The sequence below is a fragment of the Cedecea neteri genome, assembly GCF_000758325.1.
GTDB lineage: Bacteria > Pseudomonadota > Gammaproteobacteria > Enterobacterales > Enterobacteriaceae > Cedecea > Cedecea neteri_B.
In genome coordinates this window covers 2,179,829-2,293,901 of sequence record NZ_CP009459.1, presented here as the reverse complement: position 1 = coordinate 2,293,901, position 114,073 = coordinate 2,179,829, and the positions used below count along the sequence as shown (strand labels likewise).

The 114,073-nt window shown below is 54.2% G+C and carries 111 protein-coding genes, 8 tRNA genes, 1 other RNA gene and 3 pseudogenes (2 of these 123 cut by a window edge); 76 read left to right on the top strand and 47 right to left on the bottom strand.

Features of this window, described 5'->3' with window-relative positions:
• From LH86_RS10835 to LH86_RS10795, 9 genes are all read left to right on the top strand, one after another.
• Window positions 1-476, top strand: partial view of an HAD-IIA family hydrolase gene (locus LH86_RS10835; protein ID WP_008456091.1) — the 3' portion only. It extends 280 nt beyond the left edge of the window; the window shows 476 of its 756 coding nt (coding positions 281-756); its start codon lies beyond the left edge, outside the window; the stop codon is at window positions 474-476.
• A gap of 307 nt (window positions 477-783) precedes the next feature.
• The gene (gene asnB, locus LH86_RS10830) at window positions 784-2,445 is read left to right on the top strand and encodes an asparagine synthase B (RefSeq protein WP_039291180.1); all 1,662 of its coding nucleotides are present in this window, start codon (window positions 784-786) and stop codon (window positions 2,443-2,445) included.
• A 252-nt stretch (window positions 2,446-2,697) separates the two neighbouring features.
• Window positions 2,698-2,774, top strand: a tRNA-Met gene (locus LH86_RS10825).
• Window positions 2,775-2,784: 10 nt separating this feature from the next.
• Window positions 2,785-2,869: transfer RNA gene (locus LH86_RS10820), tRNA-Leu, on the top strand.
• A 22-nt stretch (window positions 2,870-2,891) separates the two neighbouring features.
• A tRNA-Gln gene (locus LH86_RS10815) sits at window positions 2,892-2,966 on the top strand.
• Window positions 2,967-3,003: 37 nt separating this feature from the next.
• Window positions 3,004-3,078, top strand: a tRNA-Gln gene (locus LH86_RS10810).
• A 21-nt stretch (window positions 3,079-3,099) separates the two neighbouring features.
• Window positions 3,100-3,176 (top strand) — tRNA-Met (locus LH86_RS10805).
• A 45-nt stretch (window positions 3,177-3,221) separates the two neighbouring features.
• Window positions 3,222-3,296: transfer RNA gene (locus tag LH86_RS10800), tRNA-Gln, on the top strand.
• 35 nt (window positions 3,297-3,331) lie between these two features.
• Window positions 3,332-3,406, top strand: a tRNA-Gln gene (locus tag LH86_RS10795).
• 88 nt (window positions 3,407-3,494) lie between these two features.
• Here LH86_RS10795 and ubiF read toward each other — a convergent pair.
• Window positions 3,495-4,670: a 3-demethoxyubiquinol 3-hydroxylase gene (gene ubiF, locus LH86_RS10790; protein ID WP_039301117.1), complete on the bottom strand. Its 1,176-nt coding sequence runs from the start codon at window positions 4,668-4,670 to the stop codon at window positions 3,495-3,497.
• A gap of 123 nt (window positions 4,671-4,793) precedes the next feature.
• On the opposite strand from ubiF, the gene miaB reads away from it, so the two are divergent.
• The 9 genes from miaB (at window position 4,794) to LH86_RS10745 (ending at window position 14,110) form a co-directional block, all read left to right on the top strand.
• Window positions 4,794-6,218, top strand: a complete 1,425-nt coding sequence (gene miaB, locus LH86_RS10785; protein WP_039301114.1) for a tRNA (N6-isopentenyl adenosine(37)-C2)-methylthiotransferase MiaB — start codon at window positions 4,794-4,796, stop codon at window positions 6,216-6,218.
• Between the two features lie 210 nt (window positions 6,219-6,428).
• Window positions 6,429-7,490 carry a PhoH family protein gene (locus LH86_RS10780; protein WP_039301111.1) on the top strand — a complete coding sequence of 354 codons (1,062 nt, stop codon included), beginning with the start codon at window positions 6,429-6,431 and terminating at the stop codon, window positions 7,488-7,490.
• On the top strand, window positions 7,487-7,954 hold the full coding sequence (gene ybeY, locus LH86_RS10775; protein ID WP_039301108.1) for an rRNA maturation RNase YbeY: 468 nt from the start codon (window positions 7,487-7,489) through the stop codon (window positions 7,952-7,954). The genes LH86_RS10780 and ybeY overlap by 4 nt, the downstream gene beginning before the upstream one ends.
• 99 nt (window positions 7,955-8,053) lie before the next feature.
• Window positions 8,054-8,932 carry a CNNM family magnesium/cobalt transport protein CorC gene (corC, locus tag LH86_RS10770; protein ID WP_008456079.1) on the top strand — a complete coding sequence of 293 codons (879 nt, stop codon included), beginning with the start codon at window positions 8,054-8,056 and terminating at the stop codon, window positions 8,930-8,932.
• A gap of 7 nt (window positions 8,933-8,939) precedes the next feature.
• On the top strand, window positions 8,940-10,481 hold the full coding sequence (gene lnt / locus LH86_RS10765; protein WP_039301105.1) for an apolipoprotein N-acyltransferase: 1,542 nt from the start codon (window positions 8,940-8,942) through the stop codon (window positions 10,479-10,481).
• Between the two features lie 383 nt (window positions 10,482-10,864).
• A complete protein-coding gene (locus LH86_RS10760) occupies window positions 10,865-11,770 on the top strand; it encodes an amino acid ABC transporter substrate-binding protein (protein ID WP_039301102.1) in 906 nt (301 codons plus the stop codon).
• 200 nt (window positions 11,771-11,970) lie between these two features.
• Window positions 11,971-12,711: an amino acid ABC transporter permease gene (locus tag LH86_RS10755; RefSeq protein ID WP_008456073.1), complete on the top strand. Its 741-nt coding sequence runs from the start codon at window positions 11,971-11,973 to the stop codon at window positions 12,709-12,711.
• On the top strand, window positions 12,711-13,385 hold the full coding sequence (gltK, locus tag LH86_RS10750; protein ID WP_039301099.1) for a glutamate/aspartate ABC transporter permease GltK: 675 nt from the start codon (window positions 12,711-12,713) through the stop codon (window positions 13,383-13,385). The genes LH86_RS10755 and gltK overlap by 1 nt, the downstream gene beginning before the upstream one ends.
• Window positions 13,385-14,110 (top strand): amino acid ABC transporter ATP-binding protein, encoded by a 726-nt coding sequence (locus LH86_RS10745; protein ID WP_008456069.1) that lies wholly within the window; start codon window positions 13,385-13,387, stop codon window positions 14,108-14,110. Before gltK ends, LH86_RS10745 begins: the two co-directional genes overlap by 1 nt.
• A gap of 46 nt (window positions 14,111-14,156) precedes the next feature.
• On the opposite strand, the gene LH86_RS10740 is transcribed toward LH86_RS10745, so the two are convergent.
• Window positions 14,157-14,639: a zinc ribbon-containing protein gene (locus LH86_RS10740; RefSeq protein ID WP_008456066.1), complete on the bottom strand. Its 483-nt coding sequence runs from the start codon at window positions 14,637-14,639 to the stop codon at window positions 14,157-14,159.
• A gap of 264 nt (window positions 14,640-14,903) precedes the next feature.
• Between LH86_RS10740 and leuS the strand changes: the two genes are divergently transcribed.
• The 14 genes from leuS to lipA all read left to right on the top strand — a co-directional run bounded on the left by leuS (window position 14,904) and on the right by lipA (window position 30,029).
• Window positions 14,904-17,486 (top strand): leucine--tRNA ligase, encoded by a 2,583-nt coding sequence (leuS, locus tag LH86_RS10735; protein ID WP_039301097.1) that lies wholly within the window; start codon window positions 14,904-14,906, stop codon window positions 17,484-17,486.
• A 14-nt stretch (window positions 17,487-17,500) separates the two neighbouring features.
• Window positions 17,501-18,112 carry an LPS assembly lipoprotein LptE gene (lptE, locus tag LH86_RS10730; RefSeq protein ID WP_039301095.1) on the top strand — a complete coding sequence of 204 codons (612 nt, stop codon included), beginning with the start codon at window positions 17,501-17,503 and terminating at the stop codon, window positions 18,110-18,112.
• Window positions 18,109-19,140 (top strand): DNA polymerase III subunit delta, encoded by a 1,032-nt coding sequence (gene holA / locus LH86_RS10725; RefSeq protein WP_039301093.1) that lies wholly within the window; start codon window positions 18,109-18,111, stop codon window positions 19,138-19,140. Before lptE ends, holA begins: the two co-directional genes overlap by 4 nt.
• Window positions 19,133-19,780 (top strand): nicotinate-nucleotide adenylyltransferase, encoded by a 648-nt coding sequence (gene nadD / locus LH86_RS10720; RefSeq protein WP_039301091.1) that lies wholly within the window; start codon window positions 19,133-19,135, stop codon window positions 19,778-19,780. Before holA ends, nadD begins: the two co-directional genes overlap by 8 nt.
• A 312-nt stretch (window positions 19,781-20,092) precedes the next feature.
• Window positions 20,093-20,410 (top strand): ribosome silencing factor, encoded by a 318-nt coding sequence (gene rsfS / locus LH86_RS10715; protein ID WP_008456058.1) that lies wholly within the window; start codon window positions 20,093-20,095, stop codon window positions 20,408-20,410.
• Between the two features lie 3 nt (window positions 20,411-20,413).
• Window positions 20,414-20,884, top strand: coding sequence for a 23S rRNA (pseudouridine(1915)-N(3))-methyltransferase RlmH (rlmH, locus tag LH86_RS10710; RefSeq protein WP_008456055.1), 471 nt, complete (start codon window positions 20,414-20,416; stop codon window positions 20,882-20,884).
• 27 nt (window positions 20,885-20,911) lie between these two features.
• Entirely contained in the window at window positions 20,912-22,813 is a 1,902-nt protein-coding gene (mrdA, locus tag LH86_RS10705) for a peptidoglycan DD-transpeptidase MrdA (protein WP_039301088.1), read from the top strand.
• Window positions 22,814-22,815: 2 nt separating this feature from the next.
• On the top strand, window positions 22,816-23,928 hold the full coding sequence (gene mrdB, locus LH86_RS10700) for a peptidoglycan glycosyltransferase MrdB (RefSeq protein WP_039301085.1): 1,113 nt from the start codon (window positions 22,816-22,818) through the stop codon (window positions 23,926-23,928).
• A gap of 16 nt (window positions 23,929-23,944) precedes the next feature.
• Window positions 23,945-25,174 carry an endolytic peptidoglycan transglycosylase RlpA gene (gene rlpA, locus LH86_RS10695; protein WP_039301082.1) on the top strand — a complete coding sequence of 410 codons (1,230 nt, stop codon included), beginning with the start codon at window positions 23,945-23,947 and terminating at the stop codon, window positions 25,172-25,174.
• Window positions 25,175-25,317: 143 nt separating this feature from the next.
• Entirely contained in the window at window positions 25,318-26,529 is a 1,212-nt protein-coding gene (gene dacA, locus LH86_RS10690; RefSeq protein WP_039301078.1) for a D-alanyl-D-alanine carboxypeptidase DacA, read from the top strand.
• Window positions 26,530-26,638: 109 nt separating this feature from the next.
• A complete protein-coding gene (ybeD, locus tag LH86_RS10685) occupies window positions 26,639-26,902 on the top strand; it encodes a DUF493 family protein YbeD (protein WP_008456041.1) in 264 nt (87 codons plus the stop codon).
• Between the two features lie 74 nt (window positions 26,903-26,976).
• Window positions 26,977-27,621 carry a lipoyl(octanoyl) transferase LipB gene (gene lipB / locus LH86_RS10680; RefSeq protein ID WP_039301075.1) on the top strand — a complete coding sequence of 215 codons (645 nt, stop codon included), beginning with the start codon at window positions 26,977-26,979 and terminating at the stop codon, window positions 27,619-27,621.
• A 246-nt stretch (window positions 27,622-27,867) separates the two neighbouring features.
• Window positions 27,868-28,824 carry a YbeF family transcriptional regulator gene (locus tag LH86_RS10675; protein ID WP_039301072.1) on the top strand — a complete coding sequence of 319 codons (957 nt, stop codon included), beginning with the start codon at window positions 27,868-27,870 and terminating at the stop codon, window positions 28,822-28,824.
• A 239-nt stretch (window positions 28,825-29,063) separates the two neighbouring features.
• Entirely contained in the window at window positions 29,064-30,029 is a 966-nt protein-coding gene (lipA, locus tag LH86_RS10670) for a lipoyl synthase (protein WP_039301069.1), read from the top strand.
• Between the two features lie 85 nt (window positions 30,030-30,114).
• Here the strand turns inward: lipA and tatE are convergent, their stop codons facing one another.
• On the bottom strand, window positions 30,115-30,321 hold the full coding sequence (gene tatE / locus LH86_RS10665; protein ID WP_039301066.1) for a twin-arginine translocase subunit TatE: 207 nt from the start codon (window positions 30,319-30,321) through the stop codon (window positions 30,115-30,117).
• Window positions 30,322-30,450: 129 nt separating this feature from the next.
• Window positions 30,451-31,239 carry a deaminated glutathione amidase gene (locus tag LH86_RS10660; protein WP_039301063.1) on the bottom strand — a complete coding sequence of 263 codons (789 nt, stop codon included), beginning with the start codon at window positions 31,237-31,239 and terminating at the stop codon, window positions 30,451-30,453.
• A 103-nt stretch (window positions 31,240-31,342) separates the two neighbouring features.
• Here LH86_RS10660 and crcB point away from each other — a divergent pair, with 103 nt between their 5' ends.
• Entirely contained in the window at window positions 31,343-31,726 is a 384-nt protein-coding gene (crcB, locus tag LH86_RS10655) for a fluoride efflux transporter CrcB (protein WP_039301060.1), read from the top strand.
• Window positions 31,727-31,943: 217 nt separating this feature from the next.
• On the opposite strand, the gene cspE is transcribed toward crcB, so the two are convergent.
• The 7 genes from cspE to LH86_RS10620 all read right to left on the bottom strand — a co-directional run bounded on the left by cspE (window position 31,944) and on the right by LH86_RS10620 (window position 39,820).
• Window positions 31,944-32,153 (bottom strand): transcription antiterminator/RNA stability regulator CspE, encoded by a 210-nt coding sequence (gene cspE / locus LH86_RS10650; RefSeq protein WP_004100146.1) that lies wholly within the window; start codon window positions 32,151-32,153, stop codon window positions 31,944-31,946.
• A 195-nt stretch (window positions 32,154-32,348) separates the two neighbouring features.
• Window positions 32,349-32,918: a lipid IV(A) palmitoyltransferase PagP gene (gene pagP / locus LH86_RS10645; protein WP_039301057.1), complete on the bottom strand. Its 570-nt coding sequence runs from the start codon at window positions 32,916-32,918 to the stop codon at window positions 32,349-32,351.
• 197 nt (window positions 32,919-33,115) lie between these two features.
• Entirely contained in the window at window positions 33,116-36,235 is a 3,120-nt protein-coding gene (locus tag LH86_RS10640) for an efflux RND transporter permease subunit (protein ID WP_039301054.1), read from the bottom strand.
• Complete coding sequence (locus LH86_RS10635) at window positions 36,232-37,698, bottom strand: efflux RND transporter periplasmic adaptor subunit (RefSeq protein WP_039301052.1); 1,467 nt, start codon at window positions 37,696-37,698, stop codon at window positions 36,232-36,234. The genes LH86_RS10640 and LH86_RS10635 overlap by 4 nt, the downstream gene beginning before the upstream one ends.
• Window positions 37,698-38,951, bottom strand: coding sequence for a TolC family protein (locus LH86_RS10630; protein WP_039301049.1), 1,254 nt, complete (start codon window positions 38,949-38,951; stop codon window positions 37,698-37,700). The genes LH86_RS10635 and LH86_RS10630 overlap by 1 nt, the downstream gene beginning before the upstream one ends.
• Window positions 38,952-38,962: 11 nt before the next feature.
• On the bottom strand, window positions 38,963-39,340 hold the full coding sequence (locus LH86_RS10625; RefSeq protein WP_052045571.1) for a copper-binding protein: 378 nt from the start codon (window positions 39,338-39,340) through the stop codon (window positions 38,963-38,965).
• Window positions 39,341-39,406: 66 nt separating this feature from the next.
• Window positions 39,407-39,820, bottom strand: coding sequence for a DUF2946 domain-containing protein (locus tag LH86_RS10620; protein ID WP_331280746.1), 414 nt, complete (start codon window positions 39,818-39,820; stop codon window positions 39,407-39,409).
• 409 nt (window positions 39,821-40,229) lie between these two features.
• Here LH86_RS10620 and dcuC point away from each other — a divergent pair, with 409 nt between their 5' ends.
• The 5 genes from dcuC to rnk all read left to right on the top strand — a co-directional run bounded on the left by dcuC (window position 40,230) and on the right by rnk (window position 44,978).
• A complete protein-coding gene (dcuC, locus tag LH86_RS10615; RefSeq protein ID WP_039301046.1) occupies window positions 40,230-41,606 on the top strand; it encodes an anaerobic C4-dicarboxylate transporter DcuC in 1,377 nt (458 codons plus the stop codon).
• An 87-nt stretch (window positions 41,607-41,693) separates the two neighbouring features.
• Window positions 41,694-42,500: a ribonuclease I gene (gene rna, locus LH86_RS10610; RefSeq protein WP_156107023.1), complete on the top strand. Its 807-nt coding sequence runs from the start codon at window positions 41,694-41,696 to the stop codon at window positions 42,498-42,500.
• Window positions 42,501-42,591: 91 nt separating this feature from the next.
• Window positions 42,592-42,750, top strand: coding sequence for a hypothetical protein (locus LH86_RS22575; protein WP_156107022.1), 159 nt, complete (start codon window positions 42,592-42,594; stop codon window positions 42,748-42,750).
• A gap of 279 nt (window positions 42,751-43,029) precedes the next feature.
• Complete coding sequence (locus LH86_RS10605; protein WP_039301043.1) at window positions 43,030-44,406, top strand: GntP family permease; 1,377 nt, start codon at window positions 43,030-43,032, stop codon at window positions 44,404-44,406.
• A gap of 161 nt (window positions 44,407-44,567) precedes the next feature.
• A complete protein-coding gene (gene rnk / locus LH86_RS10600; protein ID WP_039301040.1) occupies window positions 44,568-44,978 on the top strand; it encodes a nucleoside diphosphate kinase regulator in 411 nt (136 codons plus the stop codon).
• Between the two features lie 142 nt (window positions 44,979-45,120).
• Here rnk and LH86_RS23025 read toward each other — a convergent pair whose 3' ends face one another.
• The 3 genes and pseudogenes from LH86_RS23025 to LH86_RS10590 form a co-directional block, all read right to left on the bottom strand.
• The gene (locus tag LH86_RS23025) at window positions 45,121-45,471 is read right to left on the bottom strand and encodes a C40 family peptidase (protein WP_419657119.1); all 351 of its coding nucleotides are present in this window, start codon (window positions 45,469-45,471) and stop codon (window positions 45,121-45,123) included.
• Complete coding sequence (locus LH86_RS23020; protein WP_419657117.1) at window positions 45,428-45,808, bottom strand: hypothetical protein; 381 nt, start codon at window positions 45,806-45,808, stop codon at window positions 45,428-45,430. The genes LH86_RS23025 and LH86_RS23020 overlap by 44 nt, the downstream gene beginning before the upstream one ends.
• Before the next feature lie 167 nt (window positions 45,809-45,975).
• Window positions 45,976-46,560, bottom strand: a pseudogene (locus LH86_RS10590) (OmpA family protein); the annotation flags it as partial.
• A 112-nt stretch (window positions 46,561-46,672) separates the two neighbouring features.
• On the opposite strand from LH86_RS10590, the pseudogene LH86_RS22030 reads away from it, so the two are divergent.
• A pseudogene (locus tag LH86_RS22030) lies at window positions 46,673-46,933 on the top strand (FHIPEP family type III secretion protein); the annotation flags it as partial.
• A 230-nt stretch (window positions 46,934-47,163) separates the two neighbouring features.
• Here LH86_RS22030 and malI read toward each other — a convergent pair.
• The 4 genes from malI to folD form a co-directional block, all read right to left on the bottom strand.
• A complete protein-coding gene (gene malI / locus LH86_RS10580) occupies window positions 47,164-48,180 on the bottom strand; it encodes a Mal regulon transcriptional regulator MalI (RefSeq protein WP_008455994.1) in 1,017 nt (338 codons plus the stop codon).
• Between the two features lie 70 nt (window positions 48,181-48,250).
• The gene (locus LH86_RS10575; RefSeq protein ID WP_008455993.1) at window positions 48,251-49,750 is read right to left on the bottom strand and encodes a PTS transporter subunit EIIC; all 1,500 of its coding nucleotides are present in this window, start codon (window positions 49,748-49,750) and stop codon (window positions 48,251-48,253) included.
• A 296-nt stretch (window positions 49,751-50,046) separates the two neighbouring features.
• Window positions 50,047-50,259 carry a ribosome-associated protein YbcJ gene (ybcJ, locus tag LH86_RS10570; RefSeq protein WP_008455991.1) on the bottom strand — a complete coding sequence of 71 codons (213 nt, stop codon included), beginning with the start codon at window positions 50,257-50,259 and terminating at the stop codon, window positions 50,047-50,049.
• A gap of 2 nt (window positions 50,260-50,261) precedes the next feature.
• The gene (gene folD, locus LH86_RS10565) at window positions 50,262-51,128 is read right to left on the bottom strand and encodes a bifunctional methylenetetrahydrofolate dehydrogenase/methenyltetrahydrofolate cyclohydrolase FolD (protein WP_039301034.1); all 867 of its coding nucleotides are present in this window, start codon (window positions 51,126-51,128) and stop codon (window positions 50,262-50,264) included.
• Window positions 51,129-51,324: 196 nt separating this feature from the next.
• On the opposite strand from folD, the gene LH86_RS10560 reads away from it, so the two are divergent.
• The 4 genes and pseudogenes from LH86_RS10560 (at window position 51,325) to LH86_RS10550 (ending at window position 56,286) form a co-directional block, all read left to right on the top strand.
• A tRNA-Arg gene (locus LH86_RS10560) sits at window positions 51,325-51,401 on the top strand.
• Window positions 51,402-51,603: 202 nt separating this feature from the next.
• Window positions 51,604-51,794: pseudogene (locus LH86_RS22800) on the top strand (IS3 family transposase); the annotation flags it as partial.
• Between the two features lie 429 nt (window positions 51,795-52,223).
• Window positions 52,224-52,832 carry a response regulator transcription factor gene (locus tag LH86_RS10555; RefSeq protein ID WP_039301029.1) on the top strand — a complete coding sequence of 203 codons (609 nt, stop codon included), beginning with the start codon at window positions 52,224-52,226 and terminating at the stop codon, window positions 52,830-52,832.
• The gene (locus LH86_RS10550; RefSeq protein ID WP_039301026.1) at window positions 52,816-56,286 is read left to right on the top strand and encodes an ATP-binding protein; all 3,471 of its coding nucleotides are present in this window, start codon (window positions 52,816-52,818) and stop codon (window positions 56,284-56,286) included. Before LH86_RS10555 ends, LH86_RS10550 begins: the two co-directional genes overlap by 17 nt.
• 96 nt (window positions 56,287-56,382) lie before the next feature.
• Here LH86_RS10550 and LH86_RS10545 read toward each other — a convergent pair whose 3' ends face one another.
• Window positions 56,383-56,724 carry a DUF1294 domain-containing protein gene (locus LH86_RS10545; protein ID WP_039301024.1) on the bottom strand — a complete coding sequence of 114 codons (342 nt, stop codon included), beginning with the start codon at window positions 56,722-56,724 and terminating at the stop codon, window positions 56,383-56,385.
• Window positions 56,725-57,044: 320 nt separating this feature from the next.
• On the opposite strand from LH86_RS10545, the gene LH86_RS10540 reads away from it, so the two are divergent.
• Window positions 57,045-57,329: a hypothetical protein gene (locus LH86_RS10540; protein WP_052045570.1), complete on the top strand. Its 285-nt coding sequence runs from the start codon at window positions 57,045-57,047 to the stop codon at window positions 57,327-57,329.
• Window positions 57,330-57,360: 31 nt separating this feature from the next.
• On the opposite strand, the gene LH86_RS10535 is transcribed toward LH86_RS10540, so the two are convergent.
• Together LH86_RS10535 and LH86_RS10530 are read right to left on the bottom strand one after the other, a co-directional pair.
• A complete protein-coding gene (locus tag LH86_RS10535; RefSeq protein WP_039301021.1) occupies window positions 57,361-58,647 on the bottom strand; it encodes a DUF445 domain-containing protein in 1,287 nt (428 codons plus the stop codon).
• Window positions 58,647-59,555: a LysR substrate-binding domain-containing protein gene (locus tag LH86_RS10530; protein ID WP_039301018.1), complete on the bottom strand. Its 909-nt coding sequence runs from the start codon at window positions 59,553-59,555 to the stop codon at window positions 58,647-58,649. The genes LH86_RS10535 and LH86_RS10530 overlap by 1 nt, the downstream gene beginning before the upstream one ends.
• A 164-nt stretch (window positions 59,556-59,719) precedes the next feature.
• Between LH86_RS10530 and LH86_RS10525 the strand changes: the two genes are divergently transcribed.
• Window positions 59,720-60,493 carry an SDR family NAD(P)-dependent oxidoreductase gene (locus LH86_RS10525; protein WP_039301014.1) on the top strand — a complete coding sequence of 258 codons (774 nt, stop codon included), beginning with the start codon at window positions 59,720-59,722 and terminating at the stop codon, window positions 60,491-60,493.
• A 193-nt stretch (window positions 60,494-60,686) separates the two neighbouring features.
• Entirely contained in the window at window positions 60,687-61,118 is a 432-nt protein-coding gene (uspG, locus tag LH86_RS10520) for a universal stress protein UspG (RefSeq protein WP_008455928.1), read from the top strand.
• Window positions 61,119-61,162: 44 nt separating this feature from the next.
• Here uspG and LH86_RS10515 read toward each other — a convergent pair whose 3' ends face one another.
• Both LH86_RS10515 and LH86_RS10510 read right to left on the bottom strand, forming a co-directional pair.
• Window positions 61,163-62,548 (bottom strand): amidohydrolase family protein, encoded by a 1,386-nt coding sequence (locus LH86_RS10515; protein ID WP_039301012.1) that lies wholly within the window; start codon window positions 62,546-62,548, stop codon window positions 61,163-61,165.
• Between the two features lie 49 nt (window positions 62,549-62,597).
• Window positions 62,598-63,203: an ankyrin repeat domain-containing protein gene (locus LH86_RS10510; RefSeq protein WP_039301009.1), complete on the bottom strand. Its 606-nt coding sequence runs from the start codon at window positions 63,201-63,203 to the stop codon at window positions 62,598-62,600.
• 178 nt (window positions 63,204-63,381) lie between these two features.
• Here LH86_RS10510 and LH86_RS10505 point away from each other — a divergent pair, with 178 nt between their 5' ends.
• The 16 genes from LH86_RS10505 to LH86_RS10425 all read left to right on the top strand — a co-directional run bounded on the left by LH86_RS10505 (window position 63,382) and on the right by LH86_RS10425 (window position 76,481).
• Window positions 63,382-64,311 (top strand): LysR substrate-binding domain-containing protein, encoded by a 930-nt coding sequence (locus tag LH86_RS10505; RefSeq protein ID WP_039301006.1) that lies wholly within the window; start codon window positions 63,382-63,384, stop codon window positions 64,309-64,311.
• An 89-nt stretch (window positions 64,312-64,400) separates the two neighbouring features.
• A complete protein-coding gene (locus LH86_RS10500; protein ID WP_039301003.1) occupies window positions 64,401-64,985 on the top strand; it encodes a DUF2239 family protein in 585 nt (194 codons plus the stop codon).
• On the top strand, window positions 64,978-65,319 hold the full coding sequence (locus tag LH86_RS10495; RefSeq protein WP_052045569.1) for a GIY-YIG nuclease family protein: 342 nt from the start codon (window positions 64,978-64,980) through the stop codon (window positions 65,317-65,319). The genes LH86_RS10500 and LH86_RS10495 overlap by 8 nt, the downstream gene beginning before the upstream one ends.
• Window positions 65,303-66,184 (top strand): alpha/beta fold hydrolase, encoded by an 882-nt coding sequence (locus LH86_RS10490; protein WP_039301001.1) that lies wholly within the window; start codon window positions 65,303-65,305, stop codon window positions 66,182-66,184. The genes LH86_RS10495 and LH86_RS10490 overlap by 17 nt, the downstream gene beginning before the upstream one ends.
• Window positions 66,185-66,192: 8 nt before the next feature.
• Window positions 66,193-66,639, top strand: coding sequence for a DUF1330 domain-containing protein (locus tag LH86_RS10485; protein ID WP_231562722.1), 447 nt, complete (start codon window positions 66,193-66,195; stop codon window positions 66,637-66,639).
• Window positions 66,640-66,857: 218 nt separating this feature from the next.
• Window positions 66,858-67,580, top strand: coding sequence for a dienelactone hydrolase family protein (locus tag LH86_RS10480; protein ID WP_039300995.1), 723 nt, complete (start codon window positions 66,858-66,860; stop codon window positions 67,578-67,580).
• A gap of 110 nt (window positions 67,581-67,690) precedes the next feature.
• Window positions 67,691-67,942, top strand: a complete 252-nt coding sequence (locus LH86_RS10475; RefSeq protein WP_039300992.1) for a DUF1158 family protein — start codon at window positions 67,691-67,693, stop codon at window positions 67,940-67,942.
• Between the two features lie 233 nt (window positions 67,943-68,175).
• Window positions 68,176-71,223 (top strand): formate dehydrogenase-N subunit alpha, encoded by a 3,048-nt coding sequence (gene fdnG, locus LH86_RS10465; RefSeq protein WP_156107021.1) that lies wholly within the window; start codon window positions 68,176-68,178, stop codon window positions 71,221-71,223.
• An 11-nt stretch (window positions 71,224-71,234) separates the two neighbouring features.
• A complete protein-coding gene (gene fdxH / locus LH86_RS10460) occupies window positions 71,235-72,119 on the top strand; it encodes a formate dehydrogenase subunit beta (protein ID WP_039300982.1) in 885 nt (294 codons plus the stop codon).
• Window positions 72,097-72,762, top strand: coding sequence for a formate dehydrogenase-N subunit gamma (fdnI, locus tag LH86_RS10455; protein WP_039300979.1), 666 nt, complete (start codon window positions 72,097-72,099; stop codon window positions 72,760-72,762). Before fdxH ends, fdnI begins: the two co-directional genes overlap by 23 nt.
• A gap of 208 nt (window positions 72,763-72,970) precedes the next feature.
• On the top strand, window positions 72,971-73,234 hold the full coding sequence (locus tag LH86_RS10450; RefSeq protein WP_331280745.1) for a DUF1471 domain-containing protein: 264 nt from the start codon (window positions 72,971-72,973) through the stop codon (window positions 73,232-73,234).
• Window positions 73,235-73,268: 34 nt separating this feature from the next.
• A complete protein-coding gene (locus tag LH86_RS10445; protein WP_039300974.1) occupies window positions 73,269-74,036 on the top strand; it encodes an alpha/beta fold hydrolase in 768 nt (255 codons plus the stop codon).
• 92 nt (window positions 74,037-74,128) lie between these two features.
• Window positions 74,129-74,395 (top strand): DUF2282 domain-containing protein, encoded by a 267-nt coding sequence (locus tag LH86_RS10440; RefSeq protein WP_039300972.1) that lies wholly within the window; start codon window positions 74,129-74,131, stop codon window positions 74,393-74,395.
• Between the two features lie 16 nt (window positions 74,396-74,411).
• Window positions 74,412-75,248 (top strand): DUF692 domain-containing protein, encoded by an 837-nt coding sequence (locus LH86_RS10435; protein WP_197061704.1) that lies wholly within the window; start codon window positions 74,412-74,414, stop codon window positions 75,246-75,248.
• Window positions 75,245-75,991, top strand: coding sequence for a DNA-binding domain-containing protein (locus tag LH86_RS10430; RefSeq protein WP_039300970.1), 747 nt, complete (start codon window positions 75,245-75,247; stop codon window positions 75,989-75,991). The genes LH86_RS10435 and LH86_RS10430 overlap by 4 nt, the downstream gene beginning before the upstream one ends.
• A 19-nt stretch (window positions 75,992-76,010) precedes the next feature.
• The gene (locus LH86_RS10425) at window positions 76,011-76,481 is read left to right on the top strand and encodes a DoxX family protein (protein ID WP_052045568.1); all 471 of its coding nucleotides are present in this window, start codon (window positions 76,011-76,013) and stop codon (window positions 76,479-76,481) included.
• Window positions 76,482-76,571: 90 nt separating this feature from the next.
• Here LH86_RS10425 and LH86_RS10420 read toward each other — a convergent pair whose 3' ends face one another.
• Entirely contained in the window at window positions 76,572-77,465 is an 894-nt protein-coding gene (locus tag LH86_RS10420; RefSeq protein ID WP_039300967.1) for a LysR family transcriptional regulator, read from the bottom strand.
• A gap of 157 nt (window positions 77,466-77,622) precedes the next feature.
• On the opposite strand from LH86_RS10420, the gene LH86_RS10415 reads away from it, so the two are divergent.
• The 5 genes from LH86_RS10415 (at window position 77,623) to lldD (ending at window position 82,569) form a co-directional block, all read left to right on the top strand.
• The gene (locus tag LH86_RS10415) at window positions 77,623-78,018 is read left to right on the top strand and encodes a cupin domain-containing protein (RefSeq protein ID WP_039300963.1); all 396 of its coding nucleotides are present in this window, start codon (window positions 77,623-77,625) and stop codon (window positions 78,016-78,018) included.
• A gap of 13 nt (window positions 78,019-78,031) precedes the next feature.
• A complete protein-coding gene (locus LH86_RS10410) occupies window positions 78,032-78,772 on the top strand; it encodes an SDR family oxidoreductase (protein ID WP_039300960.1) in 741 nt (246 codons plus the stop codon).
• Window positions 78,773-78,989: 217 nt separating this feature from the next.
• Window positions 78,990-80,645, top strand: coding sequence for an L-lactate permease (lldP, locus tag LH86_RS10405; protein ID WP_039300957.1), 1,656 nt, complete (start codon window positions 78,990-78,992; stop codon window positions 80,643-80,645).
• Window positions 80,642-81,430 (top strand): transcriptional regulator LldR, encoded by a 789-nt coding sequence (lldR, locus tag LH86_RS10400; protein WP_039300955.1) that lies wholly within the window; start codon window positions 80,642-80,644, stop codon window positions 81,428-81,430. Before lldP ends, lldR begins: the two co-directional genes overlap by 4 nt.
• Window positions 81,427-82,569 (top strand): FMN-dependent L-lactate dehydrogenase LldD, encoded by a 1,143-nt coding sequence (gene lldD / locus LH86_RS10395; RefSeq protein ID WP_039300951.1) that lies wholly within the window; start codon window positions 81,427-81,429, stop codon window positions 82,567-82,569. Before lldR ends, lldD begins: the two co-directional genes overlap by 4 nt.
• Window positions 82,570-82,691: 122 nt before the next feature.
• Here the strand turns inward: lldD and ilvN are convergent, their stop codons facing one another.
• From ilvN to cstA, 5 genes are all read right to left on the bottom strand, one after another.
• On the bottom strand, window positions 82,692-82,988 hold the full coding sequence (gene ilvN, locus LH86_RS10390; protein WP_008454697.1) for an acetolactate synthase small subunit: 297 nt from the start codon (window positions 82,986-82,988) through the stop codon (window positions 82,692-82,694).
• A gap of 3 nt (window positions 82,989-82,991) precedes the next feature.
• Complete coding sequence (ilvB, locus tag LH86_RS10385; protein ID WP_039300950.1) at window positions 82,992-84,680, bottom strand: acetolactate synthase large subunit; 1,689 nt, start codon at window positions 84,678-84,680, stop codon at window positions 82,992-82,994.
• 108 nt (window positions 84,681-84,788) lie between these two features.
• Entirely contained in the window at window positions 84,789-84,887 is a 99-nt protein-coding gene (gene ivbL / locus LH86_RS22570) for an ilvB operon leader peptide IvbL (protein WP_071842708.1), read from the bottom strand.
• A gap of 125 nt (window positions 84,888-85,012) precedes the next feature.
• On the bottom strand, window positions 85,013-85,210 hold the full coding sequence (locus LH86_RS10380; protein ID WP_039300949.1) for a YbdD/YjiX family protein: 198 nt from the start codon (window positions 85,208-85,210) through the stop codon (window positions 85,013-85,015).
• 186 nt (window positions 85,211-85,396) lie between these two features.
• Window positions 85,397-87,502, bottom strand: a complete 2,106-nt coding sequence (gene cstA / locus LH86_RS10375) for a pyruvate/proton symporter CstA (protein ID WP_039300947.1) — start codon at window positions 87,500-87,502, stop codon at window positions 85,397-85,399.
• 390 nt (window positions 87,503-87,892) lie between these two features.
• Between cstA and LH86_RS10370 the strand changes: the two genes are divergently transcribed.
• Both LH86_RS10370 and gdhA read left to right on the top strand, forming a co-directional pair.
• Entirely contained in the window at window positions 87,893-90,121 is a 2,229-nt protein-coding gene (locus LH86_RS10370) for a TonB-dependent siderophore receptor (RefSeq protein WP_039300944.1), read from the top strand.
• A 252-nt stretch (window positions 90,122-90,373) separates the two neighbouring features.
• On the top strand, window positions 90,374-91,717 hold the full coding sequence (gdhA, locus tag LH86_RS10365) for an NADP-specific glutamate dehydrogenase (protein ID WP_039300941.1): 1,344 nt from the start codon (window positions 90,374-90,376) through the stop codon (window positions 91,715-91,717).
• A 38-nt stretch (window positions 91,718-91,755) separates the two neighbouring features.
• Here gdhA and LH86_RS10360 read toward each other — a convergent pair whose 3' ends face one another.
• Together LH86_RS10360 and LH86_RS10355 are read right to left on the bottom strand one after the other, a co-directional pair.
• A complete protein-coding gene (locus LH86_RS10360; protein ID WP_039300938.1) occupies window positions 91,756-92,574 on the bottom strand; it encodes a GNAT family N-acetyltransferase in 819 nt (272 codons plus the stop codon).
• A gap of 60 nt (window positions 92,575-92,634) precedes the next feature.
• Complete coding sequence (locus LH86_RS10355) at window positions 92,635-93,249, bottom strand: YczE/YyaS/YitT family protein (RefSeq protein WP_039296519.1); 615 nt, start codon at window positions 93,247-93,249, stop codon at window positions 92,635-92,637.
• 91 nt (window positions 93,250-93,340) lie between these two features.
• Here LH86_RS10355 and LH86_RS10350 point away from each other — a divergent pair, with 91 nt between their 5' ends.
• Window positions 93,341-94,768 carry a PLP-dependent aminotransferase family protein gene (locus LH86_RS10350; protein WP_039300935.1) on the top strand — a complete coding sequence of 476 codons (1,428 nt, stop codon included), beginning with the start codon at window positions 93,341-93,343 and terminating at the stop codon, window positions 94,766-94,768.
• A gap of 76 nt (window positions 94,769-94,844) precedes the next feature.
• Here the strand turns inward: LH86_RS10350 and LH86_RS10345 are convergent, their stop codons facing one another.
• From LH86_RS10345 to LH86_RS10335, 3 genes are all read right to left on the bottom strand, one after another.
• Window positions 94,845-95,069, bottom strand: coding sequence for a hypothetical protein (locus LH86_RS10345; RefSeq protein ID WP_008454666.1), 225 nt, complete (start codon window positions 95,067-95,069; stop codon window positions 94,845-94,847).
• Complete coding sequence (locus LH86_RS10340) at window positions 95,066-95,320, bottom strand: hypothetical protein (RefSeq protein ID WP_039300932.1); 255 nt, start codon at window positions 95,318-95,320, stop codon at window positions 95,066-95,068. Before LH86_RS10340 ends, LH86_RS10345 begins: the two co-directional genes overlap by 4 nt.
• A gap of 131 nt (window positions 95,321-95,451) precedes the next feature.
• Window positions 95,452-95,898 carry an Lrp/AsnC family transcriptional regulator gene (locus tag LH86_RS10335; RefSeq protein WP_039300928.1) on the bottom strand — a complete coding sequence of 149 codons (447 nt, stop codon included), beginning with the start codon at window positions 95,896-95,898 and terminating at the stop codon, window positions 95,452-95,454.
• A gap of 105 nt (window positions 95,899-96,003) precedes the next feature.
• Here LH86_RS10335 and LH86_RS10330 point away from each other — a divergent pair, with 105 nt between their 5' ends.
• Complete coding sequence (locus tag LH86_RS10330) at window positions 96,004-96,897, top strand: DMT family transporter (RefSeq protein WP_039300925.1); 894 nt, start codon at window positions 96,004-96,006, stop codon at window positions 96,895-96,897.
• 17 nt (window positions 96,898-96,914) lie between these two features.
• On the opposite strand, the gene ffs is transcribed toward LH86_RS10330, so the two are convergent.
• An RNA gene (ffs, locus tag LH86_RS22020) (signal recognition particle sRNA small type) lies at window positions 96,915-97,011 on the bottom strand.
• Window positions 97,012-97,182: 171 nt separating this feature from the next.
• On the opposite strand from ffs, the gene LH86_RS10325 reads away from it, so the two are divergent.
• Window positions 97,183-97,494 carry an MGMT family protein gene (locus LH86_RS10325; protein WP_039290812.1) on the top strand — a complete coding sequence of 104 codons (312 nt, stop codon included), beginning with the start codon at window positions 97,183-97,185 and terminating at the stop codon, window positions 97,492-97,494.
• A gap of 27 nt (window positions 97,495-97,521) precedes the next feature.
• Here LH86_RS10325 and LH86_RS10320 read toward each other — a convergent pair whose 3' ends face one another.
• Window positions 97,522-98,094, bottom strand: a complete 573-nt coding sequence (locus tag LH86_RS10320; RefSeq protein WP_039300922.1) for a YbaY family lipoprotein — start codon at window positions 98,092-98,094, stop codon at window positions 97,522-97,524.
• A 200-nt stretch (window positions 98,095-98,294) separates the two neighbouring features.
• Between LH86_RS10320 and tesB the strand changes: the two genes are divergently transcribed.
• Window positions 98,295-99,155 carry an acyl-CoA thioesterase II gene (tesB, locus tag LH86_RS10315; RefSeq protein WP_039300919.1) on the top strand — a complete coding sequence of 287 codons (861 nt, stop codon included), beginning with the start codon at window positions 98,295-98,297 and terminating at the stop codon, window positions 99,153-99,155.
• Window positions 99,156-99,246: 91 nt separating this feature from the next.
• On the opposite strand, the gene amtB is transcribed toward tesB, so the two are convergent.
• The 5 genes from amtB to LH86_RS10290 form a co-directional block, all read right to left on the bottom strand.
• Window positions 99,247-100,539, bottom strand: coding sequence for an ammonium transporter AmtB (gene amtB / locus LH86_RS10310; RefSeq protein ID WP_008454653.1), 1,293 nt, complete (start codon window positions 100,537-100,539; stop codon window positions 99,247-99,249).
• Window positions 100,540-100,570: 31 nt separating this feature from the next.
• Complete coding sequence (gene glnK / locus LH86_RS10305; protein WP_002891893.1) at window positions 100,571-100,909, bottom strand: P-II family nitrogen regulator; 339 nt, start codon at window positions 100,907-100,909, stop codon at window positions 100,571-100,573.
• A 260-nt stretch (window positions 100,910-101,169) separates the two neighbouring features.
• Window positions 101,170-102,945, bottom strand: coding sequence for a SmdB family multidrug efflux ABC transporter permease/ATP-binding protein (locus tag LH86_RS10300; protein WP_039300916.1), 1,776 nt, complete (start codon window positions 102,943-102,945; stop codon window positions 101,170-101,172).
• Complete coding sequence (locus LH86_RS10295) at window positions 102,935-104,716, bottom strand: SmdA family multidrug ABC transporter permease/ATP-binding protein (RefSeq protein ID WP_039300913.1); 1,782 nt, start codon at window positions 104,714-104,716, stop codon at window positions 102,935-102,937. Before LH86_RS10295 ends, LH86_RS10300 begins: the two co-directional genes overlap by 11 nt.
• Window positions 104,717-104,789: 73 nt before the next feature.
• Window positions 104,790-105,251, bottom strand: a complete 462-nt coding sequence (locus LH86_RS10290; RefSeq protein WP_039300910.1) for an Lrp/AsnC family transcriptional regulator — start codon at window positions 105,249-105,251, stop codon at window positions 104,790-104,792.
• A 115-nt stretch (window positions 105,252-105,366) separates the two neighbouring features.
• Here LH86_RS10290 and LH86_RS10285 point away from each other — a divergent pair, with 115 nt between their 5' ends.
• On the top strand, window positions 105,367-106,431 hold the full coding sequence (locus LH86_RS10285) for a PLP-dependent cysteine synthase family protein (RefSeq protein ID WP_039300907.1): 1,065 nt from the start codon (window positions 105,367-105,369) through the stop codon (window positions 106,429-106,431).
• A gap of 299 nt (window positions 106,432-106,730) precedes the next feature.
• On the opposite strand, the gene cof is transcribed toward LH86_RS10285, so the two are convergent.
• Complete coding sequence (cof, locus tag LH86_RS10280; RefSeq protein ID WP_039300905.1) at window positions 106,731-107,555, bottom strand: HMP-PP phosphatase; 825 nt, start codon at window positions 107,553-107,555, stop codon at window positions 106,731-106,733.
• A gap of 94 nt (window positions 107,556-107,649) precedes the next feature.
• On the opposite strand from cof, the gene LH86_RS10275 reads away from it, so the two are divergent.
• On the top strand, window positions 107,650-109,353 hold the full coding sequence (locus LH86_RS10275) for an SgrR family transcriptional regulator (RefSeq protein ID WP_039300902.1): 1,704 nt from the start codon (window positions 107,650-107,652) through the stop codon (window positions 109,351-109,353).
• Window positions 109,354-109,428: 75 nt separating this feature from the next.
• Window positions 109,429-110,124: a 7-cyano-7-deazaguanine synthase QueC gene (gene queC, locus LH86_RS10270; RefSeq protein ID WP_039300900.1), complete on the top strand. Its 696-nt coding sequence runs from the start codon at window positions 109,429-109,431 to the stop codon at window positions 110,122-110,124.
• 144 nt (window positions 110,125-110,268) lie between these two features.
• Here queC and LH86_RS10265 read toward each other — a convergent pair whose 3' ends face one another.
• From LH86_RS10265 to lon, 5 genes are all read right to left on the bottom strand, one after another.
• Window positions 110,269-110,670 carry a YbgC/FadM family acyl-CoA thioesterase gene (locus LH86_RS10265; RefSeq protein WP_039300897.1) on the bottom strand — a complete coding sequence of 134 codons (402 nt, stop codon included), beginning with the start codon at window positions 110,668-110,670 and terminating at the stop codon, window positions 110,269-110,271.
• 131 nt (window positions 110,671-110,801) lie between these two features.
• Window positions 110,802-111,158 (bottom strand): ComEA family DNA-binding protein, encoded by a 357-nt coding sequence (locus LH86_RS10260; protein WP_039300894.1) that lies wholly within the window; start codon window positions 111,156-111,158, stop codon window positions 110,802-110,804.
• A 139-nt stretch (window positions 111,159-111,297) separates the two neighbouring features.
• A complete protein-coding gene (gene ppiD, locus LH86_RS10255) occupies window positions 111,298-113,172 on the bottom strand; it encodes a peptidylprolyl isomerase (RefSeq protein ID WP_039300891.1) in 1,875 nt (624 codons plus the stop codon).
• A 236-nt stretch (window positions 113,173-113,408) separates the two neighbouring features.
• Complete coding sequence (gene hupB / locus LH86_RS10250; protein ID WP_008454620.1) at window positions 113,409-113,681, bottom strand: nucleoid-associated protein HU-beta; 273 nt, start codon at window positions 113,679-113,681, stop codon at window positions 113,409-113,411.
• 209 nt (window positions 113,682-113,890) lie between these two features.
• Window positions 113,891-114,073 carry the end of an endopeptidase La gene (gene lon / locus LH86_RS10245; protein WP_008454618.1) on the bottom strand. 2,172 nt of this gene lie beyond the right edge of the window, so the window shows 183 of its 2,355 coding nt (coding positions 2,173-2,355); its start codon lies beyond the right edge, outside the window; the stop codon is at window positions 113,891-113,893.

Genomic DNA, 114,073 nt, shown 5'->3' with positions numbered 1-114,073 from the left:
GGGCGCTGATTCACGAGCTCTACAAAGCTGGATTTACCATTACCGACATCAATCCTGACTTTGTCATCGTCGGTGAAACCCGCTCCTTTAACTGGGAGATGATGCATAAAGCCGCTTACTTCGTGGCGAACGGGGCGCGTTTTATTGCCACCAACCCTGACAGCCACGGCCACGGCTTTAGCCCGGCCTGCGGCGCGCTTTGCGCTGGCATCGAGAAAATCTCCGGGCGTGAGCCGTTCTATGTCGGCAAACCAAGCCCGTGGATTATCCGCGCGGCGCTTAATAAAATGCAGGCGCATTCAGAGCAAACCGTTATCGTCGGCGATAACCTGCGGACGGATATTCTCGCGGGCTTCCAGGCCGGCCTTGAAACCATCCTTGTGCTGTCCGGCGTCTCCAGCCTGAACAACGTTGACGATATGCCATTCCGGCCAAGCTGGATTTATCCTTCTGTGGCTGAAATCGATATCTTCTGATTCAGAATGCCGGCATCCAGCCGGCATTTTTATATCGATAAAAAATCGCCGACCAGGCGAGTCAAACTTCAGTGCAAATTGTTAAAAATTGACGATCCGTTAATTTTAACGCCCCAAACATCAGCATTTTTCATAAATCAGCAATCCTCACTGCACTATTTATTAGCTGAAAGCTAAAAGCCTTGCATTCCCTTCAGCGATTGAGCATTTTCATTACTAAGCAACGCAGCAAAGCCGCAGTAAAAGCAAAAATCGGCACCGCAGCACCACAACTCAAATCGCTCAGGCAAGTGTACGGAGAAGTTATATGTGTTCTATCTTTGGCGTTCTGGATATCAAAACTGATGCAGTTGAATTGCGCAAAAAAGCGCTGGAATTATCGCGCCTGATGCGCCACCGTGGCCCGGACTGGTCAGGTGTTTACGCCAGCGATAAAGCCATTCTTGTGCACGAACGTCTGTCCATCGTTGACGTCAACGCGGGTGCTCAGCCGCTGTACAACACCGAAAAAACTCACGCCCTGGCGGTTAACGGCGAAATCTACAACCACCAGGCTCTGCGCGCCGAATACGGCGACCGCTATACCTTCCAGACCGGTTCAGACTGTGAAGTTATCCTGGCGCTCTATCAGGAAAAAGGCCCTGACTTCCTTGATGACCTGCAGGGAATGTTTGCCTTCGCACTTTACGATAGCGAGAAAGACGCTTACCTGATTGGCCGCGATCACATCGGTATTATCCCTCTGTATATGGGCCACGATGAACACGGCAACCTGTATGTCGCTTCAGAAATGAAAGCTCTTGTACCGGTTTGCCGCACCATCAAAGAGTTCCCGGCGGGCAGCTACCTGTGGAGTAAAGACGGCGAAATCCGCAGCTACTATCAGCGCGACTGGTTCAGCTACGAAGAAGTAAAAGACAACGTCACGGACAAAAATGCGCTGCGTCAGGCGCTGGAAGATTCCGTGAAGAGCCACCTGATGTCCGACGTGCCTTATGGCGTTCTGCTGTCGGGCGGGCTGGACTCTTCCGTGATTTCAGCGATCACCAAGAAATTTGCCGCGCGTCGTGTAGAAGATGAAGAACGCAGCGAAGCGTGGTGGCCACAGCTGCACTCCTTCGCTGTCGGTCTGGAAGGTTCTCCTGACCTGAAAGCTGCGCAGGAAGTTGCTAACCACCTGGGCACGGTTCACCACGAGATCCACTTCACCGTGCAGGAAGGCCTCGATGCGATCCGCGATGTTATCTATCACATCGAAACTTACGATGTGACAACGATCCGCGCTTCAACACCTATGTACCTGATGTCGCGTAAAATCAAAGCGATGGGCATCAAAATGGTGTTGTCCGGGGAAGGCTCTGATGAGGTATTCGGCGGTTATCTATACTTCCACAAAGCGCCAAATGCCAAAGAACTGCACGAAGAAACCGTGCGTAAACTGCAGGCCCTGCACATGTTTGACTGCGCCCGCGCCAACAAGGCGATGTCCGCGTGGGGAGTTGAAGCTCGCGTCCCGTTCCTGGATAAAAAATTCCTCGACGTGGCAATGCGCATCAACCCGCAGGATAAAATGTGCGGCAACGGTAAAATGGAGAAGCATGTCCTGCGTGAGTGCTTCGAATCCTACCTGCCGGCAAGCGTGGCGTGGCGCCAGAAAGAGCAGTTCTCTGACGGCGTAGGCTACAGCTGGATTGATACGCTGAAAGAAGTGGCCGCTGAACAGATTAGCGACCAGCAGTTGGCTACCGCTGCCTACCGCTTCCCGTATAACACACCGGGCTCGAAAGAAGCCTATTTGTACCGCGAAATCTTCGAAGAGCTGTTCCCGCTGCAAAGCGCGGCGGAATGCGTACCCGGCGGCCCGTCAGTGGCCTGTTCTTCCGCAAAAGCGATCGAATGGGATGAGTCGTTCAAAACCATGAACGATCCATCAGGACGCGCGGTGGGAGTGCACCAGGCCGCCTATTAATCGCTGATTTAGCTTAAAACAACGGGCCTTATGGCCCGTTGTCGTTTCTGTATTCTCGCCGCGGCTTTATCCCTGTTTTTAAGCGGAATTAAAAACAAAAACGTGCGTTATTGTCGATATTTCAAGCAAGCTGTTCGCAAGTCATTCAAACGAGCATTCCGAGCGGGTTTTCGGGAAAAAACTAGTTGACGCTGTAGAGTCAACTCAGCATAATGCGCCCCGCAACGCCGATAAGGTAGCGCGTAAAAAGATGGCTACGTAGCTCAGCTGGTTAGAGCACATCACTCATAATGATGGGGTCACAGGTTCGAATCCCGTCGTAGCCACCATCTTTTTTATGCGGGAGTGGCGAAATTGGTAGACGCACCAGATTTAGGTTCTGGCGCCGTAAGGTGTGCGAGTTCAAGTCTCGCCTCCCGCACCATTTATCTTTCGCGTTGCGCGGATGGGGTATCGCCAAGCGGTAAGGCACCGGTTTTTGATACCGGCATTCCCTGGTTCGAATCCAGGTACCCCAGCCATTATTTTTCGATACTTGCGGTTCACCGCGACGGTTATTGGGGTATCGCCAAGCGGTAAGGCACCGGTTTTTGATACCGGCATTCCCTGGTTCGAATCCAGGTACCCCAGCCATCGAAAAATATGATAGAGTTTGGCTACGTAGCTCAGCTGGTTAGAGCACATCACTCATAATGATGGGGTCACAGGTTCGAATCCCGTCGTAGCCACCATACAAAGGAATTATTGATTAACGTCGGTAAATCCAAAAAAATTGTTGGGGTATCGCCAAGCGGTAAGGCTCTGGTTTCTGATACCAGCATTCCGAGGTTCGAATCCTCGTACCCCAGCCAATTTTAAAGTCGTTAAGCAGTTCGTTTAACGCAATTGGGGTGTCGCCAAGCGGTAAGGCTCTGGTTTCTGATACCAGCATTCCGGGGTTCGAATCCCTGCACCCCAGCCACATAATGAAAAGCCCGCGCAAGCGGGCTTTTTGCTATCTGGCATTTAGTCAGCCTGAGCAGAGCGGGAAACCGCCCTGCATGTCTTCATTATAATCCCAGGGCGTATTTCAGCGCTTTACGCTTCAGGCCACCGGCTCTTTCCGCCGCTATCAGCCCAAGATTTCGCACCACACGCAGCGGCCCCAGGTTATTGCTGAATCCCGCATAGAACAGATCCATTCCGCTCTGCATCAGGAAATTATCCGCCTGACGGCGCCTCTGATAACGTTTCAGGATAGCCTCACTTGCCCAGGCTTCCGCGTGGCTACGGGCACCGATCAGGACATCAAGCAAAGCATCCACGTCGCGATACCCCAGGTTAACGCCCTGCCCCGCCAAAGGATGAATCGTATGCGCCGCATCCCCTATCAGCGCCAGCCCCGGCTGGACATACTGCAAAGCGTGTCGGCGAGTCAGCGGAAATGCCCCGCTGGCGACCGGCGTAACCGCTCCGAGCCGCTGAGGAAAAGCAGCCGTAATCGCTTTTTGCAGCTGGGGCATGTTCATTCCCTGCAGTTGCCGAATTCGTGCCGGCGTGTCATACCAAACCAAAGAGGCCCAGTTATCGAACAGCGGCAGGAAAGCGTGCGGCCCTGTCGGCGTGAAATGCTGCCAGGTGCTGTCCCCCGGCTCAAACTCGCATTTAACGGTAATCAGCATACAGGCCTGACGATACTGCCAGGCATGCACACCAATCCCCGCCCATTTTCTGATCTGAGAATTCGCGCCATCCGCGCCAATCACCATTTCAGCATTGAGTGAAGCGCCGTCATCAAACTCGAGCGTCCAACCTGCTGTCTGGCGATGGATTTGCCTCAACCTGGCCGGGCAACGTAAAGAGATATTCGGATGTGCCTCAAGCGCTTGCCAAAGTACGCGCTGCAGTACGTTATTTTCAACCATGAAACCCAATTCGGGTAAGCCCAGTTCTTCGGCATCAAAGCCAACGTGCGCGCTTTCCCATTCCCAGGTTTCCAGACGGCGATAAGGATGTGCCCGCATCGCTAAAACGTTATCCCAGACGCCAAGAGACTTGAGCAGGCCAACCGATGCGCTACTGATGGCAGAAATGCGGACATCAGGCTGGCTACCTGGAACAAAAGCCTCAGGAGCATGATGTTCAATCACCGCCACACGGAAACCGTGCTGTGCCAGCCCCAGCGCAGCCGCCGCGCCGACCATACCGCCGCCGACAACGGCTACTTCAATTGGTTGATTTACCATAAGTCTCTTTCCTTCATTCATCTTTGCTGATTCTACTGGCTTTTCCCAGGCTGGTCACATCCATAGCAAAGCATTACACTATCCGGCTTAATTCCTGACTTCACCTTGAGCAATGGCAAGTCGATGACAAAAAAACTCCATATAAAAACCTGGGGCTGCCAGATGAACGAATACGATTCATCGAAGATGGCCGACCTGCTGGACAGCACCCACGGCTTTACGCTGACCGATAACGCGAATGAAGCGGACGTTCTGCTGCTGAACACTTGTTCTATTCGCGAAAAAGCACAGGAAAAGGTGTTTCACCTGCTGGGGCGCTGGAAGCATATTAAAGCCAAACGCCCGGACGTGATCATTGGCGTCGGCGGCTGCGTTGCCTCTCAGGAAGGGAAAAAAATTCGCCAGCGGGCACACTATGTAGATATCGTCTTTGGGCCACAAACCCTGCACCGCCTGCCGGAAATGATCAACCAGGTTCGCGGCACCCGCAGCCCGGTGGTGGACGTCAGCTTCCCGGAAATCGAAAAATTTGACCGCCTGCCAGAACCGAAAGCGGAAGGCCCGACCGCCTACGTCTCCATCATGGAAGGCTGCAACAAATATTGCACCTATTGCGTGGTGCCTTATACCCGTGGCGAAGAAGTGAGCCGCCCTTGCGACGATATTCTGTTTGAAATCGCTCAACTGGCGGAACAGGGCGTGCGTGAAGTTAACCTGCTGGGTCAAAACGTTAACGCATACCGCGGCGCGGCTTACGACGGCGGTATTTGCTCGTTTGCCGAACTTCTGCGTCTGGTTGCAGCGATTGACGGTATCGACCGCATTCGCTTCACCACCAGCCACCCGATTGAATTTACAGATGACATTATCGAAGTGTATCGCGACACGCCGGAGCTGGTCAGCTTCCTGCACCTGCCTATTCAAAGCGGCGCTGATCGCGTGCTGAATATGATGGGCCGCACGCATACCGCACTGGAGTATAAATCGACGATTCGCAAGCTGCGCGCTGCGCGCCCGGACATCCAGATCAGCTCAGACTTTATCGTCGGCTTCCCGGGCGAAACCAGCCAGGACTTCGAGCAAACCATGAAGCTGATTGCTGACGTCAACTTTGACACCAGCTTTAGTTTTATCTTCTCTGCTCGTCCGGGCACCCCGGCGGCCGATATGGTTGATGACGTACCGGAAGAAGAGAAAAAACAGCGCCTCTATATCCTGCAGGATCGTATTAACCAGCAGGTAATGGAATGGAGTCGTAAAATGCTGGGCACGGTGCAGCGTATTCTGGTGGAAGGGACTTCGCGTAAAAGCATTATGCAGCTGTCCGGCCGTACCGAAAATAACCGTGTGGTGAACTTCGAAGGGACGCCGGATATGGTAGGGAAATTCGTGGATGTTGAAATCACCGAAGTCCTGACTAACTCCCTGCGCGCGAAGCTGGTACGCACCGAAAGCGAAATGGGCCTGCGTATTGCTGAAACCCCGGCTTCCGTTATTGCCCGTACCCGCAAAGAGAATGACATTGGCGTTGGGACTTACCAGCCTTAATTCTCTCCATAGCCTGCCGGAACGCTAATTCCACGTCCCGGCAGGCAGTCTCATTGTTTGCACTTGCATTCTGAAGGCATCACCCAAATATCAATTGTGACGCTTGCGCCATCACGCTGCGGGATAAATAATTTCCCTGTAGCCGAACCATATTTTCGGCTACGCGAGACCGTTTACTCTAACTGGCCCCGAGTGACCCAGAGGATAAGTTTGAATATCGAAACACGTGAATTAACGCTGGAACCGGCGGATAACGCCCGTCTGCTTAGTCTGTGCGGCCCTTTTGATGACAACATCAAACAGCTGGAACGCCGACTGGGGATTGAAATCAACCGTCGTGACAATCACTTCAGGCTCACCGGTCGTGAGCTTTCCGTTAACGCCGCTGCGGATATTCTGCGCCATCTGTACGTAGACACCGCGCCAATGCGCGGTCAGAGCCAGGATATCGACCCGGAACAAATTCATCTGGCTATTAAAGAAAGCCGGGTGCTGGAGCAAACGGCCGACAGCGTGCCGGATTACGGTAAAGCTATCCATATAAAAACGAAGCGTGGCGTCATTAAGCCGCGTACGCCTAATCAGGCGCAGTACATCGCCAATATTCTCGACCACGATATCACTTTCGGCATTGGGCCAGCAGGGACAGGGAAAACCTATCTTGCAGTTGCCGCTGCGGTTGATGCATTAGAACGCCAGGAGATTCGCCGCATTCTGCTGACCCGCCCGGCGGTTGAAGCGGGTGAAAAGCTGGGCTTCCTGCCCGGAGATTTGAGCCAGAAGGTTGACCCGTACTTGCGTCCTCTGTACGACGCGCTGTTTGAAATGCTGGGCTTCGAGAAAGTCGAAAAGCTTATTGAACGTAACGTCATCGAAGTGGCACCGCTCGCCTACATGCGTGGCCGAACCCTGAACGATGCCTTTGTCATTCTCGATGAAAGCCAGAACACCACCACAGAGCAGATGAAAATGTTCCTGACCCGCATTGGCTTCAACTCCAAAGCGGTGATTACCGGTGATGTGACGCAAATTGACCTGCCACGTAACCTGAAATCAGGCTTACGTCATGCTATCGACGTCCTGTCCGAGGTGGATGAAATCAGCTTCAACTTCCTTAACAGCGAAGACGTAGTACGTCACCCGGTTGTGGCCCGCATTGTTAACGCCTATGAGGCCTGGGAAACCGCCGATCAAAAACGCAAAGACGAGCTTGCCGCCGAGCGTAAACGTGAAGCCCTTGCCCTGCAGGCTACCGCTCAGGAGAGCAAATGAGTCAGGTTATTTTAGATTTACAGGTGGCATGCGAAACCGAAAGCGGCCTGCCGGATGAAGCACAAATTCAGCGCTGGCTGGATGCGGTGATTCCTCAGTTTCAGCCAGAGTCAGAGGTCACCGTGCGTCTGGTAGACGAAGCCGAAAGCCACGACCTGAACCTGACCTATCGCGGGAAAGATAAGCCCACCAACGTGCTTTCTTTTCCGTTTGAAGCCCCGCCAGGGATCGAGCTTCCTCTGCTGGGCGATCTGATCATCTGCCGTCAGGTGGTTGAGCAGGAAGCCAAAGAACAAGAGAAGCCGCTGGAAGCCCACTGGGCACATATGGTTGTACACGGCAGCCTGCATCTCCTCGGTTACGACCATATCGAAGACGATGAAGCCGAAGAGATGGAAGCGCTGGAAACAGAGATAATGCTTGCTCTTGGGTATGCCGATCCGTACATTGCCGAGAAAGAGTAGTCGGCTCAGGGCTTTCCCTTTGCCGCCGTCACGCGCAGGCAGTGCACCATCAGGCTGCCTGTTAGTATTTGATTTATATGAGGCCTAAAACCTAACGCCATGAGCGACGACAATTCACAGAATAGTGACACGCCGGAAGCCAAAAAGGGATTCTTCTCCCTCATTCTCAACCAGCTGTTTCACGGTGAACCTAAAAACCGTGACGATCTGCTGACGCTTATTCGTGATTCTGAGCAAAACTCTCTGATAGACCAGGACACCCGCGACATGCTCGAAGGGGTGATGGATATCGCCGACCAGCGCGTCCGCGACATCATGATCCCGCGCTCGCAGATGGTGACGCTCAAACACAACCAGACGCTGGACGAGTGCCTCGATGTCATTATCGATTCCGCTCACTCCCGTTTCCCGGTGATAAGCGAAGACAAAGATCACATCGAAGGGATTCTGATGGCGAAAGATCTGCTGCCATTTATGCGTAGCGACTCTGAGCCTTTCAGCATGGAAAAAGTGTTACGTCAGGTGGTTGTCGTGCCTGAAAGCAAGCGGGTTGACCGCATGCTGAAAGAGTTTCGTCAGCAGCGCTATCATATGGCGATTGTCATTGATGAATTTGGCGGCGTTTCAGGTCTCGTGACTATCGAAGATATTCTCGAACTGATTGTCGGGGAAATCGAAGATGAGTACGACGACGAGGAAGACGGCGATTTCCGTCAGCTGAGCCGCCATACGTGGACGGTGCGAGCCCTCGCCTCTATTGAGGACTTCAACGAAACCTTCGACACGCACTTTAGCGATGAAGAAGTCGACACCATCGGTGGTCTGGTGATGCAAGCCTTTGGGCACCTGCCAGCCCGTGGCGAAACCATTGAAATAGATGGTTACCAGTTCAAAGTCGCCATGGCCGATAGCCGTCGTATTATTCAGGTTCATGTCAGAATTCCGGACGACTCGCCGCAACCTAAACTGGACGAATAACTCAGCTATGGCTATAGCTCAACTTCTTCAACGCCAGCGCATTCGCCTGCTGCTGGCGCTTTTCTTTGGGGCCTGCGGAACGCTGGCCTTTTCCCCTTATGATTTCTGGCCTGCAGCCATTGTTTCTCTTGCCGGCTTGCAGGGCCTGACGCTAAACCGTCGCCCGGTACAAAGCGCCGCGATTGGCTTCTTCTGGGGGCTTGGGCTGTTCGGCAGCGGGGTCAACTGGGTCTATGTGAGCATCGCACAGTTCGGCGGTATGCCGGGCCCGGTGAACGTGTTCCTGGTGGTTCTGCTGGCAGCTTATTTGTCGCTCTACACCGGTTTGTTCGCCGGTATTCTCAGCAAGCTGTGGCCAAAAACAACGTGGTGGCGCGTAGCTATTGCCGCCCCGGTCGTCTGGCAGATTACCGAATTCCTGCGCGGCTGGGTGCTGACCGGCTTCCCGTGGCTGCAGTTTGGCTATAGCCAGATCGATGGCCCGCTAAAAGGCATCGCGCCGATTTTTGGCGTCGACACGATTACCTTCCTGCTGATGATTATCAGCGGCCTTCTGGTGTTCGCCCTGCAGGCACGGAAATGGGTTCCTGCCGTGGTATCTGCGGCTTTACTGTTATTACCCTGGCCGCTGCGCAGCATTCAATGGTTCCAGCCTCTGCCAGAGCGTTCCGTTGACGTAGCGATGGTACAAGGCAACATTCCTCAGTCCCTGAAGTGGAATGAAAGTCAGCTGCTGGACACGCTGAAAATTTATCTGGATAAAACAGAGCCGGAGATGGGCAAAGCCAAGCTTATCATCTGGCCGGAATCGGCTATCTCCGATCTGGAAATTAATCAGCAGCAGTTCCTCGCCATGATGGATGACCTGCTGCGGGCAAAACACAGCTCGTTAATTACCGGTATCGTTGATGCACGTCTGAATAAGCAAAACCGGTATGACACCTACAACACCATTATCACGCTTGGTGAAGGTAGCCCTTACAGCTACACCAGCAGTAATCGCTACAACAAAAACCACCTTGTGCCATTCGGTGAGTTTGTGCCGCTTGAATCGATTCTGCGTCCACTGGCCCCGTTCTTCGATCTGCCTATGTCATCATTCAGCCGTGGGCCCTATGTTCAGCCGCAGTTGCTCTCTAACGGCGTTAAGCTGACGGCGGCAATCTGCTACGAAATCATCCTGGGTGAACAAGTCCGGGACAATTTCCGGCCAGATACTGACTTCCTGCTGACTATCTCCAACGATGCCTGGTTCGGTAAATCTATCGGCCCGAGGCAGCACCTGCAGATGGCGCGTATGCGTTCGCTGGAGCTGGGGCGGCCTCTGCTGCGCAGCACTAACAACGGCGTCACTGCGGTGGTCAACGCCGAAGGTGATATCACTAATATTATCCCGCAGTTCACTCGCGAAGTGCTGGAGGCGAAAGTCACACCTACCACAGGCTTAACGCCTTATGCCCGCTTCGGCTTCTGGCCGCTTTGGGTGATTACCGCTTTATTCGGTTTCAGCGCACTGGTGATAAGCCTGCGTAACCGCAGCAAAAAGTAATCTCCCTTTCTCGTTCCTAAGGCCGGCAAATTTGCTGGCCTTTTTCATTTCTGGCACAAGCTTTGCTAGATATTAACAGTTGAAATCAAATAGCTGGCGCAAAGACGCCCTGTGGCCTGGCTGTATCGGGCAGTGAAAAATGCATGCACCAAAAAGCGACATCGCAAGCACCGTTATAGTGCATCGGCATATCTTTGCCTTTAAACGGTGCGGCGCGCCTCGCAAAAATAAACATCTTATTAGCATTTTCTTTACATTCAGCTAGGTTAGATGCTAACAAAAGAGCATGACATGACGCTTTTAGCAGCATGAAAAAACAACAAAACACAACACTCACATCGGATACCGGTGCCTCCTCTGGCACTAAGATTAAGGAGTTGGATATGCAATTACGTAAACTGGCCACGGCAATGCTGGTGATGGGCATGAGCGCCACAATGGTTCATGCAGAAGACGCGACGCCTCAGCAGTCAACGCTGGATAAAATCAAAGCCAACGGCGTTATCGTGGTCGGCCACCGTGAATCATCTGTACCTTTCTCTTACTACGACAATCAGCAGAAAGTGGTTGGCTACTCTCAGGACTACTCTAACGCCATCGTAGAAGCGGTGAAAAAGCAGCTGAACAAGCCTGACCTGCAGGTAAAACTCATTCCAATCACCTCTCAGAACCGTATTCCGCTGCTGCAAAACGGCACTTTCGATTTTGAATGTGGTTCCACCACCAACAACGTAGAGCGTCAAAAACAAGCCGCCTTCTCCGACACCATCTTCGTTGTCGGCACCCGTTTGCTGGTGAAAAAAGGCGGCCCAATTAAAGACTTCCCTGACCTGAAAGGGAAAACTGTTGTTGTGACCTCCGGCACCACCTCCGAAATCCTGCTCAACAAGCTGAACGACGAGCAGAAAATGGGCATGCGTATTATCAGCGCCAAAGACCACGGTGACTCCTTCCGTACCCTGGAAAGCGGCCGTGCCGTTGCCTTTATGATGGATGATGCCCTGCTGGCCGGTGAACGTGCGAAAGCTAAACAGCCGGATAACTGGGAGATCGTCGGCAAGCCGCAGTCCCAGGAAGCCTACGGCTGTATGCTGCGTAAAGATGACCCAGAGTTTAAAAAGCTGATGGATACCACCATCGCGCAGGCGCAAACCTCCGGTGAAGCCGCGAAATGGTTTGATAAGTGGTTTAAACAGCCAATTCCACCGAAAAACCTCAACATGAACTTCGATCTTTCTGACGAAATGAAAGCGCTGTTCAAGGAACCAAACGACAAAGCTCTCAACTAATTAGAAACACAGGGGCCGGAAAAATCCGCCCTCCCGATTGACGAACTGAAGCCAGGACAGACTATGCGTTGGTGGGTCGTTCCCCCACCAGCGTGAAGGTGCCGAAAAACGCAGACAAAGATCTGCTTCAAGGCACCGGCTTCTCATCAATCTTCGAGGGTAGCCTGCGCTACCCTCTTTTTTTTATCTCGGAGTAAGTTATGTCTATAGACTGGAACTGGGGAATCTTTTTACAGCCCGCCCCGTTCGGCAACACAACCTATCTGGGCTGGATTTGGAATGGCTTCCAGGTCACCGTCGCCCTGTCAATAACCGCATGGATCATTGCTTTTCTGGTGGGGTCTCTGTTTGGTATTTTGCGTACGGTCCCTAACAAATTCCTGTCCGGGCTAGGTACGCTCTACGTTGAACTCTTTCGCAACGTTCCCCTGATCGTCCAATTCTTTACCTGGTATCTGGTGGTGCCTGAACTGCTGCCGGAAAACATTGGCATGTGGTTTAAGTCCGAGCTGGATCCCAATATTCAGTTCTTCCTCTCGTCAATGATTTGCCTCGGGCTGTTTACCGCCGCTCGCGTCTGCGAACAGGTACGTGCCGCAATTCAATCTCTGCCTCGCGGCCAGAAGAATGCGGCTCTGGCAATGGGGCTGACGCTGCCTCAGGCCTATCGCTACGTGCTGTTGCCTAATGCCTATCGCGTCATCGTGCCACCAATGACCTCCGAAATGATGAACCTGGTGAAGAACTCGGCCATCGCTTCAACTATTGGTCTGGTGGATATGGCGGCACAGGCTGGCAAGCTGCTGGATTACTCGGCACACGCCTATGAGTCCTTTACGGCGATTACCCTTGCCTATGTACTGATCAACGCCGTCATCATGGGCGTGATGTATGTGGTAGAACGTAAAATTCGCCTGCCTGGCAATATGGGGGGCAAATAATGCTCGATCTTGACTGGAGTTCTATTCTACCTGCCCTGCCTTACTTAATGCAGGGGCTGGTCATTACGCTCAAAATCACCGTTACCGCGGTGGTGATCGGTATTGTCTGGGGCACGCTGCTGGCCGTCATGCGCCTGTCGAGCTTCAAACCGATCGCGTGGTTTGCTACCGCTTACGTGAACGTTTTCCGCTCTGTGCCGCTGGTGATGGTACTGCTTTGGTTCTATCTGGTGGTGCCAGGCTTCCTGCAGTCGGTGCTTGGCCTGTCGCCAAAGACAGATATTCGCCTGATTTCCGCGATGGTCGCCTTCTCCATGTTTGAAGCCGCCTACTATTCAGAAATCATTCGCGCCGGTATTCAGAGTATTTCCAGAGGGCAGTCAAATGCCGCCCTGGCGCTGGGTATGACCCACTGGCAGTCGATGAAACTGATTATTCTGCCGCAGGCCTTCCGCGCAATGGTGCCGCTGCTGTTAACCCAGGGCATCGTTTTGTTCCAGGATACCTCGCTGGTGTACGTTTTAAGCCTGGCAGACTTCTTCCGCACCGCCTCCACCATCGGCGAGCGTGACGGTACGCAGGTCGAAATGATCCTGTTTGCCGGCCTGGTCTATTTTGTGATTAGCCTCAGTGCATCGCTGTTGGTCAGCTACTTGAAGAAAAGGACTGTGTAATGATTACCCTGAAAAATGTTTCTAAATGGTATGGTCACTTTCAGGTGCTGACCGAGTGCTCCACCGAAGTGAAGAAAGGCGAAGTTGTCGTCGTGTGCGGGCCTTCCGGCTCCGGCAAATCCACGCTGATTAAAACCGTCAATGGCCTTGAGCCCGTACAAAAAGGCGAAATCCTGGTGAACGGCACCCAGGTGAACGATAAGAAAACCAATCTGGCGCAGCTCCGCTCCCACGTTGGCATGGTGTTCCAGCACTTCGAGCTGTTCCCTCACCTGTCGATTATCGAAAACCTGACGCTTGCCCAGGTCAAAGTGCTGAAGCGTGACAAAGCGGCTTCCCGCGCCAAAGGGTTAAAATTACTCGAGCGCGTAGGGCTCGCCGCCCATGCCGATAAATATCCAGCGCAGCTTTCCGGCGGCCAGCAGCAGCGTGTGGCGATCGCCCGCGCCCTGTGTATGGATCCTATCGCAATGCTGTTTGACGAACCAACCTCAGCGCTCGACCCGGAAATGATCAACGAAGTACTGGACGTGATGGTTGAGCTGGCCAATGAAGGCATGACCATGATGGTGGTGACCCACGAAATGGGCTTTGCCCGCAAAGTGGCTAACCGCGTGATCTTTATGGATGAAGGGAAAATTGTCGAAGACTCAAACAAAGACGACTTCTTCAATAATCCTCAGTCTGAACGTGCCAAAGACTTCCTGGCAAAAATCCTGCACTAAGAAGGACGCGTCACAGTAAAAAGCCTTCCCTGCGGAAGGCTTTTTTTTAAGGCTCAAACGGCCGCCGATGAAACTGATTATGACCGCATTTTGGGCAAACCGGCAGCACATCAGGCGTGTAAATCGCAATATGGTGATGACAGTTTTCACACACCAAATTGCCTAACCCAACAACTTCCCCGCTGTGATACACCCCGTGATGGCTGAGATCTTTAAACACTTCCCGCCACTCAAGCTGCGTTTTGTCGGTAATGTCCGCCAGTTCCTGCCATAAACTCTCTTTAATCACCCGCATAAAAACGCTGTCGGTGAACTCTTCCTGACTTTCCCCGTAGCTACGAGCAAATTCTTCAAGGTCACGGCGCACCGCACGCGTTACCTCCTCTATCTCCGTTCGGGTCAGCTCGCCTGTATCATTCATCTGCTTACGGGCGCTGGCAACCAGCGCATCAATATCGCGCTCCCCCTTGCGTAGCCGTTCACTTAGCGATTCGACCAGTTCCCGATAAAATTGAGCAACCTTGTTCATCGTTAGCCTGCCTCCTTGAAGGATTCCCGCATTCGCGGCGTGGTAACTGATTCTAATAGTAGACGTTAATCCGCCCACGCTTTGTTAGATTAGCCACACCCTGGGTAAAAAACTGCAAGCGTTACAGAACGGTGAAATGGTCACTGAGGGCGTTGAAAGGCTGTTTTGCCGCTGTCGAATCGGCTATGCTATGACGATCTAAACTCGAATTCATTAAAGGCTACGTTTCGTAGCCGTCTTTCATAAACAGGACTACTGGCTGCCATGCAAGAGCAATACCGCCCGGAAGAGATAGAATCCAACGTCCAGCAACACTGGCAAGAGAACCGTACTTTTGAAGTGACCGAAGACGAAGGCAAAGAGAAATACTACTGCCTCTCCATGTTGCCCTATCCTTCCGGCCGACTACATATGGGCCACGTCCGTAACTACACCATCGGCGACGTTATCGCACGCTACCAGCGTATGCTGGGTAAAAACGTCCTGCAGCCGATCGGCTGGGATGCTTTCGGCCTACCGGCTGAAGGCGCCGCGGTAAAAAACAACACCGCGCCAGCCCCGTGGACCTACGACAACATCAATTACATGAAGAACCAGCTGAAAACGCTGGGCTTCGGCTACGACTGGAGCCGTGAACTGGCTACCTGTACGCCTGAATACTACCGCTGGGAACAGCAGTTCTTCACTCAGCTGTACAACAAAGGTCTGGTTTACAAAAAAACCTCCGCGGTGAACTGGTGCCCGAACGATCAGACCGTACTGGCAAACGAGCAGGTTATCGACGGCTGCTGCTGGCGCTGCGACACCAAAGTTGAGCGCAAAGAGATCCCACAGTGGTTCATCAAAATTACCGCCTACGCTGACGAACTGCTGAACGACCTGGATACGCTGGATCACTGGCCGGATCAGGTTAAAACCATGCAGCGCAACTGGATTGGCCGCTCTGAAGGCGTGGAAATCACCTTCGACGTGGAAAACAGCGCCGAGAAGCTGACCGTTTATACCACCCGCCCTGATACCTTCATGGGTGTGACTTATCTGGCCGTTGCCGCCGGTCATCCTCTGGCGCAGCAGGCTGCAGTCAATAATCCTACCCTTGCCGAATTCATTGAAGAATGCCGCAACACCAAAGTGGCCGAAGCCGACATGGCAACCATGGAGAAGAAAGGCGTCGCCACCGGCATTAACGCCATTCATCCACTGACCGGCGAAAGCGTTCCGGTTTGGGTGGCCAACTTCGTGCTGATGGAATACGGCACCGGTGCCGTGATGGCTGTTCCAGGTCACGATCAGCGTGACTGGGAATTCGCCACAAAATACAGCCTGCAGATTAAGCCAGTCATTCTGAATGCCGACGGCAGCGAGCCGGATCTTTCCGCCTCTGCAATGACCGAAAAAGGGGCGCTGTTCAACTCCGGTGAATTCGACGGTCTGGACTTCCAGCAGGCGTTCAACGCCATTGCCGATAAGCTGGCTGCTAAAGGCGTGGGCGAGCGTAAAGTGAACTTCCGTCTGCGCGACTGGGGCGTTTCCCGTCAGCGTTACTGGGGCGCACCAATCCCAATGGTCACCCTGGAAGACGGCACCGTGATGCCAACCCCGGAAGATCAACTGCCTGTTATCCTGCCGGAAGACGTGGTCATGGACGGCATCACCAGCCCAATTAAAGCCGATCCTGAGTGGGCGAAAACCACCGTTAACGGGATGCCTGCGCTGCGTGAAACCGACACCTTCGACACCTTTATGGAGTCTTCCTGGTACTACGCCCGCTACACCTGCCCGCAGTACGACAAAGGCATGCTGGATTCCAAAGCTGCCAACTACTGGCTGCCAGTGGATATTTACATCGGCGGGATTGAACACGCCATCATGCACCTGCTCTACTTCCGCTTCTTCCATAAGCTGATGCGCGATGCAGGCATGGTGACTTCCGACGAACCGGCCAAACAGCTACTTTGCCAGGGTATGGTGCTGGCGGACGCCTTCTATTACACCGGCGTTAACGGCGAGCGTAACTGGGTTTCTCCGGTCGACGCTATTGTTGAGCGCGATGATAAAGGCCGCATCGTCAAAGCCCGTGACGCAGAAGGTCGCGAACTGGTCTATGCTGGCATGAGCAAAATGTCGAAGTCGAAAAACAACGGCATCGACCCGCAGGTCATGGTTGAACGCTACGGCGCAGATACCGTTCGTCTATTTATGATGTTTGCTTCACCGGCAGACATGACGCTTGAGTGGCAGGAATCCGGCGTTGAAGGCGCCAACCGCTTCCTGAAACGCGTCTGGAAACTGGTCTACGAACACACCAACCGTGGTGCAGCGCCGGCGCTGGATATCGCTGCCCTGAGCGAAGATCAAAAAGCACTGCGTCGCGATGTGCATAAAACGATTGCTAAAGTAACCGACGATATCGGCCGCCGTCAGACCTTCAACACCGCTATCGCTGCCATTATGGAGCTGATGAACAAACTGGCAAAAGCACCGCAGGACGGCGAACAGGATCGTGCCCTGCTGAACGAAGCACTGCTGGCCGTTGTACGTATGCTGTATCCGTTCACCCCGCACGTTTGCTTCGATATGTGGCAGTCACTGGGCGGTGAAGGTGATGTGGATAACGCACCGTGGCCACAGGCTGATGAGCAGGCAATGGTCGAAGACTCTCGCCTGGTCGTGGTTCAAGTTAACGGTAAAGTACGCGGTAAAGTCACCGTGCCTGCCGATGCCACTGAAGAACAAGTGCGCGAGCGCGCCGGTCAGGAACATCTGGTCGCGAAATATCTTGAGGGTGTAACCGTACGTAAAGTGATTTACGTTCCGGGTAAACTGCTCAACCTGGTTGTGGGCTAAGCGCAGGAGGAAGCGTGCGACATCCCTTTATCACCCTGTTAGTAACCCTGGCGGTGCTGGTCACCGCCGGATGTGGTTTTCACCTGCGTGGCAACACGCAGGTTCCTTCAGAGATGAAGACGCTGATCCTCAACTCTGGCGATCCTAACGGCCCGCTAACGCGTGAAATTCGTAAACAATTGCGCTTAAACGGCGTCACGATTGTTGACGATACCGGCACTGGCGTACGTAAGGATATTCCTTCCCTGCGCGTAGGCGCTTTAGGCCTGGGTCAGGACACGGCTTCAGTGTTCCAGAACGGCCAGACGGCGGAATACCAGATGGTCATGACCGTCAATGCTCAGGTCCTGATCCCGGGTCACGATATTTACCCGATCAGTGCGAAGACATACCGTTCATTCTTTGATAACCCGCTGACTGCCCTGGCAAAAGACGCCGAGCAGGATCTGCTCATCAAAGAAATGTACACCAACATTGCCCAACAGCTGGTCCGCAAGCTGATGGCTGTACACGCGGCCGACCTTGCAGCAACAAAAGACGAGGAAAAGCCCGTTAGCCCAGTGAAACCGGCCGAACCGACAGGCCGTGTGTCCACCACTCTGCCGGCAACCTCTGTCAGCAAATGATCCGAGTGTATCCGGAACAACTCCACGCGCAGCTCAATGAAGGGCTGCGCGCGGCGTATCTGCTATTAGGTAACGATCCTCTCTTATTACAGGAAAGCCAGGATGCCGTTCGCAAACACGCCCAGCAAAATGGCTTTGAAGAACACCACACCGTACAGATAGAAGTCTCCACCGACTGGCAGGCCCTGTTTTCGATTTGCCAGGCTCTCAGTCTATTTGCCAGCCGCCAGACGCTGCTGTTACTGCTGCCGGAAAATGGCCCCAACGCCGCCATTAACGCTCAGCTAGAAACGCTGGTTAGCCTGCTTCACGACGATATTCTGTTACTGATTCGCGGCAACAAACTGACGAAAGCGCAGGAAAATGCCGCCTGGTTTACCCAACTGGCAAACCGCTCGGTGCTGGTGACCTGCCAGACACCAGAACAGGCCAATCTGCCCCGCTGGGTGTCTCAGCGTGCAAAACAGATGAATCTGACGCTGGACGATGCTGCCAATCAGCTGCTCTGCTACTGCTATGAGGGCAATTTGCTGGCGCTTTCGCAGGCACTGGAAAGACTCTCGCTAATCTGGACGGACGGTAAGCTAACGCTGCCTCGCGTTGAGCAAGCCGTAAACGATGCAGCCCATTTCACGCCTTTTCACTGGGTAGATGCTCTGCTCGCCGGAAAGAGCAAACGAGCGCTGCATATACTGCAGCAGCTTCGCCTGGAGGCCAGCGAGCCGGTCATTCTGCTGCGAACCCTGCAGCGGGAACTGCTGCAACTGGTCAATCTCAAACGTCAGTCGGCAACGACGCCCTTACGGACGCTGTTCGATCAGCAACGCGTGTGGCAAAACCGCCGCCAGCTGGTCACTGAAGCGCTCAATCGTGTTTCTTCGGAGCAGCTTTATCAGGCCGTTCGTTTACTGACACGTATCGAACTGACGCTGAAGCAGGACTACGGGCAGTCAGTCTGGGACGAACTCGAAGGCCTCTCTCTGCTTATCTGCCATAAAGCCTTACCGGAAATCTTTATTGATGCCTGATTCCTCTTTGTTAGCGCTGTACGGCGGCACCTTTGATCCTATCCATTATGGTCATTTGAAATCCGTTGAGGCGCTGGCCCGGCTGGTGAAACTCAAAAACGTCACCATCATGCCCAATAATGTGCCACCGCATCGCCCGCAGCCGGAAGCGAGCAGCGCACAGCGCAAAGAGATGATTAAGCTCGCAATAGCAGGTAACCCATTATTCACGTTGGATGACAGGGAACTGACCCGGTCGACACCGTCCTGGACCGTGGAAACGCTGGAGCAGCTTCGCGCCGAGTTGGGGCCCCAACAGCCGCTGGCCTTTATTATTGGTCAGGACTCATTGCTCAGCCTCCACCGCTGGCACCGCTGGGAAACGCTGCTCACGCTGTGCCATCTGCTGGTCACCCAGCGGCCTGGTTATCCACTAACCATGGAAACGCCCGAACAGCAAAGGTGGCTCGCTCAAAACGTCACGGATTCTGTCGCAACGCTACACCAGCTGCCAGCAGGGAAAGTCTTTCTAGCCCCAACGCCGCTCTACGATATCTCCGCAACCACCATTCGCCACCGGCTTGAGAGCAATCAGCCCTGCGACGATCTACTCCCGCCTGACGTACTGACTTTTATTCTCCAGCACGGGCTTTATCGCTAAGCGTTGGGGCTCGTCTGAATTATAGGGGGAGAACAGTGAAGCGCGCTGGATTACGCTATTATGATTTACCGGGAACGCCAGCCATTGACACCACTTCTCAGGCTGTTATGCTCCGCTGCCATAATTTCCTGCCCGTAATCCGGCTTTTCTGAAATAGTTTTACAAAAATGGCAATGCAAACTCCGGCGCGCAATGGGATGATAGCCCGCGATTCGCGCTGGTCGGCCAATTTTTCAGCCAAAGCCGCCTGCCCTGCTGGTCCAGGGTTATTACGGGCTAAACCAAACACTCTCATTCTCTCAGGGGGAACACTTGCAGGGTAAAGCACTTCAGGATTTCATTGTCGATAAAATCGACGACCTTAAAGCCCAGGACATCATCGCAATTGATGTTAAAGGCAAATCCAGCATCACCGATTGCATGGTTATCTGCACCGGGACATCTAACCGACACGTCATGTCAATTGCTGAACACGTTGTGCAGTCCTCTCGTGAAGTTGGCCTGTCGCCGATGGGCGTGAAAGGCATCAACGCTTCCGACTGGGTTGTTGTCGATCTGGGCGAAATTATCGTTCACGTCATGCAGGAAGAGAGCCGCCAGCTGTACGAACTGGAAAAACTCTGGAGCTAACGGGTGAAGCTGCAACTGGTGGCCGTTGGAACCAAAATGCCTGACTGGGTGCAGACCGGCTTTACCGAGTACCTGCGCCGCTTCCCGAAAGACATGCCTTTTGAGCTGGTAGAAATTCCGGCTGGAAAACGCGGCAAAAATGCCGATATCAAACGTATCCTCGAAAAAGAGGGCGAGATGATGCTGGCCGCCGCGGGCAAAGGTAACCGAATTGTGACGCTGGATATTCCCGGTCAACCGTGGGATACCCCGCAGCTTGCCACACAGCTTGAACGCTGGAAGCAGGATGGCCGCGATGTCAGCCTGTTAATCGGTGGCCCCGAAGGATTAGCACCAGCCTGCAAGGCCGCCGCCGAGCAAAGCTGGTCGCTCTCCACGCTAACCATGCCTCATCCGCTGGTCAGAGTGCTGGTGGCGGAAAGTCTCTATCGGGCGTGGAGCATTACCACCAACCACCCTTACCATCGTGAGTAAACCTGAGCGGGTAATACTAAGCAGCGAATGAAATTACAGAATTCTTTTCGCGACTATACGGCTGAGTCTGCGCTCTTTGTGCGCCGGGCGCTGGTCGCTTTTATCGGCATTTTGCTGCTTACCGGCATTCTGATCGCCAATCTTTATAATCTGCAAATCGTTCGCTTTAACGACTATCAGACACGGTCCAATGAAAACCGCATCAAGCTGGTGCCCATTCCGCCCAGCCGCGGCATTATTTACGATCGTAACGGTACCCCGCTGGCGCTGAACCGCACCATCTATCAAATCGAGATGATGCCGGAGAAAGTCGATAACGTTCAGGATACGCTGGAGGCGCTGCGCCCGGTGGTTGACCTGACCGATGACGATATCGCGAACTTCAAAAAAGAGCGTGCCCGCTCGCACCGCTTCACCTCTATTGCGGTCAAAACTAACCTGACGGAAGTTCAGGTTGCCCGCTTCGCCGTAAACCAATACCGCTTCCCAGGTGTGGAAGTGAAAGGCTACAAACGCCGCTTCTATCCTTATGGCTCCGCGCTAACCCACGTCATTGGCTACGTTTCTAAAATCAACGACAAAGACGTTGAGCGCCTGGATAAAGAAGGCAAGCTGGCTAACTACGCCTCGACCCACGACATCGGCAAGCTCGGTATAGAGCGCTATTACGAAGATGTGCTGCACGGGCAAACGGGCTACGAAGAGGTTGAGGTTAACAACCGTGGCCGCGTCATCCGCCAGCTTAAAGAAGTGCCGCCTCAGGCCGGGCATGATATTTATCTGACCCTCGATCTGAAGCTGCAAACCTACATCGAAACCCTGCTCGCTGGCAGCCGTGCTGCGGTGGTCGTTACCGATCCGCGTACCGGCGGCATTCTGGCGCTGGTTTCTATGCCAAGCTATAACCCGAACCTGTTCGTCGACGGTATCTCCAGCAAAGACTACTCGGGCCTGCTAAACGACCCGAACACGCCATTAATTAACCGCGCGACTCAGGGCGTGTATCCACCAGCCTCTACCGTGAAGCCTTATATGGCCGTCTCGGCCTTAAGCGCTGGAGTGATCACCCGTAATACCTCGCTGTTTGACCCAGGTTGGTGGCAATTGCCAGGTTCGGAAAAACGCTACCGCGACTGGAAAAAATGGGGCCACGGCCGCCTGAACGTCACAAAATCTCTGGAAGAATCGGCGGATACCTTCTTCTACCAGGTCGCCTATGACATGGGGATCGACCGCATTGGCGAATGGATGAGCAAGTTTGGCTACGGTCACCTGACGGGAATCGACCTTTCCGAAGAGCGCGCGGGCAACATGCCGACGCGCGAGTGGAAGCTGAAGCGCTTTAAAAAACCGTGGTATCAGGGTGACACTATCCCAGTCGGTATCGGCCAGGGTTACTGGACGGCCACGCCAATCCAGATGAGTAAGGCGATGATGATCCTCATAAACGACGGTATTGTTCGCGTTCCACATCTGCTGATGAGCACCACGGAAAATGGCAAGCAGGTTCCCTGGCAGCAGCCGACTGAAGCGCCGGTAGGTGACATCCACTCTGGCTATTGGGAAATTGCCAAAGACGGGATGTATGGCGTAGCCAACCGACCCAACGGAACCGCGCACAAATACTTCGCCAATGCGCCTTACAAAGTGGCGGCGAAATCCGGTACCGCACAGGTCTTTGGCCTGAAGGCCAACGAAACCTATAACGCGCATAAAATTGCCGAACGTCTGCGCGACCACAAGTTGATGACGGCTTTCGCACCTTACGACAACCCACAGTACGCCGTGACCATGATTCTGGAAAACGGCGGCGCAGGTCCGGCAGTTGGGACCATCATGCGTCAGATCCTCGACCACGTTATGTTAGGGGATAACAACACGGTACTGCCGTCGGAAGCACCGGCCGCCTCGGCCGCAGAGGATCAATAAGCATGACTGACAATCCTAATAAAAAAACGATTTGGGATAAGGTTCACCTCGACCCGACCTTCCTGGTGACTATCCTTGCGCTGCTGGTGTTCAGCGCCCTGGTGGTGTGGAGCGCCAGTGGCCAGGATATGGGTATGATGGAGCGTAAAATCGGCCAGATCCTGATGGGACTGGTAATCATGGTCGTCATGGCGCAAATTCCCCCTCGCGTCTACGAAGGCTGGGCGCCCTATCTCTATATTTTCTGTATTGTTCTGCTGGTGGCGGTTGATGCCTTCGGGGCAATTTCAAAAGGGGCGCAGCGCTGGCTGGACCTGGGTTTTGTACGTTTCCAGCCTTCGGAAATTGCCAAGATTGCCGTCCCGCTGATGGTCGCACGTTTTATTAACCGCGACGTTTGCCCTCCCTCGTTGAAAAATACCGGTATTGCGCTCGTGCTGATCTTCATGCCTACGCTGCTGGTTGCCGCCCAGCCAGACCTGGGAACATCTATTTTAGTCGCCGCATCGGGCCTGTTTGTGCTATTTCTTTCCGGCATGAGCTGGCGACTTATTCTGGTTGCCGTTCTGCTGGTAGCCGCCTTTGTGCCGATCCTGTGGTTCTTCCTGATGCATGACTATCAGCGCGCACGCGTGATGATGCTGTTAGATCCAGAAAGCGATCCGCTCGGCGCGGGCTATCATATCATTCAGTCCAAAATCGCCATCGGTTCCGGCGGGCTGCGTGGTAAAGGCTGGCTGCACGGCACACAGTCGCAGCTGGAGTTCTTGCCCGAGCGACATACGGACTTTATTTTCGCGGTACTTGCGGAAGAACTAGGCTTAGTCGGCATTCTGGTGCTACTGGCGCTCTATCTGCTGCTGATCATGCGTGGCCTGTTTATTGCCGCTCGTGCGCAGACCACCTTTGGCCGGGTAATGGCTGGTGGGCTGATGCTGATCCTGTTCGTCTATGTATTTGTAAATATTGGCATGGTTAGTGGTATCTTGCCGGTGGTCGGTGTACCGCTGCCGCTCGTCAGCTACGGGGGGTCGGCGCTAATTGTGCTGATGGCCGGGTTTGGTATCGTCATGTCGATACATACTCACAGAAAAATGTTATCAAAAAGCGTGTAACTGGATGAGGTGCGCAATGGGTAAGCAAAAACGGTGGGCTGGCGTCTGCATCGCAGCCGCATTACTGGCAGCATGTTCGTCAAATGATGAGAGTCAGCAGCCGGTGAATCAGGCGCCACAGCCGGCCGTGTGCAACGGTCCCGTAGTGGAAATCAGCGGCGCTGAGCCACGTTACGAGCCGCTGAATCCGTCAGTCAACCAGGATTATCAGAACAATGGCAAAAGCTACAAAATTGTTCAGAATCCGGCAAACTTCAGCCAGGCAGGCTTCGCGGCTATCTACGATGCCGAACCAGGCAGCAACCTGACCGCCTCTGGCGAAGCGTTTGATCCTAATGCGCTGACCGCAGCACACCCAACGCTGCCTATTCCAAGCTATGCGCGAATCACTAACCTCGCGAATGGCCGCATGATTGTGGTCCGCATCAACGATCGTGGCCCTTATGGCAACGATCGGGTGATCTCGCTGTCTCGCGCAGCAGCCGACAGGCTGAACACCTCAAACAATACTAAAGTCCGTATCGACCCTATTATCGTTGCACAGGATGGCACAATGTCCGGCCCGGGTACGGCCTGTACGACTATAGCCAAGCAGACCTATGCGCTGCCGTCCCGTCCGGACCTTAGCGGCGGCATGGGAAGCGCTTCCTCCCCAGCTCAGCCTGTAGCGCCGCAGGGTGATGTGCGCGCCATCAGCAACTCAACGCTGCAAAGTGCAGATACCACCGGCGCACCTGTTCAGAGCAGCGGTTTCCTCGGCGCTCCTACGCCACTTGCGGCAGGCGTGATAGAAACACCTGATACTCCGGCAACGGCGGCAGCAACATCTGCGACACAACAACCTGTTGCAGCAACAGCAGCACCTGCTGCAACGCCTACTCCGCCAGTAGCGCCACAGCCAGGGCCGATCGTTGAGCAGCCAGCGCCTGCTGTTTCTGCGCCGGTCACCGCGCCTGGTTCCACACAAGGCCACGTCCAACGTAGTGCAGCTGCTGCAAGCGCTCCAGCCTCCAGTGGCCGTTATGTTGTTCAGGTCGGTGCAGTGAGCGATGGCGCACGCGCCAGCCAGTGGCAGCAAAAGCTAAGCCAGCAGTTTGGCGTGCCGGGCGCAGTTTCTCATAACGGCTCTGTGTATCGCGTTCAGCTTGGCCCGTTCAGCAGCCGCACTGAGGCCACCGCCCTGCAGCAGCGCCTGATGTCGGAAGCGCAACAGCAGTCATTTGTGACTAACGCTCCCGCTATGTAAAGCGATGACTGGCCTGATCCTAGCCCGTAAATTTGTGTAAAGACCATTAACAAACTCACGCGCAAAGTCAGATGCCAGTCAAAAATGCTTTTGCTATAGTAAGGCACTTTTTTTAATTCCATCACGGACGTCGTAGTTCCATCATGAATACAGCTCCTTCTGCACGTTTTGTTAAGCGCCTGGCGCTCACCTCGGCTTTCGCTCTTGTGGCTATGGCCTCTGCTCAAGCTGACGACCTCAACATTAAAACTATGATCCCGGGCGTCCCGCAGATTGATGCAGAAGCGTATATCCTGATTGACTACAACTCAGGCAAAGTGCTGGCCGAATCAAATGCTGACGCTCGCCGCGACCCGGCCAGCCTCACCAAGATGATGACCAGCTACGTCATTGGCCAGGCGATGAAAGCCGGTAAATTCGACGACAATGCGATGGTCACCATCGGCAAAGATGCCTGGGCTACCGGTAACCCTGTGTTTAAAGGCTCCTCGCTGATGTTCCTGCAGCCAGGAATGCAGGTTCCGGTCAACAAGCTGGTTCGCGGTATTAATCTGCAGTCAGGTAATGACGCCTGTGTGGCGATGGCCGACTTCGTCGCCGGCAGCCAGGATGCTTTCGTCAGCCTGATGAACGGCTACGTTTCCGCCCTGGGCCTGAAAAACACCCACTTCCAGACCGTACACGGCCTGGACGCCGAAGGTCAGTACAGCTCTGCGCGTGATATGGCGCTGATCGGCCAGGCGCTGATCCGCGATGTGCCGAACGAATACGCTATCTACAAAGAAAAAGAGTTCACCTTCAACAACATTCGTCAGACCAACCGTAACGGTCTGCTGTGGGATACCAGCCTCAACGTGGACGGTATTAAAACCGGCCACACCGATGCCGCAGGCTATAACCTCGTGGCTTCCGCTACGGAAGGCCAGATGCGCCTGATCTCCGCGGTTCTTGGCGGACACACCTATAAAGGCCGTGAAACAGAAAGCAAAAAGCTGTTGACCTGGGGCTTCCGCTTCTTTGAAACCGTTTCTCCGCTGAAAGCCGGCAAAGAGTTTGCTTCTGAGCCAGCCTGGTTTGGCGATAACGACCGTGCTTCGCTCGGCGTGGATAAAGACGTTTACCTGACCATTCCTCGCGGTCGCATGAAAGACCTGAAAGCCAGCTACGTGCTGACCACGACTGAACTGCACGCCCCGCTGCAGAAAAACCAGGTTGTGGGCACCATCAACTTCCAGCTGGACGGTAAAACCATCGAGCAGCGTCCATTAGTTGTTCTGCAGGAGATGCCGGAAGGGAATTTCTTCAGCCGAATCATTGATTACATCAAGCTGATGTTCCACCACTGGTTCGGTTAATTATTGAACACTTGAAAGTGTCAAACCTGACCCCATATACTTAGCATCAAAGCAACTCCCGCCCGCCGGCGGGAGTTATTATTTTTATTGCCGTAACGCTGGAGCTACCATGAAAACCAAACTGAACGAACTGCTCGAATTCCCAACCTCTTTTACTTACAAAGTAATGGGCCTGGCGAAACCGGAGCTGGTTGATCTGGTCGTTGAGGTGGTGCAGCGCCACGCCCCTGGCGACTACACGCCGCAGGTTAAACCAAGCAGCAAAGGGAACTACCACTCGGTTTCTATTACCATCAATGCCACCCACATTGAGCAGGTTGAAACCCTGTATGAAGAATTAGGCAACATCGAAATCGTTCGTATGGTGCTGTAATCTGATAACCCGGCTCAGGCCGGGTTTTAGCTGTGATATACTTCCCGCCACCCTTTTATCCCGGAGACGCTGTTTTGTCTCAAGACACTATCCTGATCCGCACTCTTGGCCTGCAGCCTTATGAACCTGTCTCGCAGGCAATGCATGACTTTACCGACACCCGCGATGAGACGACGGCCGACGAGATCTGGCTGGTTGAGCATCCTCAGGTTTTCACCCAGGGTCAGGCCGGTAAAGCCGAGCACGTCCTGATGCCGGGCGATATTCCCGTTGTGCAAAGCGATCGCGGCGGCCAGGTGACCTTTCACGGCCCAGGCCAGCAGGTTATGTATTTCCTGCTGAACTTAAAACGACGCAAGCTGGGCGTGCGGGAACTGGTCACCATGCTGGAACAGACCGTGGTTAACACGCTGGCAGAATATGATATTGAGGCTTACCCCCGCGCCGACGCGCCGGGTGTGTATGTCGCCGGACGCAAAATTTGCTCTCTGGGGCTTCGCATTCGGAGAGGATGTTCCTTCCACGGTCTGGCGTTAAACATCAACATGGATTTATCCCCCTTCCTGCGGATTAACCCCTGCGGCTACGCCGGGCTGGAGATGACCCAGGTCAGTCATTTTGTCGAACGCATTACGGTGGCGGATATTCAGCCCCGCCTGGTAGAAAACTTTATCGCCCTGCTAAACCATCCGCCATACGAATACAGCGAAGTGGAGTAAACGTCAGGCCTGCCTTTCGCTGGCCTGATAGTGTCTTTTTATCACTTTTTCGCCCATCGGTTATAATCACTAATTGGATAATTCAGTAACGTCATTATTTAAATAATATGACAGCCTGGAATGGCTTCTGCGGCTTAATTTTTCTCATTCGTGCTTGGGTTGGCAAAATAACTATGCTAATTCCCCCAAACGGTCTATTTGTATCTATAAATATAATATTCTTTATTTTTTGAGCGGAGACCTGACATGGGGCAAAACCCACTGTCTGAGAAAAAAATCGTGGATCGCGATGGTGAAAACAACTATCCCGTATTCAAGACGTTACGCAACATAGATTTAAACTTGCTGACTATTTTTGAAGCCGTCTACATTCATAAAGGCATCGTCAATGCAGCCAGAGTGCTCAACCTGACGCCCTCGGCTATCAGCCAGTCGATCCAAAAGTTGCGCTATATTTTTCCCGATCCATTATTCATTCGCAAAGGCCAGGGCGTCACGCCAACGGCGTATGCGGCACACTTGCATGAATATATCAGCCAGGGACTGGAATCCATTCTCGGCGCGCTGGATTTCAACAACAGCAATGACCAGCAGCGTACCATCACCATTGCCACTCAGCCGTCTATTGGGGCTTTAGTTATTCCTAAAGTCTATTCGGCGATCCGCAAGGTCAATCCAAATCTGCTTATTCGCAATGTGCCCATTAACGACGGTGAGTCCCAGCTCAGCCAGTTTCAAACCGACTTGATTATTGACACCAGTCGCCACTACGCACGTACCATCACCAGCGTGCCGCTGTATCAGGAAAGTATCGCCGTGGTCTGCCGGGAAGGTCATCCCTGTCTTGAACAACGGCTGACTCGCGAAGATCTGCAAAACATGGAGCACACCTTCCTGATCATGCAGGATGACCTGCTGCGCGACTTGCGCCAGGAGATCAGCGAGCGACTACCCAACAGACAGATAGCGTTTAGCAGCTACAACTACGTCACGCTGTCCTCGCTGTTAGGCAGCAGCGATTTGCTGGGCTTCATGCCCTGGCGGCTGTACGAAATGTTTAAAGAGACGTGGAATCTGCGAGCCGTTGACTGCGATTTGTTTGCGGATAAAACGATGGAAACCAGCATGCATTTTAACAAGCTAAGCATTCGGGATACGGTTCTGCAGGAGATAATCAAAGCCATACGCACCGAGTTTGCCTGATTCACAGTGGTTTTCACCTCTTGCCGAACGTTTTAGAGGTGAACACCATGCCCGTTAACCTCGCATTTAGCACAAAACAACAACCCATTTACAATTCTTTCTCCATTTCATGTTGGGGTATACTGATTCTCCCTGGCCGTGATGATATACTTCCGGCCATTAATTCAAAAATAGTTGATAGATCCTAACTTAGCTTGAATTAGCCTGACTTCATTATCCGCAACTGGAACACGCACCCTATGAGCAAACCCATTGTGATGGAACGCGGCGTTAAATACCGCGACGCCGATAAAATGGCTCTGATCCCGGTTAAAAACGTGGCGACAGAGCGCCAGGAGCTGTTGAGAAAACCAGAATGGATGAAAATCAAACTTCCGTCTGACTCAACCCGTATCCAGGGCATTAAAGCGGCGATGCGCAAGAATGGTCTGCACTCCGTTTGCGAAGAAGCCTCCTGCCCTAACCTCGCTGAATGTTTTAACCACGGCACCGCGACCTTCATGATTCTGGGCGCCATTTGTACTCGCCGCTGCCCATTCTGCGACGTCGCACACGGTCGCCCTGTCGCACCAGATGCTAACGAGCCCGAAAAACTGGCACAGACCATCGCCGATATGGGTCTGCGTTACGTCGTAATTACTTCCGTTGACCGGGACGATCTTCGCGACGGCGGTGCCCAGCACTTTGCTGACTGCATCCGGGCTATTCGTGAAAAGAACCCAACTATCAAAATCGAGACGCTGGTGCCTGACTTCCGTGGACGTATGGACCGTGCGCTGGATATTCTGACCGCAACGCCGCCGGACGTCTTCAACCACAACCTGGAAAACGTACCGCGCGTCTACCGCAACGTCCGTCCAGGCGCAGACTACAACTGGTCTCTGAAGCTGCTTGAGCGCTTTAAAGAAGCCCATCCGGATATTCCAACCAAGTCCGGCCTGATGGTGGGCCTGGGTGAAACTAACGAAGAGATTATCGAAGTGATGCGCGACCTGCGTCGTCACGGCGTGACCATGCTGACGCTGGGCCAGTATCTCCAGCCAAGCCGTCACCACTTGCCGGTACAGCGTTACGTTAGCCCGGATGAGTTTGAAGAGATGAAAGCCGAAGCGCTGGCAATGGGCTTCACCCACGCCGCCTGTGGCCCGTTTGTTCGCTCCTCTTACCATGCGGACCTGCAGGCAAAAGGGATGGAAGTGAAGTAATACTGGTTACATCTTGTTACTTATAAACTGACATTCATAAAAAAACCGGCCATTCTGAGCCGGTTTTTTATTTTGCCGTCGTCGTTCAGTCTTTATGAACGATGCGTTGCTCTGCAGCGGCTTCAGCTTCGGTATCGGGCTTTTTGCCAGTGTCGTCTTCAGCCATCGCTTTCTTAAAGCCTTTGATGGCAGAACCGAGATCGCCGCCCAGCGTGCGCAGCTTCTTGGTACCAAACAGCAATACGATCAGCGCGCCGACAACCAGCAGCTTAGTAATACTAATCTCTCCCATACCTACCTTCTTTTGTGATGCGTGCCGTGGCAACGGCGAATAAAAGACCTGATTGCATTAACGGACATTTGCCCGCGCGACACAATAGCAATCTGTAACAAGGTGAATCAAGATTTGATTAAAAAAACATCATAACATTTGCGGCGGCGCAAACCTTCGGTTAAGCAGCACCGGCAGCATTTGCCTGACTTCCGCCACTCGCTCTGCCGTAATCTCGGCAAAAATCAGCGCAGGAGACTCAGCTGCTGCCGCTACGGTCACTCCCAGCGGGTCAATGATTCGGCTCTGGCCGATATTTTTATTGCCACACTCCCCGGAAGCAACCACATAGCACGTAGTATCTAACGCACGAGCGGCGAGCAGTGTGGCCCAGTGAGCCTCTTTATGCGGCCCTTTTAGCCACGCCGCTGGCAGAACCAGCACTTCTGCTCCGCCCAGCGCAAGGCTCAACGCCATATCCGGAAAACGAAGGTCGTAGCAGGTCATCAGCCCGACATTCATGCCGGCAACCTTAATCAGAGGTGCCAGGCTTGTTCCGGCATCCACCAACTTAGACTCCTGCACGCTGAAAGCGTCATACAGATGAACTTTCTGGTAGCTCGCCACAATTTCGCCACCGCGAATGGCCAGTAAGGTGTTTGCCGCCCGCCCATTGTGAGTAGGAACATGCAGCGTTAGCACCGTAGTCATAGCGTTCTTCCGGCTTTCAGCCCGCAGCTGTTGCACATAGCCGCCATCCAGCGCCTGCGCTGACTTAACTGACAGATCCGGATCGCTATCACTCCGGGCTAACACCGCCTCAGGCAAAACGAGCAAATCAGCCCCTTTGCCTGCTGCTTGCGCCATAAGGCTGACGCAGGTTGCCGCATTTTCCTGCCAGACTGGCCCTACCACAAACTGCCCGACCGCCACCTTCATATTCGCCTCGCCGTTCAAAGGATTAATTACAGCACATTGGGTATAAATCTCCCGGCCTGAACGCTACACTTTTCACATTGCTGATGTTTAATAAGGATTAATCGTGATTCAGATGCTATTCGCCGTCTTTATCGGCGGCGGGACAGGCAGCGTAGCACGCTGGTTTCTTAGTATGAAGTTCAATCCGATGCACATGGGCGTTCCCATCGGGACACTAATCGCTAACCTGACGGGGGCGTTTATCATCGGCCTTGGGCTGGCGCTGTTCAGCCGCTTCAGCCACGTCGACCCGATGTGGAAGTTGCTGATAACCACCGGTTTCTGTGGCGGCCTGACAACGTTTTCGACGTTTTCTGCGGAAGTGGTTTTGCTGCTGCAGGATGGACGTTTGATTTGGGCTGGCACGAACGTCCTGCTTAACCTGGCAGGCTCATTTATCATGACCGCGCTCGCATTTTGGCTGGTTTCTCTCTTCGTGACCCAATAAGCCCCGAGGCGTTAATGTTAGCTTAATTTTTCTCTGCCACTATCCCTGCCATATCTTTGGGGGAGCGGGCAATGAAAGAACAAATAACCGGCTGGGCGAGCGTGCTGATAAGCGTCGTTATCGTTGGGCTGTTTTTGAAAACCTATCTGTTTGCCTGATAAATCGCAGGCAAAAAAAAACCCGCCTTGGCGGGTTTTTATATTCTACTGGTAATGACTTAGATAGGCATTACGTTTGCAGCAGAAGGGCCTTTGGCACCGTTAGTGATTTCAAACTCAACGCGCTGGCCTTCAGCCAGGGTTTTGAAACCATTGCTCTGGATTGCAGAGAAGTGTACGAACACGTCTTTGCTGCCATCTTCCGGAGTAATGAAGCCGAAGCCTTTGGATTCATTAAACCACTTAACGTTACCTTTAATCTTAGACATCAAAATTACCTTTACATGAAAAAACGACACAAATGCTGTGTCGGGCATCAGTACAACAATTGTGGTGGCTTTTGTCCAGTCCAGAATTGCTAAAAAGTGATAAAAGTCGCTAACTTTTTACTAGCTTGCACATTACACCTTGTTTTTAAAGGGGTATAAAAACCCTCAGTTTTCACTGGCTTCAGGCCGACTAAATCAGAACTGGAAACGCATCCACGCGAAGTAGACGTTACCGTTGTTATAGGTGCCTGGAATGTAGGTCATCTGGAAGGTTGCCGGGCCGTAGCCAATGGACGCCAGCGGCAGCACAACCGGGATTGGGATGTATTTCCAGTTGTCACGCGCGGTAACGCCGACGGTGTACCCCAACCCTAAATGGAAATTATCGTCGCTCAGCGGACGCCAGGTTTTCTCCCAACCATAGCCGCCGATAGGCTCCCACTTATTAAAGGAGTCTTTGAACGCCATCAGATAGATACCGTTCCAGTTGCCATTTTCATCCCAGCGGGACTGGCCAAAACCTGCGCCCCACGGCCGCTCGTTGTAGCGATCCGTTTTTTCTTTGTCATAGGCAAAGCGGGCGTGCCAGGTGATCGCCGGCACGTAAAGATCGTAGTGTTCTGGCTCATTCCAGGTTTTAGACACCTGGCCTGAGAAGGTGTCCCATGCATTGCTGAAAAAGCCGCTTTCCGCAGCAGCAGAAGCGCTCAACCCAAGCGTGCAAACAAAAATCAAAATTGAGAACAGTTTATTCGCGTAAGTCACGTCGTTATTACCATATTAAAATTCGACAGGTACCTTACTGAATTATATCTCAATGAAAGCTAAATCAGCACATGACTTGTAAAGAAAATTGTCCACCGCCTGCTGTCAATTCGCTGAATTCCCAAACAGATGTCAGACAACGTTGAATAAAATTGCAAGCCGGAGCGCATAACTATATCCGCTCCGGCAAACAACGCTTATTTCCGTTTTTTAATCAGCATATATACCGCAGGGATAACCAGCATCGACAGCAATGGCGCCGTCACCATCCCCCCAATCATCGGGGCGGCAATACGCCGCATCACTTCCGATCCGGTCCCGTTGCCCCACATAATCGGCAGTAAACCCGCCATAATGGTGGCAACGGTCATCACCTTCGGCCTGACGCGCAGGACAGCACCTTCATGGATGGCACGCCGCAACATACCGTCATCCTGTATCTCATCGGCTTTTTGATGCCTGGTCAGTGCCTGGTTTAAATAAAGCACCATGATCACGCCAAATTCAGCAGCAACCCCTGCCAGGGCAATAAAGCCCACGGCTCCAGCCACAGACAGATTATATCCCAACAGGTAAAGCAGCCACACGCCGCCAATTAATGAGAACGGCAAAGTCCCCATAATTAATAGCGCATCCTTCACTCGTGAGAAGGTGACATATAACAGTACAAATATGATTAATAAGGTAAATGGCAGCACAATTTTTAATTTCGCGGTCGCGCGTTCAAGATATTCAAACTGACCTGACCATGAAAGCGAAACGCCTTCAGGCAACTTCACCTGCTCGGCCACGACGCGCTGCATATCCTCTACGGCAGACTTCAAATCACGGCCACGCAGATCGACATAGACCCAGTTAGAAAGGCGTGCATTTTCACTTTTCAGCATCGGCGGCCCTTCTGTAATCGCAATATTTGCCAGTTCAGAAAGCGCCACCTGACCGCCGTTGGAGGTAATAACCGGTAAATCGCGCAGTTTCTGCAGGTTATCGCGCAGTTCACGCGGGTAGCGCACGTTAATAGGAAAACGCTCGCGTCCCTCAATGGTTTCTCCGATATTTTCGCCGCCGATCACCGTCGCCACCAGCGACTGCAGTTCTTTAACCGAAACGCCATAACGCGCCGCTTTACGCCTGTCGATGTCGATGTCCACATAACGCCCACCACTCAGGCGCTCAGCCAACGCAGACGTCACTCCTGGCACCTGCTTGACCACACGTTCAATTTGCTCAGCCACCGACTCAATGGCGGCAATATTATTGCCGTTCACCTTTATCCCTACCGGGCTTTTAATCCCGGTGGCCAGCATGTCCAGTCGGTTACGGATAGGCGGCACCCACACGTTGGCAATGCCCGGCACTTTCACCACGTTATCCAGCTCACTCACCAGCTTGTCCATCGTCATTCCCGGCCGCCACTGGTCGCGTGGCTTAAAGCGAATGGTGGTTTCAATCATGGTTAGCGGCGCAGGATCGGTGGCCGTTTCAGCGCGTCCCGCTTTGCCAAAAACGGTTTCAACTTCCGGCACAGTTTTGATCAGGCGATCGGTTTGCTGTAGCAGCCGTCCTGCCTCACGTGTTGAGATACCCGGCAGCGTGGAAGGCATATACAGCAAATCCCCCTCATCCAGCGGCGGCATAAATTCGCTGCCCAGTTTGCTCAGCGGCCAAAGCGTGGCCACCAGCAACACACCGGCTACCGCAAGCGTGGTTTTCGGCCTGTCGAGCACTTTTTCCAGTACAGGCTCGTAGGCCGCGATCAGCCAGCGGTTAATCGGGTTAGCCTTTTCATCAGGGATCTTGCCGCGAATAAACCAGCCCATCAGCACCGGCACCAGCGTAATCCCCAGCCCTGCAGCCACCGCCATAGAATAGGTTTTGGTGAAGGCCAACGGCGAAAACATCCTTCCCTCCTGCGCTTCAAGAGAGAACACCGGGATAAACGACAGGGTAATAATCAGCAGGCTGCAAAATAACGCCGGCCCCACTTCTACCGCCGCCTGCTGGGAAATTTTCCAGTAATCCTCGCTGCGCGGCTGCTCCCCTGGACGATCGTGCCGCCACTGCTCAAGCACTTTGTGCATGTTTTCAATCATCACTATTGCCGCGTCGACCATCGCGCCAATGGCAATCGCTATCCCGCCCAGCGACATAATATTGGCATTCACGCCCTGGTAATGCATGACGATAAACGCCCCCAGAATTCCCAGCGGCAAGGTAATAATCGCCACCAGCGCAGAGCGGAAGTGGAACAGGAACAGCGAACAAATAATGGCGACCACGATAAACTCTTCCAGCAGCTTGTGGGAGAGCGTTTCAATCGCGTGTTCAATCAGGTGCGAGCGGTCGTACACCGGCACAATTTCAACGCCTGCCGGCAAACTCTTCTGCAGCTGAGCCAGCTTTGCTTTGATCGCGTTAATCGTTTCAAGGGCGTTTTTGCCGTAGCGCATCACAATAATGCCACCGGCAACTTCACCTTCCCCGTTAAACTCCGCCACACCCCGACGAATTTCCGGCCCGAGCCTGAAAGAAGCAACATCGGAAAGCAGCACCGGCACGCCGTCGCGGCTGGCGATCACCACCTGCTTAAAGTCATCCAGATTTTTGAGATAGCCAGAAGTACGCACCATGTACTCAGCCTCTCCCATTTCCAGCACCGACCCGCCCCCTTCCTGATTGGCGCTTTTCACCGCGTTAATGATCTGCTCATGGGTAATATTCAGCGCCTTCATACGCTCCGGATCGAGCACAATCTGGTACTGACGCACCATACCGCCCACGCTTGCCACTTCGGAGACGTTTGGCACAGTTTTCAGCTCAAATTTCAGCGTCCAGTCCTGTAAAGCACGGAGATCGGCCAGACTGTGCTTGCCGGTTCTGTCCACCAGCGCATACTCATATACCCAGCCAACCCCGGTGGCATCCGGCCCCAGCGAAGCTTTGGCCTCCGGCGGCAGCTGAGACTGCACCTGACTCAGGTATTCAAGTACCCTGGAACGCGCCCAGTAAGGATCGGTCCCATCGTCGAACAGAATGTAGACATAAGAATCGCCAAACATGGAGAAGCCACGCACCGTTTTAGCTCCCGGAACGGACAGCATGGTGGTGGTCAGCGGATAGGTGACCTGATCTTCCACGATTTGCGGCGCTTTGCCCGGATAGCTGACCCGCACAATCACCTGCACGTCGGAGAGATCCGGCAGCGCATCCAGCGGCGCTCGCTGCAGCGACCAAAGCCCCCACGCAGCCATAATGATGACGGCCAGCACCACCAACAGGCGATTTTTAAGCGACCAGCGAATAACGGCGGCAATCATTTGTGCGCCCCCGCCATCGGCATCAGATGAGTGATAACGGCCCCTTTTTCATCGTCCATTGTAAAGCTGAACATCACTGCATCACCCGGCTTCAGACTGGTCGGCGATGTCAGCGCAAAAGGCATCACCATCGCGCCCCAGTTCAGCGCCGGGATAGGATGATGGGCGATAGTAATGGCCTCCGCGCTGACCGCTTTGACCACGCCTTCGCCGTCGTAGGTTTTCACCGCTGGTGGCGCTTTAGCCTGCCCTTCCGGCTCTGGCAAAGCGCTGCGCAGGCTTGCCTCTGAGTCGATAAGGAACTGGCCGGAAGTGACCACTTTCTCCCCCTCATTCAGCCCGGAACGAATCTCCACCCAGCCTTTGTCGCTGATGCCCGGCACCACGTTCACCGGTCGGAAATGGCCGCCGTCTTCGGCAACCAGCACGCGGCTTTGGCTCCCGGTTTCAATCAGCGACTCCTCCGGCACAGCCAGAACCGCAGCACGAGGCTGCTGATTCGCCAGATGCACGCTGAGGTACATGCCGGGCTTGAGCTTCATTTGTGGATTATCCAGCACAATGCGCGCCTTCAGCGTGCGAGTGGCAGTTTCGAGATTCGGCAACAGTTCGCTTACACGCCCGTGGAATACCTCCCCTGGCCAGCTATCAGCGGTCGCCACAATCTCGCTTCCCGACTGCAATGCCTGAGCCTGAGACTGAGGGTAATCCACCACAATCCATACGGAGTCAAGGCTTGCCACTTCGAACAGCGGGGCATTCGCGGTCACCTGTTGCCCTTCTCGCGCCTCCAGTTTATTCACATACCCGGCAAGCTTTGCGCGAACGGTTACGCGGGTTTGCGGCTTGCCGCTGCGCTCAACCTGGCGAACCACTTCCGTGGGCATAAACTGCAGCTGCAGCCGCTCTCTGGCCGCCGCGGTTAAGGCGCTGTCTCCCAGCTTGCGCACCGCCAGAAACTCCTGCTGTGCGGCGGTCCATTCCGGGAACCACAGCTGCGCCAAAGGTTCCCCGGCTTTCACGTACTGCTGAGGGGCTTTGACGTACAGCGTCTCCACAATGCCGTTAGCGCTGGCCGGGATAATTTGTACGCTGCGTTCGTCCAGCGTTACGGTGGCAAAAGCGGCGAACGGCACGCTCAGAGCCTTGCGCTCAACGGCGGCTGTCTTTATGCCCAGGTTTTGCTGCTGGCGGTTGCTGACCGTCACGCCGCCGTCGTTGGCCACTTCATCGGCGTATCGCGGGACCAGCGCCATATCCATGAACGGCGATTTCCCCGGCTTGTCGAACCGCTGACCGGGCACCATGGGATCGTACCAATAAAGCACTTTGCGGCCGCTTTCCTGCTGGGGCTGAGCTTCGGCATGTTGGTGAGAGGTTTGCTGCTTCCCGGCGTAATACCCCGTGGCCAGTGCGGCAACAACCGCCCCTGCCAGCAGGGAAAAAGTGAGTGATTTTTTCATTAGTTAACATCCTGAGGCGTTAGGTAGCGGATCGCCGCCCAGTTGGTGGCTACGGCTTTTTCCGCGCTGCTGGCGGTCAGCTCGGTGTCCAAAAGATCCCGCCGAGCGGCCAGCAGTTCAGTCAGAGAGGATTGCCCGGCGCGGTACTGCGACTCCAGCAGAGACAGGCGCTGGCGCTGAAGCGGTAAAGCCTGCTCCTGCTGCCGCTGCCAGACGCTTTGCGCAGCCTGGTAATTTGCCACCAGCGAGTGAACCAGCGCGATACGCTCCCGACGAGCCAGCGCCAGCTGATCGTTCGCTTCCATCGCCCGGGAAACATCGGCGGAATAATCTTTATCCTGCCGCTGAGGTTTAAACAGAGGCAGATCGACGGTGAACATCACGCCCGCCATATCGTCATACCCCTCAGCGCGGCGGCCGTAATAAACTTCGATGCCAACATCAGGTTTAGCTGCTACGGCAGACTGCGCGGACTTAGCGCGAGCAACGTCGGCTTCACGGGCGGCTTCAATCACCTCCGGGTGCTGCATTACACCCTCTTCCAGCACAGCAGGATCGGCCGGTAATCGCTGGTAGCGGGGCAATGTCCCCACCACGCTATCGACCGTTTGTCCGGTCAGCTGTAGCAGGCGGGTCTGCGCCAGGGTGACATCACGCTCGGCAAGCGTGACTTTGTCCTGCATGGTGAGCAGCGTCATGCGGATATCTACTACGCCGGAAGCGGGAGAGCTGCCGCTGGCCACGGTAGCTTTCTGAACGCCAATCTGCCGCTCGGTTTCGTTTACCAGCTTGCGAGCAGCCGTCAGCACGCGCTCAGATAAAGCAAGATCCAGCCACGCCTGCGCGGTATCACGCTGAAGCTTGGCGCGAATCACCTCCGCTTTGGCCTGGCTGCTGGCAGACTGGGCCAGGATAGTGTCCGCTTTGCGATCGCGTTTCTCTTCGCTGACGTAGTCCTGCATGATACCGATGCGCTGCATAGTCATGCCGTCGCGGCTAAAGCGATGGTTGTTACTGCCCTGTACCGGCACGTTTTCGATACCAAACTTCAGCTTTGGATCGGGCAATTGGCGGGCAGAGTCAGCCATGGCGTTCAGCGCATCGCTCTGATTACGGTTGGCGGACAGCGCCGCAGAATAATGCTCGGCGGCCAGCAGAGTCTGTTGCAGGCTGAGCTCCGCCGCCTGTGCGGCGGAGACAGACGTAGCCAACAGCACCCCGCCAAGCCAGAGGCTCAGGGTGTGTCGTTTCATGGCAACCTCGGTTAGTTAAGCGGGGTTGCGGAAGCTAACTGATACCCGGCCGCATGCTGGGTGAAAGAGAAAGCAATCTTCTCCCCCACCTTTAACGCCGGCAGAGAACCGTCTTTTGGCAAAGCGAACGTCATGGTCATCGCTGGCCAGCCAAGTTCGGCGACGGGGTGATGGGCAATAGACACGGTATCGGCGGTGATTGTCTTCACTACGCCTTCGGTCTTGTAGACCTTAGCAGCCGGAGTCGCATCAGAAGACATCGCCATGCCAGGCATGTCAGACATCCCCTTCATAGAGGACATATCGTGGGAAGTTTCAGCGGAAAAAGCAGGGAAAGCGGCAACAACAAGCAGCGCACCGGCTGCAGCAGAACGAATAGCGTTAAACATGATTTATCTCCAAAACACAGTCAAAAAGGGAATGGGCAAAGCCCCAATGCATTGACGGTGCTGGAGTTATTCTCTAAAACGGCAAAAACGAATGGTTGCCGGAGGTCCTGTTGCGGGAGGGGTAACATAAGGGGCGGATTCAACAACCGTTGAACACTGAGGCTCAACCAGCGCAAGGGTATCTGCAACCGGTAACGCCACCAGCGAGATGTGCCCGTTGTCTTTTTGCATCACGTCAGGCACGCAGTGTTTTTCACACAGCGGGTTACTGAGTTTCACCTGCATCGCCTTATCAGGCATCTGCATGGTGTTGGTATGCGGGGCAGCCATGGGGCCAGCGGTCATATCAACCGGGCAATCGTAGGATGCTATTGCCACCTGACTGTTGACAAAAAACCAGCCAAACGCCAACAGCAGCATCAAAAGATGCTTCCTGATAAAGCGCCAGCGGCTTGTCGACCAGAGGGAGGTGTGCAGCATAAAAACCCCGACATAAAAGAGATCGGCAGTATAGGCGGCAGCCTGTCGCGTTTTAAAGTTTTTTTTAACTGCTTTACGAAAAAGCCATTCGTTAACAATCAGGCAAAATAATCATTGTTTTTACATAACCGATCGTCGGTTATGTCGCCAAAACTCGCACAATTTTTATGCCTTATTTTTTTATCGGCCGCGTCGATAAACGTAATGCAGCCAACAAAAGCTTTGCCTAAAGTTGATCCGTTGCAACGAAAGTTGATGTTCATCAGAAACTCCAAACGGGTTCTGAGGCAAATTCTTAGCCCTTTACAGCCATCTGTAAAAAATCACTATTTTAATTTTCTGAGAGAAAACCACTTACAGCCGCAAGCGTAAGGACGCCGAAGAGCGCCTTAGCGTATCAGGGGATATCATGCTTACCATTCTGGAACTTATTATCGGGGTCGTGGTGATTGTGGGCGTTGCCCGCTACATCATCAAAGGCTATTCCGCCACCGGCGTGCTGTTCGTCGGCGGGTTATTGTTACTTATCGTCAGCGCGCTGATGGGGCATAAAGTGTTGCCCGCCAGCGCGGAAAGCACCGGCTACACCGCCACGGACATTTTTGAATACGTCAAAATATTATTGATGAGCCGCGGCGGCGATCTTGGCATGATGATCATGATGCTCTGCGGGTTTGCCGCCTACATGACTCATATCGGCGCCAACGATGTGGTGGTCAAACTGGCCTCTAAACCGCTGAAATTCATCAACTCACCTTACTTACTGATGATTGCCGCCTACTTCGTCGCCTGCCTGATGTCGCTGGCGGTCTCGTCCGCAACCGGGCTTGGCGTACTGTTAATGGCTACGCTGTTCCCGGTCATGGTCAACGTCGGCATCAGTCGTGGCGCAGCGGCGGCCATTTGCGCTTCCCCGGCGGCGATTATTCTGGCCCCAACCTCCGGTGACGTGGTGCTGGCCGCTCAGGCCTCTGAAATGTCACTGGTCGATTTCGCCTTTAAAACGACCATTCCTATTTCCATCGCCGCTATCATCAGCATGGCAATTGCGCACTTCTTCTGGCAGCGCTATCTCGATAAAAAAGAGCAAATCAACCACGAAATGCTGGACGTGACTGAAATTCAGACCACCGCGCCCTCTTTTTACGCCATTCTGCCGTTTACGCCGATCATTGGCGTACTGATTTTCGACGGCAAATGGGGCCCGCAGCTGCATATCATTACTATCCTGGTGATATGTATTCTGATTGCCGCGCTGATTGAGTTCTTCCGCAGCTTCAACACGCAGCACGTCTTCTCCGGGATGGAAGTTTGCTATCGCGGCATGGCGGACGCCTTCGCCAACGTGGTGATGCTGCTGGTTGCCGCCGGCGTCTTTGCCCAGGGCTTAAGCACCATCGGCTTTATTCAAAGCCTGATCTCCATTGCCACCTCGTTTGGTTCCGCGAGTATTATTCTGATGCTGGTGCTGGTCGTTCTGACCATGCTGGCGGCAATGACCACCGGCTCCGGGAACGCACCGTTCTATGCCTTCGTCGAAATGATCCCGAAACTGGCGCACTCTTCCGGGATTAACCCTGCCTACCTGACCATTCCAATGTTGCAGGCCTCCAACCTGGGCCGCACCATTTCCCCCGTTTCCGGCGTGGTAGTGGCCGTCGCCGGGATGGCAAAAATATCGCCTTTCGAAGTCGTGAAGCGTACCTCTGTGCCAGTCGCCGTCGGTCTTATTGTGGTGATTATCGCCACGGAGATTCTGGTTCCTGCAGCAGCGATCGTTCACTAACAAGCAGACATCATCGTTTCAAGCGCCTGCATCAGGCGCTTTTTTTATGCCTATAATAAGCCCGCCTCCAGGACAGATAAGAGAATAATGATGAATTTCACACCGCGACATTTACTGCTTTGCACGCCACTTTTCCTCAGCCATGTAGCATTTGCCGACGCCCTGCTGCCCAGCCAGTACAAGGATTTTGATCGCTACGTACTGGCGCTCTCCTGGCAAACCGGCTTCTGCCAGAGCATGCACGACCGCAACCGTAACGAACCCGCTGAGTGCAAAGCTCAACAGGAACAGGCGGATAAAAGCGCCTTTCTGACAGTTCACGGTCTCTGGCCGGGTCTGCCAAAATCGGTCGCTTCACGCGGTGTCGATGAGAAACGCTGGATGCGCTACGGCTGCGCCACTCGCCCGGTACCGAATATGGCCGAAGCAAGAGCGTCAAACAAATGCGCCGCGCCGGACACCGGGCTTTCCGTTGAAATGGCCTCAAAGCTGGCGGGCGTGATGCCGGGCGCAGGCGGGCAATCCTGCCTGGAACGCTATGAATACGCCAAGCACGGCGTGTGTTTCGGGTTCAACCCTGACGATTACTTCGGCACGATGGTGCGCCTGAACGGGGAAATGAAACACAGCGCCTTTGGCCAGTTCCTGGCTCAGAACTACGGCCAGGTCGTGACGCGTAAAGCGTTTAACAAGGCGGTGAAGCAAACCTGGGGCAGCGATGCAGTGGATGCTATCAAGCTCACCTGTGACGGTAATCCCGCCTACCTCACGGAAATGCAGATCTCCCTGCTGGCAGACAAGATTAACCAACCGCTGCAAACCGCCTCATTCGCCCCACAGAAACACCCCGGCAACTGCGGGAAGAGCTTCCGCCTGGACGCAGTTGGCTACTAACAGGATAAATACTGAAGTCAAAAATTAATCGCATCACTATTTGTTCCGGTTTTTTGGCTATAGCCTTCAGGTAACGAACCTGGAGGTCACCATGAACAGAACAAAACGGTATTTACTGCAGCTGAAGGCGCAGTTCGAGCGTGAAGGCAGTCAGCAAAAACTGCTGGGGTTTATCTGGCTCTCGCCGCAGCAGCGTTATGACATTCTCAAAGAGCTCTTGTTGCCGATAGCGGAACATCACGCTCGTTAAAAACAGTCGGGCTCCTTGCAGCGCGGGGCCCTGCTGAATACCGTTTCCTGACGATATTAGTCAGGCGCATGTCAGATTTTTTCCAGCCAAACAATTCCCCAGCTCTCCTTTCGCACTGATTATTTTGATTGTTTGAACTTCGTCCCAAAATGTTAACAAACATTACAGAGTTCATTTACAGGCAACCGTATGTTACCGATATCATGTTACCGGTATCAGCATCACCCAATAACACGCTTTTGGTGCATTTGCCTGAGAATTTGCCACTGGGGAAATAAAATGACTGAAATAACAACAAATTTAGGCGCAGGAAGCCTGCTGGGTATTGCCGCCTGTTCCGTCGTGCTCCTGCTCGTATTGATCATGCGCTTTCGCGTACATGCCTTCCTGGCGCTGACCCTGGTCAGCGTCATTGTGGCTCTCGTCACCGGCGTGCCGTTCGACAAAATTGTGCCCACGATTCTGGGCGGCTTCGGCAGCACGCTGGCAGGCGTCGCGTTATTGGTTGGGTTAGGCGCCATGATCGGTCGCCTGTTGGAAATTTCCGGCGGGGCAAAAGTGCTGGCAGACACCCTGGTTGGCACATTTGGCGCTCACCGGGCCCCCTTCGCGCTCGGTGTCGCGTCACTGCTGTTTGGCTTTCCGATCTTCTTCGATGCAGGTCTGGTGGTCATGCTGCCGATCATCTTCAGCGTGGCGAAGCAATTCGGCGGTTCAACCCTGAAATATGCGCTCCCCGCAGCAGGTGCTTTCGCGGTGATGCATGCGCTTCTGCCGCCGCATCCAGGCCCTGTTGCTGCCAGCGAGCTGCTGGGCGCGAACATCGGCCTGTTGGTTGTGGTGGGGCTGATTATCGCTATCCCGACCTGGTATATCGGAGCCTATCTCTTCGGGCTGTATGCCGGGAAGAAATTCGATATTCCTCTGCCGAGTTCTTTCCTTGGTAAAGTCGAAGTGGACCAGAATCACCAGCCGCCGTCATTCGGCATGGTCATGACAATTTTACTGATGCCGCTGGTACTGATTTTCCTCGATACCGGCCTTAACACCGCCACGGTCCTCGGCTGGGTCAGCGCCGACAATACGCTGGTGAACTTCTTACGCATGCTGGGCAAAACGCCTATTGCGCTCCTGATTACCGTCTTTTTTGCCCTGATGGTCTTCAGCGGCAAACATAGCCGCCAGCACCTTGAAAAGGTATGTGACGGCGCACTCGGCCCTATTTGCGGCATTATCCTGGTGACCGGCGCAGGCGGTATGTTCGGCGGCGTGCTGCGCGCAAGCGGCATTGGTGACGCGCTGGCTGGCGTACTCTCAGACACAGGCATGCCGGTTATCGTTGCCGCCTTTGTTATCTCGACCGCGCTTCGCGTCGCTCAGGGGTCAGCCACCGTAGCTCTGACCACCACCGCCGCGCTGGTCTCACCGATGGTCGAAGCCACCACGGGCCTCAGCCAGTTTGATTTGTGCTTTATTGTTATCGCCATAGCGGGCGGAGCAACCGTGCTGTCTCACGTGAATGACTCCGGCTTCTGGCTGGTGGGCCGTTTCCTGGAAATGGATGAGAAAACGACGCTGAAAACCTGGACCGTGATGGAAACGCTGATCGGCACCATCGCCTTCCTGCTGGCAGCGCTGGGGAGCGTGATTCTGTAAGGGAATCGGGGGAAGTCAAAATGTGACTGATCTCGCTTTCAACTCCGGGCTAAGCTCAGTATCATCGTTCCTACGTGAACAACCCTCGCCGGTTTCGGTGGGGGTTTTTCTTTGTACGATTTCAGCACATGAGTGCCCTGCTTTTTTACACGGAGAGAACTATGTCCAGACCTGCCATCATCATTAACGAACTAGACGCCGAACGCCTTGACCGCCTGCTGGAACAGCCGCAGTTCGCCAAAGCCCCGGTGGCAGAGGCGCTCAACGCCGAACTGGATCGCGCGGAGATGTGCAGCCCGGAGAAGATGCCGTCGGATGTGGTGTCCATGAACAGCCGCGTAGAGTTTCGCGATTTAAGCACCCAGGAAGTCCACGTTCGCACGCTGGTTTACCCGGCGAACCTGACCGACAGCGATAACCAGCTTTCTGTTATGGCTCCGGTCGGAGCTGCGCTGCTCGGCCTGCGGGTTGGCGATAGTATCAACTGGACGTTGCCAAACGGCAGCCAGACTCACCTTGAAGTGCTGGCTTTACACTACCAGCCTGAATCTGCCGGGGAGTTTCACCGCTAATTCGATTCGCTGGTGCAGTCTTTCTTCCGGGAGGGGCTGCTTTTTACCCTCTCCCAGAGGGTGAGGGGATAGATTGCTAGCGCTCTGCCCTATTATTTTCCCCCTCTCCCTCCGGGAGAGGGCCGGGGTGAGGGGCCTGCTCTCACAGAATAGCCTCCTCGGTCAAAATACGCTTCGCCCCCAGGTAATGATCCTGCCAGTAATTGTCTGCCAGCTGGCTGATGCGGATATTCAGCCCGGTTCTGGGCGCCTCGATAAACTGCCCTTCCCCTAAATAAACCCCAACATGATCGGCGCGATCCTGGCTTTTGATACTGAAAAAGACCAGATCGCCGCGCCTAAGCTGGCGCGGGTTGATGCGCTTTAATCTTTGATCCTGGAACATCCCATTGGCGGTACGAGGCAGCTTTTGGCTAAGCAGTTTGTTATAGGCGTAATAGATTAGCCCGCTACAGTCGAAGCCCTGCTCGGGCGTCTGCCCCCCCCCAAACATAGGGCTTGCCCAACTGCTGTTTGAGCCGCGCTATCACTTTGTGGAGAGTGGCTTCCACGCGCGGGCTTACCATCTCAGCCATAAGCGCTTCGGTCGCCAGCGGCCACAGACCTTCTGAGCCCCCCATCAGCCCAGGGCGCCAGCGAGTGTGCATGGCGAGCTGTTCACGGTTCAGGGCACGAGCGGCCTTTTTTTGAACAGCCTGGCGCTTTTTCTGTTCAGGCGTCGGTGGGACGACAGCAAGGTGCTTTTTGGCACTGGCAAGCAGCCTTGCACGATTTTTCATCCGTTCACGGGCTTCTTTACTCTGCGGCTGAGCGATCTGTGTGCGCTTCACGCCCGCTTTAGGTTTTTTAACGGGTGAAGCCCTGGTCTGTGAAGAAAACAGGACGAATAGCAGCAGAAAAAAAAATCCCGCCCTACGCCGGGAGAGTTCGGACGCAGGCGGAAAAGTGGAGACAATTGAGGTGGAAATAGACATGAGCAACACAAATACCTGGAAATTTAGCGTGCCACGGAAGGCTGCTGCGCCACGCGCTCAGCCAGCGGCTTAAGCACTTTTTCGCCATGCCGACCAAAGAATTGATACAGAGAAGCGCTAGCGGAGTGGGTCAACACCATGATTTCAATACGGCGATTGGCCGAACTGAGCGGATGTTCAGGATCAAGCAACATCTGGTCAGCCATCCCGCTAACCTGCAGCACTTTCCCGTTATCCAGCCCACCCTTTGCCAGCGCTTTGCGCGCCTGCATGGCACGCTCGCCGGACAAGTTCCAGTTGTTGTAAAGCTCCTGGTCACGAAAGCGCGTCGCATCGGTGTGTCCGGTAATAATAATTTTGTTATCAATGGAGTTCAGCGCCGTAGCAAACTCCGTCAGCAGGCGGTTAAAGAAGGGGGTCAGAATGGCACTGCTACGCTGGAACATTTCTCGTTTTTGGTCGTCCTGCACCAGAATACGCAGCCCCTGCGGCACGATTTCGATTTGCAGATTAGACTGCGCGTCATAGGCTGAAGTGATCTTCATGATCACCCGGGCCAAATCTTCAATTTCCTTTTCTGAGCGGCGGTTCACGTCTTCCAGACTTTCTCCCTGGCTTGCCGCATTGGTCAATGCCTGCAGCGCAGCAACATCCTGCTGAATCGCCTGGCTGGCATCATCCGGCTTTGGCTTCCCGGCCAGAACAGTAATGCTGCCCCCGGAGCCGATTGGCCTGAACCTTGGCTACAAGCTGGTTTCGCTGGTTGATACCGCCAAAGGCAGCCCGCTTTCACAGCGTGTACGCGGGGCGCGCCAGGTTATCTCTGAGACCTGCGGCGTACTGCTGCCGGAGATCCGCATTCGTGAAAATTTCCGCCTCAAACCCGCCCAGTACGCCATCCACATCAACGGGATTCGCGTGGCATTGGGGGAAGTGAACTCGGAAAAACTGATGGCAATCAACGGCCAGCGCGTTTCCGGTATAAAAACCCTGCATTAATAATAAAGTGAGAAGAATGCGCTTGAGCATATTTAAGAGAAAATTCTGAAAGAGAAGTGGCTATTCTGACCAGAACATATGCGGTTTGCAATCTCAGGCTGATTTCATGATTAATTGAAATAAAAATGAAAATAATGCGTTAATAATATGCCATTAATCAGGGTGAAAGGGATTAATAGCATAATCAGAACGGACAGATAATATACTTCCCGTTATGCAGATTCGCGCGGAACCAGCTCACCGGAAATAATAATTCGCTGGGCAGGAAGTTCCGGCTGTTTGATTTTACTGACAATTAACGCGGCAGCCTGCCGCCCGGTCTCTTCACTGGAGGCGGAAACATAGGTAAAGCTCGGCGAGGTCAAATTAATGTACATCATATCCTCGAAACCAATCAGCGAGACCTGCTGCGTTAAGAAAACGTCCTTCCCTACCGTGCGACCGACCTGCTGAATGCCGGTAATTGCGCCGATAATGGCCGCCGGAGAATGACACAGCATGGCGGTAATCTGGTTACTCTTTTCAAGCATCAGGCGCGTGGCAAAAGCCGAAGCCGATGTGTCGTCTGCACATTCCGGCGCCCACTCTTCTCTAAACGGCAAGCCGTACTGCTGCAGGGCGCTACGGTAACCGGACAGCCGCTCGGCGCGGATCAGGCAGCTTTTTGTGCCCCCCAGCCAGGCGATATTGCGGTGGCCGCGCTCAATGAGAAAACGCGTGGCCTGGTTACCGGCCTGACGATTATCCCGCCCAATCACATCGCGCGTACTGGTAATAGTTGATTCAGAGATAACCACCGTGGGCAGCGGGCAGTCGGTAATGGCCTGAGGAACCTCAGCGGAGTGGCAGTCGGCGGCCAGATAAATCACCCCGGCAACGCCCTGCTGGCTAAACGAGGTCAGGCAGTTGCGAAGCTGTTGCTCTCCGTCGCGCGGCTGGCCAAGAAACACCATGTAGCCCTGTTTTTCTAACTGTTGGACAACGCTTGCCGTGACGTTGACGGAGAAAGAGTTGTTAAAGTCACGAATAATCAGGCCGATCAGGTTAGAGGTGCTGGAACGAAGGTTGGCGGCGGCAACGTTATGCACGTAGCCCAGTTCCTTGATAGCGGCATTGACCTTATCAATGGTCGCCTCAGAGATCTTGCCCTTCTGGCGCAGCACCAGCGAAACCGTCGAAACCGATACGCCCGCCAGCTCAGCGACATCAATGATGTTGACCTTTTTCATTCCACCCCTGTAACCGCACATCCATAAATTTCAGCCCCCTGAAACATACAGGAGGCCGAAAGGTATTACATTATTTACCGATCATCGTCGACATTGTCTGCGCAATAAATTGCGCTCTGGCACCAAATATGACCTGGATACCCGAATCGCCGACGAATACCACACCTCGAGCGCCCAGACTGTTCAGGCCGTCTTTGTCGACCATCGAACTGTCGTCCACTTCCAGACGCAGACGGGTGATGCAGGAACCCACGGAGTTGATGTTAGGAGCCCCGCCCAGCAGGCCAATGATATCGCCCGCCAGTTCAGTGTCGGTTTTGTCTCCCGCGTTAGCGGTCACTTCGGTACGACCGGGCGTTTTCACGTCGAAGCGGCGAATCACGAAGCGGAAAGTGAAGTAGTAAATCAGCGCCATCGGCACACCCACGACCACCGCCATCAGGAAGTTAGTCTGGTAGCCGTTGAACGACGGCAGAATCCCGAAGGAGATATAGTCGATCATCCCGGCGGAGAACGATTTGGCGATATGGGCATGCAGCAGGTACATGCACATATAAGACAGGCCAGCCATCACCGCGTTGAACACATACAGAATCGGAGCAACAAAGATGAAGGTGAACTCAACCGGCTCGGTGATCCCGGTGAGGAAGCAAGTCAGCGCCGCGGAGAACAGAATACCGGAGGCAATTTTCTTATTCTTGGTGTTGGCTTCATGGTACATCGCCAGACAGGCCGCAGGCAGTGCGAACAGCATCAGCGGGAACTCGCCCTGCATGAATTTACCGGCATTCTGGTAGCTGTCGCTGCTGAAGGATTTCACGCCCTCTTCCAGCATTTTGAACCAAATTGTCTGGTCGCCGTGAATCACCTGCCCGGTATGGGTGGTGTATTCCCCGAAGGAGTACCAGAAGGACGGATACCAGATGTGGTGCAGGCCCAGCGGGATTAATGCGCGCTCAACCAGCCCGAAGATAAAGGTTGATGCAGCCTGATTATCGCCGTTAACCACCACCGACAGCGCATCAATACCGGACTGAATGTATGACCACACCCACGGCAGCACCATCCCCAACAGGAAGGAGAGAAACGCCGTCGCGATGGCGACAAAACGCTTGCCGGAGAAGAAGCCCAGGAATTCAGGCAATTGCATGGTGTGAAATTTGTTGTAGCACCATGCCGCCAGGATACCGGATATCAACCCGCCAAAGACGCCCATTTGCAGCGTCGGAATGCCGACCACCATGGCATATTTCCCGCCCGCAGAGGCCATTTCCGGCGTGATGTGCATGACGGTACCAATGGTGATGTTGATGATAAACACCGACACCGCCGCCGACAGCGCGGCAATACCCGATTCCGCAGCAAGGCCCACGGCAGAACCGATGGCGAACAACATTGGCAGGTTGTCGAAGATAACCCCGCCCGCGTTCATCATCAGCGGTAAGTGAAACTTATCGCCAAACGCCAGCAGTAAACCTGCAGCGGGCAGCAGAGAGATAGGCAGCATTAATGCGCGGCCAATCATGGAAAGCTTTGATAACGATTTAACAACACTGGACAACAGACTCATGGACGTTTCCCCCGGCGCAGACGCAGTAACCGCGTTTTGTCTGTTAACGCGTTTTTATGGTAGGTAGAACGTTCTAGTAGAACGTTCTACCTAGAGTGCCGAAACGATTTTTGCCCCGCAACTGAATTCTGCGATGTTGTCATATTGTTATCGAATATTTGAAGTGACGCAGGTTTTTAAGCCTGGTATTGATGAGGTAATTTGAATCTGAGGCAGGAAAAGCTCTGCAACTCTCCTTCCCCCAAACGGCAAGGAGAGTTGATGCCTGCCCTCTTCGTTCAGAAAAGGGCGCGGGATTAAGGCTGAACGGTAATGCTCAGGCTCTCAAAAACGACGGTCTGACCCGCCACAATTTTGCAGCGCTTGCGGGTTTCAACTTCACCGTCCACCTTCACGAGGCCTTCGGCAATCACCGCTTTTGCCTGCGCGCCGCTTTCACACCAGCCTTCCAGCTTGAGCAAGTCGCACAGTTCAACGTGAGGGTGTTTACCTAGTGAGAAGGTCGCCATTATTACTCTCCATCAACATCATGATATTCCTCGCAGGCCTGCAAGGTATTCTGAATTAGGGTGGCAACCGTCATTGGACCTACGCCACCCGGAACCGGCGTAATATACGAGGCTTTGGCGGCGGCTTCATCATAAATTACGTCCCCGACCACTTTCCCGCTCTCAAGGCGGTTAATGCCGACGTCCACCACGATGGCGCCTTCTTTAATCCATTCGCCCGGAATAAAGCCAGGTTTGCCCACGGCGACAATTACCAGGTCGGCGTTCTCAACGTGCTGGCGGAGGTTTTTGGTGAAACGGTGCGTTACGGTCGTGGTGCAACCGGCCAGCAGCAGTTCCATGCTCATCGGGCGCCCCACGATGTTGGACGCGCCAATGATGACGGCGTTCAGGCCGTAGGTGTCAATGTTGTAGCGCTCAAGCAGCGTCACGATGCCGCGCGGGGTACACGGACGCAGGCGCGGCGCACGCTGGCAAAGACGGCCAATGTTGTACGGATGGAAGCCGTCCACGTCTTTGTCCGGGTCGATACGCTCGAGCACTTTGACGTTATCGATCCCGGCAGGCAGCGGCAGCTGTACCAGAATGCCGTCAATCTCAGCGTCCGCGTTCAGCGCATCGATCAGTGCCAGCAGCTCCGCTTCGCTGGTGGTTTCCGGCAAATCATAAGAGCGGGAGACGAAACCAACCTCTTCGCAGGCTTTGCGTTTGTTCGCGACATAAATCTGGGACGCAGGGTTCGCTCCCACCAATACAACGGCCAGACCAGGGGCACGTTTTCCTGCGGCAATTCGGGCTTTTACTTTTTCAGCAACTTCAAGCCGTACCTGCTGCGCAATCGTTTTACCGTCAATAATCTTTGCTGCCATCAGAGAGAGAATTCCATCTGTAAACTTAAAGGAAGGGGGTTGCTGCTATTTTGTCAGATGCGCGGCCCGCTGTCAGGCACTGATGTGGGTTTATGCTCATTTGTCACGCAGGTGGTTGAAAAGCCATTGACTCAAGAGGTGCTGACCGTATAATCCACCCCGCATCAAGCCGTAATGTTTCTCTGCATTACTCAGTGCGCCCTTAGCTCAGCTGGATAGAGCAACGGCCTTCTAAGCCGTAGGTCACAGGTTCGAACCCTGTAGGGCGTACCATTTCGAAGTCAACAGACATCAACCGATGTCTTTTTTATGCCTGTAATTCAGTGAGTTGAATGATTTTAGCGCATCGAAATTCTCTCAGCGTCTACCCGCCTCAAAGAGTCTCTGTTGATAAAGGTGATGGTATATTCCGGTTCAATGAGATTATGTACCAACTGAATCACCACGGGTTCAACAGATACCTCAGAGTCATTTAGAAAGTTTTTTCCAGCGACTGAAGCGTGAACGTATAAAGAGAAAGTTCTTGGAACGAGGGAAGAGACTCTGAGTTATATGTTTGATTACATCGGAATGCCTTATAACAGCAAGCATCAACATGGTTCGAACGATCGGATGCCGCAGACTGAATATGAAAATCAATATGATCAACGGATCAAAATTGTCTAGATTATCCGCGGCGATTCACTTTTCAGCCAACACACCCTTACCTGAATAAATATATTCATTCAGCGACCCTACATTAATCGCAGGGCCTTTAAAACGGATATAAAAGAAAAACTGTAATATCTAAGATTGAGTCAGGTAAGCATCCTTGTTGTTATTGCAATCATATCTTACCTTATTAAACTTCCGCTGATGTTGGCTAAAAAACTTTGATTCATCATATTTTATTTTAATATCCATATGAAATATAAGTCATTTTTTCGTCAATTCCTGTCGGAAACCGCGACTATTTCTGCAGGAAAATCCCTACAACTCACAAGCCACCCAGTAATTTTCACGAAGACTTCTCATTCTTCACTGAGGATTATGGCATCTTAAAACGCATTCAGGTATGTTTGGTTTAATGGATTATTATGTTAAGGATTACAAAATATGAAGAGAAGTGCATTGATCGTGGATGATCACCCCTCTATTCGTTTAGCGCTGGGCATAACACTCGGACAACTCGGCTTTGATGATATAGATGAGTGCGACAGTGGCATTGATGCAATCCATTATATAAAAAATAAAAGTTATAGAATTGTTATTCTTGATTTAGGTATTCTAAACATTGATGGTATGACAGTGATTGACACTGTTCGTAAATTAGAGATTAGGACAAAGTTTCTCGTTTACACCGCTTTGGCATCAGATGTCTATGCACAAAGAAGCTTTAGAGCAGGCGCGTGTGGATTTGTCTCTAAAAGTGACTCCATGGATAGTGTTGCTACGGCAGTAAAGGCAATTGATGCCGGTTATAGCTTTTTCCCAAAGATGGTGATTCATACATCCCCACAAAGACACCCATTCGAAACGTTATCAAACAGAGAACTCGCTGTGCTAAGGAAAATTACACTAGGTTTATCTAATAATGAAATAGCGGAGAATATGTGCTTGAGCAATAAAACGGTCAGTACATATAAAACGAGAATCATGAAAAAACTTGGGGTATCAAATCTTGTGGAACTTATTGCCGTGGCAAATTGTGAGAAAGTTAATTGAACATAATAACCTTTTCACCTGTCTCATATTTTTTTTAGCATTCAACACCTGTGCAGGTGATTTCAAATATAACCATCATGAAATTAATTTATTAAACGATAAAAATGAAGCAACCACCTCCACTGAAGATACGCTGGTATTTGGTGTTTTTAGACATAACACACCTCCTTTCGACGTTTTTATTAACAATCAATTTTATGATGGCATAAATGCTGATTTTTTTTATTGGATTGGACACTACGGAAATAAAAGAATTAAAATACGAGTATTTAACGACACTTTAAGCGCCGAGAAAGCACTGATAGACGGTGAAGTGGATATTGTCACTGGGTTTACTTCCAAATCTGGCAGTACATTAAATAGCCTTGATCGGGTAACTTATATTCCTGGAATTCCAATCCTTTCTGTTGTAAATAAATTAGAAATCCAAAAAAATCAAAAAATGAAAGTTTTAGTTTCTAATGAACTAATTTCTGATGATGAAATAAAAAATATCCACCCCTATTCAGTGATTGAAAGGACTGACTCCCCAATATATGGCCTTTTATCTGTCAGCATTGGCCAGAGTGATGTGTTCATAAGTGATGCTATAACGATAGGGTATTTTTCAAAAAATACTGTATTTTACAATCTGAGTGTTAATGGCAGGGTTGATTGCCGCAATTGTGGCATAAAGTTTTTCACAGTACGTAAAGACGACAATATAACAAAAGAAATAATAATGACAGGCATTTCAAAGATGCCCAAGTTAGAACGTTATAGTGCGGTTAGCAAGTGGGATAAATCAAGTGATTTTATTACCCCAGGAGCGAGCGATCTTTTGAATGACAAAGAGTGCAAGTGGATAAAGTCAAATAGATCAATTAAAGTCATTCTTCCTGTAGATATGCCGCCATTTTCTTTCTTCGACGACGGTAAATTTGTAGGTGGTATACCAAGCCTTTTGAAACTAATCGAAAACACTACCGGCATTGAATTTACATTCATTTCTGATAAAAATATATTAAGTGACTCAGACAATGGAAAAGTAATAATTGGCATGGCCAGTTCGATGTTTGCAGTAGATAAAGGATACACTTTTACCCGTAAGTATGCTCAATCCCCCGTTGTGATGGTTAATTTATTACAGACTAAAAATGCCAAAAATAAACCACAGCTAATAGCCACAACGTTGGATATACACAAGGTTCGACAACTTTACCCATCAATTGAACACGTTATACAGACTAAAACAATACGTGAAGCGTATCAGATGCTTCAAAAAGGAATTGTTTACGGAGTGATAGATATTTACTCCTCTGCCAGATATTATGATGAAGAAAGGCCAGGTTTTTATGTGATTACAGCCCCTATAAAAGGAAAAGTAGCCAAATTATCATTCGGCATACCCAAAAATGAGATTTTCTTGAATGATATTATCAACAAGTCTTTAAAACAAATACCAGACTCTGCAATTGATGAACTGGCAAAAAAATGGTCATCTCCAAAACCACAAAAAACGTTCTTTCAACGATACCACATACAAACCATCATATTTATTATGGTGATATCTTTTTTGATTTTTATTATAAGCATGTGGGTAGTACGCCTTATTAACTGTTTAAAAATAAATAACAAAGCTCGCGAGAATCTAAACAACCAACTGTTATCACTTAAGAATTTTATCGACGAAACACCTAACCCTATGTATGTTTGTGACAAACATATGATGATGATTTCATGCAACGCCTCTTATAGTGAATTCCTTAACTTACAAGAAGATGACCTCGCAGGGACTAGTGAAATAATTTTTCTTTATCAGAACGATGATGCAGTTGTTGATTATAGAAATGATGTCAGGAGAGCTATCACAGAAAAGACATCTATAATTAAGGATAGAAAGATTAGAATTAAAAACTCTCCTTTTTTACTTTATGTTCATCACTGGATTGTACCTTACGCTAATGATAAAGATGAAATAATCGGTGTGGTTGAGGGGTGGATTGATGTTACGGAACGCAAGATTCTGGAAGAAAAACTGATACATGCTGACTCAGCAAAATCTGCATTTCTCGCCACAATGAGTCACGAAATAAGGACACCATTAAACGCCATCATAGGCATGCTTGAAATCGGTAATAATAACCTTAAGAAAGGAATGGTAGACAGTACTGCATTTGACGTTGCAGAACGTTCATCCCTGGAACTTCATAAGTTAATTGGCAATATACTAGACATTCAAAAAATTGAATCAGGAAAATTAACACCTCACTGTACTTCTATTGAGTTAAGAACTTTTTTCGAAAATTTAGTTGCTATGTTTAAAGATGATGCAAAAAAGAAAAATCTCATTATCAATCTTATTTTAGATGAAAGCACATATGAAAACAATATTAGTACGGACGAAATTCTCCTGCGTCAAGTGGTTTGTAATGTGTTAAGTAATGCAATTAAATTTACTGATGAAGGGAATGTGAAGTTGCACGTTGTTCTTCAGCCTAATGAATTTAAAAATGGGTGTTTTCTTAATATAAAGATTTGTGATACTGGCTGCGGAATATCCTTGCCTGAACAGGAATTACTTTTCAAGCCTTTTTCACAGGTTTATCAGAACCCCGATAAAAGATCGATGGGCAGTGGCCTTGGTCTTTCTATATGTAAGAGCATCTGTGAAGCGTTAGGCGGTTCCATTAGCCTAAGTAGTAAAGTAGGTTTGGGAACCACAGTATCAATATCTGTTGCAGTTAAATATATTCGTCAAAACAATACACAACCTAAAGCGTTTAATAAATCAGGAGTTCACCACCATAAAAAATTGCGTATTCTTTTAGTTGATGACTACTACCCAAACTTACTGGTACTTAAAAAACAGCTGACCTTTCTTAATTGTGAGGTAGTGGAGTGTGAGGATCCTGTCAGAGCCGTTGAAATATGGCAGACTTTCAGACCACACATAACATTCACAGATTATAATATGAGCGGTCTGGATGGACCTCAGCTCACGACTCAAATACTGGAAATAGATTCCAAAGCCATTATCATTGGGTTAACAGCAGACGCACGCCCTGAAGTTATTGAAATCTGCATCCGGTCTGGAATGGTCGATTGTATATTCAAACCCATAAATCTTGAAATACTATCAAATTTGCTTTCCCGCTATACTAAATTTGATATCAATGACGATTTTTCTATCGTGTCATCGTTGGATTGCAGTACGGATCCAAAGTTCAAAGCTTCACTAAGCGAAAATTCATTTCATTGTATTAGCGATTTACATGATGCCCTTTCTGATTCGAGATTTAACGATATTAGAACTCTGGCACACAAGTTGAAAGGGGGACTGACTCTTGGCCATTACAATGAACTGGTTACGCTTTGTACTAAGTTGGAATCAGCCGCAGAAAATAAAAACGCTAACGAATGCACAGAACTGCTTCTGAAACTTGAAGATGGCGTTAGTCACTCCCTGTTTTAATTATTATCATAATAACATTTCATTTATGGTTTCCTGCGGGTCTGACATGCTGGTATTGATATGCTCCGCCAGTTTCTACGCCATCAAGAGTCAATATCATTTGGATGAATAAAACTCATATACCACGGCAATGACGGCAATTAAATTTATTATTACAGTCATAAAAAACCAGCGTCTGAACGGCTGTTTCTGTGTTTTATGGCGAAAACTTTGCTGAGCCAGAATTGCCCCGGGCCAACCGCCCGTCAGCCCAAAGAAAAGCAATGTTGCCTCCGGCACGCGCTGCCAGCCTTTCACCGCAGCCAGTTTGTCACCGCCGTAAACCAGCAGCGTGAGAACATTCACCAGTACAAACCATATAATCAAAGAGTGAGGCATAACAGCGCTGCCCACCGCGGCAAGTATCAGAAGAAAATAGCAGAAATGGTTAAGGGTCATCAGTTACCACAGTAATACGTGATTGAGGATAAGACGGAATTATATCTAAATAATTTTCATGGATCCTGCAGGGCAACCAGGAGGTTTAGCGACTCAATAAATTGCAGTTGTTATAATTAGCCAATTAATTATTTCTCAAGAAATATATTATCTATCTATCATATTGAATAGTTTGACATCGTCGGCAAGCAATTGTGGCAAATGACACGCTCTTTTACTTTTCCTCGCCAGCACATTTTTCACGCCGCAGTAGACTTATCGGTACCGCCATCTCCTCACGGGGCTGGCACCCAAAACGCTAATATCAGCAGGTGAATAACATGCATAAAGCCATCAAAATGCTGCTTGCCAGCTCGATTTGCTTGCCTTTATTCGCCGCAGCGGCCGACCCCGTCATTCCCTGGGCCGACAACAGCGGTGGAACCGAAAGCCAGCACATCGCCGCCATGGGGCAAAACCTTAACGGCCAGCATCAGGCCATCAGCAAAACTCAGGAAGGCGTCTGGGCGGATAACAGCGGCTCGCCAGGCGCTGACGAACAGGCACTCAGCAGCAGCAAACCCGCTTTCGCCGGTGATCCGAAACTTATGCCTCATCAGGGCTAACCACGCTGCACAGGGCCTCGTGCCCTGTGCCTTAAAACCGCAGCCCCCAGCCCTCAATCACCCCCGGCAATTGTGAAAGCAAATAGAGCACCAGCCCGACCGAGCCCCCTACCAGCGTGCCGTTAATGCGAATGAACTGCAGATCTTTGCCGATGTTGAGTTCAATCTGGCGGGACATGTCTTTTGCGTCCCAGCTTTTCACCGTGTCGCTAATGTGCCGGGTAAGAAACGCAGAGAAATCCGGCGCAATATGCCGGGCGGCCTGCTCAAGGTGCTCATTCAGCGAGGCCCGCAGCGAAGCATCGGCCGTTAGCGTTTCCCCGAGCCATTGCCCCGCTTCGGCAATCCGCTTTTGCACCCGCGAGTCATCGCGGGCGATATCTGTTTTCAGCCAGCCCCGCAGGTCATTCCAAAGCTCGCCGAGGTAGAGATTAAACTTCTCATCCTCCTTCAGGTAACTTTTGATGGTTTCCGCTTTAGCCGCCATTTCCGGGTCATTTTTCAGGCTGTCGATAAGCCGCTGCACGGCGCGATCGAATGCCCGACGAAGCTGGTGCGTTTTGTCCTGGCTGACGTCATCCAGCAGAGAATTAACGGCGTCGGATACCAGCTCTGCGCTTTGCTCGCCCAGCCATTCGGTGGGCAGCACCCTGGCCTTAACCGGATGCTCGGTTTCCAGCCAGTGGACGATTTGGCGGGCAATAAATTCCCTGCTGGCCGGTTTCTCCAACAGTGTCAGCAACTGAGCGATCACCGAGTCGAGCAACGCCTGATGGCGGTTATTTTTGGTCAGGCTTTCCAGCAACAGCGCGCTGGAATAACTGAGATCGACTTTATCAATGGCTTTGTGCACCGCCCGACGAATCAGCCCCTGAATTCGAGCGTCATCGGTTAACGACAGCCACGCCTCCATCACCTTGAGCATGTGCCGCCCTACCTGCTGAGCATTTTCGGGCTGCCGGAACCAGCTCCCCATCATCTGCGCCGGTTCATGGCGACGAATCAGGTCAATCAGCGACTGAGTATCGAGAAACTTTTCCTGCACGAACTTGCCGAGATTCTCGCCGATACGGTCTTTATTACGCGGAATAATGGCGGTATGCCGGGCGATAAATGGGATCGGCACGCGACGAAACAGCGCCACAACAGCAAACCAGTCCGCCATGGCGCCGACCATCGCCGCTTCAGAAATCGCTTTCAGGCCGCTGACCCAGAAACTGGGCGGCAAAAATAAGGTAGCGACGAACGTTGCCGCGGCAATCAGTAAGAGTGAAAGCGCCAGCCGTTTGGCGCGCTTTAATTCGGTGAGTTTTTCCATTACTTAAGCGTAGCGCCCGTCTCAGCCACCAGCCAGTCATGGAACAGCGTAACCTCCGGGCGGCGGCTGGAGCGTTCTGAACGCACGATAAAATAGGACCAGGTCAGCGGCCATTTGTGCTGCGGGAAAAGCTGGCGCAGTTGCCCAAGATCGATCAGTTGCTGGACCAGCGCTTTGCGCACCACTGCCACGCCACGCCCGCTGAGGGCAGCCAGAATAACGGCCGACGTAGAGTTAATGTGCAGGCCGTTTTGCTCACATAAAGCAACGCCAACATCCTGGGATATCGTTTCCCAGTCAGGGAAATTCGCGCCCGGGTGCGGCGTATCATCGTAGATAAGCTTCTGCTTTGACAGCCAGTCTGCTTCGGTGACGCCAGTCAGCAACTGAGGACTACAGACAATTACCGCCTCCTCATCCATCAGCCACGTTGACTGCAACCCAGGCCAGTTGCCGGGGCCGCAGCGTATGCCAACATCGGCCTCGCCATGTAGCACATCGGTCAGTTTTTCCGTGACGTTAAGGCGCAGGTCGATGCTGTCATGTTGCTCGGAAAAGCGATTGAGGCGCTCCATCAGCCAGTTCATCATCAGTACCTGAGAAGCGGTAATCACCACCACAGCGCGGGCTCTGGCACCGCGTAGCTTATTCAATCCCTGCTCCAGGCTGTCCAGCCCAACGGTAATGTCCTGCAGCGCCTCCTTTGCTTCCTCCACCAGCGTAAGTCTTTCTTTTCCACTGCGCGTTCGGTGCAGCAGCGGATGGCCGACCCACTCTTCCAGGGAACGAACAAGCTGCCCCACGGCGGCGGGCGTGACGCCCAGCTCTTCTGCCGCACCGGTAAAGCTGCCGTGGCGCGCCGTGGCTTCAAAGGCGTGCAGCCATTTCAGGCGATTCAGCGATCTCATATTTTCTCTTCGACAAAGGACGATATACCGACAAGATAGTTTTTCTTTCTCGGTTTGCAAGTTCTTATGCTTCGTCAGGCCCAAATGGTTTTGTCATTCTGTCGCCATTCCGAAGCGCCACGCTGGCAGCTTCACCTTATTAAGCAAAGAGAAACGAGGTCATCATGTCTACATCATTCGCAGGTAAGAAACTTTTAGTTGTTGGCGGCACCAGCGGTATGGGTCTGGAAAGCGCCCGCCAGGTGCTGGAAAACGGCGGGAAAGTTGTGCTGGTCGGGAATCGCGCGGAGAAAGCCGAACAGGCACGCCAGGCGCTGTCTGCCCTCGGGGAAGTGTCCGTCATCGTCGCGGACCTGATGAGCAGCGAAGGGATGCACAAAGTGATGGACGTGATTAACGCCGAACACCGCGACATCAGCCTGTTGGTGAACGCCGCCGGGGTCTTCTTCCCGAAAGCCTTTACCGAACACGAAGAAGCGGATTATGACATGTACATGAGCATCAACCGCGCGACCTTCTTCATTACCCGCGAAGTGGTGAAAAACATGGTTGCCGCTGGAATCAAAGGCTCAATCGTCAACATCGGTTCCATGTGGGCACAGCAGGCCATCGGCGCAACCCCTTCTTCCGCCTACTCCATGGCGAAGGCCGGTTTGCATGCGCTGACGAAGAACCTTGCTATTGAACTGGGTACGCATGGTATCCGCGTCAATGCAGTTTCTCCGGCGGTGGTGCATACGCCAATTTATGAAGGCTTCATTCCTAAAGAAGATGTTGCAGGCGTGATGGGTAGCTTCGACAGCTTCCACCCGATTGGCCGCGTTGGTACTCCACGCGACGTTGCCGAAGTGGTTAGCTTCCTGCTGTCCGACAATACCACCTGGGTGACAGGCGCGTTGTGGGATGTTGACGGTGGCGTGATGGCGGGTCGTAATTAAAATCAACCGCCCCTGATCCCAGCCCTCTCCCCAAAGGGGCGAGGGGGGAAAACAACAGGCAGAACACTACGCAATCTATCCCCTCTCCCTTCCAGGGAGAGGGTAAAAAAATGCCTGTTCTCCCAGCCAGATCACGGCGAAACCTCATCGTTAGTGCCATGATGGTTGAAACGTTACCAAAAGGAGCTGAACGATGTATAAAACCATCCTAATGCCGGTGGATGTTTTTGAAATGGAGCTCACGGATAAAGCTATTCGCCATGCCGAATACCTGGCGAAAGAGTCTGAGGGCACAATCCACCTTCTGTACGTTCTGCCTAAATCCCCGCTGTTTAATACCCACGGTTTTTCCTCTGACATCCGCAAATTCGACGAGTACCTGAAGAAAAATGCCGAAGAAAAGATGGAAGAATTGCGCGGGCATTTCTCGCTACCTAAAGAACGCGTGGTGCTTGAGATTCGCTACGGCTCGGTGAGGGATGAAGTGAACGAAGTCGCACAGGACATTCATGCGGATGTAATCATTGTAGGTTCGAAGAACCCGTCTATTTCCACTCACCTGCTCGGCTCCAACGCTTCCAGCATTATTCGCCATGCCCGCTTCCCGGTCTTTGTGGTTCGGTAAAGCGCCAAAAAAGAGCCTGTGCAGGCAGGCTCTTTCCGTTCAGGCTAGATAACGCTTCCCCAGACTAAATTACCCTGATGGAAGGTCGCGGTGCGCGGCGAAATACGCGCCACGGCCTCCGCAGAACAAGAAGCATCGACCAGCACAAAACTCGCTTCATCCTGCGCCTTCGGCCATACCTGTTTGCCTTTATCATCCAGTGGCAAAACATTACCGGTAGCAATCGCCAGCGAACGCGACAGGCTGAGTTCGCTCGGGCGAACGTAGAGCTGCGCATACAGGTTGGCTTTCTCCAGCATGTCGCCCAGCCCGTACGGTGACCAGTGATCGATCACGCTGTCGGTGCCGGTCATCACCAGCACGCCTTTTTGCTGGAGCTGCTTCAGCGGCATATGCAACGTCCCGATGGGCACGGTAGAGGCGAGACTGATCTGCTGCGCTGCCATGCGTGTGGCGATCTCATCCACCTGCTGTGGCGTAAGAGTTGCCAGCGCAAAACCGTGGCTGATGGTTAGCTTGCCTTTAAGCTGCGGCGTTTTCTCCACCGTTTCCACCATGTAATTCACCGCCGCCACGCCAGCCGGGCTGGTTTCATGCAGGTGAATATCCACGCCTTTGTCGTAATCAAGCGCTATCTGGAACATGGTATCGAGCGATTTCTCCATCGCGCCATCCACGTTGGTTGGATCGAGACCACCTACGTAGTGCGCCCCGGCCTTCATCGCTTCCCGCATCAGCGGTTCAGATTTTGAAAGCAGCAAACCGTGCTGTGGAAACGCCACGATTTCACAGTTCAGGCCTGACTTTCTCTCCGCCAGTACCGCCTGCAGGTTTTCAAGGTTTTTCAGCCCGGAGACCGGCTCGATATTGCAGTGGCTGCGGGCGATCGTCGACCCTTTGGACTGGATAAGATCGATAAGCTTTCCGGCGCGCTCGCGAGTGTAGGGCTGCAGCTCCGGCAGAATTTTACGCTCGTAGGCAATCATATCCATGATGGTGGTGCCTTCCGGGCGATTATGCACCTGCCACGGGCCGCCGTAGAACGTCTTGTCCAGGTGGATGTGCATATCGCGCATCGCCGGCAGCAACAGCTTGCCGCCCGCATCATAGGCATGAAGCACGCCGTCAGGGTGTGATTTATTAGCGCGAACTGCCGCAATTTTGTCGTCTTTGATTTCTAACGTGTGCAGTTCGGTGCGGGTACTGACGGCAGTTTCGCCTTCATAGTTAAACCCGGTTTCCAGCAGCACATTGTCGAGGTAATAGTGTTTTTCGCTGATGGCATTCATTTGACGGCTGCTCTCACAGGCGGTTGCAGGTGTTTTCGCGGCCCAGGCTGCGGTACCGCTAGCCCCAAACAGCGCACAGGCGGCGGCGACTTTGCCGCCTCCGCTGATAAAGTCGCGGCGGCTCTTCTCAATCTCAGTCATTATTATTTTTCTACCCAGAGTGTGATGGTGGTTGTCAGGAATACAGCGGTTATGCCCCCGCGTCTCTCAGCAGTTGAGCGATTTCGCGGTAGCCTTTTTCTTCGGCCAGCTCCAGTGGAGTTTTACCGTATTTATCCGTCATGTGTGGGTTGGCGCCATGTTCCAGCAGAAGGGAGACAATATCCTGCTGCTTTTTGCCGCCGTCGTTCAGCACGATGGCCTCAAGCAGTGGCGTCCAACCGAGGAAGTTGGTGTGGTTAACGTTAATCTCGGTGTGCACCAGCAGCTCGCGCACAATCTCGACGTGCCCTTTTTCGCTTGCAGGTGTAATACCCACCCCGCCAAAACGCGTTAAGCGAGTCAAATCCGGTCTGGCAGGTAGCAGCAGGCGCAACAGTTTAAGATCGTCATTCAGGCAGCTAATCAGGAAGGGATTAAAGCAGGTTTCATCCTGCTTATTGATATCCGCGCCCGCCTCAATGAGCAGCGCCACGCAGTCATATTTTTGCTTCAGGCTGGCAATGGTGATCGCCGTTCTGCCATGCCGGTTGGTGACGTTAATATCCACACCGCGTTCCAGACAGGCTTTCAACGTTGTGGTATCCCCTTTTAAGGCCGCCGTCAGAAACCCGGTCACCAGCTCTTGATCAGACATTGTGTTCTCCTGTCGCTCGCGGTTATGGCTGAAATTCGAGAATAACAACGCCCTGGCTGGAAGAACATCCGCTTAAAAAAGATTCATCGCTGATGCCGCTATTGTTGAATGCGCTTTAATAATCTTTTTCAAAATGTGTCAAACTCCCCGCATTGCGCGTCATTGAAGGGAGCACTGAATGAACTCCATCTTTACCGAAGAGAATCTGCAGGCCTTTACCTGCGCCGCCCGCTACGGCAGCTTCAGCCGTGCTGCCGAAGAGCTGGGCGTGACCACCTCTGCCATCAGCTACACCATAAAACGCATGGAGACGTGGCTCGATGCGCCGCTGTTTATCCGCAACACCCGCAGCATCGAGCTGACCGAATCCGGGATCTATCTCTACCGCAAAGCCAGAGACTTGTTGAATGATTTTCAAGGGATCCGGCGGGGCATTGAGACCATTTCGCAGGGCATCGAAGCGAAAGTCAGGATTTGCATTAACCATCTGCTGTACACGCCTCAGCACACGGCAAGGCTGCTGAATATTTTGAAAAAGCAGTTCCCCGGCTGCCAGATTGCCGTCACTACCGAGGTGTACAACGGCGTCTGGGATGCGATGCTCAACAACCAGGTGAACATTGCTATCGGCGCGCCGGATGCGCTGCTGGGTGGGGGCGGCATTGACTACACGGAAATTGGCGTCATTCATTGGGCATTCGCCGTCGCGCCAACTCACCCTCTCGCCGCAGCGCAGGAACCCATCCCTGAAAGCCAGCTCAGGCTGTACCCGAATATCATGGTGGAAGACACCGCCTCCACCATCAATAAGAAAGTAGGATGGCTTCTGCATGGCCAGGAAACCGTGGTGGTGCCGGACTTCACAACCAAATGTCAGTGCCAGATTTTAGGCGACGGCATCGGTTTTTTACCGGATTACATGGCGCGTAGCGCGGTAGATAACGGCCTGCTGAAGATCCGCCAGATCCATAATCCGCGCCAGCATTCCCGGATGTTGCTTGCCACACAGCACGCGGCGACGGGCCAGGTTACCCGCTGGATCAAACAGCAGTTTCGTCCCGGCGGCGTTCTCGCTGAGCTGTACCAGGACCTGATGCATCAGGCCTGACCTTCCCGCCTATTTTACCCGGGTATAATTGACAAAATCTGGCTTCCCCGATAGGCTGCTATTTTTACCCGGATTAAAATAGGTACCCCATGTCTTCTGTCACTCTTACCGCCTTTATGCAGCGGCGGCAGATTGCCCACGGCAGCCTGAGCGAACTGCTGCAGCAAATAAAGGCCACGCCAATCGACCACGAGCCGGTGTTTATCTTCAATGACCAGACCGGCAAACGGCTGGATATCCACGTACACGGGGATGAAGCCAGCGCCATTGCGGCTTACCCGGAACTAGCCGAAGGTCCAACCGAAGACGCTACAGCGGTTAGAACTCGCGGCAGGCCAAAACTTGGCGTATCGGCGAAGGAAGTCACCCTGCTGCCGCGCCACTGGGAGTGGCTGGCCACGCAGCCGGGCGGTGCCTCTGCAACCTTACGTCGACTGATCGAACAGGCCAGAAAAGCCAGCGAACCGGCGGACAACAAGCGCCGCAGGCACGAAAGTGCCTACCAGTTTATGCACGAGGTCGCGGGCGATTTACCGGAGTATGAAACTTGCCTGCGCGCGCTGTTTGCCGATGACGAAGCAGCCTTCAACGCTGCAATGGAAGGCTGGCCGCAGGATATTCGCCGCTATGCGGCAACGTTAGCTTTTGGCAAGCAGGAGTCCAAAAATGACTGAGACAATAAACAAAAAAGATCTGAAGCAGGGCTATAAAGACAGCCCGACAACCGCGGGCATCTATTTGATAACCAATACGCAAACCGGCCACAAGCTGCTCGCCAGCGCCGCAAACGCTCAGGGCGTGTTAAACCGCCACCTGTTTGAACTGAAGTTCGGGCAGCACCGCAATAAGGCGCTGCAGCAGGCCTGGAACCAGTTCGGCGAGCCCGCTTTCGAATTCACCGTGCTCGAAAAGGTCAAACCGGATGAGCAAAACGTTAAAGCCGCGCTGGAAAACTTGCTGGAAGCCTGGCAGCAAAAACTGAGGATCGCCCATGAACACAGCTACTAACCTGCCGGTCTCCCTCTACTTCGACGGCTTCGGTGAAAAAACACACCCGGCAATAGTTCTACTGCCGGGGCTGGGAAGCCAAAGTATCAGCTGGTCGCAGCGCTTTTGCCAGCGGCTGGCCGATGCCGGTTTCTATGTTTTGCGGGTCGATAATCGCGACTGCGGGCTGTCCCCCTCGTTGAACCACGCGGGTGTGCCGGACCTGCAGGCGCTCTCCCAGGGCCAAAGGATCGCCATCGCTTATACGCTCCGGGACATGGCGGCGGACGTTGCGCTCACGCTGGATAACGCCGGTATTCCGGCGGCGCACATTGTTGGCCGTTCCATGGGCGGCATGATCGCCCAGCTGTTTGCCGCGCTATATCCGCAAAAAACGCTGTCCCTGTGCGCCATCATGTCCAGCACGGGCAATTCTCAGCTCCCGCCTCCGGCCCCGGATGTGATGGCCATGCTAATGGGGCCAAAGCCCGATCCGCATTCGCACCAAAGCGCCTGGCTTGAGCAGCAGCTCGCGTTCTTCAGGCGCATTGCCTCAACACACCTCCCGTTTGACGAGGAATACTACACGGCGCTGCTAAAAACCTCGCTGGTGCGCGCCAGTTCTGTGCCCGGCATGCTGCGCCAGATTGCGGCGATGGCGGCCACCGGCGATCTCCGTCAGGAGATAAGACAGATCGTAGCCCCGGCACTGGTAATCCACGGCACTCAGGATCCGCTCTTCCCCGTAGAAGCCGGGCAGGACATTGCTAAGACGATCCCCACGGCAAAATTGCAGCTGATTGAAGGGATGGGCCATGAGATTCCGCCTGCGCTGGAAGAAGAAGTAGCCTCCCTGCTTCTCGCTCATTTCGCGGACAGAAAATAACAGGTGTAATGATGGTCACGTCCTCAAAAACGACGCCTTATCTGCAGCCCACCCAGCAGGCCGGGCGACATTTGGTGATGAAACAAATTCCCGGCGAGGTTTTTATGCTCAATCTCCTGCGCTTTCGGGAAATAGCGGATTACTCAGTCGCCCCGGAATTAATGCCGCTTAGCCCGATTAGCGGCGCGGAAGCATTTCAGCGCTATATACAGCACACCCTGCCATTTTTACGCCAAAGCGGCGGGGATATTATTTTCCTTGGCGCGGCAGACAGCTGGCTGATTGGCCCGCAGGATGAACGCTGGGACTGCGCTATGCTCGTGCGGCAGAGCAGTACAGCCGCTTTTCTGGCCTTTGCGGAGAATGAAGCCTGTATGCAGGGGATGGGTCATCGCACGGCGGCGCTGGAGGATTCTCGCCTGTTACCGATTACGCAGTGCGATGCCTTAATATGAACAAAGGCTTATAGATAAAATGGGTATGGTCAGCCTGAGAACCGCTAATTACAATTATTCACATAAATTATTCATCACTAACAAATAAACGCTTTTTAAATTAAATTAAATAGCAATTCATGCGCTTGTAAATTTAATAAATTGCCAATCTGTTATCAATATGAAATTAATTAGCGTTCACCTGCCGACCAATAAATTTTATTTAGGGGTTAATTCTGATGTCAGAAATTATTTCAACAGCCATTACTTATCAAGTCGAGAATCAAACCTTTGAAGGCGCGCTGGTCTACCAGGAAAATCAAAGCGCTGCGCGGCCAGGCATTCTGATCGCCCCTAACTGGATGGGCGTCAGTGCCGGGGCGGTTGAACAGGCCAAAGGAATCGCCGCTCAGGGTTATGTCGTGCTGGTTGCCGATCTCTACGGCCAGGGCAAGCTCCCGACCAACGCCGATGAAGCCGGTGCCCTGATGATGGGCGTGAAGGACACCCCGGCGGAAGTGGGCCGCATGCAGGCCGCGCTGGACACGCTTGCCACTCAGAAAATTGCCGCTGTCGACGGCAGCAAACTGGCGGTTGCGGGCTTTTGCTTCGGCGGGCACTGCGCGCTTGAGCTGGCAAGAAGCGGGGCGGATATCAAAGCGGCGGTTTCCTTCCACGGCACGCTGAATACCCTGAAAACCCACGCCGCAGGCGAGATCAAAGCTTCGATTCTGGTGCTGGACGGCGCGGAAGATCCGCTCGTTCCGCGCGAGCAACTGAGCGAATTTGTCAGCGAAATGAACGCCGCATCGGTAGACTGGCAGTTGGTGAGCTACGCCGGCGCAGTGCACTCATTCACCGACCCAGGTGCGAACGTTGAAGGCGTGGCAAAATACCACCCGGAAGTAGCAAAACGCGCTTTCACCCAGATGTACACGCTGCTGAATAACGTGTTTAACTGATTCACATGGCCTCTGTTCGCAGGGGCCGCTTTTTTTACCCTTTCTCAAGTGGTTTACACCAAGGTACACTTTCCCGGACAATAGCCTTTTAACTTCAGGCTAACAACGTCATGAACCATCCACATCAAGCGCTGTTGAGCGCGGGCGGCATTTTGCTGCTGGCCTTTCTGTCGTGCCTGCTGCTCCCGGCCCCGGCGTTAACGCTGACGCTGGCACAAAAGCTGATCGACACTTTCCACCTGGTCGACCTTAGCCAGCTGTACGTGATCCTCTTCTGCATCTGGTTCCTCGCTTTGGGCACCGTTGAATATTATCTGCTGCGCTTTATCTGGCGCCGTTGGTTCACAATCACCCGCATCTGACTCAACGCCTGCAGCGTGCCGTTTCCCTGATAAACGGCACAACCTCTAACGACAACGCTTTACTCCCCTTTTCTCTGCCCAGGCACACGACAGTGTTATCTCCGTCAAATAACCATTAATACTAAAGGGGTAATCGCCTACCCAATGTTTATCGAATTGATTTCACGCAATATCTGAATGGTTATAGCTGCTATTTTCGCCCGTACTAAAAACGTCATAACAACGAGGTGACGATGAACGTCAGTCGCAGGAAATTTTTCAAAATCTGCGCCGGCGGAATGGCAGGTACAACGGCTGCGGTGCTGGGCTTTGTCCCAAAAGCCGCGCTGGCGGAAACGCGCAACTACAAGCTACTGCGTGCAAAAGAGACTCGCAATAGCTGTACTTACTGTTCTGTTGGCTGTGGTTTATTGATGTATAGCCTTGGAGATGGCTCGAAAAACGCCAAATCCAGCATTTTCCATATCGAAGGGGACCCTGATCATCCGGTCAACCGCGGCGCACTATGCCCGAAAGGCGCGGGGCTGCTGGACTACATTCACAGCGATAATCGCCTGCGCTACCCGGAATACCGGGCGCCAGGGTCAGACAAATGGCAGCGCATCAGCTGGGAGGAAGCGTTCTCCCGCATTGCCCGCCTGATGAAAGACGACCGCGATACCAACTTTATCGAGAAAAATGAACAAAACGTGACGGTTAACCGCTGGCTTTCCACCGGGATGCTGTGCGCCTCGGCGGCCAGCAACGAAACCGGCATGTTAACCCAGAAGTTTGCCCGCTCGCTGGGCATGCTGGCGGTAGATAACCAGGCGCGCGTCTGACACGGACCAACGGTAGCAAGTCTTGCTCCAACATTTGGTCGCGGTGCGATGACCAACCACTGGGTTGATATCAAAAACGCCAACGTAGTGATGGTGATGGGCGGCAACGCCGCTGAAGCCCACCCGGTCGGTTTCCGCTGGGCGATGGAAGCCAAAAACAACAACGACGCCACGCTGATCGTGGTCGATCCCCGCTTCACCCGCACGGCATCGGTGGCGGACATCTACGCGCCAATTCGCTCCGGCACCGACATTACCTTCCTGTCGGGCGTGATTCTGTACCTGATCTCCAATAACAAAATCAACGCCGAATACGTCAAACACTACACCAACGCGGCCCTGCTGGTGCGTGAGGACTTTAGCTTCGAAGACGGCCTGTTCAGCGGCTACGACGAAGAAAAGCGCCAGTACGATAAAACCACCTGGAACTATCAGTTTGACGAAAACGGCTTTGCGAAGCGAGATGACACGCTAACCGACCCGCGCTGCGTCTGGAACCTGCTCAAAGAGCACGTTTCCCGCTACACGCCGGACGTCGTCGAGCATATCTGCGGCACGCCGCAGGCAGATTTCCTCAAAGTCTGCGAAGTGCTGGCCTCCACCAGCGCGGTCGACCGCACTACCACGTTCCTGTACGCGCTGGGCTGGACTCAGCACACCGTAGGCGCGCAGAACATCCGCACCATGGCGATGATCCAGCTGCTGTTAGGCAACATGGGGATGGCGGGCGGCGGCGTCAACGCGCTGCGTGGTCACTCCAACATTCAGGGCCTGACCGACCTCGGCCTGCTGTCCACCAGCCTGCCAGGCTACCTCTCTTTACCTTCCGACAAGCAAACCTCGCTCGACGGTTACCTGGCCGCCAACACGCCAAAAGCGACGCTGCCGGGCCAGGTGAATTACTGGGGGAACTATCCGAAGTTCTTCGTCAGCCTGATGAAAACCTTCTACGGCGACGACGCGCAGAAAGAGAACGGCTGGGGCTTTGACTGGCTACCAAAGTGGGATCAGACCTACGACGTGCTGAAGTACTTCGACATGATGGATCGCAACCTCGTCACCGGCTACCTGTGCCAGGGTTTTAACCCCGTCGCCTCATTCCCGGATAAAAACAAGGTTGTCGCCAGCCTGAGCAAGCTGAAATACATGGTGGTTATCGACCCGCTGGTGACGGAAACCTCCAACTTCTGGCAGAACCACGGCGAGATGAACGACGTTGACCCGGCGAAAATCCAGACCGAAGTGTTCCGCCTGCCGTCCACCTGCTTCGCGGAAGAAGACGGCTCTATTGCCAACTCGGGCCGCTGGCTGCAGTGGCACTGGAAAGGCGCGGATGCGCCGGGCGAAGCGCTTAACGACGGTGAAATTCTTGCCGGGCTTTATCACCGGCTGCGCCAGATGTACCAGGCCGAAGGCGGCAAAGGTATTGAGCCGCTGATGAAAATGCGCTGGCACTACGAGCAGCCCGATCATCCCGAGTCCGACGAAGTCGCCAAAGAGAACAACGGCTTTGCGCTGGAAGATCTGTTTGACGCCGACGGCAATCTGCTGGCGAAAAAAGGTCAGTTACTTGATTCCTTCGCTCTACTGCGTGATGACGGAACCACGGCCTCCGGCTGCTGGATTTACGCCGGGAGCTGGACCAGCAAAGGTAACCAGATGGCAAACCGCGACAACGCGGATCCGTCCGGGCTGGGCAACACGCTGGGCTGGGCGTGGGCGTGGCCGATGAACCGCCGCGTGCTGTACAACCGCGCCTCGGCAGATCTGCAGGGCAAACCGTGGGATGCCAACCGCATGCTGATTCAGTGGAACGGCACGAAATGGGTCGGGAACGATATTCCGGACTTCAGCACCGCCGCCCCTGACAGCGGCGTCGGGCCGTTCATCATGCAGCAGGAAGGTTTGGGCCGCCTGTTTGCCCTCGACAAACTTGCCGAAGGACCGTTCCCGGAGCATTACGAGCCGTTTGAAACACCGCTGGGCACCAACCCGCTGCACCCGAATGTGGTTTCCAACCCGGTGGCGCGCCTGTACGAAGCGGACGCTAAACGCATGGGCAACAGGCAGCAGTTCCCGTATGTCGGCACCACTTATCGCCTGACGGAGCACTTCCACACCTGGACCAAGCACGCACGGTTGAACGCCATCGTGCAGCCCGAGCAGTTCGTTGAAATAAGCGAAGGGCTGGCGAAAGCGAAGGGCATTGCGCACGGCGACCGGGTGAAAGTCAGCAGCAAACGCGGCTTTATTAAAGCCGTGGCCGTGGTGACGCCGCGCCTGCAAACCCTGCAAGCGGGCGGCCAGGAAATCGAAACCATCGGGATCCCACTGCACTGGGGCTTTGAAGGCGTGGCCCGTAAGGGCTATCTCGCCAACACCCTGACCCCGTCGGTAGGCGACGCCAACTCGCAAACGCCGGAGTACAAGGCGTTTCTGGTCAACATTGAGAAGGCGTAAGGGAGGAAACAATGTCCATGCAATCTCAGGATATTATCAAACGCTCGGCGACCAACAGCTTCACCCCGCCGCCGCGAGCGCGTGACTTCAAGGAAGAAGTCACCAAGCTCATCGATGTCACAAGCTGTATCGGCTGCAAGGCCTGCCAGGTAGCCTGTTCGGAGTGGAACGACATCCGGGACGAAGTTGGCCACTGCGTGGGGGTGTACGACAACCCCGCCGACCTGAGCGCCAGGTCCTGGACGCTGATGCGTTTTTCAGAAACCCATGAAAACGGCAAACTGGAATGGCTGATCCGCAAAGACAGCTGTTTGCACTGTGAAGACCCGGGCTGCCTCAAAGCCTGCCCGTCCGCCGGGGCAATTATTCAGTACGCCAACGGCATCGTGGACTTCCAGTCAGAGCACTGCATCGGCTGCGGCTACTGCATCGCGGGCTGCCCGTTCAACATTCCTCGTCTCAACAAAGACGATAACCGCGTGTATAAATGCACCCTGTGCGTTGACCGCGTTAGCGTAGGCCAGGAGCCCGCCTGCGTGAAAACCTGCCCGACAGGCGCGATTCGCTTTGGCATCCGCAAAGAGATGCTGGAGATGGCAGATCAGCGTGTTGAAAAGCTGAAAAAACGCGGTTTTGAACAGGCGGGCGTTTACAACCCGCAGGGCGTGGGCGGCACGCACGTTATTTACGTGCTGCACCACGCGGACCAGCCTGAGCTGTACCACAACCTGCCGAAAGAACCGAAGATTGATACCCCAATCAACCTGTGGAAAGGCATTCTGAAGCCGCTCTCGGCTGCCGGATTTGTTGCCACCTTCGCAGCCCTGATTTTCCACTATGTCGGGATCGGGCCAAACGAAGAGGTGGACGAAGATGAGGACGACAAGCATGAGTAAGATGATCGTCAGAACCAAATTCATCGACCGTGCCTGCCACTGGGTGGTGGTGGTTGGCTTCTTCCTCGTGTCGCTGTCCGGCATTGCCCTGTTCTTCCCGTCGCTGCAATGGCTGACGGAAACCTTCGGCACGCCGCAGATGGGGCGCATTCTGCACCCGTTCTTTGGCGTGGCTATCTTTGTGGCGCTGATGTTTATGTTCGCGCGCTTCGTGCATCACAACATTCCCGATAAGCAGGATTTACCCTGGCTGAAGGGCATTGTTGAGGTGCTGAAAGGCAACGAGCATAAAGTGGCGGACGTAGGCAAATACAACGCCGGACAGAAGATGATGTTCTGGAGCATCATGAGCATGATCTTCGTGCTGCTAGTGACCGGGATTATTATCTGGCGGCCCTGGTTTGCGCACTACTTCCCGATGTGGATGATTCGCTACAGCCTGCTTATCCACGCGGCTTCAGGCATTATTTTGATCCACGCCATCCTTATCCATATGTACATGGCTTTTTGGGTGAAAGGATCAATTAAGGGCATGATCGTCGGCAAAGTCAGCCGCCGCTGGGCGAAGAAGCATCACCCGCGCTGGTATCGTGCCATCGAGGCCGAAGAAGCCAAAAAAGAGAATCGAGAAGGTCTGAAGTAACAGCCCACCCCCCTCTTCCCGCCCGGGGAGAGGGGTTATCCCGGCTTAACGCAAAAGAATTGTGTTGTTTTGTATCCACACCGCCCACGGCTAAACAACAAAACAAATCCCCTTCCCTCTGACACAGCCCACATACAAACCAGGCGTTAAATAAGCGCATCCGCCACCTACCGGCGGCAACGTGTTCAACGACTGATATGTGAGGCTTATGATGAAACTGTTCCGCAACCTTATTCTCCCGCTCGTCCTGGCCGCTGCTGTAGCGCCTGCTTTTGCAGCCAAAGAAGTCCACAGCGCTCAGGGCCTGGTCAAAATTGGCACCGTCACCGAAAGCGATAGCACTACGCTGTCTCTTGACCAGCTCAATGAAAAACTGGCTGCAAAAGCTGAAAAAGCCGGGGCCAGCGCCTGGCGAGTGGTCTCTGCCGGCGGCAACAACAGCTACTTCGGCAGCGCCGATATTTACCGCTAATTCCCCCCGTACCTTTTAAAACAGGAAACAAAAGATGAAACCCACGCGTAAAACGCTGCTGGCGCTGGCTGCGGCTGGCCTGATGACCGGTTTTGCCGCCCAGGCGGAAACTCAGCACACCATCGTATTAGTGCACGGCGCCTTCGCCGACGCGACCGGCAGCTGGGAGCAGGTTATCCCGCCTCTGCAAACGCGGCATTACGAAATTATCACCGCGCAGATCCCGTTAACTTCGCTGGCTGATGACGTGGCGGCGACCAAACGCGCCATCGCCCGCGCCAAAGGCGACGTTATTCTGGTTGGCCATTCGTGGGGCGGGACGGTGATTACCGAGGCGGGTAACGATCCAAAAGTAAAAGGTCTGGTGTACATCAACGCCTTTGCGCCGTCGCCCGGCCAGTCCACCGCTGACCTGGTTAACAGCTTCCCGGCCCCGCCCGGCAGCGCAAAAATCATCAAGGGCGCGGACGGCTTTCTGAGCCTCGACCCGAAAGCCGTCGCCACCGATTTTGCCCAGGATGCAACGCCTGAAGCGCAGAACATTATTGGCATTACCCAGATGCCGATCGCCGCCGCAAGCTTTACCGAGAAAGTGACCACCGCCGCCTGGCAGCAGAAGCCCAGCTGGTTCCTGGTCGGCAGCAACGACCGGATGATCAACCCGGATCTGGAGCGAGCGATGGCGAAGAAAATTCACGCCCACGTTACCGAGCTGCCGGTCAGCCACGTGCCGATGCTGTATGACCCGAAAAATGTCGCCCGCACGATATTTAAAGCCGTGAACATTACCTCGGGGAATTAACGCGTTTTATTCAATGAGGAGGAAATAACGCTCTCAATAAATAGCCAATTATTTACCGACCCTAAATTCATTTTAATTATCTGGAGAACACGATGAACCGTATTGCTATGTCCGCGATTGCCCTGTCTTTGGTTTCTTTCAGCGCGGCATCCTTTGCCGCTGAATTAACCGGGCCAAACCTTGAGCGCTGTTTTGGCATTGCCAAAGCCGCAGACAACGACTGCAAGGCCGGGGCAGGCACCACCTGCGCGGGAACCTCCAAAGTCGATTACCAGAAAAACGCCTACAAAATGGTGCCCGCGGGGACCTGCACCTCAATCCAGACGCCGAATGGCCACGGCTCGCTGACCGAAGGCTAATCAAAGGGCCACTCCCATGACGATGACACACTCTTTAGGTGCCGGATTAAGCCTTAAGCCCGAGCATTACGCCGACGCCTGGGCCAGTCCATCCCCCCTCTGGTTCGAGGTTCACAGTGAAAATTATCTCATGGCGGGTGGCCCGCGCAGAGAGTGGCTGGCGGCCATCCGCCAGCAGCACCCAATCTCGTTACACGGCGTTTCGCTTTCACTGGCCGGTGACGAGCCGCCGGACGCCCAACTGCTCGCGCAGCTAAAAGCGCTAGTGACTGATATCCAACCGGCGCTTGTTTCCGAGCACCTCGCCTGGTCGCGCTGGAACGGGATTTATTATCCTGACCTGCTGCCAGTGCCGAGGACAACGCGATTGATGCACCGCGTTATCGACAACATCAGCCGCACGCAGGACGCGCTGGGCTGCCAGATCTCACTGGAAAATCCCACGCACTATTTGCAGATGCAGGAGCATGAATGGGATGAAATCGAATTTCTCGACGAAGTCAGCCGCCGGAGCGGATGCGGCCTGCTGCTGGATCTGAATAACGTCTGGCTCAGCGCCCACAACCTCGGCTTTGAGGCTGCAGCCTGGCTGAGCCGTTTCCCGGTCGAACGCGTGACTGAAATCCACCTGGCGGGCTTTAGCCCTGACGAAGGGGGCAGCGCTTTGCTGATCGACAGCCACGACCAGTCCATATCCGAGGATGTCTGGCGGCTGTATACGCAACTGATTCAGCGGGCGGGCGCAAAACCCACGCTTATTGAACGGGATGACAACCTGCCTGCGTTTAGCGTGCTGCTGGCCGAACAGCAGCGTGCTCAGCGCATCCTCGACGCAATCGGAGCCGCCGTATGAGCACTCACTTAAGCCGCTATCATGAGGCATTTGTTGGCCTGTTGTATGGCGAAGCGCGCCCTGAACTTAGCCATCTCCAGACTCAGCCCGGCCTTGCCGTTTATCGCAACAGCGTGATCAAAGCCTGCGTTGATGCCCTGGAAGCTAACTTCCCCTGCGTATCAAGGCTTACCGGCCACGACTTTTTCCGTGAAATGGCATGCGGCTATGCGCTTGAACGGCCGCCACACGGAGGTGAACTCGTTCGCTATGGCGACACCTTCCCCGCTTTCATTAGCGCTTATCCTCCGGCCAGAGAACTGACTTATTTAAGCGCCGTGGCCAAGTTGGACAAGCTGTGGTTAGAAGTGTTTTGCGCCCCTGCCTCGGCCCCGCTGGATGTGCATGCGCTGGCTAACATCACAGCGGACACTTTGGGCAACACATCATTACGGCTGCGGGACAGCGTTCGCTGGTACTGGCACCCCACGCTGCCGGTATTCACGCTCTGGGCGTTCAACCGCGAACAAACAGCCGCGCCGGAGACGATTCACTGGCAGGGTGAAGGCGCTTTGCTAGTTCGCCGCCAGCAGCGCATTTTTGCCGAACCCTTAAGTCAGGGCGGATCGGTCTTCCTGACCGCCTGCCGTTTGGGGGCAACCCTCGCTCAGGCTAGCGAACGGGCCCTGGCTGCCGAGCCAGCCCTCGCCCTCGGCCCTTTTTTCAACAATCTGCTTAGAAACGGCATATTCGCCGCATCTTAATCACACCTTTTGAGGCTAAATGATGAAAGTATCTGAACAACAAATGACAGAACAAGGCATGAGAGCGCTGTGGAATAGACTCTGGGATCGCATCGAGAGAGGCGTTGGCGACAACTTGCTGCTGCTGGTAGCCCGCCTGGGCGTAGCCGCCGTATTCTTCCTCTCCGGCCGCACTAAAGTAACGGGGTTTATGACGCTAAAACCGTCCACCTACGAACTGTTCCGCACCGAATACGCACTCCCGCTTATCCCCTATGATATCGCCGCACACCTGGCCACGCTGGCCGAACATACTTTCCCTGTTCTGCTGGTACTGGGATTGTTTTCACGCTTCGCCGCCGCTGGATTACTGTTTATGACCCTGGTGATTGAAATTTTTGTCTACCCGGATGCATGGCCCACGCACCTGATTTGGGGCGGATTACTGCTGCTGGTTGTCGCCCGTGGCGCTGGCCGCTGGTCGCTGGACAGGGTTCTGAAGCTGGCGTGAGAAAAGAGAGGCGAGGCACTTCATTTATCGCGCCTCGCCTGCTGCCTGCACGGCAGTGAACCAGAGTAAAATCCGCTTATCACCAACGGCTCAGGAAGAGTATCTCAGCGCATCCACCAGCAGGGAAAACGCGGTCGTGTGCTGCTTCCGGCTGGGGTAGTAGAGGTAGTAACCGGGGAACGGTTTGCACCAGGCCTCCAGAACCCGAACCAGCCGCCCTTCGGCAAGCTCATCGCAAACCGTATCGCTCGGCACAAACGCCAGGCCGAGGCCTTGCAGCGCGGCATCAATGCGCTGACGCAGGCTGTTGAACGTTAGTTGCCCATCCACGCGAATTTTCAGCTCACGGCCGTCTTTTTCGAATTCCCACGCATACAGCCCTCCCAGGGTCGGCAGGCGCATATTGATGCAATTATGCTGCTGGAGATCCTGCGGCGTCGCCGGGTAGCCCTGTTTTGCAAAATAGGCCGGGGAACCAATGACAGACATAGTAAGCTCCGGGCCAACGCGCACGGCCACCATATCTTTTGCCACCTGCTCACCGAGACGAATGCCGGCGTCGAACTGCCCGCTGACAATATCGGTCAGGGCGTTATCCACGCTGATTTCTACGTTGATGTCCGGGTACTCAACCAGAAAAGTTTTCAGCACCGGCCATAAAACCGACTGCATGCTGTGTTCGGCCGCATTCAGCCGAATATTGCCCGCAGGTCGCTCACGCATTTCGCTCAACGTAATTAGCTCGCTCTCAAGATCCGCAAAGCGAGGCGCCAGGCTGGCAAGCAGCTTTTCACCAGCTTCCGTAGGCGCGACGCTGCGTGTGGTGCGGGTAAGTAACCGCAGTTGAAGACGCTCCTCAAGACCACGGATCGCGTGGCTGAGCGCGGACTGAGACACGCCAAGTTTTGCCGCCGCTCGGGTAAAACTGCGCTCGCGAGCCACTTCCATAAATGACATCAGATCATTGAAATTCTCTTTCAGCATGGCCGAAACAAGCCTCACAAAGGAATGAAATATCCCCAGTATAGCGAGATTCATGAGCTGGATTCATAAGCTCTTGTACTTTTCCCCGGCTAGTCCTCTACGACATTCAGGACTACCGTATGACAACGAACGATGACCTTCTCGACTGGAGCATTTGATGAAAATTATCCGCAGCGGTTCACAACCTTCACAGCAGGGCCCGGAAAGTTATTTCACCGGTACAGTACGCATTGATTCGCCTTTCAGCGGCACTGAAAACGCCCGCGTTGGTGGGGCCATTGTCACCTTTGAGCCTGCCGCACGGACGGCCTGGCATACGCATCCGCTTGGCCAAACGTTGATCGTGACTCAGGGGCGCGGCTGGCTGCAAGAGTGGGGCCAGGAAATTCAGGAACTGAATCAGGGCGATATTGCGTGGATCCCCGAAGGGGTCAAACACTGGCACGGCGCGGCACCCGATACTGCGATGACGCATATCGCCATTGCCGAGTCCTTAAACGGCAGCCCCGTGGAGTGGCTGGAAAAAGTCAGCGATGAGCAGTACAGAAAGTAGCGACGGAGGAAACATGACTCAGGGCATTGAAAACAAAGTTGTCGTCATCGCCGGTGCCAGCAGCGGGCTGGGTGAGGCTCTGGCACGTCGTCTGGTAAAAGACGGCGCTAAGCTGGTGCTGGGCGCTCGCCGTCTCGAGCGGTTAAAAAAACTGGCGCAGGATCTTAACCTGCCCCCAGAGGCCGCAGTGCAGACTGATGTGACTCAGCCAGAGCAGGTGCAGGCGCTGGTCGATAAAGCCGTGGCGCTCTATGGGCGGGTCGATGTGATGGTCAACAATGCGGGCCTGATGCCGCATTCACTGCTGGAACGCAAAAAGTTTGATGACTGGAACACGATGATCGACGTCAACCTTAAGGGCGTGTTGTACGGCATTGCCGCCGCTCTGCCTTATATGCAGCAGCAAAAAAGCGGCCACATCATCAATACCTCTTCCGTCGCGGGCCATAAGGTTCGCCCGGGCAGCGCAGTCTACGCGGCCACCAAAACGGCGGTGCGGGTGATATCTGAAGGGCTACGTCAGGAAGTAAAACCTTACAACATCCGCACGACAATCATCTCGCCTGGTGCGGTTGAGAGTGAGCTGGTCGCCAGCATTACCGAAGCGGAAGTGGCGGCAAATATCCAACAGTTCTACGACGAGATCGCAATCTCCGCTGAGTCGTTTGCGAACGTGGTCGCCTTCGCCATCAGCCAACCAGAGGATGTCGACATCAACGAAATTCTGTTCCGCCCTACCCGCCAGGAACTTTAACATTTCGGCCTCTCTTCCGCCCGGAGGAGAGGTTTTTTGGTCCTACCAATTCCGCTAAAAACGTGCCCCTTTCTGCAAAACACCGATAAACACCCGCCAGACCGTTGCCAATCGTTAACACAAGATTAACCATTAGCCATCATTTGCTCTACAAAGCAAAATTGGTCCTACCAATCTAATAAAAAACGATAAACGCCTCACCCTGGAGAACACCTGCATGCAAGTCTGGTCCCAACTCTACGACCCGCTCGGGAATATCTGGCTGTCGAGCCTGATTGCCGCGCTCCCGATTCTGTTTTTCTTCTTCGCGCTGATTAAGCTGCGGATGAAGGGCTACAAAGCGGCAACGATGACGGTATTTATCGCCCTGCTGGTTGCCCTGTTCTTGTACCGCATGCCGGTGGATCGCGCGCTTGCCTCAGTGGTGTATGGCTTCTTCTACGGCCTGTGGCCCATCGCCTGGATTATTGTTGCCGCGGTCTTTGTTTACAAAATTTCGGTTAAAACCGGGCAGTTCGACATTATTCGTTCCTCCATTTTGTCAATTACCCCGGACCAGCGCCTGCAAATGCTGATCGTCGGTTTCTCTTTCGGGGCATTTCTGGAAGGGGCCGCCGGGTTTGGTGCGCCGGTAGCTATTACCGCCGCCCTGCTGGTCGGTCTCGGCTTTAAGCCGCTGTACGCCGCGGGTTTGTGCCTGATCGTCAACACCGCGCCGGTGGCCTTTGGCGCAATGGGGATCCCGATTATCGTCGCCGGGCAGGTCACTGGCCTGGACAGTTTCGAAATCGGCCAGATGGTAGGCCGCCAACTGCCGTTTCTGACGATCATTGTGCTGTTCTGGATTATGGCAATTATGGACGGCTGGCGCGGGATCAAAGAGACCTGGCCAGCGGTGATTGTGGCAGGCGGCTCGTTTGCTATCGCCCAGTATCTCAGCTCTAACTTTATCGGCCCCGAGCTGCCGGACATTATCTCTTCGCTGGTGTCGCTGGTGTGCCTGACGGCATTCCTGCGGGTCTGGAAGCCGGTGCGCATTTTCCGCTTTGATAGCGAGGGCGCGGCTGCAACCGTGCAGGAGCAGTCTGCGCAGAAATACACGACCGGGCAGATTGTCAAAGCCTGGATGCCGTTCCTGTTTTTAACCGCCACGGTTACGTTGTGGAGTATTCCGCCGTTCAAAGCGCTGTTCGCCAAAGGCGGCGCGATGGCGGACTGGGTCTATAATTTCTCCGTGCCGTTCCTGGATAACCTGGTCGCCAAAATGCCGCCGGTCGTTGCTGCCAGTGCGCCTTACGCCGCGGTGTTTAAGTTCGACTGGTTGTCAGCCACCGGCACGGCAATCCTGGTCGCGGCGCTGATCTCTATTGCCTACCTGCGCATGAAACCAAAAGCGGCGCTGGTTACTTTCGGCGAAACGCTCAAGGAGCTGGCGCTGCCGATTTACTCCATTGGCATGGTGCTGGCGTTTGCTTTTATCTCCAACTATTCCGGGCTGTCGGCGACGTTGGCCCTGGCCCTGGCGCACACCGGCCACGCCTTTACTTTCTTCTCGCCGTTCCTTGGCTGGCTGGGCGTGTTCCTCACCGGGTCGGACACCTCATCTAACGCGCTCTTTGCCGCACTGCAGGCCACAACCGCGCAGCAGATTGGCGTGTCGGACCTGCTGTTGGTGGCAGCCAATACCACCGGCGGCGTGACTGGGAAGATGATTTCGCCGCAGTCGATAGCCATTGCCTGTGCGGCTGTGGGGCTGGTCGGGAAAGAGTCAGACCTGTTCCGCTTCACCGTGAAGCACAGCCTGATTTTCACCTGCATGGTGGGAGTGATTACCACACTGCAGGCCTACGTTTTAACCTGGATGATCCCATGACTGAAGCTGTGCCGCGCCTTGCCGACCAGATGGTTGAGCGTGTTAAGGCGCTGATTGAAGAACGTAACCTGGAGGCGGGCATGCGGTTGCCCGCCGAACGCCAGCTGGCCGCCGAGCTGGGCTGTTCGCGCTCGATTTTACGCGAGGCGATTCAAAAGCTGATTGGCGAAGGCGTGCTGGCCAGCCGACGCGGCGGCGGCACTTATTTACGCTACCAGACCGAGCAATGGTCGGAACAGCGCATCGTGCAGCCGCTGAAAACGCTGGTTGAGGGCGACCCTAATTACCAGTTGGATATCCTCGAAGCGAGACATTCCATTGAAGGCAGTACGGCCTGGTATGCCGCCATGAGGGCGACGCAGGCCGACAAAGAAAAGCTGATCGCCTGCTTCGATGCCACGCTCAAATTTAAAGAAAGCGATGACCCGGACTTAGCCGCCCAGGCCGACGTCAGGTTCCACCTGGCGATTGCCGAAGCCTCCCACAATATCGTGCTGCTGCAGACCATGCGCGGGTTCTTCGACCTGCTGCAATCTTCGGTGCTGCACAGCCGCCAGCGCATGTACACCGTCCCGGCCATTTTTGCCGGGCTGACCGAGCAACACGACGAATTATTGCAGGCGATTCTGGCCGGAGACGCCGAACGCGCAAGGCGAGCCGCCCAGTCGCATCTCGGCTATGTTCACGCCACCATCAAGACTCTGCAGGAAGACGAAGCCCGTCAGGCACGTATTACCCGCCTCCCGGACGAAGCAAGTGATGAAATAAGGGAAAAGAAACGATGATTATTTCCGCAGCAACCGACTACCGTGCCGCCGCTGAGCGCATTCTGCCGCCCTTTTTATTCCACTACATTGACGGCGGGGCCTATGCCGAGCATACGCTGAAGCGCAACGTGGAAGATCTGGCCCAGGTGGCGCTCAAGCAGCGCGTGCTGAAAAACATGTCGGCGCTGAGTCTGGAAACCCGGTTGTTTAACGAAACGCTCTCCATGCCTGTTGCCCTCGGCCCCGTGGGGCTTTGCGGGATGTACGCCCGCCGGGGAGAAGTTCAGGCCGCAAAAGCCGCCGCAGCAAAAGGCATTCCTTTTACCCTGTCTACGGTGTCCGTTTGCCCGATTGAAGAAGTCGCGCCGGCTATCAACCGCCCGATGTGGTTCCAGCTTTATGTGTTGAAGGATCGCGGTTTTATGCGCAACGCGCTGGAGCGAGCGAAGGCTGCCGGGTGCTCCACGCTGGTATTTACCGTTGATATGCCGACGCCCGGCGCGCGCTATCGTGATGCACACTCTGGCATGAGCGGCCCTAATGCCGCGATGCGCCGTTATCTCCAGGCGGTGACGCACCCGCAGTGGGCATGGGACGTTGGCTTAAACGGTCGCCCTCATGACCTGGGCAATATATCCACCTATCTCGGCAAACCGACCGGGCTGGAGGATTATATTGGCTGGTTGGCCAATAATTTCGATCCGTCCATTTCCTGGAAAGACCTGGAGTGGATCCGCGAATTTTGGGACGGCCCGATGGTGATTAAAGGTATCCTCGACCCGGAAGATGCGCGCGATGCGGTACGCTTTGGTGCCGATGGGATCGTGGTGTCTAACCACGGCGGCCGCCAGCTGGACGGCGTGCTCTCTTCCGCCCGCGCCCTGCCCGCCATTGCCGACGCGGTCAAAGGCGATATTACTATTCTGGCGGACAGCGGCATCCGCAATGGCCTGGACGTGGTGCGTATGATTGCGCTGGGCGCTGATACGGTGCTGCTGGGGCGCGCTTTCCTGTATGCACTCGCCACCCACGGCGAAGCAGGCGTCAGCAATCTACTGAACTTAATGGAGAAAGAGATGCGCGTGGCGATGACGCTCACCGGCGCGAAATCCATTGCCGAAATTACGCCTGAGCTGCTGGTTCGCCAGAGTTTATAGCGCGCCGTTAGCCCGCAATCTCTGAAAAATGAATCCCCACGGCGTGCAGAACTTTTTTCTTCCGGGGGTTATGCATCCGGGGGTGGGGCTTTCAAAAATATGCCTGAAAGCCCCTGGTTTATTTACTGCACAAACGCGGTCAGACGGTTAAAGATGCCAGGGTCGTCGGCGTGGCGAATGATCTGCACCACATCCTCCAGCTTATCGACCTGGCTGACCATCTGCTCCAGCCGCTGATCGTCTGCTACCTGCAGCCAGATACGGCTCTGATCGCCTTCCGGCAGCGGTAAACAGAGAATGCCTTCCACGTTAAATGCGCGGCGGGCAAACAGGCCGCAGATATGTGACATCACGCCCGGGTGGTTGCGTACCGTGAGTTCCAGAATGACGGTTGATTGTTTAGTGATAGATTGCTGCATGACTTACTCTCCAATCATCTGAGTGTTGGCGGCACCCGGCGGCACCATTGGGTAGACTTTTTCATCGGCGTCGATACGAACGTGGATCAGGCAAGGCCCGGGGCGAGAAATCGCTTCCTGCAGCGCGGCCTGCGGATCTTCCGCCTGGTTCAGGTCGCAGGTTGCCAGGCCAAAGCCGCGGGCGATGGTCAGGAAATCCGTCATGCCGGGGTAAGTCGCGGCGAAGATATTCTGCTGGTAGAACAGCGTTTGCTGCTGATGTACCAGCCCCAGCGCCTGGTTGTTCATCAGGATGATTTTTACATCCAGATTGTTTTCCGCCGCCGTCGCCATCTCCTGGATATTCATCATCAGGCTGCCGTCGCCGGAGAAGCACAAGACTTTACGGCCTGGTTCGGCCAGCGCCGCGCCAACCGCTGCCGGTAAGCCAAAGCCCATGGTGCCCAGGCCGCCGGACGTCAGCCACTGGCGCGGACGGTTGAGCGGATAAGCCTGAGCCACCCACATCTGGTGCTGGCCTACGTCGGTAGTAACAATAGCCTCATCGTCTACGCAGGCCGCTGCGGCTTTGATCAGCCCATAAGGCATCAGCGGGTTATCCGCCCCCGGCGTGGCAAACGGGAACTCGCGCTGCAAATCGCCTACCGTTTGCAGCCACTCGCTGCGATGGGCTTTTTTGGTCTGTGGAATAAGTTGGCTCAGCACTTCACGCACGTCACCGCGAATCGCCACATTCGCCTGCTTAATTTTGCCCAGCTCAGCGCGATCGATATCAACGTGAATAATTTTGGCATTCGGGCAAAACTCTTCCGTTTTACCAATCGCTCGGTCGTCAAAGCGTGCGCCAAGCACGATCAGCAGATCGGCTTCGTGCAGGATAAAGTTGGTGCTGCGCGCGCCGTGCATTCCCAGCATTCCCAGAGAAAGCGGGTGCCGGGCGGGGATCGTCCCCAGCGCCATCAGCGTCATGGTTGTCGGCAGCCCGGCACGCTCCGCCAGTTCGCGTGCCTGCTCCGCAGCTCCCGCGCTGATAATGCCGCCACCCAGATAAAGCACCGGGCGTTTGGCTTCGTTGATCATCGCCGCCGCACGGGCGATGTCCTGGTGGTCAAAAGCAGGGGCAGCAGAAGGCGCAGCAACCTCAGGCAGTTCGGCGATGTCGATTTCAGCGGTCTGAATGTCTTTAGGAATATCGATCCAAACTGGACCTGGGCGGCCAGACTGTGCAATACGGAACGCGTCGGTAATCACCTGCGGAAGCTCGTCAATGCTGCGCACCAGGTAGTTATGTTTGGTTATAGGAATCGAAATACCGTAGGTGTCTACTTCCTGGAAAGCATCGGCGCCAATCATCGAAGTGGGTACCTGGCCGGTGATACAAACCAGCGGAATGGAGTCGAGACGCGCGTCAGCAATGGCGGTGACAAGGTTTGTGGCCCCCGGCCCGCTGCAGGCAATGCAGACTGCCGGTTTGCCGCTGGTACGCGCCATGCCCTGCGCCATAAATCCCGCGCCCTGCTCGTGGCGAGCCAGAACGTGGCGAATGCGGGGGCTTTGGCTCAAGGCATTGTAGAGCGGCAGAACGGTGCCACCTGGAATGCCACTAACCGTTGTAATCCCATGATGCTCCAGCATTTTTACAATCAGCTGGGCGCCGGTGATGCGTTGTGAGGGTGTGTCCGAAATTGCCATGCTCCAGTCCTTCTAATTAGCCGGTTCGCTTCTGGGCAGGCACTTAAAACAAGAAACCCCGCCCGGTTTGCGCCGGCGGGGTTTGGAATCGATGCGTTGATTCAGTCCCTACGGCGCATTGCCGACGACCACCACCACACGCACGACGACCACCGCGGCTGGTAGCGCGGTAACTAGTAGGGTCGAAGTTTGCAGGGAATGAGTCATGGGTTTCCTGAATCAAAATTAAAAGTCGATATTGATAAAATCATACTCGCTGGTTTCACACAACAGGATTTTTACCGTCAGCTAAAAAACGAGCTAAATGTCACATTTTTGTTAAATGCTAAGTTTCAGCAGCAGCGTCCGCCGCTTTTACCGCTGTAGCGGGCATCCTGACGCTCGCGGAAAAATTCTTCATAGGTCATTGGCGTCTGCTCAGGGTGCGTCAGGCGCATGTGCTGCACATAGTTGTCGTAATCAGGTACGCCAATCATCAGCTTCGCGGCCTGGCCGAGGTATTTTCCGGCTTTGGCTAGATTATCGAACATGGTACCTCCAGTGGGTTGCCCCTCACCCCGGCCCTCTCCCCAAAGGGGAGAGGGGGAAAAGATAAGAACCGCGTCTCTCTCCGCTTAAGACTAAAACGAAGCTCAATGGGTCTCCGCTCAACGTTAAGATAGAGCCCCATCTATCCCCTCTCCCTTTCAGGGAGAGGGTTAGGGTGAGGGTAAAAATCAGTGCACGCTCTTCGCCTGCGCCACGATCTGTTCGTAATTCTCAGGCATCGGTTCATACGGCGTCTCGCTAGACGTCGGTTGCTCAGACTTCAGCGCCTTGAGCGCGGTTTTCAGCGAGAACCAGCCGAGCACCACAACCACCACCATAAAGAAGATGGTCAGCCCCGCATCCAGACGGTTGTTAAACACCAGCTGGCTGAGCTGCGACTGCGTGTACTGCGCCGGAATATTGCCGCTGTCGATCATCGCCTGGAATTTATTGGCGATGGCGAGGAAGCCCACTTTTGCATCCGAGCTGAATGCTTTCTGCCAGCCTGCGGTTAACGTGCACACCAGCAGCCAGGCGGTCGGCATCAGCGCAACCCAGGCGTAGCGCTGCTTCTTCATTTTGAACAGCACAACGGCGCACAGCATCAACGCCATGCCCGCCAGCATCTGGTTGGCGATACCGAACAGCGGCCACAGCGTGTTAATGCCGCCCAGCGGATCGACTACGCCCTGATGCAGGAAGTAACCCCAGGCGAGCACACAAAGCCCGGTGGCAAGCAGGTTGGCCGGCAGTGAATCCGTCCGTTTCAGTCCTGGAGAGATAACGCCCAGCAAGTCCTGCAGCATAAAGCGTGCCGCACGAGTCCCCGCATCCACCGCCGTCAGGATAAACAGCGCTTCAAACAGGATGGCAAAGTGGTACCAGAACGAGACATCCATAAATCCACCGAGCGCGCCGTGCAGAATATACGCCATGCCCACGGCAAGCGTAGGTGCCCCACCGGCGCGGGAGATGATGCTCTGTTCGCCGACTTCGTTGGCGATGTTGGTCAGCGTTTCCGGGGTGATATGGAAGCCCCATCCGCTCACCACCTGCGCGGCAGAAGCGACAACATCCGCCGTTCCCGCTGGTGCCAGTACAGCCATCGGGCTGTTCATCGCGAAGTACACGCCCGGATCGATGATACAGGCCGCCACCAGCGCCATGATCGCCACGAAGGACTCCATCAACATGCCGCCGTAGCCAATGAAGCAGGCCTGATTTTCGTTCGCCAGCATTTTTGGCGTGGTGCCGGAGGCAATCAGCGCGTGGAAGCCGGAGACGGCCCCGCAGGCGATGGTGATAAACAGGAACGGGAACAGATCGCCGCTCCAGACCGGGCCGGTGCCATCAATGAATTTTGTTAATGATGGCATTTGCAGCGTTGGACGCATGATCAAAATGCCGATCGCCAGCCCGATGATGGTGCCGATTTTCAGGAATGTGGAAAGGTAATCACGCGGGGCCAGCAACAGCCACACCGGCAGCACCGAGGCCACAAAACCGTACCCTACCAGCATCCAGGTGAGCTGCACGCCCGTAAAGTCAAAGTACGGTGCCCAGGTTGGGCTTTCCGCTACCCAGCCGCCGGAAATAATGGCAAACACCAGCATCACCAGGCCAATCACCGACACTTCACCGATACGCCCTGGACGCAAATAGCGAATATAGACGCCCATGAACAACGCCAGCGGAATAGTAAAGGCCACGGTGTAGGTCCCCCACGGGCTGTGGGTTAACGCCTTCACCACGATCATTGCCAGCACGGCCAGGATAATCACCATGATCATAAAACAGGCTACCAGCGCGATAACCCCCGCCGTGTTGCCCATTTCTTCTTTAACTAACTCCCCCAGCGAGCGCCCGTTGCGACGCGTGGAGACAAACAACACCATAAAGTCCTGCACGGCGCCCGCCAGCACCACGCCTGCCAGCAGCCAAAGCATACCCGGCAGGTAACCCATTTGCGCGGCAAGCACCGGCCCCACCAGCGGGCCAGCCCCGGCAATGGCGGCAAAGTGGTGGCCAAACAGCACTTTTTTATCTGTTGGGACGTAGTCAAGACCGTCATTGTTTCGCACGGCCGGCGTCATGCGCGTGGCATCCACCGTCAGCACGCGTTTAGCGATAAACAAACCGTAGTAACGATAGGCAATCAGATAAATACAGACTGAGGCAATAACAATCCACAGCGCATTTATCTGTTCACCGCGATTCAGTGCGATATAGCCGAGGGCGAATGCGCCTATCAAAGCAAGCACGACCCAGACGAGGTGTTTCCCAAATCTATCCATCAATTTTGTCCGTTTTCTAAGTGGATACCGAGAGTTGTTACATTTTGTATCTAGCCTGGAATACCGGTTCTCACAATCGGAAGGGAACAAAACGCGGGGCATTTACCTCAGTTTGTTAATGAGATCACCTAAATATGTATCGCAACCGTAAAGTCGTCAGGTCAATTGTGGAGCATCAGGTTGGTGAATGGTTAACGCGGAGATTAATAACCATGGATGATTAATTAGCGGAATTAATTGGTTTTAAATGTCAATCGAGAAAGATATTGATAATTATTTTCATTTGCAATAGCGTGTTTCCGCACTTTTAACTCCAGGCACTTTTGCCGCGTCCTTCCTCGTTTGGGAAAGGAGCTTCAGGGACGCAGGCGGTGACACTCAGGACAAATAATGAACAATACATTATCGTACTCCCTCGCCACATTGGTGAGTCTGGGTCTCTACGGCACCGCTTTTTCAGCGGCAGCAGCAGAGGCAACCCCCGCTGAAAACGAAGATACGCTCGTCGTGACCGCAGCCCAGCAAACGCTGCAGGCGCCCGGCGTGTCGGTAATTACTTCTGACGAACTAAAGAAGCACCCGGTCGCGCGCGATGTCTCTGAGATCATTCGCACCATGCCGGGGGTTAACCTGACCGGCAACTCCACCAGCGGGCAACGCGGCAACGGCCGCCAGATCGATATTCGCGGCATGGGGCCAGAAAATACGCTGATCCTGGTTGACGGTAAGCCGGTGACCAGCCGTAATTCAGTGCGCCTGGGCTGGCGCGGCGAACGTGATACCCGCGGCGACGCTTCCTGGGTTCCACCGGAAATGATCGAACGCATTGAAGTACTGCGCGGCCCGGCAGCGGCCCGATACGGCAACGGGGCGGCGGGCGGCGTGGTGAACATCATCACCAAACGCAGCAGCAACGAGTTCCACGGCAGCTGGAATACCTATTTCAATGCCCCGGAGCATAAAGATGAAGGCGCGACGAAGCGCACCAACTTCAGCCTGACCGGGCCGCTCGGTGACGACGTGAGTTTCCGCCTTTACGGCAACCTCGATAAAACACAGGCGGACGCCTGGGACATCAACCAGGGGCATCAGTCGCTGCGAACAGGCTCTTACGCCAACACGCTACCTGCTGGTCGCGAAGGTGTGATCCACAAAGATCTGAACGGGATGATCCGCTGGGAATTTGCCCCGATGCAGGCGCTGGAGTTTGAAACCGGCTACAGCCGTCAGGGGAATCTCTATTCAGGCGATACACAAAATACGAATACCAGCCAGTTGGTGAAGGACAACTACGGCAAAGAGACCAACCGCCTCTACCGCCAGACCTATGCCGTCACCTGGACCGGCGGCTGGGACAACGGCGTCACCACCAACACTTATGCGCAATACGAACACACCCGTAACTCGCGCATGAACGAAGGCCTGGCGGGCGGTACAGAGGGGATTTTCTCCAACAACCAGTTCTCAGATATCGATCTCAACGATGTCATGCTGCACAGCGAAGCAAGCATTCCGTTTGCCCTGTTGGTGAATCAAAACCTCACCGTCGGTAGCGAATGGAATCAGCAGCGGATGAAAGACGGTACGTCCAACACCCAGTCGTTAAGTGAAGGCGGGCCGATTCCGGGGCTCTCATCCACCGGCCGAAGCCCTTATTCCAAAGCGGAGATCTTCTCTCTGTTTGCCGAAAACAATATGGAGCTAACCAGCAGCACCATGCTGACGCCGGGGCTGCGCTTTGATCATCACTCCATAGTGGGGAATAACTGGAGTCCGTCGCTGAACCTGAGCCAGGAGTTGGTGGAAGACTTGACGCTGAAACTCGGTATTGCCCGGGCTTATAAAGCGCCAAGTCTGTATCAGACCAACCCGAACTACATTCTTTACAGCCGCGGTCAGGGCTGTGCGGCCAGCGGCGGGGCGTGTTATCTGATGGGGAATGAGGATCTGAAAGCCGAAACCAGCGTCAACAAAGAGATTGGCCTGGAGTTCAAGCACGACGGCTATCAGGCCGGGATCACCTGGTTCCGAAATGACTACCGTAACAAAATTGAATCCGGCTATTCACCGATCGCTTCCAACAGCAAGAAAACCGACATCTACCAGTGGGGCAATGTGCCTAAAGCGGTGGTGGAAGGTCTTGAAGGCACGATTAATCTGCCGCTGACGGAGAGCGTAAGCTGGAATAACAACCTGACTTACATGCTGAAAAGTAAAAACAAGGAAACCGGCGATCGCCTGTCGATCATCCCTGAATACACGCTTAATTCCACGCTGAGCTGGCAGGTTCGCCAGGACATTTCGCTGCAAAGTACGCTGACGTGGTACGGCAAACAGGCACCGAAAAAGTATAACTACAAGGGAGTGCCGGTTACCGGCAGCGACACCAATGAGGTCAGCCCTTATAGCATCCTTGGCATGAGCGCGACCTGGGACGCGACCAAAAACGTCAGCTTCACCGCCGGGATAGACAACCTGCTGGATAAGCGCCACTGGCGCGCGGGGAACGCCCAGACCACCGGGAATGACACCACCAAGTCCTACATGTACGGCGCTGGCGCGGAGACCTACAACGAGCCTGGCCGCACGTACTATATGAGCGTCAATACGCACTTCTAAGCTCGGTTCGGGAGGCTAATAAGCCTCCCAAATTGATCGCCAACGACCGAAATACAGAGAAGACAATTTATTGACTGTTATTAGACCGAAATTTAGATTTTTTTAAGGTTAATAGCCCGACTAAACGCTTCCCTTCTTTATTGCCTTCCCGGTGAAAAAATCGCTTGATGCCCGTTCATAAGAAAATGTTATAGTCGAAAAATCACCCAAAAAAAGACCGACAATATAATTTTCAACAAGGAGTTACCTCTGATGGCTCAAGCATTATCCCTCGAAGGCTTTTTAACCTCAGTACAGTCCCGCGATCCGCACCAGATAGAATTCGCTCAGGCGGTTCGCGAAGTGATGAGCACGCTGTGGCCGTTTCTGGAAAACAATCCGCAATACCGCCAGCAGGCGCTACTCGAACGTCTGGTTGAGCCGGAGCGCGTGATTCAGTTCCGCGTCGCCTGGGTGGATGACAAAAACCAGGTGCAGGTGAACCGGGCCTGGCGCGTGCAGTTCAACTCGGCCATTGGCCCGTTCAAAGGCGGAATGCGCTTCCACCCTTCCGTTAATCTGTCGATCCTCAAATTCCTCGGCTTTGAGCAGACCTTTAAAAATGCCCTTACCACGCTACCGATGGGCGGCGGCAAAGGCGGCAGCGACTTTAATCCGAAGGGCAAAAGCGAAGGCGAAATCATGCGCTTTTGCCAGGCGCTGATGCTGGAGCTTTATCGCCACCTTGGCCCGGATACCGACGTCCCGGCGGGGGATATCGGCGTGGGCGGCCGCGAAGTCGGCTACATGGCGGGGATGATGAAAAAGCTCTCCAACAACACCGCCTGCGTGTTTACCGGCAAAGGGCTGTCGTTCGGCGGCAGTCTGATCCGCCCGGAAGCGACCGGCTACGGCCTGATCTACTTCACCGATGCCATGCTGCAGCGCCACGGACTGGGCTTTGAAGGCATGCGCGTGGCGGTTTCCGGCTCCGGGAACGTAGCTCAGTATGCGATTGAAAAAGCCATGTCGCTCGGCGCTCGCGTGGTCACGGCGTCTGACTCCAACGGCACCGTGGTAGATGAAGCAGGCTTCAGCGCAGAGAAGCTGGCCCGCCTGTGCGAAATCAAAGCCAGCCGCGACGGCCGCGTAGCTGATTATGCCCGGGAGTTTGGCCTGACTTATCTGGAAGGCCAGCAGCCGTGGAGTGTGCCGGTCGATATCGCTCTGCCTTGTGCAACGCAGAACGAACTGGATGTCGATGCCGCGAAAACGCTTATCGCCAACGGCGTGAAAGCCGTAGCAGAAGGGGCAAATATGCCAACCACGATTGCTGCGACGGATCTGTTTGTAGAAGCTGGCGTACTGTTCGCGCCGGGTAAAGCGGCAAACGCAGGCGGCGTGGCAACGTCCGGGCTGGAAATGGCGCAGAATGCGGCCCGTCTGAGCTGGAAGGCCGAAAAAGTGGATATTCGCCTGCACCACATCATGCTCGATATTCACCAGGCCTGCGTGGATTACGGCGGCGAAGGGAAACAAACCCAGTACGTTCGCGGCGCGAACATCGCCGGGTTCGTGAAAGTTGCGGACGCGATGCTGGCTCAGGGCGTGCTGTAACTTGCAGGGTGAGGGCATTCGCCCTCACCCATTTTCATCTACAAAGTCAGCTTCATTTCATATTGCCGGAGCGTATCCTGTGTAAAACCGCTGCTTAAAAATAACGGCGCAACCGTTTCGGGCAAGCTGGGAATAGTCACTAATCCAGGGAACCGGTGCTGAAGTAAAGCCAGCAGCTTTTTCGCCTTCCCCGAACGTCGCGCATGCGGCTCAACAAACAACCCTCTGAGCTTCGGTATCTCACCGGGAACGACCATCGCATAAGCCACTTCATCCAGTACAAAAGCCTTACCCGGTAGCTTATACAGCGTTTCGGCCGCGCAAAGCCACGGCAGCGGCGCATCGTTAGCAGCCATCATTCTACGGGTCATTTGCATTGGATCGATTTCCAGCAGCTCGCCGTCGGCTTCACCTTCCGGCACGCCGGAGGACTGGAAGCCCACCAGCGTTTGCTGGGGCACAAAGCCCATTCGCTCATAGAGCGCCAGCCCACCTTCGTTGCCTAAAATCACTTCCAGATAAAATTGCTTATCCCCGCGTTCGCGCGCGGCATCAATGAGCTGCTGAATGAAGATCTTGCCTAACCCCTGCCCGCGCAGCTCAGGGCGAATCGCAAATGCGGCCAGCCGGCAGGTTTGCCCGCGTCGCGTCACCAGCGCCATCGCTTTGGGCTCTCCACGGTAAAGCCAGACGGGGCTGTCGCCAGGAAAAAAATCTTCTGAGGCAAAACGCCAGCCGAACGTTTCACCTTCCAGACGGAAAGGCACCACGTACTCTTCAAAACAATGGGTTAATATCTCTGCCAGCTGAAGGCTGTTCCAGTTCAGCGCTGGTTTACTCACAATCTCGTGCCGCATGCTCTCTCCCGCTCAGCGAATGTTGTTCTCCGGAAGATACTGTTTAGCACAGTCAGAGCGTCAGGATGTAGCTTCCGGTGCAGCAGTCGCTGTGTTATTCAACGGCTTAACGCGAAACCACGGCAGGCAAAGCTGAATCAGAGGCCCGATAGCTAACGCATAAAGCACTGTGCCCACGCCAAAACTGCCGCCCATCAGCCAGCCGGAGATCAGTACGGTCACTTCGATGGCGGTACGCACGCTGCGCACCGACCAGCCCGTTCTGGCATGGATCCCGGTCATCAGGCCATCTCGTGGCCCGGCCCCAAAACCTGCGCCGATATACATCCCCGTCGCCAGGGCGTTAACCACCAACGCGCCGACCAGCAAAACGGAACGCGCAAGAAGCGATTCCAGCGGCGGCATTAGCGCCAGCGTGGCATCCGCCGCCAGACCTAACACAATCACGTTACTGATGGTGCCAAGGCCAGGCCGCTGGCGCAGCGGGATCCACAGCAGCAGCACCAGCGCCCCCACAATAATCATCACCAGCCCGAGGTTAAGCGAAAAAAGCCTCGCCACGCCGAGGTGGAAAACGTTCCACGGGTCCGCGCCCAGATCGGCACGAACGAACATAGCGGTTGAAATGCCGTAAAAGACCAGGCCGGTATAAAGCTGCAGCAGGCGACGAGCCATCATGACAGAGATCCTCATTGTGTTTTTATGGCTATACCCTCTCGCAAAATGGACTTAGTATTAAGGTCCAGTTATCAGAAAGTGGACTGCTATGACGCTGCGCAGAATCGGAATTTCATCTTTAACACGCCTGCTGGGCCACTGGCATCAGGCGTCATCCCGCTCGCCGGTTTATCGCCAGCTGGCAGATGGGCTGCGGCTGCTGATCCTGGATGGCCGCCTGCCGCTCGACAGCAGGCTGCCGGGGGAAAGAGAGCTTTCTGCCGCGCTGGGCGTGAGCCGTACCACGGTGGCCTCCGCGCTGGCGCAGCTCAGGGAGGAAGGCTATCTGCTGAGTCGCCAGGGTTCAGGCTCCGTCACCATGCTGCCCGAGAGCAGCCCGGCCATCTCCCCTTTACCCGGCAATGCCCCTGTGCTGGATCTTTCCACCGCCGCGCTCAGCGCCGGGCCGGAAATTCATCGGGCCTATTCCACCGCGCTCACTTTCCTGCCGGAGCATTTGTCCTCAACCGGCTATGACAGCCAGGGCTTACCGGAGCTGAGAGAAGCGATTGCGCGGCATTATGCGTCCCGAGGGTTACCCACCACGCCTGACCAAATTATGGTGGTCAACGGTGCCGTCAGCGGGCTGGGGCTGATACTTAGACTGTTCACCGGTCCAGGCGACCGCGTGGTCGTTGACCATCCTACTTATCCGATGGCGTTGGCGGCTATTCGCGGAGCCTCCTGCCGCCCCGTGCCGGTCAGCCTGCCCGCCAGCGGCTGGGATGTTGACGGTTTAGCGGCGACAATCGCCCAGACTTCTCCCCGGCTGGCCTACTTAATTCCCGATTTTCATAATCCCACAGGCCGCTGCATGGATGCAGCCACGCGCCAGAGGGTTAATGAGATTGCTGCCCGCAGCCACACCACGCTGGTTGTGGATGAGACGTTGGCCGATCTCTGGTTTGACGCACCGCCCCCTCCTCCGCTGGCGGCTTTTGGCCCGGAAGAGCACACTATTTCGCTGGGTTCTGCCGGAAAAAGTTTCTGGGGCGGGCTGCGCCTCGGCTGGATAAGGGCCTCAGGCAAAACCATCAGTTCGCTGATACAAATCCGCAATACCTTTGATTTAGGGACGCCTTTACTGGAGCAGCTGGCCGCCACGCAGCTGTTTACCGACGCGGCGCAGTTCTTGCCTCAGCGCAGAGAGATGCTCCGCCAACGCTGCGAAACGAGCTTCGCCACGATGCAAACGCTGTTCCCGGACTGGCAAACATCGCCCCCGGAAGGCGGGCTGTCGTGGTGGGTGGAATTACCGAAACCGCTGGCAACGATTTTTGCCGCCGCCGCCGAGAGTCAGGGCATTCGGATAGGGGCCGGGCCACGGTTTGGGGTCGAAGGGGCTTTTGAGCGCTTTTTACGCCTCCCCTTCAGCCTTGAACCCGCGGAGATGCAGTTTGCCCTGCAGCGGCTGCAGCCGCTCTGGCAGCATCTGGCGGCAACAAGAAATGAAAGTTTGCGGGGAATGGTATTTTAGCAAGCGAAATATTTCCCTCTAAAAGAAAAGAGGGAAATATTATTCTGTAAGGATAGCAATAAGGCGATGCAATAAATTAGTTTTGTGAAATTCTTGGGATAGCGAACCCTTTTAGGGTGATGGTGAAATGTTCACCCTCTTTTTTAATACTGGCCCCGGTATCACACCAGTCTGAAGCGATGCGGAAAAACTCATCGCTGCCAATATTCCATCCCAGCTTCACTTTTTTCAGGTAGCCTGAACGCAATAACTCACAGGCTTGCTGATAGCTGTAAGCGGTACTGTCCGTACCGGCGTTCATTTTTTCTTCTTCAGCAGTTTACGCAATGCCTTGATCTCACGATCGTTTAATGGCGTCACGCGAGCCTCAGAAGTATGCTGGCTGTCCACATCATCTTCATCGACGCCCACGTCGCTGTCGAGATTATCAAAGGCTTTGGACAGAAGTCTCTCCGTTACGCTTGCCAGGGTTTCACTATTCTCTTCCGCATAGTGACGAATCTTCTCTTTTAACTCGATGCTTATTTTTACGTTCAGCGTAGCCGTCGTCATTGCAAATCCTTAGTGCTTAAACAGAGGTTTGTGTTTAATACTATAGAGAATAAATAAGATCCAGCCAGTGCGATAAATTTAATATTTCTGTCATAATTCAAATATCCAGAAAATATATCCGGTTTATTTTTTTACAAAGGCGGTAGCCTTCGCTTTACCGGCGTGCTTTTGACGATTGACGTATTGCACTGGGCGAATTCAGTCAGCCCATTAAGAATATCATCCAGTTGCCCCACCGAACGAAGCGCCAGGCGAATAATAAAGCAGTCTTCTCCGGTAATGTTGTCACATTCGATGCATTCTGGAATGGCCTGAATCATCTTCTCTACTTTCTGTAACATACCCGGCAGAGGCTTCATGCGAACCAGCGCCTGCATGGTGTAGCCCAGGGCCTGCAAGTTGGTATTCATGGTGTAGCCGTTGATCACGCCGCGTTCCTCAAGGCGTTTCACTCTTTCTGCCGTACTCGGTGAAGAAAGCCCGATTTTTCCGCTCAGCACTTTCAACGAAATGCGGGCATCAGCCGTAAGAACAGTCAGGATATGCCTGTCTATTTCATCGAGAAGGGAATGACTCATTTTTATCTCATTTATAAAGGCAAAAGATTGGAATGCGCTAATTTTACCACTTCAACGCCCCGGCCACAGTGCCCAGAATAAAGCTCTTTATTCTGGAGAGACAAAATGACTCGTGAGATAAGAACTGGCAGCCTGCAAATGATTGCGGCGATGCTCATCTCCGGCACTATCGGCGCACTGGTAGTGTTTTCTCAGCAACCTGTCACCAACGTTGTGTTCTGGCGCTGCGTCTTTGCCGCTATTACGCTGTTCATCCTGGGCCTGATGAGCGGTAACTGGCGCAGCCATTTGAACCGCAGGGTTGTTTTGATTGCCGCCCTCGGCGGCGTGGCGCTGGTCGTAAACTGGCTACTGCTGTTCGCCGCCTATTCACGAACGTCCATTGGCCTAGCCACGGTACTCTACAATACGCAGCCGCTGATGCTGGTCGGGATGGGCGTTTTTATCCTGAAAGAGAAAGTCAGCCGCAGCAAGTGGCTTTGGCTGGGCGCGTCATTTGCCGGCATGCTGCTGGTGTTTTCTAGCGGGTTTAACCATAGCGGCAGCAACGGCTGGCTTACCGGGATTACGATGGCGCTGGGTGCCGCGTTCTTTTATGCCCTGACGGCGCTGATTATTCGCCAGCTGAAAGGCGTGCCTGCGCAGCAAATTGCTCTTGTTCAGGTGGCCGTCGGCACGTTGATGCTGCTGCCGCTGGTCGATTTCCAGCAGCACATGACGTTCACGCATTGGGGAATTGTAGCCACGCTGGGCATACTCCATACCGGTATGATGTACCAGTTGCTGTACGGCGCGATTCAAAAGCTGCCGACGTCGATCACCGCCTCGCTCTCGTTTATCTACCCGATTGTGGCGGTGGTCGTGGATCGTTTTGTCTTTGATCACAGCCTGAGCCCGATTCAGTTTTTCGGCGGCGCAATGATTTTACTGGCAGCAGCGGGGATCAACTTAGGATGGGGAGAAAAGCGCACGACTAAAGCAGCGCTGGCTAAGGGGTAGCCAGAAATGGGTGGGGGCCCTGCCAGCTACATCCCGGCACACACGTCGCCTGCTGCGGCTGCTTCCTTCCGGACCTGACCGAGTTCACAAGTTAGTGTTGCGGGAGAACCAACAGGGCCCCCATTGAGAGCGTTGTTATCCAACGCGCTGGCGCATTATCCACATCCCCCCCGCGAATTGCAAGCCAGCGGCGGTCAGGTGTTGGTTTATTGCGCATCACCGGTTTAACTTGGTGCTTTCTCCGTCGCCGATTATCCTTAGAAGCGATTTTGCCAGGAGTTCTCTATGGATAAGCACGATTCCTTTCCGCAGCGGGTTTACCAAATTGTTGCCGCCATTCCCGAAGGTTACGTTACCACCTACGGCGAAATTGCCGCACTGGCCGGGTCGCCCCGGGCTGCCCGCCAGGTGGGGGGCGTGCTCAAGCGCCTGCCCGAAGGCAGCCGTTTACCGTGGCATCGGGTGGTGAACCGGCAGGGTGTGATTTCACTGACAGGGCCCGATCTCCAGCGTCAGCGCCAGGCGCTGCTTTCTGAAGGGGTGATGGTGTCAGGCGACGGGCATATTGATATGCTGCGTTACCGCTGGAAATATTAAAACGCCCCCATTTGGGGGCGTTTCGCTTTAGTACGTTGTTGGCGCAGGCACCGCCGAAGATGGCGTCACCTGAGTCGGCGAGGTGGATGGCACCGTTGTTGCCGCCCCACCGCCTTGCTGAAGCGGAATCGCCGTATTTTGTACCGGCACCAGCGTCAGATCGGCCTTCGTCCCGCCCTGATTGATCACCGGCTGGAAGGTATCGGTGATAAACATCAGCTTACCGTCCACGGTGATGGCGGCACTCAGCAGGATACGCGCGTTCGGCTGGATGTCAGCCGGATTGAACGGGATCACGAAGCTGAAAGGCGCCTGTTTACCTTCGGTACGCGTAACTTTCTGGGCAATGACTTTCGAAGGGGCATCGGCCAGCGAAGCGTCAGAGACGGTCACCGTCAGCACAGCATCTGGCGGCAGAGCAACCCGCTGACGGATCCATGCCGTACCGGAGACGTTGGGCATTGCGATGTTAGATTGCTGGGCAGATGCGGCTCCGGCGGATGCACTCGGCGCAGGAGTAGGCACATCAGCACTCTTATGTGCACAACCTGCAACAGCAACCGCGATAGCCAAAGCACTTAACATAGGCACAAGTTTCATTGATTTTTTCTCCTTATTATCAATGTCGCGCCGGGGACGAACCCCGTTGAAAAACGCGCTTAACGGCTTAAGTGTGGCACAGATCACTGAATTCTGCTGAAAACCAGGAATGTTCCCAGCATCTGCGCATCAAATACGCCGTTTACAGGCATGTTATAATCGAGAAAATTCGCCGCATTCCCTTTTATTGAGGACATTTTATGAGTCAGGCGCTCAGCAATTTATTGGCGTTACTTAACCTGGAAAAAATTGAAGAGGGATTGTTCCGTGGCCAAAGCGAGGATTTAGGCCTGCGTCAGGTGTTTGGTGGGCAAGTGGTCGGCCAGGCGCTTTACGCGGCTAAAGAAACCGTACCGGAAGAGCGCCTTGTTCACTCTTTCCACAGCTATTTCTTACGCCCGGGCGATAGCCAAAAGCCCATTGTTTATGACGTAGAAACCCTGCGCGACGGCAACAGTTTTAGCGCCCGCCGCGTTGCTGCAGTGCAGAACGGCAAGCCGATTTTCTATATGACCGCATCATTCCAGGCCCCGGAATCTGGCTATGAGCACCAGAAAGAGATGCCGCCAGCGCCAAAACCGGATGGTCTGCCGTCCGAAACGGACATCGCCCGCTCGCTGGAAAAATTCCTCCCGCCGCATGCGAAAGAGAAGTTTCTTAGCGAAAAACCGCTGGAAATTCGCCCGGCCGTATTCCACAACCCGCTGAAAGGCCACGTCGATCAGCCGGCCCGCCAGGTCTGGATCCGTGCGAACGGCAACATGCCGCAGGATCTGCGCGTGCACCAGTATCTGCTCGGCTATGCCTCCGACTTCAATTTCCTGCCGGTCGCCCTACAGCCGCATGGCGTTGGTTTCCTGGAACCAGGGATGCAGGTCGCGACTATCGATCACTCCATGTGGTTCCATCGTCCGTTCGACATGAACGAATGGCTGTTGTACAGCGTGGAAAGCACCTCCGCGTCGAGCGCTCGCGGCTTTGTTCGTGGAGAGTTTTATACGCAAGATGGCGTGCTGGTCGCGTCGACGGTTCAGGAAGGCGTCATGCGCCATCGCGGGTAATTAACGCTGAAATAAAAAAACCACCTGCATAACAGATGGTTTTCAGAGAGAAGTAAAACCTCGCCCAACCGGGCGAGGTTTTGATAACAAATCAGTTGTTGTACGCGTTTTCGCCGTGGCTGTTCACATCCAGGCCTTCGCGTTCCTGCTCTTCTGGTACACGCAGACCTACGGTCAGGTCAGCAATCTTGAACGCGATGAACGCCACCACGCCGGACCAGACAATGGTGATAGCCACGCTTTCAAGCTGAACCAGAAGCTGATGCCCCATAGTCACGCCTTCTGCATAACCCACGCCGCCCAGAGAAGTTGCCGCGAAGATACCGGTCATGATGCAGCCGATGATGCCGCAGACGCCGTGTACGCCGAACACATCACATGGGTCATCCACGTTCAGCCATTTTTTCAGCGTCGTCACGCCCCACAGGCCGGCCAGACCAACAACCAGGCCAATCAGCAACGCACCACCTACGCCAACGTAGCCACACGCAGGGGTAATACCGACCAGACCCGCGATAGCACCGGAACAGGCACCCAGCAGAGAAGGTTTACCGCGCAGCGCCCACTCGCCGAAGACCCAGGAGAGAATCGCCGCGGCAGTGGCAACAACGGTGTTCACGAACGCCAGCGCAGCGATTTCGTTGGCCGCACTTGCAGAACCAGCGTTGAAACCGAACCAGCCGAAGTAGAGGATTGCGGTGCCGATAAACACCATTGGCAGGTTGTGCGGCTTGAACGCTTCTTTGCCGAAGCCAACGCGTTTACCCACCAGGTAAGCACCCACTAAGCCAGCAACAGCAGCGTTAATGTGCACCACGGTACCCCCCGCGAAGTCCAGCGCGCCGTGCGTAGCCAGAATACCGCCGCCCCACACCATGTGCGCAATTGGCACGTAAGAGAGCGTCAGCCAGACGGCAGCAAAAATCACTACCGCAGAGAAACGCACGCGCTCGGAAAGAGAACCCACTACCAGCCCAACGGTAATACAGGCGAAGGAGCCCTGGAAAGCGACGTGAATGTACTGATAGAAAGTGCCCATCAGCGCTTTCAGCTGGATGTTTTTCAGCATCACCCAGTCAAAGCTGCCGAAGAAGTTGTTGCCGGTGCCAAACGCCAGGCTGTAGCCATACACGACCCACAGCACGCAAACCAGGGCGAAGGTGACGGAGATTTGTGTCAGCATCGACAGCACGTTTTTGGAGCGAATCAGACCGCCGTAAAAAAGCGCAAGGCCTGGGATGGTCATAAATAGCACCAGCGCGGTGCATATCATCATAAAGGCGTTGTCGGCTTTGTCCGCGACCGCAGGCGCGTCCGCAGCGAAGGCGAGCGTCGGCAGTAATGCCAGGGCGCCTAAACCAAGGAGTGCAGCTAATTTTTTCATTTTTCCCATCCCAATCAAGGCTTGCCAGCAGTTACAGAGCGGCTTCGTCGGCTTCGCCGGTACGAATACGAATAACGCGTTGCAGTTCTGCAACGAAGATTTTCCCATCACCGATTTTGCCGGTGTAGGCAGCTTTGCTGATCACGTCGATAACTTCATCGAGCTGGTCGTCAGCAATAGCAACATCGATTTTTACTTTCGGCAGAAAGTTGACGCTGTACTCGGCGCCACGGTAAAGCTCCGCATGGCCTTTCTGGCGACCGAAACCTTTAACTTCGGTCACGGTAAGCCCCTGAATACCGATTGAAGAGAGCGCTTCACGCACGTCTTCAAGCTTGAACGGTTTGATTACCACGGTTACCAGCTTCATAAATTCTCTCCACTCAGAATTAGGTCGTTACCTGCACGTAGAGAGCAAAGCAAAGCCCATGCCAGGAATAAAAAACCAGCGTGATTCAGCACGTTTTCAGGCTTCAGGCGGGTTACCGGAAAGCTGGATGAAGGAGTGGGAACGGGTAGGATCAATCTGAAAAGAAAAAACGCACCACTGCAGTGCAGGATGCGTTTTCGTTTTGCACCAACGCGGAGAAGCGATGGTTTTTATGCGGCCCGTTGCATGGTTGTGGTGCATCAGGCCGTGAGCGATTCTTCCTGTGCAGCAGCGGCCAGCTCCTCGCCCGCTAACTGAAGCTGATACATCTGCCAGTAACGGCCCTGCTGCGCCAGCAGTTCGCTGTGCGTACCGCGCTCCACGGCCTGACCACGATGCAGCACCAGAATCGTGTCGGCATCAGTGATGGTAGACAAACGGTGGGCAATCACCACCAGGGTTGTGTGCTGACGAACTGCCGCCAGCGCCCGCTGAATAGCCTGCTCGGTGCCGGAGTCGATATTCGCCGTGGCTTCATCGAGGATCAGGATCTGTGGGGCTTCCACCAGCACGCGCGCCAGGGCAAGGAGCTGCTTCTGGCCCACAGAGAGATTATTGCCCTGCTCGCCCAGACGGGTATGAATGCCTTCCGGCAACGCCCGCGCCAGTTCGGCCAGTTGCACCGTCTCCAGCGCCTGCCAGACCACCTCTTCGCTGATGTCCCGCCCCAGGGTTACGTTGGCAAAGAACGAATCAGCCATCACCACCGGATCCTGCTGCACCATCGCCACGCCGCGGCGCAAGGCTTCATGGCTGAGGGAGTCCAGAGGTCGGCCATCGAGGCGTATTTCGCCTTTCGTTAACGGGTAGTAACCCATCAGCAGGTTAGCCAGGGTGCTTTTTCCGCTGCCGGTATGCCCGACCAGGGCAATAAAGCTGCGGGAAGGCACTTCCAGATTAATGTCCTGCAGCACCAGGCGGTCGCCCCGGTAGGCAAATGACACGTTATCCACGCTGATAGCGCCGCTGGCGAGGGGCCGGTTGTCATTGCCGTAATCCTGACGTTTACCGTCCATCAGCTCAAACACGCGCTCCCCGGCCACTACCGCCTGCTGCAGAATGGATTGCTGAGTGGTCAGTTCGATCAGCGGTTCGTTCAGGCGGCCAAGATAGTTAATAAAGGCATACAGTACGCCAACTTCAATGGTGCCCCGCGAGGTGAAGCCGAACAACATCAGCAGGCCACACAGAATCATCGCCGAAAACAAGCTAAGCAGCGGCCGCAGAAGCCAGCCATCAAGCCGCAGGGTTTGCATCCGCGCCAGGTAGTGAGAACGGCTTGCCTGCCCCATGCGTTCGCCGAAGCGGGCCTGCTGGCGGAACTGCTGGATGACGCTCATGCCGTTGATAACTTCGTTAAAGCCGTCGTTAATGTCCGCCAGGTAGCTACGCACCCTTCGCACAATCGGCGTGCTGTAGCGCTGGTAGATAAACATCACGGCGATCACCGCCGGGAAGATAGTTATCGCCACCAGCGCCATGCGCCAGTCGAGCGTGAACATCGCCACCAGCATAGCGCCAATCAGCGCCGCGCTCCGCAGCACCGTTGCCACAACGGTGACATACAGATCGCGAATTACTTCGGTGTCGTTCGTCACGCGCGAGATGAGTTGCCCTACCGGCTGCGTGTCGAACGCACTCAGCGGCTGGCGTAGCGCTGCATCCATGACATCGGTACGCAGTTTTTGCACCACGCCCACCGCCGCCCGGTTAAACAGCAGCGCCTGAAGATAGTGCAACCCCGCGGCGCTGATCGACAGCAGAATATAAGCCACGGCCAGCCCGGCCGCGAGGCCAAGCGGCATCTGGTTTTTCGCCACCAGGTTATCAATGAAATAGCTCACCAGCACCGGGCCACAAACCTCAGCGGCAGCCGCAACCCAGAGCATCAGCATCGCTCCGCCCAGCGGTTTGCGCCACGGCGATCCGTAAGCCAGCAGGCGTTTAATGGTAGGCCACTGTTGTTTACGACTCATTGGCGCTCTCCCTGACGTCTTCCTGCTCCGGGGCTTCGTCCAGCGCGGCCTCCAGCTGTTGATAGCGGTACATATCCCGATACCAGCCCGACTGAGACGCCAGCGCGTCATGGCTGCCGCGCTGGGCGATATGCCCGTGCTGCATCACCAGGATCTCGCTGGCTTCCGTCAACGCTGACAGACGGTGCGCGCTGATAATAACCGTGCGGTGTTCGCCCCACTCGCGCAGGTTGTGCAGAATTTGGTGCTCGGTGCGGCCATCTACTGCGGAAAGCGCGTCATCCAGAATCAGGATTTCGGCATCCAGCAGCAGCGCCCTGGCAATGGAAATACGCTGCTTTTGCCCGCCGGAAAGCATGACCCCACGTTCACCCACTTCGGTGTCGTACCCTTGCGGCAAGCGCAGGATATCCTCATGCACGCTGGCCAGGCGAGCGACACGCTCAATGTCCTCCTGCGTGGCCCCCGGCTTACCCAGCGCAATGTTGCTGGCTACGGTGTCAGAGAACAGGAATGGCGTCTGGTTCACGATAGCCAGACGGCTTCTCCAGCCGTCAATTTTCAGCGCCGTGAGCGGAATATCGTGGTAGCGAATATCGCCCTCTTCCACGTCGAAATGACGCTGGATCAGAGCCAGAATAGTGCTTTTGCCAGACCCCGTTGGCCCGCACAGGCCAAGCATTTGACCAGGTTTAAGGGTGAAGTTGACGTTTTGCAGCGTCGGCTGAGTGGTCTGCGGGTAGTGGAACTGGCGAATCGAAGCCACCAGTTCAGCCCGCCCTTCCGGCAGCGTTTTATCGCCATCGACCACGCCCGGCTCTTCTTCCAGCATTGCGCGGATACGGCTGTAGGCCGCACTCCCACGCTCGACAATATTGAACATCCAGGCCAGCGCCAGCATCGGCCAGATCATCAGGCCGAGGTACATCACAAAACTGGTGAGCTGCCCCAGGGTAAGCGTGCCGTCGATAACCATCCAGCTTCCGCCACCGATGGCTAAAAGGTTTGCCGCCCCAATCGCCACATAAATGGTGGGATCAAAACGGGCATCAATGCGCGCCACGCGCATGTTCTTCGCCCCTGCATCCTGGGCTTCTGCGGCAAACAGCGCCGACTGCCTGTCTTCAAGGCCGAACGCCTTGATCATGCGGATGCTGGTCATGCTTTCCTGAGTACGATCGTTTAAGGCTGAGAATGCCGCCTGCGCTACTTTGAAGCGATCGTGTAAACGCGCGCCGTCGCGTTTGATCACCACGGCCATGATCGGCATCGGCAAAAGCGCCAGCAGAGTGAGCTGCCAGCTAATTTGGGTAGACATGACGATCAGCACCGCCAGCCCCATGACCAGCGAATCCACCAGCGTTAACACTCCTTCCCCCGCAGCGAACACCACGCGATCGACATCGTTAGTCGCGCGCGCCATCAGGTCGCCGGTACGGTGGCGGAGATAAAATTCAGGGTGGTGGCGGCTTAGCTGGCGGTAATAGTTTTCCCGCAGCTCAACCGCAAGCTGGTAAGACGCCCCGAACAGCAGGACTCGCCAGACGTAGCGCACCAGATAAACCACCACGGCAATAAGCAGCATCAGGCCAATCCACATCAGCACCTGCTGAGAGGAGAGACGCTGCTGCACGACGCCATCCACAATCACGCCCACCACTTTTGGCGGCACGAGCTGCAAAATAGCGATGATAATAAGCAATGCCACCGCGCCGAGGTAGCGTCGCCACTCGCGGGTGAAGTACCAGCTTAATTGAGCAAATAATCGCACGAAGTTTAAGTCCTGAAATGCTGCCTGCCGGCCAGGGCAAAAGAGTGAAGGCTACTGTTCCACCAGTGCGGAATCAGGAAGTTAGAGGTAATGCTGTGGTGTATTTTATCTGTTCCATGGCAAAACTCGAAGTGACATCGCTTAATCCCGGGATGCCGTTCACCAGCCGCTTATAGAAGTCGTCGTACCGCTTCATATCGGCGACCTGAACCCGAATCAGATAGTCGTATTCCCCGGCCATGCGCCAAAACCCCAATACTTCGGGCATGGCTTCCACCACCGAGACAAATTTGCAGTACCACTCGCTGCTGTGCTGCTGGGTTTTGATCAGCACAAACGCCGTCAGGCCCAGGCCGAGTTTTTCCGGGTCCAGCAGCGCCACTTTGCCGCGAATATAGCCTTCGTCTTCCAGGCGTTTCAGGCGTTTCCAGCACGGGGTGGTGGTCAGATTAACGGCATCCGCCAGCGCCTGCAAAGACAGGGTACAGTCCTGCTGCAGCATCGAAAGCAGCTTTTGGTCAATTTTATCTATCACAAGACCACCAGAGAGAAATATTTTCTCTAATGGAAGCGCTAAACAGGCAAAATGGCAACTTTTTTATCCTGACTTTAGATTACGCTAAGCACAAATTGATAAATGAGAATTTTCCATGACCAGCACCTGGGTAACCAACGCCATCAGCGAGATCAACGCCGACTATCAACGCTCTGCGGATACGCATCTTATCCGCCTGGCTTTGCCCGCTTTTCCGGGTATTCAACTGTATCTTAAGGATGAGAGCACGCACCCGACCGGCAGCCTGAAGCACCGTCTCGCGCGCTCCCTGTTCCTGTACGGGCTGTGTAACGGCTGGATTAAAGAAGGCACCACGATCATCGAAGCCTCCTCTGGTTCAACGGCGGTGTCAGAAGCCTATTTTGCTCGTCTGCTTGGCCTGCCGTTTATTGCCGTGATGCCCGCCAGCACCGCAAAACGCAAAATTGAACAGATCGAATTTTACGGCGGTCGCTGCCACTTTGTAGACAGCGCCTGCGAAATTTACGCCGCTTCGGAAATGCTTGCCCGTGAGCTGAACGGCCATTATATGGATCAGTTTACTTACGCTGAGAGGGCAACTGACTGGCGCGGGAACAACAATATCGCCGACAGTATTTTCCGCCAGATGACCCATGAGCCGCATCCGGTACCGGATTACATCGTGATGAGCGCGGGGACCGGCGGTACCTCAGCTACCATTGGCCGTTATCTTCGCTTCCAGGGCCACGACACAAAGCTGGTGGTCGTCGATCCGCAGAACTCAGTCTTTCTTGATTACTGGCAACAGCGCGACTGTGGCCTGAAAAGCGCAGTTGGCAGCAAAATCGAAGGTATTGGACGCCCACGCTGCGAGCCTTCGTTTATTCCTGATGTGATTGACGAGATGATGCGCGTGCCGGACGCCGCCAGCGTCGCTACTATGCAATGGCTGGAATCCCAGCTTGGCCGCAAAGTAGGCGCCTCAACCGGCACCAATATGTGGGGCGTGCTGCAGCTTGCCGCCAGAATGCGTGAGGAAGGCCGGAGCGGATCTATCGTGACGCTGCTTTGCGACAGCGGCGAACGCTATCTTGAGTCCTACTACAATTCAGCCTGGGTCAGCGAGCATATCGGCGATTTACAGCCATGGTGTGCCGAAATAAACCAGTTGGTGAATATATCCAGATTTATACTCTAAATAATTCGAGTTGCAGGAAGGCGGCAAGACCGTGATAAATTCGTCAGGAACGAATTTGAACCGCCAAAGGCGAGCCTGCGGTGAGAGACAGGATGTCTCTCATTAATCCTCAGGAGCATAGCTAACTATGTGACTGAGGTGACAAATCTGCCGGGAGCAGATTTGAACGTTGCTTGCAACGGCCCTGAAAGGGTGAAGCTCATGGATGAGCTGAATAAACCGGGTGCAGTCAACGCACCTGCGGCTTGAAGTATGACGAGTATAAAAAAACCGGGCTCTTGGCCCGGTGCTGTAAGGTCTCAATATTCGGGGGAATAGGTGAGATGTGGAGTGTCCAGCCAGTGCGTCAAATAGTGCGAGACCGCCTGGTTACGGCAGTGGCCGATAACCGGCAGATGGGGTAAATCCGCTTTTAGCTGCGGCATGGCGTTGCCCATAATCAGGCCGTGCCCAACCGCCGAGAGCATTTCACGGTCGTTCATCGCATCGCCAAATGCCATGCAATCCTGCAGTGTCAAACCTAAGTGGGCGCTCAATACACCAAGCGCTTCGCCCTTGTTGCTGCCCACCGGCAGAACTTCCAGGCAGTCCATGGCTGAGAAGCAAAGAAATGCGCTATCGCCGAGAGCTTCATTGAGCTGAATGCGCAGGCGGCACAGATCGTCGTGATCGCCGCAGAAGCAGATCTTGGTGACTTCGTGAGCCGGTAAACGACGAAGATCGACGATATGTGGCCGGAAACCGCTGTATACGTGTGCGTGAAGCATTTCCGGGATTTCATGGCTGGTTAACCAACCTGAATCGTTAAAGGCATGCATGCTCGCTTCCGTATCCCAATGCCCGTGCAGCACTGTCTCTACCGCCCACGGCGAGAGATCGTTGCGGTGCATTAGCTCACCTTCCATGCTGTGAATGCGCGTGCCGTTGCCGGTGATCAGGAAAGCGTCGAGATCGATCTTGCCGAGAATATGGCGCATCTCCAGTTCATGGCGGCCGGTTGCAAAAGCCAGGGTTATCTGGCGCTCTTCACGCAGACGCTTCAGCGTATTCAGGGTTGCTTCCCCAAGGTGATGGTCGGGCAGCAGCAGCGTGCCGTCCATATCAAATGCAGCCAGACGAGCCATGGTTACTCCAGAAGTGATCGTGACAGGCAAAAGTATCCTCTGGAATATACGGAACTAATAGTGAATACTTGATAAAAAATGTTCCGGGTTTGTTATGCGACTTCTGAATCGGCTCAATCAATTCCAGCGTTTATGGCAGCCTTCCGGCGGAGAGCCGCAGCAGGTGACGGTTGCTGAGCTGGCCGAGCGCTGCTTTTGTAGCGATCGACACGTAAGGACGCTGCTAAATCAGCTTGAAGACGCGGGCTGGCTACGCTGGCGCGCACAGTCTGGCCGCGGCAAACGCGGGGACCTGACGTTTCTGGTTTCACCGGAAAGCGTCCGTTCCGGCATGATGGAGCAGGTTCTGGATAAGGGCCAGCATCAGAACGCGCTGGAGCTGGCCCAGCTTGCGCCGGAACAGCTTCGCCAGCTATTACAGCCGTTCCTCGGCGGCCAGTGGCAAAACGATGTCCCGACACTGCGTATTCCTTATTATCGTCCTCTTGATCCCGTTGCCCCTGGTTTTCTGCCGGGCCGGGCCGAGCAGCATCTCGCCGGGCAGGTGTTTTCCGGCCTCACGCGTTTTACCCGTGAAAGCCCGGAACCCCAGCCTGACCTCGCCCATCACTGGCAAATATCCAACAATGGCCTGTGCTGGGACTTTTTTATTCGCTCGACCCTGCACTGGCACAACGGCGAACCCGTAGAAACCCAGCAGCTTCAACAGAGGCTGATGTTGCTGTTGGCGTTGCCCGCCCTGCGGCGGCTGTTTATCAGCGTCAAACGCATTGAGACCCCTCACGCGCAGTGCCTGCGCTTTATTTTGCATCGGCCGGACTATTGGCTCGCGCATCGCCTGGCGAGCTATTGCAGCCGCCTGGCGCATCCGCAGGATACACAGCTGGGCTGCGGCCCCTTCCGCATTGTCAGCTTCAAGCCAAACCTGGTACGGCTGGAAAGCTTTGAAAGCTATCATCTGAAACACCCGCTGCTGAAAGCCATCGAATACTGGATCACCCCGCAGCTCTTTGAAACCACGCTCGGCACAAGCTGCCTGCATCCGGTGCAAATCGCCATCGGCCAGCAGGATGAGCTGGAGAACCTGCGCCCGGTCAGTAATAGCATCAGCCTGGGCTTTTGTTATCTGGGGATCAGGCCGCAGGGAAGGCTCAGCGCAGAGCAGGCCAGAACTATCATGCAGATTGTCCGGGAGCCGGAGATGATCGGCACGCTGCCGCTTAACAGCGAGCTGATCACGCCCAATAGAGAGATGATCCCCGGCTGGCAAATCCCCGGCTGGGAAACACACAAAGCCGTAGCGTTACCGAAAAAACTGACGCTGGTTTATCATTTGCCGGTCGAGCTTCACGCAATGGCCCATCAGCTTAAGCGCTATTTAGCAGAGCGCGGCTGCGAACTGACGGTAATTTTTCACGACGCCAAAACCTGGGCTGGCTGCGAAGATTTAGCCCAGGCCGATATCGTGATGGGCGACAGGCTGATTGGTGAAGCGCCGGAATACACCCTGGAGCAATGGCTGCGCAGCGATGTATTGTGGCCCAATTTATTAAGCGCCGGCCATTATGCCCATCTGCAGGCCACGCTGGATGCCGTGCAGGCTTCCCCTCCTTCTTATGAACGTAATGAAGGGTTGAAAGAAGTTTTTCATGGCCTGATGCGGGATGCCGTGGTCACGCCGCTGTTTAATTATCGCTACCAGATAAGCGCCCCACCCGGCGTGAACGGCATTGAACTGAATGCCTGGGGCTGGTTTGATTTTTGCGAAGCCTGGCTCCCACCGCCGGGAATGGCGTGAAGAAGCTGGCTCACGCCCTGGCGGGGCGTTACCATACCCTTTTTCCAGACACCCTTATGAACGACAGGATAGAGAATGAAACGTACAGTCGTGGTTTTCAGCGGCGGACAGGACTCCACCACCTGCCTGATTCAGGCCTTACAGCAATATGATGAAGTCCATTGCGTGACCTTTGATTATGGTCAGCGCCATCGGGCAGAAATCGACGTGGCCCAAAAGCTGTCGCTGAAGCTTGGCGCCCGTGCGCACAAGGTCCTGGACGTTACCCTGCTGAACGAACTGGCGGTGAGCAGCCTGACGCGAGACAGCATTCCGGTGCCGGGCTACAACCCGGAGGATAAAGGCATCCCAAGCACTTTCGTACCTGGCCGCAACATCCTGTTCCTGACCCTGGCGGCGATTTACGCTTACCAGGTTGAGGCTGAATCCGTGATAACCGGCGTCTGCGAGACGGACTTCTCTGGCTACCCGGACTGCCGCGACGAGTTTGTCAAAGCGTTGAACCACGCGGTTAGCCTCGGGATGGCAAGAGACATCCGGTTTGAAACGCCGCTGATGTGGCTGGACAAAGCGGAAACCTGGGCGCTGGCCGATTACTGGCAGAGCCTGGAAACGGTTCGTCAGGAGACTCTGACCTGCTACAACGGCATTCAGGGCGACGGCTGTGGCGAATGCGCCGCCTGCAACCTGCGCGCTAATGGCCTGAATAACTATCTTGCCAATAAACCCGCAGTCATGGCCGCAATGAAGCAAAAAACTGGCCTCAAATAAAACATAACGGCGTGGTCACAAACCTCTGTCGATAGAAGAAATACCGGACGGTTCGTAAAAAAGACCGGAAAATCAATTCATTGATTTTCGGCTGATAAGCACAAAGAGGGAAAAACCATGCTTTTTCCCTCTTTGTCAGCAATTTTAGGCACTCATCATCTGTTCCAGCTTCTGACGCAATTCACCCTCCAGCGGAACGGCCTTTTGCGTCTTTAAATCAATGCAGACGAAGGTCAGCAGCGCGTCGGCCACGGCTTCGCCTTCAGGCTCCAGCGTCACCACCTGGCTCAACACGCCGCTTTTACCGTTAAGCTGCTGGAGTTTGCTGTCAATGCGCAGCAGGTCCCCAAGCACCGCAGGGCGGCGGTAGCTAATATTGATATTCACTACGATAAAAGCGATGTTGTGTTCCGTCATCCACTGGAAGCCCGTCGTTTTTTCCAGCCCTTCCCAGCGGGCCTCCTCGAGGAACTCAAGATAACGGGCGTTGTTAACGTGCTGGTAGACATCCATGTGGTATCCACGAACTTTGATATGTGTTTGCATAGCGCGAAGCCCTTGTTCTGTTTTTGTTATCATCAGGTGAAGGTAAGCGAGGCCATACCCCAATAACTGGTATGACCTCTAACTCAGAGTAGCAAACTTTCCTCTTCAGGTGGAAGCCTGAGCACGTAAACTCAAAGTTTTATGCGAGCCAGGTTACGTTCTACCAGCGCTGCACCAATGCCCGGGACCTCCTGCAGCTGATCGAGCGTTTTAAACGGGCCGAATTCGTCACGGTAGCTGACGATGGCCTGCGCCTTTTTCAATCCCACCCCGTTCATTTTCTGGGCAAGTTCTTCCGCCGGGGCGCTATTGATACTCACCAGCCCCTCCCCTTGTTCCGCCGTTTTGGCAGGGGCAGTTTTAGGCTGCGTCGCTGCCGTGCTGGCCGGGGCCGAACCTGCTTTTTCTGCGGCGGCATGTGCCGGGGCGCAGCCAAGTAAACCGGCCAGAACGAGGGAAAGTGAAAATGCTTTGATGCCTGATGTCATGCTGTGTCCTCCATGTATGTTGACAGCCTGGTCACCATAGCGAGGATAAAAATCAGGAACAAACGCCGGATTTAAAATGTGGAAAAGGCCGCGAAAGCGGCCTTCAGGTATTACACTGCGTTGCAAAAATTTGCGAGGATTACTGCTGTTGGTCGATGATATCGCCCAGTTTGATCTTCGCTTCTTTACGCAGGTTGGACATCAGCGCTTCGAAAGCAATCTGGGCATTGTTCTGGGTGATCCCCTGCACCATCGCTTTTTTCTGCTCGTCCGGCATAGAGCCTGCTTTCACTTCATCCAGAGACAGCAGCACAACGTTGCCCTGCATATCATTGGCGACGCCATAGCTCGGCTTGTCTTTCGCCGGTAAAGGCAGCCCAAAGGCGGCCTGGCTGATAGGATCCTGCCCGGTACGGCTCAGGGTTTTCGCTTCGCCGAAGCTCAGGCCCGCCGCTTTCATTTCGTCACTGCCTTTGCCCAGTTTCAGCGCGTTCAGCAGTTTGTCAGCGTCCAGTTTCGCCTGCTGCTCCGCTTTCTGCTGCTTCACGGCGGCAATCACCTGGTCACGCACTTCGGAGAGTGGTTTAACCGCTTCAGCTTTGTGCTCGGAAATACGCAGTACGAAAGCGCGATCGCCATCGACGGTAATGATGTCTGAGTTGCTGCCCGGCGAACCGTTTTCACCCACCAGACCACCGCTGAAGATAGCGTCAGCAACCGGTTTGAAGTTCAGTTCTTCCGGCAGATTGTCGTGGCCGAACCAGCCAGTTTCAACCGCTTTAACACCTGCGACTTTCTCAGCGCTTGCCAGAGATTCGTTGTCGTTGCTCGCGGCATCGCTCACTTTCTGCTGCAGCGCATAGTATGCGTCAACGGCTTTTTCCTGCTTCACTTTCGCCACGATGCCGTCGCGGACTTCCGCCAGCGGCTTCACAACGGCAGGCTGGATGTCATCGAGACGAACGATCAGGAAACCAACGGAAGATTTCACGACGCCGGACAGCTGACCTTTTTCTTTCAGGCCGGCATTTTTCAGTTCGTCAGGCGTGGTGGAGGCTTCCAGCCAGCCCATATCACCGCCGTTGCGGGCAGAGATGATGTCAGCCGACTTGGCCTTCGCCAGTGCAGCAAAATCGCCGCCCTTGTTCAGCTCGTCGAGAATCGCTTTCGCTTCATCTTCGGTTTTAGTCTGAATCACGCTGTAGCGGTTACGCTGCGGCTGGGTGAATTCGTCTTTGTGCTGGTCGTAGTAAGCCTGAACGTCCGCATCACTGGCCTCTTCCTGCATGGAAGCCGCGTCCAGCTTGATGTAGCTGACTTTAAACTGTTCAGGGGTGATGTAGCGGTTTTTGTTCTGCTCGTAGTTGGCGTTGATTTCCTGCTCGGAAGCGTCTTGCTTCGCGGCCAGTGCTTTCACGTCGATAGTGGCTTCACGCACAACGCGCTGCTGGGAGACCAATGCTGCCAGCTCGTCGGTTTCACCAGTGAGCATAAAGTCGGTGCCGACCACGGCTTTGATCAGCTGGTCAGTGGTGAGCTGATTGCGCAGTGCCTGTGCATATTGATCGGCAGTCAATCCCATATTGCCGATGATTGCGTTATAGCGTGCGTTATCGAACTTACCGTTATTCTGGAAGGCAGGCTGGCTGAAGATAGCCATTTTCACCTGCTCGTCGCTGATGCCGAGGCCAAGATGTTTGGCGTACTGGTCAAGCAGCGCTTCATCAATCAGCTGGTTGAGTACCTGCTGACGCATTTGCTTCATGTAGCCTTCGTTACCGGCGAGAACGGAGAACTGATCGCCCAGTTGTTGCTGCTGACGATTACGTTCGTTCGCTACGGCATTTTCGAACTGGCCACGGCCAATCTCCTGGCCATTTACTTTTGCGGCATAATTATTGTTACCGCCAGTCAGGTAGCTACCCACGCCAGTCAGAACGAATGACAAGATAATCAAACCCAGAATGATCTTGAGCACGACATGGTTAGCCGCCGCTCGTAAATTGTCCATCATGGTGTAACAACACTCCGCTGTAGTATGACTTGGTAAACCTGCGCAGGCGCTAAGCTGGCATCCTTAGTGACTCAAGCTGCCCTGTGCTGCGCGCAAGGGCGTATTGTGACAAGAAACCCGCTGCAAATCATCAACACCTGCGTAAAATTCGGCTTCAGGCAATAAAAAAGGCACATCAAATGATGCGCCCCTGCGATACCTGACACCATCTACCCCAGTCAGTCGGGGCCAATAAATCAGTTAACAGCGTCTTTCAGCGCTTTACCAGCACGGAAGCCTGGTACTTTTGCTGCGGCGATGGTGATTTCTTTACCGGTTTGAGGGTTGCGGCCAGTACGGGCAGCACGCTCTTTAACAGCAAAGGTACCAAAACCTACCAGTGCTACGTCTTCCCCGGACTGCAGAGATTCAGTAACAGAAGCAATAACAGCATCTAACGCACGTCCAGCCGCGGCTTTAGAAATATCAGCACCTGCGGCAATTTTGTCTATCAGTTGAGATTTATTCACTCTTCTCTTCCTCTCTTTATAATTTATATCGCACCTGATATCCCTCAGGCGCGACCGCGCAGCAGTTATAACAGGCTCGTCATGCCCTTACAACAGGAGTTGTGGACGATAAACTCAGCCAGCAACTAAATTAGCGACACAAAAAAAAGCTGGCAAGTGACAATTCACTTACCAGCCCTAATTTTATTGACTGTATTTGCGTCAGGTCACTATTTTGCGGTGACCACCTGCATGCCGGAAGGCTCATTCTGCAGCGCGAGGGCCAGAACTTCCTCAATACGCTTCACAGGATGAATCGTCAGGTCTGCAATCACGTTGTCCGGAATTTCTTCCAGATCGCGCTTGTTGTCGTCCGGGATCAGCACAGTTTTGATGCCGCCACGATGCGCCGC

Coding starts and splice junctions, on each gene's coding strand:
- LH86_RS22575 (WP_156107022.1), top strand. CDS start 42,592: ATGAACAGAACAAAACGGTATTTACTGCAGCTGAAGGCGCAGTTCGAG.
- ivbL (WP_071842708.1), bottom strand. CDS start 84,887: ATGACTCATTCCCTGCAAACTTCGACCCTACTAGTTACCGCGCTACCA.
- LH86_RS10640 (WP_039301054.1), bottom strand. CDS start 36,235: ATGATTGCCGCCGTTATTCGCTGGTCGCTTAAAAATCGCCTGTTGGTG.
- LH86_RS10380 (WP_039300949.1), bottom strand. CDS start 85,210: ATGTTCGATAATCTAGCCAAAGCCGGAAAATACCTCGGCCAGGCCGCG.
- mrdB (WP_039301085.1), top strand. CDS start 22,816: ATGACTGACAATCCTAATAAAAAAACGATTTGGGATAAGGTTCACCTC.
- rnk (WP_039301040.1), top strand. CDS start 44,568: ATGTCCAGACCTGCCATCATCATTAACGAACTAGACGCCGAACGCCTT.
- ilvB (WP_039300950.1), bottom strand. CDS start 84,680: ATGGCAATTTCGGACACACCCTCACAACGCATCACCGGCGCCCAGCTG.
- queC (WP_039300900.1), top strand. CDS start 109,429: ATGAAACGTACAGTCGTGGTTTTCAGCGGCGGACAGGACTCCACCACC.
- LH86_RS10260 (WP_039300894.1), bottom strand. CDS start 111,158: ATGACATCAGGCATCAAAGCATTTTCACTTTCCCTCGTTCTGGCCGGT.
- LH86_RS10630 (WP_039301049.1), bottom strand. CDS start 38,951: ATGAAACGACACACCCTGAGCCTCTGGCTTGGCGGGGTGCTGTTGGCT.
- LH86_RS10510 (WP_039301009.1), bottom strand. CDS start 63,203: ATGTCTGATCAAGAGCTGGTGACCGGGTTTCTGACGGCGGCCTTAAAA.
- LH86_RS10675 (WP_039301072.1), top strand. CDS start 27,868: ATGGGGCAAAACCCACTGTCTGAGAAAAAAATCGTGGATCGCGATGGT.
- LH86_RS10430 (WP_039300970.1), top strand. CDS start 75,245: ATGAGCACTCACTTAAGCCGCTATCATGAGGCATTTGTTGGCCTGTTG.
- LH86_RS10350 (WP_039300935.1), top strand. CDS start 93,341: ATGACGCTGCGCAGAATCGGAATTTCATCTTTAACACGCCTGCTGGGC.
- LH86_RS10625 (WP_052045571.1), bottom strand. CDS start 39,340: ATGTTTAACGCTATTCGTTCTGCTGCAGCCGGTGCGCTGCTTGTTGTT.
- LH86_RS10285 (WP_039300907.1), top strand. CDS start 105,367: ATGACCAGCACCTGGGTAACCAACGCCATCAGCGAGATCAACGCCGAC.
- LH86_RS10335 (WP_039300928.1), bottom strand. CDS start 95,898: ATGAGTCATTCCCTTCTCGATGAAATAGACAGGCATATCCTGACTGTT.
- LH86_RS10420 (WP_039300967.1), bottom strand. CDS start 77,465: ATGCTGAAAGAGAATTTCAATGATCTGATGTCATTTATGGAAGTGGCT.
- dacA (WP_039301078.1), top strand. CDS start 25,318: ATGAATACAGCTCCTTCTGCACGTTTTGTTAAGCGCCTGGCGCTCACC.
- ilvN (WP_008454697.1), bottom strand. CDS start 82,988: ATGCAGCAATCTATCACTAAACAATCAACCGTCATTCTGGAACTCACG.
- LH86_RS10660 (WP_039301063.1), bottom strand. CDS start 31,239: ATGAAGGTGGCGGTCGGGCAGTTTGTGGTAGGGCCAGTCTGGCAGGAA.
- gltK (WP_039301099.1), top strand. CDS start 12,711: ATGCTCGATCTTGACTGGAGTTCTATTCTACCTGCCCTGCCTTACTTA.
- LH86_RS10740 (WP_008456066.1), bottom strand. CDS start 14,639: ATGAACAAGGTTGCTCAATTTTATCGGGAACTGGTCGAATCGCTAAGT.
- nadD (WP_039301091.1), top strand. CDS start 19,133: ATGCCTGATTCCTCTTTGTTAGCGCTGTACGGCGGCACCTTTGATCCT.
- LH86_RS10300 (WP_039300916.1), bottom strand. CDS start 102,945: ATGAGTCGTAAACAACAGTGGCCTACCATTAAACGCCTGCTGGCTTAC.
- LH86_RS10360 (WP_039300938.1), bottom strand. CDS start 92,574: ATGCGGCACGAGATTGTGAGTAAACCAGCGCTGAACTGGAACAGCCTT.
- folD (WP_039301034.1), bottom strand. CDS start 51,128: ATGGCAGCAAAGATTATTGACGGTAAAACGATTGCGCAGCAGGTACGG.
- tatE (WP_039301066.1), bottom strand. CDS start 30,321: ATGGGAGAGATTAGTATTACTAAGCTGCTGGTTGTCGGCGCGCTGATC.
- LH86_RS10540 (WP_052045570.1), top strand. CDS start 57,045: ATGCATAAAGCCATCAAAATGCTGCTTGCCAGCTCGATTTGCTTGCCT.
- LH86_RS10545 (WP_039301024.1), bottom strand. CDS start 56,724: ATGACCCTTAACCATTTCTGCTATTTTCTTCTGATACTTGCCGCGGTG.
- leuS (WP_039301097.1), top strand. CDS start 14,904: ATGCAAGAGCAATACCGCCCGGAAGAGATAGAATCCAACGTCCAGCAA.
- LH86_RS23025 (WP_419657119.1), bottom strand. CDS start 45,471: ATGTTTGGGGGGGGGCAGACGCCCGAGCAGGGCTTCGACTGTAGCGGG.
- fdxH (WP_039300982.1), top strand. CDS start 71,235: ATGTCCATGCAATCTCAGGATATTATCAAACGCTCGGCGACCAACAGC.
- LH86_RS10330 (WP_039300925.1), top strand. CDS start 96,004: ATGACTCGTGAGATAAGAACTGGCAGCCTGCAAATGATTGCGGCGATG.
- asnB (WP_039291180.1), top strand. CDS start 784: ATGTGTTCTATCTTTGGCGTTCTGGATATCAAAACTGATGCAGTTGAA.
- LH86_RS10755 (WP_008456073.1), top strand. CDS start 11,971: ATGTCTATAGACTGGAACTGGGGAATCTTTTTACAGCCCGCCCCGTTC.
- LH86_RS10760 (WP_039301102.1), top strand. CDS start 10,865: ATGCAATTACGTAAACTGGCCACGGCAATGCTGGTGATGGGCATGAGC.
- LH86_RS10605 (WP_039301043.1), top strand. CDS start 43,030: ATGACTGAAATAACAACAAATTTAGGCGCAGGAAGCCTGCTGGGTATT.
- LH86_RS10275 (WP_039300902.1), top strand. CDS start 107,650: ATGCGACTTCTGAATCGGCTCAATCAATTCCAGCGTTTATGGCAGCCT.
- LH86_RS10355 (WP_039296519.1), bottom strand. CDS start 93,249: ATGGCTCGTCGCCTGCTGCAGCTTTATACCGGCCTGGTCTTTTACGGC.
- LH86_RS10745 (WP_008456069.1), top strand. CDS start 13,385: ATGATTACCCTGAAAAATGTTTCTAAATGGTATGGTCACTTTCAGGTG.
- LH86_RS10535 (WP_039301021.1), bottom strand. CDS start 58,647: ATGGAAAAACTCACCGAATTAAAGCGCGCCAAACGGCTGGCGCTTTCA.
- lldD (WP_039300951.1), top strand. CDS start 81,427: ATGATTATTTCCGCAGCAACCGACTACCGTGCCGCCGCTGAGCGCATT.
- LH86_RS10485 (WP_231562722.1), top strand. CDS start 66,193: ATGATGGTCACGTCCTCAAAAACGACGCCTTATCTGCAGCCCACCCAG.
- tesB (WP_039300919.1), top strand. CDS start 98,295: ATGAGTCAGGCGCTCAGCAATTTATTGGCGTTACTTAACCTGGAAAAA.
- LH86_RS10450 (WP_331280745.1), top strand. CDS start 72,971: ATGATGAAACTGTTCCGCAACCTTATTCTCCCGCTCGTCCTGGCCGCT.
- LH86_RS10345 (WP_008454666.1), bottom strand. CDS start 95,069: ATGAACGCCGGTACGGACAGTACCGCTTACAGCTATCAGCAAGCCTGT.
- LH86_RS10515 (WP_039301012.1), bottom strand. CDS start 62,548: ATGACTGAGATTGAGAAGAGCCGCCGCGACTTTATCAGCGGAGGCGGC.
- cof (WP_039300905.1), bottom strand. CDS start 107,555: ATGGCTCGTCTGGCTGCATTTGATATGGACGGCACGCTGCTGCTGCCC.
- LH86_RS10265 (WP_039300897.1), bottom strand. CDS start 110,670: ATGCAAACACATATCAAAGTTCGTGGATACCACATGGATGTCTACCAG.
- LH86_RS10500 (WP_039301003.1), top strand. CDS start 64,401: ATGTCTTCTGTCACTCTTACCGCCTTTATGCAGCGGCGGCAGATTGCC.
- LH86_RS10525 (WP_039301014.1), top strand. CDS start 59,720: ATGTCTACATCATTCGCAGGTAAGAAACTTTTAGTTGTTGGCGGCACC.
- LH86_RS10410 (WP_039300960.1), top strand. CDS start 78,032: ATGACTCAGGGCATTGAAAACAAAGTTGTCGTCATCGCCGGTGCCAGC.
- LH86_RS10555 (WP_039301029.1), top strand. CDS start 52,224: ATGAAGAGAAGTGCATTGATCGTGGATGATCACCCCTCTATTCGTTTA.
- LH86_RS10340 (WP_039300932.1), bottom strand. CDS start 95,320: ATGACGACGGCTACGCTGAACGTAAAAATAAGCATCGAGTTAAAAGAG.
- gdhA (WP_039300941.1), top strand. CDS start 90,374: ATGGCTCAAGCATTATCCCTCGAAGGCTTTTTAACCTCAGTACAGTCC.
- lipA (WP_039301069.1), top strand. CDS start 29,064: ATGAGCAAACCCATTGTGATGGAACGCGGCGTTAAATACCGCGACGCC.
- LH86_RS10325 (WP_039290812.1), top strand. CDS start 97,183: ATGGATAAGCACGATTCCTTTCCGCAGCGGGTTTACCAAATTGTTGCC.
- corC (WP_008456079.1), top strand. CDS start 8,054: ATGAGCGACGACAATTCACAGAATAGTGACACGCCGGAAGCCAAAAAG.
- LH86_RS10320 (WP_039300922.1), bottom strand. CDS start 98,094: ATGAAACTTGTGCCTATGTTAAGTGCTTTGGCTATCGCGGTTGCTGTT.
- ybeY (WP_039301108.1), top strand. CDS start 7,487: ATGAGTCAGGTTATTTTAGATTTACAGGTGGCATGCGAAACCGAAAGC.
- LH86_RS10575 (WP_008455993.1), bottom strand. CDS start 49,750: ATGAGTCTGTTGTCCAGTGTTGTTAAATCGTTATCAAAGCTTTCCATG.
- ybeD (WP_008456041.1), top strand. CDS start 26,639: ATGAAAACCAAACTGAACGAACTGCTCGAATTCCCAACCTCTTTTACT.
- LH86_RS10415 (WP_039300963.1), top strand. CDS start 77,623: ATGAAAATTATCCGCAGCGGTTCACAACCTTCACAGCAGGGCCCGGAA.
- dcuC (WP_039301046.1), top strand. CDS start 40,230: ATGCTTACCATTCTGGAACTTATTATCGGGGTCGTGGTGATTGTGGGC.
- miaB (WP_039301114.1), top strand. CDS start 4,794: ATGACAAAAAAACTCCATATAAAAACCTGGGGCTGCCAGATGAACGAA.
- LH86_RS10425 (WP_052045568.1), top strand. CDS start 76,011: ATGATGAAAGTATCTGAACAACAAATGACAGAACAAGGCATGAGAGCG.
- malI (WP_008455994.1), bottom strand. CDS start 48,180: ATGAAAAAGGTCAACATCATTGATGTCGCTGAGCTGGCGGGCGTATCG.
- ybcJ (WP_008455991.1), bottom strand. CDS start 50,259: ATGGCGACCTTCTCACTAGGTAAACACCCTCACGTTGAACTGTGCGAC.
- LH86_RS10505 (WP_039301006.1), top strand. CDS start 63,382: ATGAACTCCATCTTTACCGAAGAGAATCTGCAGGCCTTTACCTGCGCC.
- amtB (WP_008454653.1), bottom strand. CDS start 100,539: ATGAAAAAATTAGCTGCACTCCTTGGTTTAGGCGCCCTGGCATTACTG.
- ubiF (WP_039301117.1), bottom strand. CDS start 4,670: ATGGTAAATCAACCAATTGAAGTAGCCGTTGTCGGCGGCGGTATGGTC.
- ppiD (WP_039300891.1), bottom strand. CDS start 113,172: ATGATGGACAATTTACGAGCGGCGGCTAACCATGTCGTGCTCAAGATC.
- cspE (WP_004100146.1), bottom strand. CDS start 32,153: ATGTCTAAGATTAAAGGTAACGTTAAGTGGTTTAATGAATCCAAAGGC.
- rlpA (WP_039301082.1), top strand. CDS start 23,945: ATGGGTAAGCAAAAACGGTGGGCTGGCGTCTGCATCGCAGCCGCATTA.
- LH86_RS10370 (WP_039300944.1), top strand. CDS start 87,893: ATGAACAATACATTATCGTACTCCCTCGCCACATTGGTGAGTCTGGGT.
- fdnI (WP_039300979.1), top strand. CDS start 72,097: ATGAGGACGACAAGCATGAGTAAGATGATCGTCAGAACCAAATTCATC.
- LH86_RS10475 (WP_039300992.1), top strand. CDS start 67,691: ATGAACCATCCACATCAAGCGCTGTTGAGCGCGGGCGGCATTTTGCTG.
- LH86_RS10445 (WP_039300974.1), top strand. CDS start 73,269: ATGAAACCCACGCGTAAAACGCTGCTGGCGCTGGCTGCGGCTGGCCTG.
- LH86_RS10530 (WP_039301018.1), bottom strand. CDS start 59,555: ATGAGATCGCTGAATCGCCTGAAATGGCTGCACGCCTTTGAAGCCACG.
- LH86_RS10480 (WP_039300995.1), top strand. CDS start 66,858: ATGTCAGAAATTATTTCAACAGCCATTACTTATCAAGTCGAGAATCAA.
- lnt (WP_039301105.1), top strand. CDS start 8,940: ATGGCTATAGCTCAACTTCTTCAACGCCAGCGCATTCGCCTGCTGCTG.
- LH86_RS10635 (WP_039301052.1), bottom strand. CDS start 37,698: ATGAAAAAATCACTCACTTTTTCCCTGCTGGCAGGGGCGGTTGTTGCC.
- LH86_RS10495 (WP_052045569.1), top strand. CDS start 64,978: ATGACTGAGACAATAAACAAAAAAGATCTGAAGCAGGGCTATAAAGAC.
- LH86_RS10440 (WP_039300972.1), top strand. CDS start 74,129: ATGAACCGTATTGCTATGTCCGCGATTGCCCTGTCTTTGGTTTCTTTC.
- glnK (WP_002891893.1), bottom strand. CDS start 100,909: ATGAAGCTGGTAACCGTGGTAATCAAACCGTTCAAGCTTGAAGACGTG.
- holA (WP_039301093.1), top strand. CDS start 18,109: ATGATCCGAGTGTATCCGGAACAACTCCACGCGCAGCTCAATGAAGGG.
- uspG (WP_008455928.1), top strand. CDS start 60,687: ATGTATAAAACCATCCTAATGCCGGTGGATGTTTTTGAAATGGAGCTC.
- cstA (WP_039300947.1), bottom strand. CDS start 87,502: ATGGATAGATTTGGGAAACACCTCGTCTGGGTCGTGCTTGCTTTGATA.
- lldR (WP_039300955.1), top strand. CDS start 80,642: ATGACTGAAGCTGTGCCGCGCCTTGCCGACCAGATGGTTGAGCGTGTT.
- mrdA (WP_039301088.1), top strand. CDS start 20,912: ATGAAATTACAGAATTCTTTTCGCGACTATACGGCTGAGTCTGCGCTC.
- rna (WP_156107023.1), top strand. CDS start 41,694: ATGATGAATTTCACACCGCGACATTTACTGCTTTGCACGCCACTTTTC.
- LH86_RS10620 (WP_331280746.1), bottom strand. CDS start 39,820: ATGCTGCACACCTCCCTCTGGTCGACAAGCCGCTGGCGCTTTATCAGG.
- LH86_RS10490 (WP_039301001.1), top strand. CDS start 65,303: ATGAACACAGCTACTAACCTGCCGGTCTCCCTCTACTTCGACGGCTTC.
- LH86_RS10435 (WP_197061704.1), top strand. CDS start 74,412: ATGACGATGACACACTCTTTAGGTGCCGGATTAAGCCTTAAGCCCGAG.
- lldP (WP_039300957.1), top strand. CDS start 78,990: ATGCAAGTCTGGTCCCAACTCTACGACCCGCTCGGGAATATCTGGCTG.